The following is a 115343-nucleotide window of genomic DNA, read 5'->3' as shown; positions in this document are numbered from 1 at the left end:
ACTCCGCCAATTAACATAATGGGTGCACTGATGACCATGCGCAGCATCATAATAACCACTTGCTGGACTTGAGTTATATCATTGGTCGTTCGGGTAATGAGGGACGCGGTACCGATTTCGTCAAATTCTTGTAATGAAAATTTTTCAACATGATTAAAGACTTTTAAGCGGATATCGCGTCCCATTCCCATTGCGGCTTTCGAAGAATAGTAACTTGCGATAACGGAAGCACAGGCCCCTAGTGCTGAAACTAACAGCATTAACCCACCTATTTTCCAGATGTAGGGAGTGTCTCCAGGGACGACACCTTTGTCAATAATATCGGCCATTAGTGTCGGTAAGAAAAGGTCGGACATCGATTGGATAAAGACGAGCCCGAAAACTGCTGAAATAAGCCATTTATAAATGGATAAGTTTTTCAGTATTTTTATCATTTTGAACACTCTCCTTGTTCTATTGCTTGCGCATCTAAATAATTTGTAATTTGAAGATGTGTCCCAATCAATCCTTCAAATTGTTCTTCAGTGAGCCTTTCAACGACCGCTTGAAAGGATTGGTGAATGCTGCCTTCATGCAAATGAATCGTTTTCAATAGATTTTTTCCTTTTTCGGTGATGGTCAGCTGAATCTCACGACGGTTCCCCTCCACTGGCTCACGATGGAGCAGGCCTGCACGTACAAGACCATCGACCGATTGGCTTAGTGTGCTTTTGGGAAGAAATGTTTTTTCCCCAACATTTTTTTGCGTCATCTCTTTGTAAAGGATAATGGTCATCAAAATAGAATATTGCGGAACGGATAATCCGTATTCTACTGCTGTTTTTTGGACGATTCGCATGATATTTTTCTGCACATTCCAAAATGAACGTAAAAGTTGTGCGGAACGCATCAATTTTTGATTTTCAGTCTCCAAAGTACATCACATTCTTTCTTTTTCGAACTGTTCCAAAACGAACAGTTATTTTTTTGAATCATTAAAATTTACAACTATTTCCGCATATAGTCAAGTCCATAAGCCAATCGTTATCTATTTTCATTATTTCCACTGTCACCGCGATTGACTTTAGTATGCCCATGAATGGTCGAACCCTTAGTTTAATTAAATAAAAATTGATATCTTTAGAAAGTGAATTAGTTGAAAAAATGAGCGAAAAAGTGGTAGGATATTAATGTGTAGAATTAGTACCAGGTAATAACAGTAGATAATATAACAATTCGCTATTTTTTTGAAGATATTTATCGTGAAATCTAATGTTACATATTGTTTAGGAGGATGATGACATATGGTAGAAAACCGTCATCTACAGGCTGGACTCAGTGATGAGGATGTGCTTGAGATGTTTAAAGTGATGTTGCTGGCAAGACGTATAGATGAACGGATGTGGTTGCTGAACCGTTCTGGTAAGATTCCATTTGTCGTTTCTTGTCAGGGGCAGGAAGCCTCTCAGGTGGGGGCGGCGTTTGCATTGAATCGTGAAAAGGACTACGTTCTTCCATATTATCGCGATCTTGGAGTCGTTTTAGCGTTTGGGATGACAGCGAGGGATTTAATGTTATCCAGTTTTGCAAAAGCCGAAGATCCAAATTCAGGAGGCAGGCAAATGCCAGGGCATTTCGGACAAAAGAAAAACCGGATCGTGACGGGTTCTTCACCAGTGACGACTCAAGTGCCGCATGCTGTAGGGATTGCCCTCGCTGCAAAAATGGAAGGACAAGATATCGTTTCCTTCGTCACATTTGGAGAAGGTTCATCAAACCAAGGTGACTTCCATGAAGGTGCGAATTTTGCTGGTGTTCACAAACTTCCGGTAATTTTGATGTGCGAAAATAATCAATATGCGATTTCCATCCCGCTGGAGAGACAATTGGCTTGTGGGAAGGTGTCAGATCGTGCCATTGGGTATGGCATGCCAGGAGTGACGGTCGATGGAAACGATCCGATCGCAGTATACCTGGCGGTGAAGGAAGCGGCCGATAGAGGCAGGCGCGGTGAAGGGCCGAGCTTGATCGAGGCGGTTTCCTACAGGCTTACACCTCACTCAAGCGATGATGATGACAGTCAATACAGGTCGGCCGATGAAGTATCGGAGGCAAAAAAAATAGATTCGATCATTACATTTGGTGCTTATTTAAAGGCCACAGGGGTCATGGATGACGAAATGGAAAAACAAATCAATGATGAAATAATGAAAGTTGTAAACGAAGCGACTGATTATGCAGAAGAAGCTCCATTTGCAACGGAAGATACACTCTCAAAATACGTTTATGCTAATGAGTAAGGAGGAAAGAAGATGGCTGTAATATCATATATAGATGCAGTGATAATGGCGATACGTGAAGAAATGGAACGAGATTCCCGTGTATTTGTCCTAGGAGAGGACGTTGGAAGGAAAGGCGGCGTGTTTAAGGCGACATCAGGTTTGTATGAACAATTCGGGGAACAGCGTGTCATTGACACCCCGCTTGCTGAATCGGCCATCGCCGGAGTTGGCATTGGAGCGGCGATGTATGGGATGAGGCCGATTGCGGAAATGCAATTTGCCGATTTCATCATGCCTGCAATCAACCAAATCATATCGGAAGCGGCAAAAATCCGCTACCGGTCAAATAACGACTGGCAATGTCCTATCGTCATCAGGGCCCCTTATGGCGGAGGGGTACATGGGGCTCTATATCATTCGCAATCCGTCGAAGCGATTTTTGCCAATCAACCGGGGCTGAAAATCGTCATGCCGTCCACTCCTTATGATGTGAAGGGATTATTGAAGGCGGCCATCCGCGATGAGGATCCGGTCCTGTTCTTTGAACATAAGCGTGCTTACCGTTTAATTAAAGAGGAAGTGCCTGACGATGATTATGTTTTACCGATTGGAAAAGCGGATATCAAGCGTGAAGGTGATGATGTAACCGTGATTACATACGGCCTTTGTGTTCATTTTGCACTACAAGCAGCGGAGAAGCTGGCCAGTGACGGCATTTCCGTTCATATACTTGACTTAAGAACCGTTTATCCTCTGGATCAAGAGGCGATCATTGAAGCAGCCGCAAAAACGGGAAAAGTGCTTTTAATCACGGAGGATAATAAAGAAGGAAGCATCATTAGTGAAGTGTCTGCGATTATTGCGGAAAATTGCCTCTTTGATTTGGATGCCCCCATCATGAGACTGGCTGGGCCTGATGTACCTGCCATGCCATATTCGCCAGCATTGGAAAAGTCCTTCATGGTGAATCCAGAAAAAGTGGAAAAGGCACTGCGTGACCTAGCTGCCTATTAAATGCAAGATAAAGGCATCATTCATTTACGGGAGGTGTATGTTTCATGCGCTCAGAAGAAGAGATGATGTCATTGATCATCCATGTCGCTGAACGTGATGATCGCATTCGCGCTGTTTGCATGAATGGGTCGCGAACGAATGCGAGTGTCCCAAAAGATGTGCTCCAAGATTATGATATCGTCTATCTCGTCTCGGATATCGAGTCATTCAGACTGAATCCTGGCTGGATAGATGACTTTGGTGAAAGGATCATCTTGCAGACCCCGGAGGATATGTGTTTATTTCCGCCGAGTTTAGGAGATCGCTTCTCTTATTTGATGCTGTTCATGGACGGAAACCGGATTGATTTACAATTGGTTCCCATAGAGCAAAAAGAAAGATATTGCAGGGAGGATAAGCTAACGACCATCTTGATGGATAAAACCGGCTGTCTTCCCGTACTTCCTCCTCCTACTGATGAGGATTACTGGGTGAAAAAACCTACCGTTGAACTTTATAACGATTGCTGCAATGAGTTTTGGTGGGTCTCGACATATGTAGCCAAAGGTTTATGGCGAAAGGAAATTCTTTATGCTCAGGAACATCTTGGCCAAATAAGGAAGATGTTCATCCAAATGCTGGAATGGCAGGTGGGCATTGAAACCGACTATTCCGTTAGCGTCGGTAAATGCGGAAAATATTTGGAGAAATTTTTGTCCGAAGAGAGCTGGTCCCAACTTCTGTCCACATATGCAGGTGGAAGGGATGAGAGTATATGGCAGGCACTGTTTTCCATATGCCGTTCTTTTGAGCAAACGGCAATGCTAGTAGGGAAACGATTGAATTATGACTACCCTTTTCAGTGTGATAGACGAGTTTATTCATACTTGGAACATATTCACACCTTGCCGGTCAATAATTGATCGACCAAGTTATTTAGTTAAGTTTAATGAGAAAAAAAGCATCAGCACCTTTATCAAGTTCCAAAAGTCGAACCGGAATGTTGACAAAGGTGTTTTTTTTATATAAAATTACTTTGAAGTTGAGATATATTAATTCGAGATAGTCCTCTTAAAAAATCTCAAAGATATTTAATGAATATTCGAGGCTGCTTGAAGGGAAAATGTAGGGAATTGATGAAAAACGGAACATCCATAAGCTGATATCGTTTATTAGGAGGAAAAGTAGATGAATGGATTAAAAGGGATACACCACGTTACGGCCATCACAAGCAGTGCAGAGAAAAATTATGAATTCTTCACGTATATATTGGGGATGCGTTTAGTCAAGAAAACGGTCAATCAAGATGATATCCAAACCTATCACCTGTTTTTTGCTGATGATGTTGGCGGTCCGGGAACGGATATGACTTTCTTCGACTTTCCGGGTATTCCCAAGGGGGTCCATGGGACCAATGAAATTTCAAAAACATCATTCCGCGTTCCGAGTGATGCCGCTTTGCATTATTGGGAGGAGCGTTTTGACAGGTTTAAAGTCAGTCATACAGGAATACAAACCCAATTTGGTAAAAAGACCTTATCCTTCGTTGATTTTGATGATCAACGCTACCAATTGATATCGGATGAAAACAACAAAGGGGTCGCATCAGGGATTCCATGGCAAAAAGGGCCGGTACCTCTTGAGTACGCAATCACAGGATTAGGACCGATTTTCATTCGGATTGCCAACTTCGACTACTTTAAGGAAATGATGGAGAAAGTACTTTTATTCAAAGAAGTGGAACAAGATGGAGCATTTCATCTGTTTGAAGTAGGCGAAGGCGGAAATGGAGCACAAGTCATTGTCGAGCATGACTCAAACCTGCCCCAAGCACGCCAAGGTTTCGGTACGGTTCACCATACAGCCTTTCGCGTTGAGGACCGTTCCGTATTGGAGGAATGGATCGAACGTATGGAAAGCTTCCAATTCCAAACATCCGGTCATGTTGACCGTCACTTTTTTGAATCGCTTTATGTACGAGTGGCACCGCAAATCTTGTTCGAGTTTGCCACCGATGGTCCTGGATTCATGGGAGATGAGCCGTATGAAACACTTGGAGAAAAGCTATCATTGCCACCGTTCTTGGAACCGAAAAGAGATCATATCGAAAAACTGGTTCGTCCCATCGATACAGTAAGAAGTACCAAGGAGTTCACGAAAGAATAATAACTTGGTTTCTGCCCATCCTAAAGCAGGCAGATATAAAAAGGGCAATAAATAAATCACTCTAAAAAATTCAGGAGGAATGAATGATGACTAAAGATTTTTACACAGCTATCAAAGAAAGACGTTCTTATTATGGAATCAATAAGGAGGTACAAGTGTCCGATGAGAAGATCAAGGAGATTGTCGAGTTTGCCGTTAAACATACACCATCGGCTTTTAATTCCCAAACTACCCGCCTTGTCGTGTTGACTGGTGCAGCACATGATAAATTATGGGACATCACCACACAAGAGTTAAAAAAGGCAGTTGGGGAAAGGGACTTTACAAGCACCCAACAAAAAATGGATTCCTTTAAAGCGGGGTATGGAACGGTTTTATTCTTTGAAGATCAATCCATTGTGAAGTCACTGCAAGAACAATTCGCGCTATATGCCGATAATTTCCCGATTTGGTCACAGCAGACATCAGGCATGCATCAACTGGTCGTTTGGACTGCTTTGGAAGGTGAGGGGTTAGGGGCAACGCTACAGCATTATAATCCGCTTATCGATGATGAAGTGAAAAAAGAATATGATGTTCCAGGTGATTGGAAATTGATTGCCCAAATGCCATTTGGACATCCAACGGCACCAGCAGGTGAAAAAGAATTCAAATCGCTTGATGAGCGCATTAAGTTTTACAAGTAAGGGTCAATAGGCTCTCTCATATTGCAGCTAAACTTCGATTTTATTGGAGTTTGGCTGCAGTTTTTTTTGAGGTTGTTACTATTGGAAGGTTCCTTTCCATTTTGCGTGTAAACGAAGATGAATTTTTATTGCCCAAGGTTTTGAGGATTTGTACAATGCTCGTTCCATTGCACTGCAGGCGCTCCCTTTCCGCGGGCGGTCCTTGAGCCTCCTCGGCTTTTTGCCTGCGGGGTCTCATGTAGACGCGTATTTCCCGCAGGAGTGTCGCCGCCTTCCGTTGCATTCCACTTTGTGTGAAAACAAAGTTTGTATGTTGATTGCCCGCAGTTTTGTGGTGGAGTACTTCGAACGTTCCATTTCACTGCAGGCGCTCCCTTTCCGCGGGCAGTCCTTTTTGCCTGCGGGGTCTCAAGTAGACGCGTATTTCCCGCAGGAGTCTCGCGCCTTGCGTTGCAATCCACTTTGTGTGAAAACAAAGTTTGTATGTTGATTGCCCGCAGTTTTGTGGTGGAGTACTTCGAACGTTACATTCCACTGCAGGCACTCCCTTTCCGCAGGCACTCCCTTTCCGCAGGCGCTCCTTAGCCTCCTCGGCTTTTTGCCTGCGGCTCAAGTAGTCGCGCATTTCCCGCAGGAGTCTTGCACCTTCATTTCCAATCCACTCTACGTGAAAACTGAGTTGGTATAGGGGATGCCCACAGTTGGAGAATTTGAATTTTGCCGACGTATATACTTGGATTTTTTTAAACATTTTAGGTACTTAAACTTAATCACTTATGATTATTTTTTATCGATCACACGTTAGTAGTTGTTTTGTTATGGTAAAAAAAGAATCTTTATTTAGTTATTTTTTGTAAAAAAATTAGTTTATCTGCTAATTTGCTAGGAAATATTAACTGTTTTACAATATATTTGATTAGATTGGTATAGGAGGGAATATTTTGTAAAAATCAGAAAGTACATAGCATCGATTTTGATTTTTGATTTATTATGCAGCATCTTGCCAACATATACAGGGGCCAATGACAAATCAGAGGACAGTCACGACAATAAGCTAAAAAAGAAACAATGGCTACTGACCATTTGGAGGAAGTGATATATCACTATTGGCCGAATCATCGTGGTGATGTTGTTTCAATTCGAAATACTGGAGGGATAGAAGGAGGTACCTATACATATGGGGCCTTTGGAAATGTATTAACCCAAGTCGGCCTAGTTGCTCAAGGTAACCCAGTGCTGTATGCCGAAAACTATTTTGATGAAGAAATAAAAACTATACTTGCAAGCTCGATTCTATAATTCAGCAAATGGTGCGCTTTAGCAATGAGCGATTACCAGTAAATACATAGTATAAAGAATAGGATAGTTCCCCTTAGAAAAAAGAGGAAATGGAGGGCCAAAAGGATTGTAATAGGGAAAAACGGAAAAGCATATTTACTAATAATCATTATAAAACTTTTAAAACAATGAATTAATACTTGCTAATATTATTTTCTATGGGGTGAAATATGGAGAAAAGCTGTTTTAATATATTTGGAAGACCATTTTTTCATTTAAGTTATAACCAATATAATTTTAATAAATTATATGAATCTACTTTGGAAGACTTTGAAAAAAACTCGAAAAAGTTTGTAACTTTAATTGAGGGACAAGAATGTCATAATAAAAAAGGTTTTTTTAAAGAATTTGCAAAAAAAATGAAATTTCCCAATTATTTTGGTAATAATTGGGATGCGTTTGATGAATGTATAAACGATTTAGAATGGTTAGATTACGAACAATATGTTGTATTTATTAATGATTGTAACTTTTTATTTGGAAATGACGAAAAAAATTTAAAACTATTTTTAAACATATTAGTAGATACAGTAGAAGAATGGAACATGGGGCGAGAGTATGGTGCACTTCAAGCTCCACCAACTCCATTTCATATCGTTATGTATACCGACGAAGAGATTATAAGTGACCTACTAGTTAAAACACATAACGAACAAATAAACTTATTTTAAATTTCAACAATTATAAAAAAAGAAAGACCTTAAAAATTATTAGACTTATTAAGGTGGGACTTATGTGCAACGTGAAAAATGTCCTTGTTGTGGCTTTCCGACATTAGATGAGCGTGAGGCTAATTGTATTTGTGAACTTTGTAACTGGGAGGATGATGGACAAGACGATCCCTATTCAGAAGAAGTTTGGGGTGGTCCAAATGGAGATTATTCTCTTGCAGAAGCAAGAAGGAATTTTAAGAGAAATAGCACTATGTATCGAGATAATAAAAGTATATCTAGACAAGGCAATAAAGAATTTGAAACCAAGAAATCATTAATTCTTGCGTTTATTGAATTAGCCAGTTGTGAAGCGGATTCAATGGAATATTTTTCACTTTGGCGCAAAATAACGTCTTACGAGAGGGTTTTAAAAGAAATTGTTCATGATGAGAATGAAAGATATAGTAAAAATATAGAAAAAAATGAAGAATCCATCAACCTTATAAATTCCGAGGTTATAGAAGAAGTTATTACTGGCTTATTGAGGTTGATTAAAAATTCTGATGACCTAGATTTCGTTCAGGATATTATGATTGATTTCAGTGAACACGAGGATGTTACTATTCGTGGAACGGCTATACGTTGTTTTGGTCATATTGCAAAAAAATACGAAAAGATAAACAAACATCTGGTTTTTCCAATAATTAACCAAGGGTTACAAGATGAAAGTAACTTTGTAAGGAAACAGTTTCATTCTGCATTGGTGGATATAAATTTATACATAAAATAATGGAATCTAAAAACAAAGTACTTGCTTAAAACTCCTAACATCGCCAATAAGGCGATGGCCAGACATTTCAAATAAGAGGGTTGGTAAAATGAAAAAATACATCGTTGTTTTTGTGCTGCTGGTTTTAGTAATGGGTTGTGACCATGAACGAACGAAAGGATTTGAAGCGCCTGAGATGCCTAATGTAACCGGGAATTCATATGGAAATATGATCAATCATGGTTTCGTCGCGAAGCAGGACAATCTCCTCGTTTACATGAAATTCAATGCATCCACGATTCCGTTCACGAATAATGAAATGATCGCTAAAACTGACGGTGGTACAAAGGAGGTAAAACTTGCCTCTAGAGGCTTTGGTAATATACAGGTGATGAAGGAATGGGTATATTATTCGGTCATGCCCTTTTCGGATATACCGATGTTATATCGGGTGAAATTGGATGGGACAGGAAGGGAAAGGCTGCTCAAAAATGCAGAATACGTTCAGGTGAAACATGATCATATTTACTATTATGATTCACTTAAGAATGGTCTGTATAAGATGAACTTGGATGGAACGGATAAACTTCGAATTTTTACTTCGAAATGGGAAATTACAGGAAGTTTCGTCATTGATTATGAACAAATTTTCTTCTATAAACCTATCAATAAAGAGGGAAGTAAAGGAAAACTTTATTCGATGTCACTTAATGGGGAACATATAAAAAAATTAAATGATACAGTTTCATATCATCAAATCATTGATGAAGTAGATGAGCAATTTCTCTATTATACGGATATGGATGAGCACTTGATTAAAGTGGACAAACAAACGGGTAAGGAAATGAAAATATCCAACCAGAAGGTTTTATCTTTAATTTTAGATGAAGATTGGATTTACTACTTGAATCCAAGTGATCACTACCATATTTATAAAATGAAAAAAAATGGCGAACAAATTCAATTATTGTTGGATAAAGCAGTGACAGACATAAATGTGCTGGATAATTGGATTTACTACAAAATAGATGGCAAGGAAGATATTTTCCGCGTTAAAACGGATGGAACAGGAGATACTTTATTTTCCAAGCATAAGTAGGGATGCAATTGTCCCATTAAAGGTTATTAAGAAGAAAATAGGGGGATATTTTTGGGTATTGAGTATAGAGAGCAGTTATATCAATTAATAAGAGATTACTTAAATAAAAAGACTGATACTGAAACTTTCTCAAACAAATTTACAATAATCTATAACTTGCACATAGATTATGATAATTTATATGCAAAAGAACGTGAATCCTTTAGTGAGTTATCAGAAATGACTAGTAGGTTTTCTCCATTTGATGAAGACCTTAAGGAATATGATTGTTACTATGATGCCGAAACAGTGCAAAAAAAGGCCTTAGAAGTTTGGTTACAATTGAGTTGAATTCTTGACCTTACTTTTTTTCACTTTCAAATTGGCTACTGAATTATTAAGGAAAGGTAAAGAGTGAATCATGACAAATATCTTATCAGTTGGGATGGTATATGATCATTCATTTGATAAATCTGAAGAGTTACAAAGTATCATTCAATATTTTTTGAATTTAAAAAGCGATATATTTAGTATTAAGGTAAATATGGATGAAGACGGAGAGAACTGGTTAGAAAGTCATCGAAATGAAAAGAATTTTCTTTTAGACTATACCTTATTAACAGAACACTTTTTCGGAGAAATACTAATGCATTTAAATGATTTTTGGAGTCTAAATAACTTATTTTTGACATTACGCCTTGTTAAAGAAGAGGATTTCTTTGGGTATATATTGGAATTTGACCTGGAGCAGCTTCTAAATCAATATAGTCTGGATGTAATTAATGAACTGATAATTGATTTAGTAATAGATATCTATGGCATAACAACATTCAGGTACGCTTTTTGTGATCATGATTCAGAAATCGAGTACTCTCCTTCATATAAGGAACTGGTGAAAGTCTACTCAATATTAATGTTACCAAGAGAAAAAAATGGGTTTGATGTAATTAAAAACAACTGGCAAATAGATGGGTTTACGGAGAGAAATAAAATATAAATCGAACGTTTCATGCCTTTGCCGGGGAGCTTCGTCGGCGGCACAAAAAGGGTAGGTTAGTTTGATGATCTGTTGTATAATAATGGATATTATTGTGGGATTTCTATGTATTTGACTCATTTAGAATGGGGGGAAGTATATGAACAACCAATTTTATTTCATTAATGCTTTTTCTAAAGACAAGTTCAAGGGGAATCCTGCCGCTATCGTTTTCATGAACGAGAATAGATCGGATGAGTGGATGATATCCTTGGCAGGAGAACTAAATCAACCCATCACCACTTTCATCGAACCAAAAGGCGGTAATAGCTATCAGCTTAGATGGTTCACCCCGACTGAAGAGATTGTTTTGTGTGGCCACGGTACATTAGGAGCAGCTCATATTCTGTGGAGTGAGGGCTTTACTTCATCAGAGTCAGCCATTACTTTTCATACTCATGCAGGAATCCTGCACTCCAAGTTAACAAATCAACAAATAATCCTGAAGTTTAATGTGAAGGAATCCACTGAAACAAAGGTGACCGAGAAATTAAAACGAGTCATTCAGTTTCCTATAAAAGATGCTGCTTGGGCTGAAGATCGGTATATCTTAGAACTGGAAAATCAGGATATGGTTCATAAGGCGGTGCCTAATTTGGGGGCAATCAAAGAACTGGACGGTCCAGGGGTAATCATTACTAGTATTGGCTCAGGTAAGTATGACTTTGTATCAAGGGTGTTTGCTCCAAAGATAGGAATTAATGAGGATTACGTTACTGGATCTGCACACTGTGCGTTAGCCTCATATTGGGGCAATCGTTTAAACAAAAAGGAATTTATGGCATACCAGGATTCAAAGCGCGGCGGTGAACTTAAGCTAAAGATAATCGGAGAAAAAGTCGAGTTGATTGGGGACTGTATAACTTTACTGCAGGGAGAACTATATAATTAGCTCACTTGCGCTTCAAAGTGAATTGTACGTGGGAGTTTGACTAACTGAGCAGATTAACGACAAAAGCTCGCTAACTTTACAAGCCAGAACTGCTTGACACAACACTAATTCATATCCTATTGTAAATCGGAAGCCAACCGAAATTCTGGTACAATTAAATGAAAAAGGATGTTTTTAATGACAAACCGTAATACAAATTCTAAGGTTGATGAATTTTTAAGTAAAGCTAAAAACTGGCAGGAAGAATATGAGGTATTGAGAAGGATTGTTCTTGAGTGTGAGCTTACTGAAGAATTTAAATGGATGCACCCTTGTTACACTTACGAGAAAAAAAACATCGTTTTAATACACGGATTTAAAGAGTATTGTGCGCTTCTGTTTCACAAAGGTGCCTTGTTGAAGGATGCTCATGGAATTCTCATCCAACAAACGGAGAACGTACAGGGTGCACGCCAGATTCGGTTCACTAATGTCCAGGAAATCGTTGCAATCGAACCCATCTTGAAAGCATATATTCAAGAAGCCATTGAAGTTGAAAAATCAGGTCTGGAAGTGGAGTATAAGACAGAAATCATTATTCCCGAAGAGCTTCAAAATAAATTCGATGAACTCCCTGCATTGAAAACTGCTTTTGAAGCATTGACTCCAGGACGGCAAAGAGCATACTTTCTTCATTTTTCTCAACCGAAGCAATCGAAAACCCGAGTTTCAAGGGTTGAAAAATGTACGCAGCAAATTCTTGATGGAAAAGGATTAAAGGATTAGTCCTTAGTGATTTTTATAAAAGGAAAAATCAGCATGCAAAAAATAGTGTACTCTTTGGCTTTTTGCTGAGTGGTACGCTTTTCTTAACTTTTATGAAAAAGAGAATATATTCCATCATTATCTTATAGTTAGGAGGCCTTGGATGAATACATTGGATGAGGTAGATTTACGGAGATATAAACCAGAATACCTGCCATGGTTAAAAGCATTTGAATTACCAAAAGAACAAGAAAAATTCACCGCATTACCAACCAAGATGCTGGAAATAACGAAAGAGCGACATCCGATAGTAATCTTACATAATAATGAACCAGTGGGTTTTTTCGTATTACATTCAAGTGATAGGGTAAAAGATTACACCAATAACCCGAAAGCCATGTTATTAACTGCCCTGTCCATAAATCACTCCAAACAAGGCAGAGGATTTGCCAATAAAGGGATGAGAAAAATACAGAGCTTTGTCGACCAACAATTTCCAGAGTGCAATGAAATCATTTTAGCTGTAAACCATAAAAATGTTCCTGCCCAGAAGTTATATGAAAAAGTTGGTTTTAAAGATACGGGAACAAGGAAGATAGGCAGGATCGGAGAGCAATACATATATACCTTCAGTATTAAATGAAGAAGGGAATTTCGTTACCTAAGGTTGCAGAAGCAGCCTTTTTTTGTGTCTAACACAAGGAATGTATAGTAACTTCCTTTTATTTTATAAGTATGTGGTATAGAAAAATAAACAAGTAATTTCAGTGTTGTTATGTTAAAATATGGGTGTTATTACAGGTGTTACTAGTTAATGAATGAGGAGGTTTAGTCATGAAAAGAAAAGCAACGTTCATTCTTGGTTTTGGAGGAGTGCTGGCCCTATCTTTTTTTATGAAAGATATGCAAAGTACATCTGTCCTTGAACAAGATGAACAACCAAAAGTTGAAAATTGGCAAACTAGCACGAATGGAAGAAATCTAAATATAGTTGTAACAAGTGAAGAGCAAAATAAGGTAGAAAATATGGTGAAACGGATGTCTGCGGAAGAAGTAGGGGTTTTGAATCAAGAGGGAGGAACAGCGGTCTTTTTTAAAAATGCGAAATAAGAGTAGAATTGTGCTCACGAAGTTGTTCTGTTTATAAATAGTAAGGAAACCACCTCATATTTAGGGGGAAAGAATTTGATTACTCATTTCTCGGATTTAGAATTAACAACAGTATCTTTAGAAGGGGTAAAACAATGCTACGCTAACAGACTGCAGCTCCCCATCATCTATGAATCCAATGATTTCATTCGGTTTCAGCTTACGCCATTGACGACTTTAAGTTTTAAAGAGGCCTATGAACCGGTTCCTCCAGCGCACTTTGCTTTTCAAGTCCCGTATTCAAAGTTTGATGAAGTGGCAGCTTTCGTTCGACAATCTGGATTATTGATTTTAAAACAAGAACTGGGCCAGTATATCGATGAAACAAATGGGAGGAAAAATCTTTATTTCCGTGATGGAGATGGTCACCTTCTTGAAATTATTGCACATGATTATATTAAAGAGGACGTAATAAACACTACTGGAAAGTTAAGAACACTTTATATAAGAGAGATAGGCTTTCCTGTTGATAACGTCCCAACTTTTCGCGATTGGCTGAAAAAGGATTTTGGCATGAAAACAGTAAAAGAATCAAATATATTCAATTTTGTAATCAGTGGAACGGCACATGCAATAGTTGTCTCAAAACAGAGACCTTGGATTCCCATTGCCATGAAGGCATTGCCGCCAAAGATGGTGGTGACATTTGGCACACCGGAACTAAAGTTTATTAAGAACCTCTCAAAAAACATGGACAACTCTTTTTTGAAAGAAAAGAAGCTACTTATAACGAAGGATGGTTATACTTTTTGGATTGAGCACACTCCTGATTTTACAGCTTCTTTGGCAGAAAGTTTAAATTTACCTAACGTTTCAGGTTAAGATTTTAACACCGTTCGGATCATTAGAACGGTGTTTACGAATTTTGCTGGATTATTTTTTTGAACAGTCTTTCACTAGTTCGATAAATTCTTGTGCCTTTTTCTCATCTTTTTTTAACAACTCGATGTTTGCTGGTACTAAAAGAACCTTTATAATCTTGTTGTTATGCCAAAAAACATGAGTGTAACGGGCATCTACATATAGCTCCCTGAACCATTCTTCAGAACTTAGATTTTCAATCGCCATCTTTAGCTTGGAAGAGGAGGTGGCTTTCAATAGAATTATCTCTGACATTATTTGAATGAAATCCACGCTAATTCACCAGCCTTTTTTTAATATGATTCTCAACTATATATACGCAGAAATGTTTGGATGCACTCCTTTGATTTTGATATGCGTTTGGAGCTAGGAAATTGTATGAAGACTCACTTGAGCAGCTTTTTGGATTGGTGGGGGATGAAGATGCTTAAACGAAAATATGGAAACCGATTAGAATGGAAACGTGTCTTGGAGAGAAAGTATGCACAAACGTTTCTTGATACTAAACAATATAAGGGCTATATTACATTATTGCATGCAATTAAAGTTGCTGAACCATTATCCGCCATGTACGAAGAAAAGAAAATTTGTATTGTAGATGATGGTTATATGTGGCTTCAACAATTTCCTTTGGAAAAAAACCATTCAGTGACAACAATGTATGATGATAAAGGAAAGATAGTGCAATGGTATATTGATGTTTGTCTGAGGAATGGAGTAGAGCATGATATTCCCTATTTGGATGATTTATTTTTAGATATCATTTTACTGCCTTCTGGAGAAGTCATTCAAAAGGATGCCGATGAGCTAGAAGCGGCATTATTAAGTGGAATGATTGATATATCTCTTTACGATGCTGCTTGGAATGAAGGGAAGCTCCTTACTCATTTAATAAATAACGGCGGCTTTGAATTGCTTGAGCTATCCCACTATCATAAGGGGTTATTAATTAATGAATTAAAGTGACTTTTTATAAATAAGTTAAATATTTCGACTTCATACCTTGTCAGGAATAGTTTAACAAGGCGTATCGGAAGAGCAATAGTTAGGGGGAAAAAGTTTATGGGAGAACAAGAGAAGCTAAGGATATTTGATGAAAACAAAAAACCGATCGGCGTTGCTTCTCGGAGTGATGTACATAGGAATGGATATTGGCATGAAGTGTTTCATTGTTGGTTTATCATCAATGAAGGTGGAATGGATTATATTTATTTACAGCTTCGCAGTGAAAATAAAAAAGACTATCCTAATCTTTTGGATATTACTGCTGCTGGACATTTATTAGTTGATGAAACAGTAAAGGATGGAGTAAGGGAAATAAAAGAAGAAATAGGAATCGATCTAGTTTTTGAGGATTTAGTTCAGTTAGGTGTTATTGAATATTGTGTTGTTAAAGACCATTTTATTGATAAAGAATTAGCAAACGTTTTTTTATATAAGAGTGGGAATACTTTGGATGATTTTACACTTCAACTAGAAGAAGTTTCAGGGATTGTAAAAGCACAATTTAGTGATTTTGCTCAACTTTGGTTTGATGAAAAAGATGAGATTGAAATTAAAGGTATTGAAGTAAATGAGGATGGAATAACGAATAAAATAAATAAATATGTAAATAGGAATGACTTTGTCCCACATGAAATGTCTTTTTATCAAGAAGTTATTCAAAAGATACACGAACAGATTAGGTGAAATAGTAAGCAAGGGTAAAGTATTTAAAGCATGTAAGTAAAGTGAGAAAAAAAATAAGGTGGAATGATCATGATTGGTTTGCTTAACCTTGGAAGTCTCGTGCTTGGACTACTTGCTTGGATCCTTCCGATTGTAAATCTCTTGCGATTTAAAAGAAAGGAGGGTAACAGCTGGGTTACACTTTCTTTGATAAGTATCAGTGCTTGTGCTACATCGTTATGTTTCCAGATTATATATCATTATCACCTAGTAAGGATTGAGGATTGGGGTGCCCTTATGGACACAATGTATGCGGTTGCATTCACAGCTACAGTTCTCCTCATCGTTACCACGATTTTAAATGTAATTACGTTAGTTTTATATCGTGATAGAACAGTAAAGTAGAGGTGTGGATTTATAGAAAGATGTACGCTGGAGTAAAGACGGTATAGACTTCATTATGTATTTATCCTTCTGACAGGTATGGTTCTAATTATTTTGGAAGCGTGCCTCATGTTTTGTTGAATTTGTAATTTTTCTGTTCATTTTTTGGTATCCTTTCTAACGATTTGGCAATCTGGATACGACGAAAATAGGTGAGTTGCCTCGGCAGTTCTTTATCTTATGAAAATTGCAGGGGAGAGGAAAGAAGACAGTATATTCATGCAGGGAACATTGGTCATGACTTGCATGTGAAAAGCAAAAAATGAGGGTGTTATTGTTTGTGTAAAATATTATTAACGTCTAATGGCTTTTTTACGGATAGAATTAAACAACAATTCCTGCAAAGTATTGATGGTCAAATTATGAACGCAAAAGCCGCTATCATTACTACAGGTTCTCAACAGAAGCAATACAATAAGTTTGCAATGAAGGCAAAAGAAGACTTAGTGAAAATGGGTTTTAAGCAAGTTGATTTTATGGATATAGAATTTGATTTTCCTGAACGACTTAAACCATATAACGTGATTTACATTAACGGCGGGAATCCGTTTCATTTGTTGTTTCATATGAAAAAAAGTGGTACTGACTTGATATTAAAGGGCTTATCAAAACTAAACACTGTATTTGTCGGGGTAAGTGCTGGAGCAATCATTCTAGGGCCGAACATCGAGGTTGTGAATTTTTTTACTCCGCAGATGAATACGGTACATTTGAAGGATTTAGCTGCATTGAGTTTAACCGATATAGCTGTTTTTCCTCATTATGATCGAGAAGATCTGTTTCCTAATAACGATGGCAAGTCAATAGAAGAGAGGTTGAAAGTGTTCGAACATATAAATGAATGTTCTCTTGTAAGACTCAAGGATGACGAATCCATCCTTTTACAGTGAAAATCGAAGAAAAAAAAGTCATGGCTAAAAACTTTTTTTGATTTGAAATATCTTGATGTAAGATTTTAATGGCTGCATTTTTTTGAAGGGATCTTTTGTATGCAAACAAGTTAGCTGTTAAAGATTTAGATAAAGCCATTCATTTTTACAAAGATAAACTTGGTCTTTCGCTTTTATTTAACACTGAAAATATGGCATTCTTTGAATGCAATGGACTGCGATTGCTTTTAAGCCTCCCGGGTATTTTAGTGAGTTCAATACCAGCTGATTTTGCTGTAACCATGATTCGGCAAGCCATTGCTAATGTCTCTATCCTCATGATTGCATCTGAATGATTGAGAATGGTTGCCCAATATTTTATGAACTATTGAATTTGAAAGTATAAAAGCCCTCTTGAATGATGTGTTACAGGCAACTGACCCAACACTTAAGCAAGGGGGCTTCTTTATGTTTTTCATCGTATGAGTGATCTGGGAATTTCCTTGACTTTCATTCCTCAACAGCTAGCGAGGCTGCCTGTCCCATTTTCATGATCAGAAATCCGCTCCAGGCAAAAAGGAGGGAAGCAAGGTAAAAAATGCTGCCGATCGTTAGGAAGTCGACTAAATATCCGGTGGCGATTACCGCCGCTGCCGCACCAATGGAGGTCCAGACATGGTAGTTGCCGATTTCCTTGCCAGCCGTCGCTTTCGTAACATATCGTGCAAGTACAGTTTTTTCCGTGTTTTTTTGAACGGCTCCAAGAATGCCCATGATGATTTGCAAAAGATACACATGCCATATTTCATAGGCAAGAGGAAAGGCCAGGAGGATCAGGGCCATTCCCCATGAATAAAAGAGGAGAAATGCTTTGTCACCGGCTTTGTCCGTGATTTTTCCTATCAGTGGATAACATAGTGCTGCAGTAAGCGAAAATATTCCATATGCCCAGCCGAATTGGGAATAGCTTGTCCCGACATTTTTGATAAGCAAAATATAAAAGGGGAATATCATGCTTGCAGCCATTCCTACAGTACCTTGGTAAACAATAAATCGATTATAATTCATGGATGATACTCCTTATAGAAAAGATTCAAAAAGCGATTATCTGGATCGTATTTCTTTTTTAAGTGAAAGAATTCCTCCGCATGAGGATAGGCTTCATATAATTGGGCTTTGGTCGGATACCCGTAATAAGGTAAATAATAGCTGCCACTATGGGCAAGCGCCACATCAATCATGTTGCGGACGACCCTTTCCGTGTTTCGTTTGCTTTCGTCATCAGTTCCTTGGTTGATGAGCATGACAAGGGCGAACATATCGTCTTTAGCATACGACATAAGTGAATCATCGTTTTTTTCAACATAACGAATGGTAACATTTAATAAATTAAAATCTTTTTCATTGGACAAAACGTTTCTTAAATCATCGATATAATCCGCAAACTGATCTACCGGCACGAAGTATTCCTGCAGTACTTCCGTTTTGGAGGGATTGCTATAATCCATGAAGGCCGAGTCGGAACGCATCGCATTATTCCTGGAAATCATGGTGCCATCCAGCTTGGTGGTGTAAGACTCCTGAATGTTCCAAAACTTCTCTTTTCCCCAATCATTGTAACGCGATAAGCCAAGGAAGAATTTTGGTAGCGCCACGATCGTTTCCCGTTTCAGGGCATCGTAGTCCGCAAGCCTCGTTTGATTTTTCGCCATATAATAGTCGGTTACATACATTTCGTCCAGATAGGAGCCAGGAGCGACGGATATCCTAGCTAGATGCATTTTCACCTCATCCTTTTGCAAAACCTCTTGTTTAAAATACGACGTATATTCATCATAATGCAGTGATTTTGTTTTGATTTGATATAGCTCATCATCAGTGAGATGAAGGGTCACATCCAGAATGATGCCAAACAAACCATATCCGCCGATGACCGCAGAAAACAAATCCGGATTTTCTTCACGGCTCACGGTGAGGATCTGTCCTTTCGCATCAAGCAATCGGAACGACTCAACAGTTTCAATCAATGCATGATGCCGGATATCGCGGCCGTGGACATTGACGCTCAAGGAACCGCCGATTGTGAATATATTTTGAGATTGGCTGACCTTTAATGATAGTCCGTAAGGGTTGATATACTCTTGCACATCGGCCCAAGTTGCGCCGCTCTGGACCGTGATACGCTTCCTCGATACATTCAAATCAAGGATTTCATCATAATTCTTCATATCGATCAGGATCCCATTCGGATATAAGGTCTGTCCCCCTTGGCTGTGCTGCATACCGGCAATGGATATTGGGTCATTGTCCTTCCTTGCTTTCGACACGATCTTTTGGAGTGCCCCTTCATCATCTTCTGCTTTAATTGCCTTCATTTTAACCGGCATCAGCCGGCTGATATCTTCGGCGATCGGGTGGTTTACCTTGAAATGAAAGGTGTGTAGGGAAAGACCGAATAATATAGAATATAAGATGGCAAAGATGAATCGTTTCATAATAAATCTCAAGTAGCTCCTCTTTTTAGTATTTAATTCTAATGTATTCATATATAACTGATTCAGGTTTGTTGATCATGTAGGAGGAAGTCCGCGTTCCAAATCTTTTCGGTGCTGTAACTCTATCATAACCTTAATCACGAAAAAGCCTATAAAAAATAGTGAAATGATTGGACGCTGGATTTTTTTCACTGGCCTTTCCATTAATCTTTTCCTCTAGTTATATCGTAAATAAAACCAGGATAGTTTAGGAGTGAGGAATTTGCCGCGATGACTTGTTCAAAGCATTCGCTTTCGAATAGAATGGAGGAAAGACAGTGCTTATATTCTATTAATGAATGCTTCTTGGAAATGAGGTGATTAGGTGGAAGTCCATTTGGTGGCAAAGGATGAGATAGAGGCTCAAGGAATTCGGTGGATCGTGGAGTCCCACCTTACCGGGATCCGATTGGTCCTCTGGGAAACGATTGAAGAATTCGAAAAAGACATGCGCAACCAGCAGCCGGAATTCGTTATTTTGGATATGGATATGTGGACAAATGATAGTGAAGCGATGGGCGTTTCATTAAAACGAAGGGGAATTCGATGGTTAGGCATTTCATCGGAGAGAATATTTCAAACGGCTTATCGGGCCTTGCAATTTCGTGCAGAAGATGTTCTATTCCGTCCCTTTTCTTCAGCGGACTTGGTGAAGCATATTCAACAATTGCGTTATCAATTAAGAAATGGACAAGGCATTCACGCGAGGAACACTTTGGGTGAAGAGCATTCATTGGATATCAATTATCCGGATTTCTTCCTGACAGAGCGGAGGCATGATCATCGAATTACGATGGCCGCATTTTTGACGCCGGATAATAAAACGCTTCCTCTCGTTTATGATGATCTTCAGCGGTATTCCTTTATCGGAAAAAACCAGATCTTCGCTTTATCGGATTTCATTTTATGCGTCCAGGAATCGAAGGGGGATGAGGTATTCAAGGAAGAATACCAAGCATTCCTCGCTCAATGGAAAGAAAAAATGGATGAGCCGCTTGCCATCATCATCAAAGCGGCAACGCCCGCCGATTCTTTAAAAAAGATTTATCAGCAAACGCGTGAATTGACGAGACAAATCTTTTTTGATGGATATGATATCATCTTGGCTGAAAGTCAACGAATGTCCCCGAAGGAGATGGATCCATTCCTTACTCCTCTTGAACAAAGACTGTGGATAGAAATGCTCGAAAGGCGGGATGCGAAAGCGATCAAGGAATGGACCGAACGCGAATTCCTCACTTTCCAACGGCCATATCCCGACCCGGAAATCGTTCGCATTCGCCTAACAAGCGTACTGGCGCAAATTCGCAGGCACATGAAATCATATAACCTGCAAAGCGCCTCTCTAGAAGCGATTTATTATGACGTCTTCCAGCAAATCGTACATAAACCGGTTATTCATCAAATCGTAAAAGCCTTGCACTCGTTCACCACCCATTTGCTTCAGCAGGATCATGAACAAGTACAAGAAGGAGCGAACACACTAAGCGAAAAAGCAAGGGAACTGATTGAGTCCAATTATTGGGATCCCCAGTGGAATTTAACGGCCTGTGCAGACATTTTGCGTATTAATAAAAGCACCCTCAGCCGTCGTTTTGCAGCTGAGTCCGGCACGTCATTCCGCAGTACGCTTCATCAAGTGCGGATAAGGGAGGCAAAACGACTCTTAAAGGAAACGGATTTATCATTGGAGGAAATTGCACAATTGGCGGGCTATTCCCACCAAACCTACTTCAATGCCAAATTCAAATTGTTTGAGGCTTGCACCCCTTCAGCTTATCGGTGGGGATTAAAGGGTTCTATGTAAAGGTCATAACCTTTTGAAAACGATATTTTTTCAACGGTTCAGTCGCTGCTGAACCGTATTTTTTTGTTGAAAATATTAAACAGATTGGAATCATTCATAATATTATAATTTTAACTGTAAAAATATGAAACTATTTATAAAATAATCATTATATTATAAGTAATATTCTGAATTTTTCCTATACAATGAAAATATACCGAAACAAGGAGGCAATACTATGAACACTACGACAAATAAGGTTATCCGTTATAGAGGGACAGATTTGCATACAAAAGGATGGCAGCAAGAGGCAGTGCTGAGGATGTTGATGAATAATCTGGATCCTGAAGTAGCCGAACGGCCCGAGGATCTCGTGGTTTATGGAGGGATTGGGAAAGCAGCTCGTAACTGGGAATGCTTTGATGCAATCGTCAAATCACTGAAAGAGCTTGAAGATGATGAGACTTTATTGGTCCAATCGGGTAAACCGGTGGCGATTTTTAAAACCCATACCGATGCGCCGCGCGTCCTGCTTGCCAATTCGAACATCGTCCCTGCATATGCGAATTGGGAAACATTCCATGAGCTCGATAAAAAAGGCTTGATGATGTATGGACAAATGACGGCAGGCAGCTGGATATATATCGGGTCACAAGGAATTGTGCAAGGTACATATGAAACATTTGCCGAGCTTGCCAAACAACATTTCAATTCTTCATTAAAAGGCACGATTACGTTAACGGCAGGTTTAGGCGGTATGGGTGGGGCACAGCCGCTAGCCGTTACGATGAACGGTGGAGTCTGTATTGGAATCGATGTGGATGAGACAAGGATCGACAGAAGGATCGAAACTCGTTACACCGATGTGAAAACGGATTCATTGGATGAAGCCATTCGTTTAGCGACGGAAGCCAAGCATGCAGGGAAAGCATTATCGATTGGTTTGATTGGGAATGCTTCCGATCTTCTTCCTGAAATGATCGCCCGGAACTTCATTCCGGATGTCCTGACGGATCAAACTTCAGCCCATGATCCGCTAAATGGATATACGCCTTCAGGTATGAATATGGTGGAGGCTGCAGAATTACGAAGTGCAAATCCAGATGAATATATTAAACTCTCAAAAGCTTCAATGGCCAAACATGTAAGTGCGATGCTAGAGATGATGGAAAAAGGGGCCATTACGTTCGATTATGGCAACAATATCCGTCAAGTTGCGAAAGATGAAGGGGTGGAGAATGCCTTTGACTTCCCTGGTTTCGTTCCAGCCTATATCAGGCCGCAATTTTGTGAAGGAAAAGGTCCGTTTCGCTGGGTGGCGTTATCTGGTGATCCTGAAGACATTTATAAAACGGATCAAGCGATTCTACGCGAATTTGCTGATAATGAACATTTATGCAACTGGATTAAAATGGCTCAAGAAAAAATCCAATTTCAAGGTTTGCCATCGCGCATTTGCTGGCTTGGTTATGGCGAGCGTGCCCGCTTCGGGAAAATCCTCAATGATATGGTCGCAAGCGGTGAATTGAAGGCGCCGATCGTAATTGGGCGAGATCATTTGGATTCAGGGTCTGTCGCTTCACCGAATCGTGAAACGGAAGCGATGAAGGATGGTTCGGATGTAGTGGCTGACTGGCCGATCTTGAATGCAATGGTCAATGCCGTGGGTGGAGCCACTTGGGTGTCCGTACATCATGGCGGCGGAGTGGGAATGGGATACTCCATGCATGCTGGAGTCGTCATTGTCGCTGACGGCACGAAAGAAGCAGGAACGAGAATTGAACGTGTCTTGACGACCGACCCGGGGATGGGTGTAGTTCGACATGTGGATGCAGGTTATGAGCTGGCAGAGAAAACGGCACGTGAAAAAGGGATTCAGATCCCAATGCTTAACAAAGGAAATGATGAGTCATGACAAAACCGATTTGGATAAAGCATGCCGCACAACTCGCTACACTTGCACAGCATGACGGGGCTCCTCGTTCCAAGGAAGCAATGTCTGAGCTGGGGTTGATTGAAGACGGAAGCATCTGGATGGAAGCTGGCCTGATTCAAGCGGTCGGCACTACCAAAGAATTGGAAGAACGCTATGCAGATAGGATTCATGAAGCTGAAGTATTCGATGCCGCTGGCCATTTGGTGACCCCAGGACTGGTTGACCCGCATACACACGTCGTATACGGCGGGAGTCGGGAGCGTGAATTCGAGATGCGTCTCGAAGGAGCAACATATATGGACATCATGAACTCTGGAGGCGGGATTCATGCCACCACCCGCATGACCCGTGAAGCAAGCGAACTAGAATTGATGGAGCAAACCGCACGACGCCTTGATTCGTTTCTCGCTCATGGTGTAACAACAGTAGAAGGTAAAAGCGGCTATGGAATGAATTTGGAAACGGAACTGAAACAGCTGAGGGTGATGAAAAAGCTGCAGGAAGAACATCCCATCGATCTCGTTCCCACTTTTATGGGAGCACATGCGGTACCCAACGATTATAAAGGCCGTGAAGATGAATTTGTCGATCATCTGATTAATGACATGCTTCCAATCGTGTCTGATGAAAAGCTGGCTGAATTCAATGATGTATTTTGTGAAAAGGGTGTCTATACTCCTGAGCAATCGGAGCGGATTTTAACGGCTGGAAAAAAGTATGGATTGATTCCTAAAATTCATGCCGATGAAATCGAGCCATATGGCGGAGCTGAATTAGCGGCCAAGGTAGGGGCGATTTCAGCGGAGCATCTATTGAAGGTTTCACAAGAGGGGATAAAGGCGATGGCAAAGTCAGGAACGATTGCCTGCTTGCTTCCTGCCACCGCTTTGTACTTACGGGAAGAAGCGGCCCCTGGCAGGAGGATGGTCGATGAAGGTGTAGCCGTTGCCATTTCCACCGATTGCAATCCAGGTTCCTCCCCGACAACTTCCATGCCGCTCGTCATGAACCTGGCATGCATTTCGATGCGTCTCACCCCTGCCGAAACACTGACGGCGGCGACATACAATGCCGCTTGTGCCATCAACAGGCAAGACAAGGTCGGCTCACTTGAGGTCGGAAAACAAGCGGATGTCGTTTTATGGAATGTTGAAAACTATCAGGAATTGCAATATTTATTCGGTGTCAACCATGTTAAGTCTGTATGGAAAAACGGAGTGCAAGTCGTGAAATGATGGCAGGATTCGGGCACTTCGTACGCACGTGATTTTTTGTTGCTCCAGGCGGCTCCAGCTCCTGCGCGGAGGGAGTATGCCTGGAGGCTAACCAATTCCTATCCATGATCCAAACTATCATCCTTTTCAATGCAACAAGGGGGAACTATATGTTGAAAAATAATTATCGTTATTTTATCATTTTCATGATCATTGTCATCACGATCATCAACTACATTGATAGGGGTGCCTTGTCGTATGCCCAGGCAGAAATCATCGATGAGTTTCATTTAAATCCGGCTAGCTGGGGAGCGATCTTAGGGTACTTTGGATATGGATATATATTCGGGGCATTGTTGGGTGGAGCACTGGCAGACAAAAAAGGACCGAAATTCATGTGGATCATCGCGGGGACCGCCTGGTCAATATTTGAAATCGGGACCATATTCGCGGGTCATATCGGGACGGCATTATTCGGCGGTTCAGCCTTAGCGGGATTTGCCGTGTTTCGTGTTTTATTCGGGTTCGCTGAAGGCCCTACACTATCAGTCATGAACAGGACGATGGCCAATTGGGTTTCCCCGAAAGAGAAGGGGTTCGCAGTGGCATTAGGATTGGTTGGAACCCCAATAGGTGCTTTGATTACTGCCCCTGTTGTCGTTGGCTTGCTTACCTATACAAATTGGAAAGCGACGTTTGTAATTCTTGGACTATTAGGGATCATTTGGGTCGTTATCTGGAATAAAGTCTTCACTAACTTACCTGAAGAACATCCAAGAGTTACTAAAGCCGAGCTGGAAGGCATTCGAAGTGCCGACCAATTGATTCAAGGAGAAACGACATTGGATCAGCAAATGCCTATACCATGGTACCATTTCTTCAAGAACCCTACCTTGGTTATGAATGCCATTGGATATTTCGCGTTTTTATATGTCAATATCCTTTTCGTAATGATAGCACCTATCCAAGGAATCATCCCGATATAGGAAAGCGATGACTGTTAGGCGGTAAAATCTCCGATCTGCTGCGGGTGAAAACAGGGAATTTACGGATAGCAAGATCTTGGTTCACGGTGGTGTCCCTATTTTGAACAGCTGTTTGTTTCCTGTTGATTCCAACCGTCGAGAGTGCAGCCGCCGTTCTTGCCTTGATGTGTCTCGGCAATGCGTTCAATTATTTACCCAATTCGATCTATTGGATCGTCGTCCTGGACACGGAACCGACAAAAGCAGGAACATTCGGCGGGGTAACGCATTTCATCGCCAATCTCGCCACAATCATTGCACCGACCCTGACAGGGAGTCTTGTCGCCATTTATGGATATAATGCCATGTTCATCGCGGCATCCATCGCCGTCACGATCGGCATGATCGCAATGGTTTTCGTGAAGCCGGGCAAGCAAGGGACTTCCCCGAAGGTCACCAATGAAATGGCTGATTTGAAAGCATAGCTCAATAAGAACCTACAGCTTGGCTGGAGCAATCGTCACAGCGATTGCTCTTTTTTTGGATGATGGCGCTTCGATGGTAACCGGGGACTTTCGAGTGCAAGGCAACGGTGGGACTGAAGCGGACTTATCAAAAAAAATTTTAATGGAAGAAAACTGAAAATTATAATAATTGGGGGCGTTTATTTTGAGTGAGCGAACATTTACAATTGATGATGCACCATTTAAAAAGTTCCACTTTAGAATTGCAGGACTTACTTTCGGGTCCAGCTTCTGTGACGGCTATTCCTTAGGAATCATCGCGATGGCTCTGACATTGCTCGGACCGCAATTAGAGCTGAATGCCATGTGGAGCGGCTTGATTGGCAGTTCGGCATTAATCGGTCTTTTTGCAGGTGCATTGGTCCTTGGAAAACTATCTGATCGTATTGGCAGGCAGAAAATCTTCCTTATCAATTTTTTGCTGATTACCGTTGTGACGGTTCTTCAATTTTTCGTTAATGGCCCGGCAGAGCTGTTTGTTTTGCGGTTGCTGATAGGTTTTGGGCTTGGAGGAGATTATGCAGTCGGCACAACATTACTTGCAGAATTTTCCCCGAAAAAGTATAGGGCCCCGCTCCTCGCATCTTTAAACGTCGTTTGGACGCTTGGTTATGTAGCATCTAACTTTGTCGGATATTATTTAGGACAAGCTGGACCAGGGTCATGGCGCTGGATGCTAGTCAGTGCGGCCATTCCTGCTGTAGTGGTTTTATTCTTGCGGATTGGAACGCCAGAATCTCCAAGGTGGCTCGTGAGCAAGGGACGTGCCGAAGAAGCGCGGCTTATCGTGAAGAAGCATTTAGGACAGAACGTGGAAATGGGCGAAACGTCGGCGCATGCAGTAAACCCATCCGACTTAGGATTCCGTGGCCTTTTCAGCAAAAAGCTTCGCAAGCGTACCGCTTTTGGCGGGATATTCAAATTGACTCTCGTCATTCCGTATTTCGCCATCTACACCTTCCTTCCGTCCATTTTGCATACAATGGGTTTTGAACAAAACTTTTTTGCCGATACGATGCTAAACATTTTCTTGCTGGTCGGTGCGATCGTCGGCCTTTGGTTCCTTGCAAGATTTTCCCGGAGAGGATTTACAATAGGTGCCTTTGTGATACTCACAGTTTCTTTATTTTCCCTCAGTCTCCTGCATAATGGCTCACAATATTTCATGTTGACATTCTTCCTGATTTTCACCTTTTTCATGTCGGCTGCTTCCAACCTAACGTTAGTTTACCCTGCAGAACTATTCCCAACGGAGATTCGTGGAACGGGAATCGGCATGGTCACGGCAATCAGCAGGATTGGATCTGCAATTGGAACTTTCCTTCTGCCGTTAAGTCTCAATTCCTTTGGTTTAAGCTCTTCAATGGTCGGCATGGCGGTCATCTTGCTAGTCGGTTTGATCGCATCCATAGCCTGGGCACCAGAGACAAAGGCACTCTCCCTGAATGAAGCAAGTGATCCCATGCTTGAAGGTGGGCAGCCTGGGTCAGGAAGTCATGCTTCATTGCGGCAAATCAGAGAAGAAATTAAATGATGCTATCCGATAGTTTATCAATAAATTATAGTGTTGAAGGAGTAGTGAACCGTGACAACGATAAATTGCAGACACGCAAAGGATATAAAAAAAGTCGTATTGGGTGATGGTCCCATCTCCATCAATGAGATAATTGCTGTTGCAAGATATGGGGCAGAGGTCTCCTTTTCAAGAGAGTATTGTAATAGGGTCGATGAATCAAGAAGTTTAATTGATAGGTTCCTATTGGAAAATAGGGTTATTTATGGTGTGACAACAGGGTTTGGCAGCAATGTGACAGAGATGATTTCCCCGCAAGATATAGAAACGCTTCAACGGAATATCATTCGTTCTCATGCAGTCTCCGTAGGGGAGCCTTTAGAAAGAGAAGTAGTGAGGGCCATTCAATTGATGATCCTGGTAAATTTGGGTCAAGGTTATTCTGGAGTCAGGTTAAAGGTTTTGGAGCTGATTGCTTCACTGCTGAATCACGATATTGTCCCATTTGCCCCGGGTGATGGTTCAGTGGGATACCTTTCACCTGAATCTCACATGGCCCTAGTGCTGATCGGAGAGGGGAAGGCATGGCAAGACGGCGAGTTCATCCCTGGAGCGGTAGCTTTGGCAAAAGCCGGATTGGCACCTGTCACATTAGGTCCTAAAGAAGGATTGGCCCTTATAAGTGGAACGACTTCCGCCACGGCGATGGCAGCCTTAGCGGTATACAATGGCATCCAGGCTGCGAAAACTGCGGATATTACGGGAGCTATGTCCTTGGAGGTGCTTAAGGGTACAATTCATGCTTTTGACCCTCGCACCCACAAATTAAAAAAGCATGGAGAACAGGCAAAGACAGCCAGAAATGTGTCAAGGATCCTAAAAGGAAGTCAAATCATGGACACATATAAGGAACATCGGTTACAAGATGCGCTTAGTTTACGATGCATTCCGCAAATTCACGGTGCCATAAAAAGAGCGTTGAAGGACGCGAAGGCCACTATTGAAAATGAAATGAACTCTGCAAGTGATAATCCTATCATCTATCCGGATGGTGCTGACGGGACGGCGCTTATGGGGGGGAACTTTGATGGATCATTCGTAGGGATTTATGCAGATATGATGTGCATAGCCCTGGCGAATCTGGCAAAGGTCACCGAAAGAAGGATCGATCGCCTAGTAAACCATCACCTTAGTGAGCTGCCGAATTTTTTGGTGGCAAACCCGGGTTTAAATAACGGCTACATGGTCCCGCAATATACTGCAGCAGGATTATTGAATGAAATCAGAGTACTTACACAGCCTGCAACAATTGATAATGTGCCGACATGTGCAAATCAGGAAGACGTGATAAGTTTTTCCTATTTTGCTTCGAAGAAAGCCTATCAGATTTCAAAGAAGCTGGAATATATTTTAGCGATTGAACTTATGACGGCAACGCAAGCTATGGATTTTCATCACCCATTGAAACCAGCCCCTATCACGGAGAAAGTGTACCGTTTAATACGCAGGAAAGTACCCATGGTTAAAGAAGACCGTTTCTTTCATCCTGACATTGAAGTGATTAAAGAGCAAATTCATGAAGGAGAACTAACCCAACTTGTCGAATTGGAAATGGGTGAAATGGAGTTTTAATGATGGTAGCAGGCAGTTTTTTAGTCAACGCCTGTTGCAAAGTTTCGTGACCCGCCTCACATACGAATAGGTGTCACCATCAAGAACGGAGGAATAACGTAAACATGCATTATGATGTAATTGTAATTGGAGCCGGATCGATGGGTATGTCGGCAGGTTATTACCTATCCAAGTCCGGGAAGAAGGTAGTATTATTGGACTCTTTCGTCCCGCCTCACAATAAAGGCAGTCATCATGGAGAAACAAGGATCATTAGACATGCGTATGGGGAAGGGGAAGAGTATGTATCACTGGTCCTGAAAGCGCAAGAACTATGGGAACACTTAGAGCAACTTACGGAAAGACAACTATTTCTTCGGACGGGCGTTCTGAATGCAGGCAGTCAGCAATCCCCCTTCATCAAGCAAGTGATCGCAAGTTCGAATAAATTTGGATTGCCTTTGGAAAAACTCGATGCTAATCAGGTTCATAAAAGATGGGCAGGCATCACTCTTCCTGAAGATTATATAGGTTGCTTTGAACCTGCTTCAGGAGTGCTAAAAAGTGAAGAGTGCATTCGGGCTTACCAGCAGCTTGCGGAATCACACGGTGCCGACATCAAAGTGAACAGCCCGGTAAGGAACCTGACTGTCCAAAGTGATGGGATCACGGTGAAAACCGATGATCAAAGCTATCATGCAGAGGCATTGGTCGTTGCAGCAGGAGCTTGGTCACCGAAGTTATTGGATATGTTAGGGTTGAATGTGCCACTGACACCTATCCGAAAAACCTTCGCCTGGTTCGATGCAGATGAAAAATTATATGGTCACAATGGCTTTCCTGCATTCACGTTCGATACACCTGAAGGTACATACTATGGCTTTCCAAGTATAAGTGGAGCTGGTTTGAAGCTTGGGAGACATGACGGGGGAAACCGGATAAATCCCGAAGAAACGATGGCCCGATTTGGTGAATATGCGGAGGATGCAGGGGATTTGGAGCGTTTCTTGAACCGATTCATGCCTTCCGGTCAAACATTGAGATATGGAAAAAACTGCATCTATACGATGACGCCGGATGAGGACTTTATCGTTGATCTACATCCTCATCATCCCCACATTGCCATTGCAGCGGGTTTCTCGGGACATGGATTTAAGTTCAGCAGTGTAATTGGTGAGAGTTTAAGTGACCTTATCCTTTCGGGAAAGACGGAGAATGATATTTCTCCATTTTCGCTAAACAGATTCCAATAGGTTCATCCCTTTAACAACATATAAAACGAATAGGCTAGCCGTCGATTCCTTTTCAAGGGAATCAACGGCTTTTTTATATTGTTCCCGTTCTCTTGATTTATAAGTTAACCACGCAATAAACATCAATGGGGTTATCTGCCAACTATTGTCTAAAAAAATAATGCATGGTAGAATAAGAATATTCCGAAATTTGAAACTTAAATTCCGAATTTCGGTATTTCATTACATACTTTTAAGGAAATCATAAACGGGAATTTTTCAAAAAGAAGGAGGAGGAACAATGAATGCCGTTGATTTGAATTGTGATTTAGGAGAGAGTTATGGCGCCTACCGGATGGGGAATGACAAGGAAATTTTAGATTATGTCACATCGGCCAATGTCGCTTGTGGTTTTCACGCCGGTGATCCGACCGTCATGCGAAAAACGGTTCAACTTGCCTTAGAAAAAGGTGTCAGGATCGGGGCTCATCCTGGTTTACCTGATTTAATGGGGTTTGGCAGACGCAATATGAATATTGCGCCGGAGGAGGCTTATGACATTGTCGTCTATCAAATTGGCGCATTGAATGGTTTCTTGCAGTCCGAGGGAGGAAGCATGCAGCATGTGAAACCGCATGGCGCTTTGTACAATATGGCCGCCCAAAACGAAGCATTAGCGATGGCGATTGCCGAGGCTATATATAAAGTGAACCCTGAGCTTATTCTCTTTGGTTTGTCGGGAAGTGAATCGATTCGCGCTGGTGAGGCAGTCGGCTTGAGAACGGCCAGTGAAGTATTTGCCGATCGCACCTATCAACAAGACGGTTCATTGACTTCACGAATGGAGAAACATGCTTTATTGGAAAATGATGAGGATGCTGCTGCGCAGGTGATTCGGATGGTAAAGGAAGGGAAGGTTTTGTCCCAACAAGGATCCGATGTTGCTTTGAGGGCAGATACGATTTGCATCCATGGGGACGGTGCACATGCATTGGCCTTTGCCCGACATGTGAAAAATTCTTTGGAATTATCTGAAATAACAGTCAAGTCATTTTCATAAACCTGCATAGGAGGTCAGTCCATTGGAGCCAAACAAATATACTGCAGCTCAGGAAAAGATTCCAGCTAAGCCGAAAACAAACCGCACTTTATTATTGGGTGCAGCCTTCTTAATGGCAACATCGGCCATAGGGCCAGGATTTTTAATGCAAACGACCGTTTATACCCAAAGTCTTGCGGCAAGTTTCGGTTTCGTCATCCTTATTTCGGTCATTCTTGATATTTTTGCCCAAACAAATGTATGGCGTATCATTGCTGTATCTGAAAAGAGGGGTCAAGAGATTGCGAATATGGTTTTGCCTGGTCTTGGTTATGTCCTGGCGGCACTCATCGTCATGGGAGGCCTCGCCTTCAATATTGGCAATATTGCAGGAGCAGGGCTTGGCCTCAATGCAATGACGGGGATATCGCCTACAGCGGGCGCCGCAATAAGTGCGGTCATCGCTGTCATGATATTTGTCGTCAAGGAAGCGGGAAAGGCCATGGACCGCTTTACGCAAATAGCGGGTTTCTTCATGATCTGTTTGATGATTTACGTTGCCTGGACAACCTCTCCTCCAGTAGGGGAAGCGGTAGTGAGGACATTTGCACCTGTTCAAATCGATATCATCGCCATCGTCACTTTAGTGGGAGGGTCGGTCGGCGGCTACATAACATTTGCAGGGGGCCATCGGCTATTGGATGCAGGCGTTAAAGGCGTTGGAGCATTACCTCAAGTAACTAAGAGTTCAATAGTGGGAATCTTGATCACCACCGTCATGCGCGTCGCGTTATTTCTGGCAGTGCTTGGTGTCGTATCGAAAGGTTTACAGATCAATCAGGATAATCCTGCAGCATCCGTTTTTCAACTGGCTGCCGGAGACGTCGGATACCGCATATTCGGGGTCGTGATGTGGGCAGCGGCAATCACTTCCGTCGTTGGAGCTGCATATACTTCCGTCTCGTTTATCAGGACATTCAGCGAAATGATCAATAAAAAGGCAAACTGGATAATCATTGGCTTTATCGTCTTGTCGACAGTTTGCTTTTTGTTAATTGGCCAGCCGGTTAAAGTACTGCTAATCGTAGGCGCCATCAATGGCTTGATTTTGCCAATTGCGCTTGGAACATTATTGATTGCCGCATATAAGCGAAACATTGTCGGCGATTATAAACACCCGCTATGGTTAACGATCTCCGGTGTCTTTGTCGTAATTGTCATGGCGCTGATGGGTGGATATACATTAATCAAGCAATTGCCGACACTATTTTAATACAATGACTGTGATGGGCAGGCCACTTCTAATCTGCCATTCTTGAATAGGAGATGTATAGGTATGATCGATCTTTCTCAAGCGAACCCTGCAGAGTTGCGTACAATGATTCGAAATGCCGAATTGATTAAACCGACCGCAGGAATGGCCAATGGGTATGCCCAGGCAAACTTGGCCATCTTAAAAAAGGAGCATGCTTTTGACTTCTTATTATTTTGTCAGCGCAACCCTAAATCATGTCCCTTGCTGGATGTAACGGAAATTGGTTCTGCCATTCCCGCATTTGCAGCTCCCGATGGGGATATACGCACGGATATTCCTAAATACAGGGTATACAAACGTGGGGAATTGATAGAAGAGGTAACAGATATATCAAAATACTGGGAAGAGGATATGGTTGGTTTTCTGATTGGGTGCAGCTTTACCTTCGAACATGCTCTGTTAAACAATGATATTCCGATTCGCCATATTGAAGAGGGCTGTAATGTACCCATGTATAAAACCAATATCCCTTGTATAGAGGCAGGGATTTTCCATGGCATGATGGTGGCTAGCATGAGACCGATCCCTCAAAAGGATGTGGTGAGGGCTGTTCAAGTGACCTCGCGTTTCCCGGCAGTTCATGGGGGACCGATCCACATCGGGGATCCTGAAGCAATCGGGGTGTGCGATATCGATCAACCGGACTTTGGTGATCCTGTAACGGTGCATCAAGGGGAAGTGCCAGTCTTTTGGGCATGTGGGGTAACGCCCCAATCCATCGCCATGGAAACAAAACTGGAAATCATAATCACACATGCGCCTGGACATATGTTCATCACAGACATCCGTGATGAAAAATTGGGTGTATTATAATGGACAGGTCGAAAAATCTTTTGAATGGAACTGCTTGTAACATGTCTCCCTTAAGCGATTCCGCAATCGTGATTACATTTGGGAATGGAATGGAATACAGCATTCACAAAAAGATAAAGTTGTTTATGGATTTGTTGGAAGAAGAACCTTTTGCCGGGTTTGTGGAATGTGTACCGGCTTTTACGAATTTGACGATTTTTTATGATCCTCTCGTAATCTATAACATTCATAAGCAAAGCAATGAAGCCACTTCTCCCTATGACGTGGTTCGGTCGATATTGGACAGGAAACTGCTTGACTTAATAGAAGACACAAAGGTGTCACATCGTACGGTTTCCATCCCTGTTTGTTATGGAGGGGAGTATGGACCGGACTTGGAATATGTAGCTCGTTATCATGATTTGACTACAGATGAAGTCATCCATATCCATTCTAACGGTGAGTACTTAGCTTATATGATAGGATTCGCCCCGGGCTTTCCGTTTCTGGGAGGACTTCCGAAAGACATCGCAACCCCAAGGCGATCTTCCCCGAGAATGACTATACCAGCAGGTGCAGTCGGGATTGCCGGTATGCAGACGGGGGTATATCCGATATCAACACCAGGGGGCTGGCAATTGATTGGACAAACGCCAATGGAATTATTTTTACCGAATGTAACCCCCCCAAGCTTATTACAAGCGGGAGACATGGTGAAGTTCCAGCCAATCTCTGAACAAGAATATAAAGAGATCAAGGGGGGATAAGATGAGCCTTCGTATAATCAAGCCCGGATTATTGACTAGTATTCAAGATTTAGGCAGAAAAGGGTTTCAGCAACATGGGGTGATCGTAAGCGGGGCGATGGACCGATATTCACTGCGGATTGCCAACATGTTGGTAGGTAATCATGAAGGGGAGGCAGCCTTGGAAATTACACTGATGGGGCCCACTATAAAAATGGAGAAAAATTGCCTGATATCGATAACGGGTGCGAATTTAACACCTACAATCGATAATCATGATGCCCCGATGTGGAAGCCCATTTATGTAAAGGAAGGATCCATCCTGCGCTTCGAAGGGTGTAAATCAGGCTGCCGGGCTTATTTAGCCGTCGGCGGGGGATATGCCATTCCAAAAGTGATGGGCAGCAAGAGCACCTATTTACGAGCTGGAATCGGAGGCTATATGGGAAGGGCTTTAGAGGCTGGCGATGTGCTTGCATGTAATGAACCTCAAACCATTATGGGCAGGAAGGAGTTGAAGGGCTCTTTTTCCTCTCCGAAGTGGTACGTCAATGAAAAGGAGTTCATCCCAGCTCGAAATCCACTCATCCGTTTCATTACTGGAAGCCAGTACGAGCAATTCATCCATTCAAGTAAACAACGTTTTGAAGAGCATTCATTTAAGGTTTCCAATCAATCTGACCGGATGGGATATAGAATATCAGGTCCGGCGCTTGAATGGCAAAATCAAGAGGAGCTGCTTTCCGAGGCGGTCACTAATGGCTCGATCCAGGTTCCGCCGGATGGAAATCCGATCATTCTCCTTGCGGATAGCCAAACGACGGGCGGATATCCTAAAATAGCTCAAGTAATAACCGCCGATTTATCAAAGATCGCCCAGGTTAAACCAGGGGAATCCATTCAATTTTCCCGCGTGAACTTAAGGGAGGCAGAACTCCTGTATATTCAAAAAGAACGCGAAATGAAAGAATTGCAGACTTCGATTTCATTGGCCTTGAATAAATGGCAGTTCATATGATTCCATCAGGAGGTTCCCGTGCCGGGCGCCTTCTTTCCTGTTTCAGTTTTTTTTCGTCTTTTGCTTACATCTTTTTTCCGTGTTTTATAATAGAATGAGAGAGGATAAGGAAGAAGAACACTGAGGAAAAACTTTGAAAGGAGACATGGCATGCAAGCACATAACAAAACCGTCGTGAAATCCATGCAGATCCTTACCCTTTTCATTGATCATCCGAAACTCACCTTTAATGAAATGATGGAACACTCCAACCTCCCCAAAACCTCATTGCACCGAATGGTGGGATCATTGGAAGAAATGGGTTTTTTAACACGGGATGATGATGGTCACTACTCACTTGGCCTAATATTCTTGCAGTTTGGTCAACTGGTGGGTGAGCGTTTGGATATCAGAGCAATCGCCTATCCCATTATGAAGCAACTTCGGGATGACGTAGAGGAGGCCGTGAATTTGATCGTGCGGGATAAGGACGAAGCCATGTATATTGAAAAGGTTGATACCTTGCAGCCCGTCCGGCTATATACTTCCATCGGCAGGCGTTCACCACTATATGCCGGCGACTCTCGGATCATACTCGCGTATTTGCCTGAAGAAGAACGTGAAATGTATATCGACGGCACCGATCTTCAACCAATAGCAATTGGAACGATAACCGATGAAAACACACTCCGGCATGCTTTGGAAGTAGCAAGGTTGAACGGCTACACGATAACTTCGTCAGAATTGGAGAATTATACAAAATCGGTCAGCGCACCGATCCTTAACGGGGAAAATCAAATTATCGCGGCCATTAGCGTTGCTGGGATTGAAGCAAGATTTCAGGAGGACCGTTTGCCTGAATTGATAGATAAGGTGACGAAAGCAGCCAAGGAGATTTCGATGAAACTAGGTTCGCAAACTCATTAAGATAAGGTTTATACATAAACGAACGGCCCCCTTGTGCAATAAGGGGGCATAATGGGTGAAGATCATCCGAATCTATTATTCCTTGTTTTTGAAAAAGCTTTCAATCTCATTAACCAAATTACTAACAGATGCCGGCAAATAACGATCCGCCAAGTAGGCCATATAAACAGTCCTATGCAAAAACATCGAATTTATTTCAAGGATCGCAGTATTCCTAGTTACAACGGATTTAATATAGCTTTCCGGTAAAATGGTGATGCCCAAGCCTTCGTCAACCAAACTGCAAGCTGTTTCCAGCCTTTCAATTTCGTAGAAGATGCTCGGGTTAACCTTTTCATTTTTGAATGCTTCCATAATATCATCTCTTGTTTGAAATCCAGATGTACTGACGATTAGTTCCTTCCCTGCAAGGTCATGTAAAGTGATGGAATCTTTTTCATTCAAGTCGTCATCTTTATGGACCAAAAGCATGAATTGTTCCTTATAAAGGGGAATGGATATGATCTCGGCATGGTTTATCGGCTGATTGGTGATCGTGAAATGAATTTGATACTGGTTCAGCGCCTCGATGACATGTTCTTCGCCCAAAATCTCCCGAATCTTTAAATGGATAGCAGGATGATCGTTTTTAAATGTCCTGATGATTTTTGGAAACCAAAATTTGAATGATTCAATCGATCCTATCGATATTGTCCCGCTTCCAACCTGTTTCATTTCCTCAAATTCCACTTTCATATTATTGAACCTCCGCAGCAGATCCTGAGATCTTGAATGAAAAATGGCTCCTGCCTCCGTAAGCTCGATTCCCCTTGTATTGCGTTCCAATAGTTGAAAATCAACTTCTTTCTCCAATTTCATGATTGCATTACTTAAGGACGGCTGTGATATATGCAATAATTTAGCTGCTTTTGAGTAGCTCATCTCTTGGACAATGGTGATGAAATAACGAAGTTGGCGAAAATCCATACTAGTCTCCTTTTATAGCTTTAAACTATAGATCTATTGAAAAATGGTATTAGTAATTATATATCATCTCCATTATACTGTAAAAAAAGATATTTCTGAATTTTTTAGTGAAAGGAGAAATTATGTATAATAAACCGTCATTAAACCATTGGAATGGCAGAGTGGATTCCGAAACGGATATGGATAGCTTCAGATACCACCAAAGAGTGAAAATGAGGCCGATTTCCGAATTGTTCATCACTGGCAAGGAATCAAAAACATATGGAATGATTGGCTTCAAATGTGATGAAGGTGTCAAAAGGAACAAAGGCAGGATCGGTGCGGGTGAAGCGCCTGATTATATTAGGCAGTCATTGGCCAAGCTACCTTGCCATTTAACACCGGAAACGGAGTTGGTGGATGCTGGCGATGTCGTATGTGAAGCTGGGGAAATGGAGGCCGCGCAAGACCAATTGGGTGCAGCAGTTGCCCGGATTCTGGAGAGTGACGTAATTCCCATCATTTTAGGCGGTGGACATGAAACCTTTTATGGTCATTATCTCGGCGCCAGGAAATTCCTCGGCCCGAAGGCTAGATTGGGAATGATTAATATCGATGCCCACTTTGATATGCGGCCTTATGAAAAAGAAAGTTCATCAGGAACGATGTTTAAACAAATCTTGGATAAGGATCAAAATTGCCGTTATTTATGTGTGGGAATTCAAAAGCAGGGCAATACAAAGGCCTTATTCAAAACGGCCGAAAAAAATAAAGTCGAATACATATTGGAAGAAGAATTGTCTTTGAATGATATGGAAGATACGAAACATCGGATCAACGAATTTGTCAAGGAAAACGACTTCATCATCCTCACGTTATGCACGGACGTCATCGATTCAGCTTATGCCCCTGGCGTAAGTGCACCATCGCCATTTGGGCTCGATCCGAAATTGGTACGTAGCCTGCTGCGGCATGTCGTAGCAAATGAAAAGATCCTTTCCTTTGATATCTCGGAAGTGAATCCAAGTTTGGACGAAAACAATAAAACCGTTACATTGGCGGCACACTTAGTCAATGAGGTTTTGCTGCATGTTATTTCATGAGCCAGTATCGCATCTCCTCCCTATTATCGATATCATCATATTTTAAAGTATGAATGGAATGAAGTAAGGACGAAACTGTCGTGTGATTCACGGCAGTCTTTTTGCTTAGGCGGGAGGAAGCGAGTGTTACATGGTGATACTAGGATGCTTATGGTTTATAATAGCTACCATCCAGGCATATGAGGGGGGATTTTATGAATGAATATCGTGTAACGGTCAAAAATGGCAGTACGATGATTTTGTCAGAAATCATCGTAGCTGAAGATGAAAGGGAAGTGCTGGGCACGCTGTTGATTACCAGTGAATTATTTAATCAACCATTCACGGACATCAGGATTTTAGAACGCTGATTTGTACCTGTCGGATTTTTTTGTTAAACTGTAATAAATTTACAGGACAGCAGGCGATAGTATGTGCGGACGGTTCACTCTTTTTACAAGTATGGAAGAAATAATGGAACGCTTCGATATTCAAGGGTCATTCGATGAAGATTATCAATTCAGTTATAATATAGCCCCTTCCCAATCCGTGCTATCCGTCATAAATGATGGGACCAGGAATCGACTTGGATACCTTCGTTGGGGACTCATTCCTTTCTGGGCTAAAGATGAAAAAGTGGGCTATAAAATGATCAATGCCAGGGCGGAAACCATTGCAGAGAAGGCAAGCTTCAAGAATGCTTATAAGAAGAAACGGTGCTTGATCATCGCTGATTCCTTTTATGAGTGGAAGAAGACACCGGAACGAAAAATACCGATGCGAATCAAACTGAAGGATGACGCTCCATTCGGTATGGCCGGTCTGTTTGAAACGTGGAAATCTCTAGATGGCACGAGCATCCATTCATGCTCGGTCATCACCACTGCCCCCAATGAGCTGATGACGGGCATCCATGATCGCATGCCCGTCATCCTTAAACGTGGAGATGAAAAAGCTTGGCTTGACCTTTCCATTCATGATACGGGATATCTTCAACAATACTTAAAGCCCTTCGATTCGGAGCAAATGGAAGCATTTGAGGTATCGACTGATGTGAATTCGCCTCAAAACAACTCGCCAAGTCTCATCCAACAAATGTGCCGATAGGTTGTTGAGATTTCTTTAACCAAGAGTGAACTGCCCCAAAGATGTTAGACACAAAACTAACAGGTACGGGGTGCTTTTTATGGATACATGCTAGTTTGACCTTTTCATTTCACTTAGTAGGCCCTCTTCTACCAAAAGGCCGTCCGGGACCTCCGGCGTCTTTATTACCATTTTAAGAATCGAAGTCGAATACTTTCAACTAATCCTTGCGAAAACATACAAAATACTGTACTCTTATATTTGCTTTTCGATGCGGCATTCGATGTCGTTGATATCATAATATACTATAAATCTTCTTATCAAGAGAGGCGGAGGGACTGGCCCGCAGATGTCTCGGCAGCAGACTTTTCAGGAGTGCTGTGCCAAATCCAGCAGGTTCATTTCGCCTGAAAGATAAGGAGGGTGTTTTTTATAAAATAAAAGACCTCTTCTTGTGGGTATTGGAAGAGGTCTTTTATATTTATTGGATTTAGATATAACAAGATGAAGCTAAAGTGCTTTGGTAAATAAATATACAAAAGGAGTTCATCATGAGTACACACAACAAAGGAAATCCGTGGGCACTGATCCCATTTGTCGTTTTTTTGATATTATTTATAGGCTCAGGAATCATTACAAAAGATTTTTATTCATTTCCAGTGTTAGTGGCGATTTCCATTGCATCGGCAGTGGCATTGTCCATGAATCGTAAAGAGTCTTTGAATCAAAAGGTTGACATTTTTTGTAAGGGATCTGGGGACTCCAATATTATGTTAATGGTTATCATTTTCCTCTTGGCCGGCGCTTTTTCAGAAGTGGCGAATGGCATGGGGGCAGTTGAATCAACGGTCAACCTTGCCTTAGCCATCTTTCCGCAAAATCTATTAATCGTTGGCATTTTCATTATCGCTTGCTTTATTTCTTTGTCCATGGGGACAAGCATGGGAACGATCGTAGCACTTGCACCGATAGGAGTAGGAATTAGTGAGCAAACGGATATAGCACTTGCGCTTTCTATGGCTGCGGTTATCGGTGGGGCCATGTTTGGCGATAACTTATCATTCATTTCCGATACGACGATTGCGTCAGTGCGGACGCAGGGGACGAAAATGAAGGATAAGTTTAAAGTGAATTTTTTCATCGTCCTGCCTGCGGCCATCATCACATGTGTCATTCTGGGAATATTAACGGTAGGTGAGCAAGCGGCCATTACGCAACATTCCTATAATTGGGTGAAAATTCTTCCGTATCTGTGTGTACTGATCACGGCATTGGCAGGTGTCAACGTGTTCCTTGTCTTATCCTTCGGCATTGTGTTTGCCGGTATTATCGGTTTAGCGGATGGAAGTTATAAGTTGCTGGATGTGATCCAAAAAACGGGAGATGGAATGGCTGGCATGTATGAAATCTCGTTTCTGGCGATTTTGATTGCCGGTATGGTAGCGGTCATCCAACATAATGGCGGCATCGATTATTTACTTCATGTCGTCACCCAAAAAAGCAAATCAAAAAAAGGAGCTGAATTCAGCATTGCCGGACTAGTTGGCTTAACAAACCTATCAACGGCAAATAATACGATTTCGATCATCATTGCCGGACCGTTAGCGAAAAACATTGCAGGAAGGTATGGAATCGATCTTCGTAAATCAGCGAGCCTGCTTGACATTTTTGCCTGTTGTGTCCAAGGATTGATTCCTTATGGTGCACAGTTGCTTGTTGCAGCTGGAGTGGCAAAAATTTCACCAATAAGCATCCTGCCATATTCATATTACCCGATACTAATTGGAATTTGTGGAGTCATAGCCATCTTGATTGGTTATCCACGATTTCAGAAAGAAGATACCGTTGTAAAGAAACAGGTATCTTAATCATGGAAAACATCCTGAGTTGATCAGGGTGTTTTTTTTGATCTGTCCGTACCTGTTTAATCCAAAGCGAGAGATAGTTCTCGCAATTTGCCCTGCTTTTTTTAAATAATTGTATAATGCAATGTTTTTTGCATAAAATACCCTTGTCTTTATGAACGACAATCAAGCAATGATGGGACAAGTTGAAAAATAGGAGTGAAAACAATGGATAACCAAAAATCAAAAGAGAAATCTTCAAATATTGCTGGAAAAGTGTATGATGTCAGTGATTACAAGCGTGATGACACGTTATCATCAGGTCTTGCCACCACCCACGAACAAGTTTCGGATGTGTATAACGCTGGCGGGATAACATCTGCCGATCGAAATGAAAAGGACAGTGAGAACGAAGAAAAAGAACGGTAAATCGAGTCCCTGCTTGTTGAAATTTCCCAACAAGCAGGGGCTTTGTTTTATTAAAGGATTTTAACGCAAACCTTCATCATGATAGACGATCCCAAAGCGATGTACCTTCTTCAGTCATGATATGACTAATCAAGTTCAGCTATTTCGATGCACATAATAAAAAGGAGGCGGCTATTCAGTCTCCAACACTGCAAATCTTCCCCAAATAACTTTCATTCGTACAGACAATATATCAGCTGTACACTTGCCGAAAAAACTGGTCAAAAATACAGCCAATTCATTTGTTTTGGATAATGCTTTAAGGATAGACAGACTACTAGAGATGGACGGAATCGTATGACGATGTTCCCAATGGTGAAAACGACGTCGTTTATCATCGTTGTGCTCCTATTCCAAACAATGTGAACGTCTATAGGCAAATGAATGGGTGATGCGCAATGAATTATTCTGATATATACTGGAAATAATAGATGGTCATTATCACTATAATGTAAAAAAAAGGCGAGACAGGCATTTATTGTTTAGGCTCTGAAAAGGTTCATATAAATAAGTTCCTGACTGAAGCTGTCTTGCCACTGGCGTATGATCATTGAAGACATCTGTAATGGTTCGGCATATGCAAGTGGCCATTACAGGTAAGAAGGCGTGACGGTGCTTACGGAGGTGGAAATGGGGTATCATCGGCATAGTCAAAAACTTGAGGTATAGGGGGAATGAAATGAAGGCACGATCGATCATGATACAGGGAACGGCATCTGATGTAGGGAAAAGCTTGATTTGTACGGCACTTTGCCGGATTTTTGCGAATAAAGGGTACCGTGTCGTTCCGTTCAAATCGCAAAACATGGCCTTGAATTCTTATGTAACCGTGGAAGGCGGTGAAATAGGACGGGCCCAAGGAGTGCAAGCCGAAGCGGCAAGGATCGTGGCAACCTCCGATATGAATCCCATTTTGCTGAAACCAAAGCAGGATATGGTTTCGGAGGTCATCGTCCACGGAAAACATTTTCTTGATATGAATGCCATGAACTATCGAAATCAGTTTGTTCAAGAGGCCATGCCGATCATTCGAAAGTCAGTCGAAAAACTGCAGCAGGAATACGACATCATCGTTCTTGAAGGAGCAGGCAGCCCTGCGGAAATTAACCTTAAAGACCGGGATATTGCCAATATGCGGATGGCCAAACTTGCGGATGCCGCTGTCATTTTAGTGGCCGATATCGATCGTGGCGGAGTATTTGCGTCCATCATCGGGACACTCGCCTTATTGGATGATGAGGAACGTGATCGTGTAAAGGGAATCATCATCAATAAATTTCGGGGCATACGTGAATTACTGGACGACGGCATAGAATGGCTGGAAAAGGAAACCGGGATCCCAGTCCTCGGGGTGTTGCCGTATTTAGACGTGAACATCGAAGCGGAGGATTCGCTGGCCCTATCATCCTTACGTTTCAAAAAGCCTGACAAGGGTGAATTCCCCATTGATGTAGCGGTTTTGAGATTCCCGCACATCTCCAATTTTACCGATCTGGACCCTTTTTTCGACGAACCGGGAGTGGGTGTCAGGCTTGTCGGAAATATCCATGAGTTGGGAAATCCAGACCTTCTTATCTTGCCCGGCACAAAAAATACGATCGAAGATTTAGAATGGATGAAGCGTGCGGGAATGGATGATGCCATTAAAGAGTTGCGTGAGCTTGGAACGGTCATTGTTGGAATATGCGGCGGTTTTCAAATGCTCGGGAAGAACCTGTTCGATCCCGACGCGGTCGAAGGTAACGGGGAAAACGCAGAAGGTCTTTCACTTCTGTCCGTGGAAACCATTTTCCAAGCGGAAAAGAAGACAGTGCAAATGGAAGGTGTCCTTGCTTCAGGGATTATGAAAGGCGAAATGAAGCTGGGCGGCTACGAGATTCATTTAGGTCAAACGGCTTTGGATCCACAAGTACAGCCCTTTCTTTTATTGAAGGATGGAAGAAAGGATGGGGCCATATCGGCGGACCAGAAGGTTTTCGGCACATATCTTCATGGCATATTCCATAATCGCCTATTTACAAGATTATTGGTTAACCAAATACGACGGAGCAAGGGGCTGGATGAAGTGATGGAAAACATTCAAAGCGACTCAGAGCATCGGGAGGAGGCTTATAATCTCTTGGCCTCCCACATGGAAGAAAACATCGATATGGATACCATCTATCAATGGCTGGAACTTGAATCAATGGAGGATCAAACTTTTAATTAGCCTTAATAAGTGACAGACACATAGAAGATATGTTATGTTGTCTTCTCTACATATTTTTTAAGAAAAAAAGGATGAGGTGTTCATATGAATAAAACAGAATTAGTAAGCAGTGTGGCAGCACAAGCTGAATTGACAAAAGACGATGCAAAAAAAGTGGTGGATGCATTATTTGAAACGATCACGTCTACACTTGCTAAAGAAGAGAAAATCCAATTAGTTGGTTTTGGTACATTTGAAGTGCGCGACCGTGCAGCTCGTACTGGAAGAAACCCGCAAACAGGTGAAGAAATCCAAATTGCAGCAAGCAAAGTACCCGCTTTTAAAGCAGGTAAAGAATTAAAAGAAGCTGTAAAATAATAGATGAACGCAGAAAAAACCTGGCGCTGTAAAGTCGTCAGGTTTTTTTTTGAAGTGCTTCAATGAATGAATAAAACTTATAGTACATATTAATGAGGTTTATACTGTGACTATGTTAGGCTAAATGAATAACAGGCTTTAAATCAATCCAAAAAAAGAGGTGAAAGATATGTTGAAGAAAATAATGAAAAAGATCAAACAAATTTCCCAAGGCAGCAGTGAGCGAAGACATGGCCATTACCGCAGGGGCAGCAGCAGCAGCAGCCGGGGGTATAAGCGATCTCCCTTGAGCGGCAGTGACCGCTACAAGAGAAGAGGACGCGGCAGCAGTAGCTAATTCAATGCCTTGGAATCCAATGCTGCCTTCAGGTCAATGGCAATTTCTTGGATATCCGAATAAGGCTCTTGGATGCTTAATAGCCTTTTTAGGATATGCACCGTTTCTTTTTCTAACGAAAGCTCTTCTGTCCAAGGAAGGGTTTTTTTATTTTTGGCGGTATATGTCGTATAAAGGACATATAGGAGTATTTCCCCCAAGTCATAAAAATCCTGCCGTTTCATTTCCAAAACAAGTTCATCCGTGATATCTGTCGAAACGAATCGTTTGGACAACCCAAAGTCTATTAAAATGGGCTGATGGTTCTGAAGCAATATATTTGGTATCCGTATATCTTGATGGACAATTTCATGGTCATGCAAATAAGCTACTAATCGCACCAACTCAGCAAGGAAATGAAGGGATTCCTTCTCAGTGAACGTTACATGATTGTAGAAAATATGGTCTTCCAAATTATCTCCTTCAATGAAATCCATCACAAAATAAACATTTTCGCGGTGCGTGAATTTCTCGTGAAATGTGGGAATGCTTTCATGGGCCAGGGCTTGTAATATGGAGATTTCATGTTCGAACTGTTCAAAATTTCTTTTGCTTCGGCGTTTACTTTTTCGCAGCTGTTTGATCACGAATTGTTCATTCGCTTGCCAATCCTTGCAAAGATAAACGATACCGTAGCTTCCTTTTCCAATGACAGTAGTGATTTCGTAGCGGTTATGTAAAACGACTCCATTTTTTAAGGGTTTATCCACAAAAAATTGATAGATTTTTCTAATGGTACGCAAAATTGAAACACCCCTCACTCCTTACATGCATTCTAATATTGACCATTTAAAAATGAATCATGGCTAGTGTACCACTGAATGATGAAAATGAGGTAATGTAAGAGATGAAATGGTTTAGAAATCCGTAACACAATGTTAATTACAAGCTTCCAAAAGCTCGCGAGTAAAGTGACTGAAACCGAGGGCAAACTACCAACTTTCACTAGTAAATGTCATCAATTCTCAAGAAATCTTCCAAATTGAAGAGTGATTGCCCAAGGTCAACAGTAAAACACTCAAACTAACGTGTTAACGTCCTATTACACGATAATTCATCATGTAAAAAGGTTTTAAAATTTTTTTCAAGATTTCATAATGTGAAATTTAACAATTTTTTAATTTTTTCACATTTAATATAATGAACTCATAATAAAAGCGTAGGAGGTGAAAAGATGAATGGGCGCGCGTTGAGAAATTGTCTGGACGAACTCCCAATCGGAGACACCATAGTGAGCTGCTTTGTGGGAAAGTCCAAAAGGGCATGACTGTAAATCCATTTACTTCGGTTTCCCTGTACCGCCGCTTGCTTTAGTATTCATTCATAAAGAAGCAAAAGCCTGCACTAGCATTAAAATAAATCTTTTACCATCAATAATTTGTCAGATGAACAAGAATCCCCATTGCAGAAAAATCTGCAGGAAGACCGCTTAAGATTGATTGGGGTAATAAGGGATTTCGCCATAAATAAATGGTAATGCTGCCTGGCTGGAATGCAAACATGGAGAGAGTATGATGCTGGTGATCATGTATTGTTCATCGGTGAGATCCAGGAGTTTAATTTCGGAAATTTGGAAGCGCTTACTTTTTATCGAGGGAAAATGGGGTCTGCTAAACAACTTGTAAAATAGGGGGGATTCTTATGGGGATTAAAACCGGTGAAGAATATATTAATAGAATTAAATCCAGAAAGCCAGAAGTCTGGCTTGGTGGAAGGGTAATTGAAGATATTTATAATGAGCCTATTTTTAAACAGCCGATACAAGAAATTGCAAAGCTTTATGACATTCAACATGATCCGGAATATCAAGATGAAATCACCCATATTTGCAATGAAACCGGAGAACGTGTTAACAATGCTTTTTTGTTCCCGAAGACAGCGGAGGATTTGCAGAAAAGAAGTAAATTATTTGAAGCGTACGCCAGGATGACATATGGACTAATGGGGAGAACGCCGGACTTTTTAAATGTTGTGGTCACTTCCATGGCACATAATTCTTGGTTTCTTGATAAATACAACAAGGACTGGTCTAAGAACATCCAGAATTATTATCGTTATATTCGTGACAATGATTTATTCTTAACGCATGCGATCATTAATCCTCAAAATGATCGAAGCAAGGCATCTCATGAACAAAAAGAAACATATACCCACTTAGGGACGGTTGAGGAAAAAGAAGAAGGAATAATGGTCCGAGGTGCAAAAATGTTAGCCACACTTGCACCCATTACAGATGAAGTGATTATCTATTCTTTTCCAGGATTCCTACCTGGGGATGAACGTCATGCGGTGGCCTTTGCACTGCCGATCGATACACCTGGACTTCGTATAATTTGCCGGGAACCAATGCAGGACGGAACACGCTCGATGTTTGATCATCCTCTGGCCTCCCGCTATGAGGAAATGGATGCTCTGCTAGTATTCAATGATGTCTTGGTTCCTTGGGATCGTGTCTTCTTATACAACAATGTGGAGGCTGCAAACCGCTTGTATCCAATGACGGGAATCGCCGAACAGCCTGCTCACCAATCTGGGGTGCGTGGATATATTAAATTGGCGTTTGCCGTAGAAGTTGCTTGTAAAGTGGCAGACTCCATCGGGGTTGATGGATTCCTGCATGTACAGCGTGATCTGGGTGAACTTGTGCAATCTGTCGAAGTCATCCGTTCACTGCTACGGGTAGCCGAATATGAGTATACGATTAATGAATACGGTGAGGCTCGCCCAAATCCGGATGCATTGGAAACGATTCGTGGTTTCCTTCCTGAGATGTATCCCCGTGCCATCGAGATTATCCAGACCATCGGAGCTGGCGGACTGTTGATGTCTCCGACTGAGGCCGACTTTAATAATCCAGAATTGCGAGTAGATATTGATAAATATTATGGAGGGCGAAGCGGAGTTACAGCGGAAGAGCGTGTTCGGGTGTTTAAACTCGCGTGGGATTTATGCGGCGAAGCATTTGGGCAGCGACTCCTCCAATACGAACGTTATTACACGGGTGACCCAGTTCGTAAAAGAGCCATTTATTATAATAAATATAAGAAAAACAAAAACTTTGGCATGGTCGATGAGGTTCTTAACAATCCGAAGCAAGTCGCCATCGATGTGGTTAACCAATAATACTAATAGTTGAATAGTGAGGGGGGGCAATCATGATTTCGTCCGTCGAGAAGCTGATAAAGATACTTGATTTATTCACGAATGAAGAACCTGCACTTGGGAATAAGGAAATAGCTGAAAAATTGAATATGAGCCCAAGTTCATCTCATCATCTAGTGAAAACGATGTGCAAGGACGGGATGCTGATCCAAGGCAAAGACCGAAAATACCGGCTCGGATGGAAGTTACTTGAGTGGAGCAGTAAAGTCATGTATCAGCAGGATATTCATCTTGAAGCTGGCCCGATTATCAGTAATCTTGTCCTGCAATTTAGAGGGAATTCTCACATCGGCATGTTTCACGAAGGCGAAGTCAGGTTTGTGATGAAAATGTCGTCCCCTCATGCCGAGCATATGACCACATATATAGGAGCAAGAAAACCAGCTCATTGTACGAGCAGCGGGAAAGTATTACTTGCCTTTAACCCATCTTTTATTCAGCCTACGCTTGCGAAAGGGCTATTGAAGCACTCAACTAATACGATCACTTGCATTAACCAATTGAATGAAGAGTTGAAGGAGATCCGCAAACGGGGATATGCGATCAGTGATGATGAAAATGATTTTGGGTTATATGGCGTTGCCGCACCTATAAAATCCTATAATGGCCAAGTAATTGCAGCTCTAAACCTTGTCGGGGATCGAAATTATATGATTGGAAAAGAAAAAACAAGGATTATTCAGTCGGTGATCCGTTCGGCTCAAATGATTTCAAAACAGGTTGGTTATATGTCGTTAACGTGAATTTACTGACTATTGTGTAAATTAAAATGGGAGGTAGTTTATTTATGAAAGGATATGTTCAATCTTCAAAATTACAGGAGAGGTCATTAAACCTATTGAAAGTTATTGAGGACAATAAAAATTTATTGAAGCCGCCTGTCAATAACAAAGTGCTTTGGGAAGATTCCGAATTCATCGTCATGCTTCTGGGTGGCCCGAATTATCGGCGGGACTTTCATGTCGATCCTTCTGACGAGTTGTTTTATCAGATAAAAGGCTCGTGCTATGTAGAATGCATCAATCAAAACGGTGAGCGTGAAGTAGTGGAGGTAAAAGAGGGGGAATTGTTCATGCTGCCAGCTGATGTACCACATTCCCCTCACCGTGTATCGGATACTTACGGCATTGTTGTAGAACGGAAGCGCGCGAAAGGTGAGCTTGAAGATTTTGTTTGGTTCTGCGGGGATTGTAATCATGAGATGCACAAGGTTACGGTCCAATTGACGAATATTGAAGTTCAGGTGAAGGAAGCCATTGAAGCTTTCAACGGTAGTGAGGAACTGCGCACTTGTAGTGAATGCGGTCATGTCATGTCAGAGAACGTTGAGGCTTGGAAATGCGAATAGATTTTCATACACATATTCTTCCGTTGGACCTGCCAGACTTAACAGGTGAATTTGGTCAGGGTCGCTGGCCGGTACTAGATCAGAAATGTTCTTGTGGAGCGGATATCATGGTAAGCGGAAAGCTGTTCAGAAAAGTGACTGACCAAGTATGGGACGCTGAAAAACGCATTCAGGATATGGATGCGGAAGGAGTCGATATGCAGGTGCTCTCACCGGTGCCAGTGACATTTTCATACTGGGCGCCTATCCACCAGGCGCTATACATGTCCAAGTTCCAGAATGATTTCATTGCTGGGGCTGTGAACAGGCATCCAGATAGGTTCATAGGTCTCGGTACTGTACCTCTTCAGGATATCAATGTGGCGATAGGCGAAATGGAACGCTGTAAATTTGATCTTGGCCTGGCGGGGATCGAAATCGGTACGAACGTAAACGGAGAGAACCTAGATTCACCTGTTTTATTGGAATTCTTCCAGATGGCTGAAAAATGGAATGTCCCACTGTTTATACACCCATGGGAGACAATGGCAAAAGACCGCACGGAACGTCATAACCTCATGTATACAATCGCGATGCCGAGTGAAACGGCATTGGCGGCAGCAAGTATTGCGTGGAGTGGCGTCATGGAAAAGTTTCCAAACCTGAAAATCTGTTTTGCACATGGAGGGGGCTCATTTCCTTATATTTTACCGCGGATCGATCAGGGGTGGGAAGTATGGCCTGAATTAAGGAAAACTTCCATGCCACCAAGTTATTATGCACAAAAGTTTTATTTCGATTCCCTGAACTATGATACCCGGAATATTGAGTATCTGATTAATAGGTTTGGATATCAGAAAGTGCTGATGGGTTCCGATTATCCATTTTTATTGAGAGAAAATCCCCCAGGTCAGGTGATAGATGACACTCTAAATCTTTCAGATGAAGTGAAAGCGAATCTTCTAGGGAAAAATGCATTGAGGTTTTTAAATTTGGAATCACGAGAGGAGAAGCATGGAAAAACAGATAAAAGCACCGGAACAAGTCCTTGAAGAACTTGGAATCAAGCTTGAGCCGCCGAGGAAAGCGGTCGGCAACTATGTCAGCCACGTCCGTGTTGGAACTTTAATTTTCACATCTGGACAAGGTGTGGATGATTATCATGGAAAGGTTGGCAAAGATCTGACGGAAGATGAAGGGTACCAGGCAGCGAGGCAGTCGATGGTAAACCTTCTGCGGGTGCTGAAGGAAGAACTTGGAGAATTATCCAAAGTGAAAAAGGTCATCAAAATTCTCGGAATGGTTAATTCAGCCGAGAATTTCACAGGCCAGCCCAAAGTATTGAATGGCGCGTCTGACCTGCTTGTGGCCGTATTCGGAGAGAGGGGTAGACATGCTCGGTCAGCAGTGGGAATGGCCCAACTTCCGAATAATACGGCAATTGAAATTGAAATGATCGTGGAAATACAAGATTGAGGCACTTGTCTAAGCCAATACCTCAATAAAGGGGGAGGGATTTTTCATGCAAGCAGCAAATGATAGTAGATATACAGCTAAATCTATAGATTGCCGGCACTTTATTAACGGTGAATTCCTGAATCCAAATCAATCCAAGACTTTTGATAATATCAATCCCGCAACGGAAGAAAAACTTGGCTGGGTTGCAGAAGGGGGGAAAGAGGAGGTGAATCTGGCTGTTTCTGCAGCAAGACATGCACTTAAAGGTCCTTGGAAATCTTTTACCGATAGTGAACGCTCTAAGGTTTTAAGGAAAATTGGCGATCTCATTTTGGAAAAGAAAGAAGAACTGACAATTTTGGAAACTCTTGATACAGGGAAACCATACAGCCTTGCACTGGAAATGGATATCAAGCGTTCAGCTCACAATTTCCACTTTTTTGCGGATTACATCACTACACTTGGCAATGAATCGTTCAATCAGGATAACATTGCCCTTCATTATTCGCTTAGGCGGCCTGTAGGTGTTGTTGGAATGATTAATCCGTGGAATTTACCTTTGTTATTGTTGACATGGAAATTGGCACCATGCCTTGCAGCTGGAAATACAGCGGTTCTGAAACCAGCTGAACTGACACCGATGACAGCGACTAAGTTAATGGAAATCTGCAAGGAAGCGGGAGTTCCCGATGGAGTTGTCAATCTTGTGCATGGATTTGGTGTAGATTCAGCCGGAGCTGCTCTGAGTGAACATCCGGACGTCGATGCGATAACTTTCACAGGGGAAACTAAAACGGGAACGGCGATTATGAAAGCTGCCGCGCCTACGTTGAAAAAAATCTCTTTTGAACTGGGCGGGAAAAATCCGAATATTGTGTTTGCAGACTCGAATCTTGATGAAGTAATCGAAACGACATTGAAATCAAGCTTCATGAACCAAGGTGAAGTTTGTTTATGTGGATCGCGTATCTATGTTCAGCAAGGTTTGTATGACGAATTCCTTGAAAAGATGGTCTTACGAACAAAAAAATTAAAAGTTGGCGATCCGTTTGATTCCGAAACGGAGGTAGGAGCTGTAATAGGAAAAGAACATTTTCAAAAAGTGATGAGTTACATTGATTTGGCGAAAGAAGAAGGCGCAAGAATAGTAACGGGTGGAAGAAGAGCTGGACAATTTGAAAAAGGCTTTTTCATTGAACCGACTATCATTGCCGGGGTTACGCGTGAATCCCGTTGTGTACGGGAAGAGATTTTTGGCCCTGTAGTAACGGTCATGCCTTTCGAAACGGAAGAAGAAGTACTGGATCATGCCAATGACACTCATTACGGTCTGGGGGCAACGATTTGGACCAATGATTTAAGGAGAGCGCATCGTGTCGCTTCTAAAATAGAAGCGGGCATTATCTGGGTGAATACATGGTATTTGCGTGATTTGCGTACACCTTTTGGTGGTATGAAGCACAGTGGCATCGGCCGTGAAGGCGGATCGCATAGTTTCGAATTTTACAGTGAATTGTCTAACGTCACGATTAAATTATAGGGATGGGGGAAAGCATCATGAACGCTAGTTTAACGGAATGGTCTGCCAGGTTTTTGAAAGCGGAAAAAACAAGAATCGGAATAGCGGCCCCCACCAGTGAAATTGAAGATTTGGACGTGGAGGATGCCTACCAAATTCAGCTTGAAACCATTCGAAGGAAAATCCAATCCGGTCTACAGGTATCAGGAAAGAAAATAGGCTTGACCTCAAAGGCTATGCAGGAAGTTCTGGGGGTCAATGAACCAGATTACGGACATTTACTGGATGGAATGAGGGTGGAGAATGGTGGCTGCATATCCAGTTCACGATTGATTCAACCGAAAGTGGAGGCAGAAGTAGCTTTTATTTTAAAGAAAGATCTACATGGTCCCGATATTACGGTTGATGATGTAATCGAAGCCACTGATTATGTGGTTGCCGCAATCGAAGTGGTTGATAGCAGGGTGATGGATTGGAAGATTAAACTTCCGGACACTGTCGCGGATAATGCCTCATCAGGCTTATATATTTTGGGAGATCGCAAAATCCAATTACGTGATATCGAACTCCCTTCCGTCCAAATGAGTTTATATAAAAATGGTGATTTCATGAACGAAGGAACAGGTGAGGCGGTACTGGGAAATCCAGCGACGTGCGTGGCCTGGTTAGCAAACAAACTGCATGCGTTTAATGGTACATTGAATGCGGGCGAAGTCATACTATCAGGTGCACTATCCGCCGCAATCGAAGCGAAACCGGGTGACCATTTTTCTGCTGACTTTGGAGAAAAACTTGGAATAGTCTCGATTAATTTTGAGTGAAAGGAGCTCAAGTGCCATGAAAAAGCTAAAAGTAGGCATTATCGGATCAGGGAATATCGGGACGGACTTAATGATGAAAATCCACCGGTCGGATGTTCTTGAAATGTCGGTAATGATTGGTATTGATAAGGAATCAGAGGGTTTATCGAGGGCTAGAGCGCACGGACATCATATCATTGCAAATGGCCTGGATGGATTTTTGGACAAGCCGGAGCTTGCAGACATTTTGTTTGATGCCACATCCGCGAAGGCTCACGTGATGATTCACTATGAAGCCCTGAAAAAGTTGAACAAGAGGGTCATAGACTTGACTCCGGCCGCAATCGCACCCTTTGTTGTTCCTTCTGTCAATTTGCAGAACAATATGGAAGAGATGGAAGTTAATATGATTACTTGTGGCGGTCAGGCGACAATCCCAATTGTTCATGCGATCAGTCAAGTGGCCCAGGTCGAATATGCTGAAATAATCGCGACCATTTCCAGCAAGAGTGCCGGTCCCGGAACTCGGGCTAATATCGATGAGTTCACCCAAACGACGGCAAGGGCACTGGAGCAGGTCGGTGGAGCGAAAAAGGGAAAGGCTATCATTCTGCTAAATCCGGCCGAACCGCCACTCATTATGAGGGATACGATACATTGTCTGCTTCAATCGGAGTCTTTTGATGTGAAAGCGATAAAATCGTCCATTAATAAGATGGTGGAAAAGGTATCTGAATATGTTCCTGGCTATCGTCTGAAGACAGAGCCGATAATTGACGGTAAACAAATAACCGTATTTCTGGAAGTGAAGGGGTTAGGAGATTTTCTCCCGGTTTATGCAGGTAATTTGGATATAATGACGGCTTCAGCTGTAAAAGTGGGGGAAGAGATCGCTAAAAGTCAATTGGAATATTATGTTTGAAAAAGAAATCAACTGTAAAGGTGGGGTTCATTTGCGTAAAGATGTATTGGTCACTGAAGTTGCATTGCGGGATGGGAGCCACGTAGTGGCACATCAATATACAATTGAACAAGTCAAGAACCTGACAGGAAAACTAAGTGCTGCAGGTGTCCCTTTTATTGAAGTGTCGCATGGAGATGGCCTAGGCGGATCGTCCTTGCAATATGGTTTCTCAAAGGTGAATGATATTGAATTAGTTGAAGCAGCTGTTGAAGTGGCTGGCGAATCCGCTATTTCAGTGTTATTAATTCCGGGTATAGGAACAATCGATCAATTAAAAGAAGCCGCTCACGTTGGTGCGAAAATGGCACGAATTGCAACCCACGTAACCGAAGCGGATGTATCAAAGCAACATCTGGAGGCTGCGAAACATCTCGGTATGGAAGCAATTGGATTTTTAATGATGTCTCACATGGCATCTCCCGAAAAACTTGTTGAACAAGCCCTTTTAATGGAATCCTATGGAGCGGATGCTGTGTATGTGGTTGATTCCGCAGGGGCTTTTTTGCCCCAAGAAGTGAAGACGCGAATCAATTTATTAAAAACAAACCTGAATATCGATATCGGTTTTCATGCTCACAATAACTTATCACTCGCTGTGGCAAATTCACTTGTAGCAATCGAAGAGGGGGCGAATCGAATTGATGGCAGCATCCGCTGTCTCGGTGCAGGTGCAGGGAATACCCAGACGGAGGTGCTTGTTGCCGTTCTGGATAGGCTGGGTATCCGTACGGATATCGACTTATATAAAATGCTTGATCTTTCGGAGGAAGTGGGAAATACAATCATGCAAAAGCCCCAGGAAATAACAGATTCGAGTTTAATAATGGGATATAGTGGCGTGTACTCCAGCTTTTTATTGCATGCGAATAAAGCGGCGAAAAAATATGGAGTCGACGCAAGGGATATTTTAATGGAGCTTGGCCGGCAAAAAGTTGTTGGCGGACAGGAAGATACGATCATTGAAGTGGCAAAGCAAATGGCGTTACAGAAAGAAGGGACTTTAAGATGAAACTTGTTCAACTAGCAAAACAAGTAGCAGAATCGCAAAGAAATGGCCATGAGATGGATAAACTTACATTATCCAATCCAGAACTCACAGTAAATCAAGCCTATGAAATTCAGAAGTTGAGCATTAATGAAACGCTCACCGGTGATAACAAATTCATCGGGTGGAAGATGGGCTTGACGAGCAAAGCCAAGCAACAGCAAGTAGGGGTAGAGGAAGCGATTTATGGCAGGCTGACATCTGCCATGGAACTTAATAATCCATATTTAAAAGTTGGGGAATTCATTCATCCGAGAGTGGAGCCCGAATTCGCTTTTTTGTTCAAGGGGGAATTGAAAGGTGCAAATATAACGGCGAAAGACGTATGGCCGGCCGTAGAATGTGTATTTCTAGCATTGGAAGTCATTGACAGCCGTTATAAAAATTTTTCTTTTACACTTACAGATGTAGTGGCGGATAACGCATCCTCAGCCAAAATCCTGCTTAGCAATCAAGCTTTTTCTCCATATCACACGGACTGGGCACAAGCAGAAGTTATGCTTTATCAAAATGGTGAAATGCAAAAGAAGGGGCTTGGTGAGGCTGTACTCGATCATCCGATTCATTCGATCGTGGAACTTGTAAAAATGATAAGCCGGGAAGGACTGTCCATTCAAGCTGGTATGATCGTTTTGGTAGGCGGTATTACAGATGCCATTTCCATACAGGCAAACGATGAAATTATAGCGGATTACGGTAAGCTTGGGAAACTGACATTGCATGTCATAGCGTGAAAGAGGTGGGAATCAATTGCGTCAAGTCAATGCTTCGGAAGAGGTCGGCAATAGTAAATTTGGACATTTACATTAATGATTTTTATGTGGTGTTTGTTCGCCATTACCTTTGAACAATTTGATATAGCCATGTACGGAGTATATATCAAAAACCAACCCAAATTAGAGCGGAAAACAACAATTCGCGAGTAAAAGGTGCAAATTCGCGAATAAACCTCCTAAACTCGCGAGTAAACGCCTCAAATACAGAAGAATCCATTCAAATTCGGCACTAAACCGCGCAAATATATCAAAAACCAACCCGAATCAGAGTGGAAAACAGCAATTCGCGAGTAAATCTTCCAAACTCGCGAATAAACCGTCCAAACTCGCGAGTAAATCGCCCAAACTCGCGAGTAAACGTCTCAAATACAGATGAATCCACTCAAATTCGGCACTAAACCGTGCCCAAACTTGTGAGTAAACAACTAAAATTTGCGGGTAAATCGCAACAAGGGGGATCTTAGCAATTCCAACTCTTTGAGGATATGTGTTTTGAAAATTTTTTCTAATCTCTGTTTGACAATTGGATTTATCGTGTTAATATAAAGGCAAATGAATTTCATATACAATTTGTACCACTAGGGGTGCTTTATTGGTAAATCCGATTTTACCTGAGAAGCTGAGATTAAAGTATGACTTTAAGACCCTTGGAACCTGATCTGGTTTATACCAGCGTAGGGAAGTGGGGTCTGGGACGATACGGTTTTTTTGTATTATTTCAACTACAACCACTTTCTTGCGTTAAAGAAAGTGGTTTTTTGTTTGCCAAAAAAAGGAGTGGTGAAAGTTTAATTGTGTCATTGGTGAAAAATATTGATTTGGAGGAATGAGGATGAAGTTTTCAGAGGTAATTAGGCAAGAGGTGGATCATATTTGGGAAGCTAGTTTTAGGCACGAGTTTGTAACGGGAATAGGGGATGGCACGTTGCCCTTGGAGTGTTTTCGTTTTTATGTGATGCAGGATGCCTACTATTTATCTCACTTTGCGAGGGTTCAGGCCTTAGGTGCAGTCAAGGCTGAAGATTTACATACAACGAGCAGGCTTGCCGGGCATGCCCAAGGAACGTATGAAGCGGAGTTGAGGCTTCACGAAAATTTTTCTGAGAAATTGGGTATCACGGAAGAAGAGAAGGCAACCTTCACACCTGCCCCGACGGCTTATGCGTATACATCGCATATGTATCGGGCCGCTTATTCAGGACATTTAGGAGATGTGATTGCCGCGATCCTGCCATGCTACTGGCTTTATTATGAGATAGGTGAAAAGCTGCAAGGGTGCAATCCGGATGAGCCGATTTATCAAGAATGGATTGCGGCATATGGTGGAGAGTGGTTCCGTGCGCTGGTTGAAGAGCAAATTGCAAGGCTTGATGAAATTGCTGAAAAAGTAACGGATTCAGATAAAGAACGGATGAAAGAGCATTTTATCCTTAGCAGCCAATATGAATATTCATTTTGGGAAATGGCTTATCGTTTGGAAACATGGCCGGTACATAAGAAAACATTAGAAGTGTAAAAGGAGATTGTAACTATGAAACAAGGGTTGAAATTAACGGATATATTGGTCACGATCGTGATTGCTGTCGCCTTTGGTATCGTTTATATCCTGTGGGGCTCGATTTATTATTCCGTTAAACCATTTGGATTGCATTTAGATCAGCTAATTTATGGAATGTGGTTCATGGCAGGACCCGTTGCCTTTTTGGTTTTACGGAAGCCTGGCGTGGCACTGTTGGCAGAGATTGCGGCAGCATCGGGTGAGTTCTTTCTTGGCTCACCGTGGGGGTTGACCGTCCTTTTATATGGGGTGGTGCAAGGCTTATTCGCGGAACTGGTGTTCATGGCTTTCAAATATAAAAACTTCAATCTATCGGTAGCCGTTTTAGCAGGGATTGCTTCCTGCCTTGGATCGGTCGTGATGGACTTTGCCTACGGGGAGATCGGTGCCCTCTCTACTTGGAATTTACTATTGTTCATGATTGCTAGATTTATCGGATCGATCTTCTTTGCTGGGGTGTTTGCCTACTATCTAGTACGGGTGTTGGAAGCTACGGGAGTTACGAATCTTGTACGTCCAGTATCAAGCAAGGATTATGCCGAATTGGATCAAAAGTAGAGGTGGATGACGATGGAACGAATCGCTCATGTCGAAAAGTTAAGATTGAAGTTTCCTGGCGATGGTTCCTTGCTTTTCAAGGACTTATCCGTATCGATTGATAAAGGTGAAAAGGTTTTATTGTTAGGTCCGTCTGGAAGTGGGAAGTCGACCCTATTGCAAGTTTTGAGCGGGTTGATCCCACAATCCATCGAAATACCGATGAAGGCGGATCGATTGAAGTGTCCAGCTTCATGGGGGTTCGTTTTTCAAGATCCGGATTGTCAATTTTGCATGCCGTTTGCCGATGAGGAGATTGCCTTCGTTCTGGAAAATCTCGCCATACCAAAGGAAGAAATGAAGGAGAAAATCCAATATTATATCAGTCAGGTAGGATTGGAGCTGAATGATTTTCATACATGCATCGATACATTATCAGGCGGGATGAAGCAGCGGCTGGCTATTGCGTCCGTCTTGGCGCTGGAACCAGAAGTGATTTTTCTGGATGAGCCCACGGCCATGCTTGACCCGCAAGGAACAAAAGAAATGTGGGACATGCTGAAGGAAATCGGACAAGATAAGACGATAATCATCGTGGAGCATAAAATCGATCATGTCTTGGAATTCATTGAACGAATCGTTCTTTTCAATGATGATGGACAAATCATTGCAGATGGTCCGAAAGGCGACATTCTTTCAAGATATAAAAACGAAATGAAAGAATATGGAATTTGGTTCCCGGGAGTTTGGGATGAGTATATCCAAAATCATGAACTCGTTCGCAAACACCGGGATAGTGATGGCGGCCCCATTTTACAAGTTCAGGATTTTGGCGGTTTCCGGAAAAAAGAAGCGAAAATAAAGGTTGAGGAGCTGAAAGTCTATCCGGGGGAATGGATTGTGATCAACGGCGAAAATGGAGCGGGCAAGAGTACGCTTTTACATGCATTCATGCAATTCATATATACCACGGGAAAGTATGAATTAGCAGGGACACCGATCAAAAAGGTGAAAAACCTAACCGATTACATGACCTTCGTTTTTCAAAATCCTGAATTTCAATTCGTTGCGAATACTGTATACGAAGAAATCGCCTACAGTTTGCGGATCAACAAAAAACATCAGCAAGAAATAGGTGAAGTAGTCCGTGAACTCCTTGAAGTGTTCCAGTTGGAAGCACATCAAGCTAAACATCCGTTCCAATTATCAATGGGCCAAAAACGTCGCTTGAGTGTAGCGGCATCAATCGTGATCGATAAGCAAATCATTCTCTTGGATGAGCCTACCTTTGGCCAAGATTCGAAGAATACCTTTGCGTTGCTGGAATGGTTCGAGGAATATCGAAGCCGCGGGGGGACAGTGATCATGGTGACCCATGACGATCATATTTCCGATCACTTTGCAACAAGGGTCTGGAAGGTTAAAGATGGTAACGTAATAAGAGATGAAAAGGTCATCCAGCAGCCCCGATTACCGGAGCCTGAAGCTTTTATATATTAAAGGAGTGGCATGCGTGAATTTCTCAGGTGCAGAAACATGGCTACACAAGGTTAATCCAAGCCTGAAGCTATGCATATTGATTGCTATATGCTTGTTGGCATTATTCATCCATGATTCTAATTACATGATGAATGTGACCATTGGTGTTTTACTATTGTTCTTGTGTTTTTCAGGTCATTCGATAAAGCGTGTGTTACTTTTGTTCATCCCTTTTTGCTTCATATTCATATCCACTTCTTCGGCGATGATTTTCTTCGGCAAAGGTGAGACACTTTGGTTTGAGTGGGGTCTGATATCGATTACGGAAGAAAGCTTCATGAGGGGATTACTGGTAGGCTTTCGAGCTCTGCTTTTTGCGGCTTTGGGATTGACTTTTTCCTTGACGACGAGACCCGTGAACTTGTTTTATTCCTTGATGCAGCAAATCAAGCTTAAACCTAAATATGCCTATAGTTTCATGGCGGCATTAAGACTTATCCCGATTATGATGGAGGAGTTTCAAATGATACGGAACGCAATGAAAGTACGCGGGTTCGAACGGGGAACAGGAATCAAGGCGATTTATTTCAAGATGAAGGCTTATTCCATCCCGTTGTTATCTGGAAGCATTAGACGGGCTCACCGAATTGCGGTTGCTATGGAGGCGAAGCGATTTACGGATACGAGGGAGAGGACCTACTATTATGAGTATGGTTTTTCCAAAAAAGATCAAGGTTTCATTCTTTATTTCACCATCGTGCTGCTGGCAGGTTTATACTTAGCGGCTCAGTTCCCGATCTTGCCAAGATGAACCCATGAGATTACTTTGCTAGTTAAGGAGGCCTGAATATGAGTGCACAAGAATTGCATATTATTTCTACCGGGAAACAGCATATGGAACAGTTCGTGGAGATCGCGTCTGAAATACAGGATGATGTTGATTTCTTTCATTTAAGGGAAAAGCAGATGAATGCTTCAGAGCTTTACCGAGCCGTCACTCTATTACAAGACCAAAAGATTCCGTTATCGAAACTCATAATTAATGACCGTGCGGATGTAGCTTGGACAAAGAAGGCATGTGGCGTGCATTTAGCTTTTCACAGCTTGGATGCCGCCGTCGTAAGGAGGGCATTTCCAGGATTGGGTGTAGGCTGTTCGGTTCATTCCATGGAAGAAGCGGAAGTCGCTTGCCAACAGGGAGCCGATTATGCGATGTATGGACATATTTTTGAAACGTATTCCAAGCGTGGCCTCCCTCCTAAGGGCGTAGAGGAACTTCAGGCAATCACAAGCAATGTCAGTCTTCCGATCATTGCAATCGGAGGCATTACACCTTCGAATTGCCAGAGCGTGCTGGAGGCAGGTGTCCGAGGGATTGCGGTCATGTCAGGTATACTCGAGGCAAAAAACCCCATGGAGGCCGTTAAAGAATATTCGAAGTCTCTAGGAAAGGTGCGATAAGATGAATTCTTATGATGCAATCATTGTCGGCGGAGGAGTAATTGGCGGATCGATTGCGTTTCAATTAGCGAAACGAGGCAAAAAAGTCCTTTTACTGGAAAAAGATAGACTTGCAGGCAAAGCATCCAGTGCTGCAGCAGGAATGCTCGGGGCACAAGCTGAGTTGGAAGCCGATGACCCGTTATTTACATTGGCAGGAAGAAGCAGGGGGATGTTTCCTGCCTTGGCGAAAGAATTGAAGGAAGCTAGCGGTGTAGACATCGAATTGGTGAACAAGGGTATGTTCAAGGTGGCGCTAACGAATGAACAAGAAGCAGGATTGAAAAAAAAGATCAATTCCCAGCAAGCTGCCGGACTTGAGGCGGAATGGCTGTCACCAGCCGACTTAAGGAAAGTGGAGCCGCTTCTTTCGGATGAACTCAAGGGTGCCATGTATATTCCCGATGATGGACAAGTTTCAGCCGCGAAGCTGGCACTCGCCTTTACTAAATCTGCCGAGGCCTTGGGTGTGGAGATAAAGGAGTTTGTTGAAGTCAGTGATTTACGTATGGAAAATGGAGTAATATCAGGCGTTGTCACTACTATGGGTGAATTTTCAAGCAGGAATGTCATTGTTGCAGGCGGGGCGTGGAGTGCTTTCCTCCTTGAGAAATCAGGCATAAACCTGAATACCCATCCAGTAAAAGGTGAATGCTTTTCCGTTCTGACTAATCGGCCATTGATTGAAAAAACGATTTTTTCAGATGGCTGCTATCTTGTACCAAAAGTCGGCGGAAGAATCATCGTCGGTGCAACCGTCAAGCCAAATACGTTCAATCAACAGGTGAGCATGGAAGGAATAGCATCGTTAATCGAAAAGGCAACACGATTGCTTCCGGCCATGAAAGAGACGGAATGGGAAAAAACATGGGCAGGAATACGCCCCCAGACAGGTGACGGCTTGCCTTATTTCGGCGAACATCCCGCATGCAAAGGATTGTTCATTGCAACGGGCCATTTTAGGAATGGAATCTTGCTTTCTCCAATTACGGGGGTACTGATGGCTGACATTATGGAAGGAAAGCAGAATCAGGAATGGTCCGCTTTCCGATTGGATCGTTCGGTACAACCCATATTTTCTTAAATTGAGGTGATTGGATTGGAATTGATGATTAACGGGGAAAAAATCCAGGTTTCTGCTGCGGAGTTTACTGTTGCTGGATTGCTGCAACACTTCGATTTACAACATAAAGTGGTGATCGTGGAATTGAATGATGAAATAGTGGCAAAGGAAAACCAAAGTGAAACAATGTTGTCAAACGGAGACAAGATCGAGATCGTACATTTTGTAGGAGGTGGATGATATGTTGAAAATTGGTTCTTATGAATTTTCTTCAAGGTTATTATTAGGTACAGGAAAATATCCGGATTTTGATATTCAAAAGCAATCCGTGGAGGTTTCGGGGGCGGAAATATTAACGTTTGCCGTGCGGAGAATGAATATTTTCGAAGCCAGCCAGCCCAATTTTTTAGAAAAGCTTGATTTGAAAAAGTACACACTTCTTCCCAATACAGCAGGAGCGAAAACGGCCAAGGAAGCTGTGCGTATCGCCCACCTTGCCAAAGCCTCTGGGTTATGTGACATGATCAAGGTAGAGGTGATCGGATGTCAAAAAACGCTGTTGCCCGATCCGATCGAAACGTTAAAAGCTGCTGAGGAATTAGTGAAACTGGGATTCATCGTATTACCTTATACTTCGGACGATGTGCTGCTTGCGAAACGACTGGAGGAAATCGGTTGTCATGCAATCATGCCTGGTGCTTCGCCGATTGGATCTGGTCAAGGCATTCTCAATCCGCTTAACCTTAGGTTCATCATCGAGCAAGCCCAAGTTCCGGTAATTGTTGATGCCGGGATTGGCACGCCCTCCGATGCGGCGATTGCCATGGAATTGGGCGCGGACGGTGTTCTGCTTAACACGGCAGTTTCCGGTGCAAAAGATCCTGTCAGAATGGCGAAGGCGATGAAGCTTGCCATCGAGGCAGGACGCTTGGGGCATGAAGCAGGAAGAATAGGAAAAAATGAATACGCCATTGCCAGCAGTCCGGTTGAAGGAATGAGCATTGGATGAACGAGCGCTATTCACGTCAAGAGCTTTTTGGCCCAATAGGGAAAAGCGGGCAGCTGAAAATTCGCAAGAAGCACGTATTGGTAATCGGGGCGGGTGCTCTCGGTACGGGAAGTGCGGAAGGCCTTGTACGTGCAGGAGTCGGTAAACTGACGATCGTGGACAGGGATTATGTCGAATGGAGCAACCTTCAAAGGCAACAGCTATACTGTGAAGAGGATGCGGAGAATAGAACGCCGAAAGCAGTGGCGGCAAAGAAGCGTTTGAATGCCATAAACTCGAATGTGTCGGTGAATTCACTTGTATCGGATGTTTCGGTTGAGGAAATGGCGAAGCTCGTTTGCGATGTGGATTTAATCGTCGATGCAACCGATAATTTCGAAACGAGAATGATCATAAATGATAGTGCACAAAAATTTAAAATACCTTGGATTTACGGGGCGTGTGTCGGCAGCTATGGGATAAGCTTCACGGTGATTCCAGGTATGACCCCATGTTTGAATTGCTTGCTGGAAACGGTTCCTATCGGCGGACAGACTTGCGATACGGCGGGAATCATCAGCCCTGCCGTGCAAACGGTGGTCGCCCATCAATTGACGGAAGCTTTGAAAATACTTGTCGAGGATTACGCCTCCTTAAGAAACAAAGTGGTTTCATTCGATCTATGGACAAATGAACAGGCCGCCATTGCTGTGACAAAATTAAAAAAGGACAACTGCGCTTCTTGCGGGGAAAAACGGACATACCCCCATCTTTCTTATGCAAACCGAACAAAAACAGCCGTTTTATGCGGGAGGGACTCCGTTCAGATTCGGCCTACGAAAGAATATGTCGGCGATTTGACTCAGCTGGAAAAAAGTATACGCGCCCAAGGCAGCCATGTCGTAAGAAATCCTTATTTACTTTCATTTGCGGTCGGGAAACATCGATTGGTCGTATTTAATGATGGCCGGGCATTGATTCATGGAACAAAAGATATTGCAGAAGCCAAAACCTTATATCATCGTTATTTTGGTTAAAGAACTTTGCCGTAAGATGACCATGGAAAAAGGAGTGTAGCCAAAAAGGTGCACTCCTTTCTTTGATTTAGGCTGTTTTCGCATATTTTGTTGCTATTCACCTGTCCTGCTGCCCCCAGGAGTCTCGCAATCTGCGCCATCAACTTATCTCGTTTCGTTTTAAAACAACCATCTTTACGAAGAGAGCCTTGAGTTTTTTCGTGATTAACAGAAGAGATTATCGTAATATTGATATGTGAAGAAACTTTTCATAAACACCTCCAGATGGATGTATAGGAGGAAATCCGGCAAATGAATGAGATCCTTTTCCGCTGTAATCTAAGAAGCCTTTAGGTCAAATCCAAGCACAGAATATTCCCATCATCCTAATACAAAAGAAATCAAATGATGGGAAGGTACGCTAGGAATTGATTTATTATCCAGCAGCTACCCTTTACCTGTACAATGAAAAGCAATTCGAAATAATCAATTTTTAAAAATAGATATTATAAGAGGCAGGAACGACTATGAGAGAGCGGCAAATACATATTTTAGAAGAATTGAAACGCAGGGGGGATTGGGTTTTAACAGGGGATTTGGCCTTACGGGTTGGCTGTTCGGAGCGTACGGTCCGAACCGAATTGAAAACGCTCTCTTCAATGAAAGGTATATCGCTTGAGAGCGTCCGCGGAAAAGGGATCCGCCTGATCAAATGGAATCCCATCCGTATCACAACTGAAGAGTTTAGTCCTGATGAGCGGGTTCGCAGGATGGAGATAGAGTTGCTGCTTTCAAGACAGATGGAAGGTACGGAGTTAATGGATCGATACTTCATAAGTGAGTCGACACTAAGAAATGATTTAATCCAGATGGAACAGCATCTTTCTGGCTATCAGCAAATCCTAAGACGCCGGCCTTTACGCATCGAAGGGGAAGAGAGGCTGAGAAGGGGCGCCTTGTTGGATATATTGAGGGGTCATGCAGTTTCGGATTGGTTTTCTTATGAAGATATTTTGTTTGTGCGGCAAGTGATTGATGAGCTCCAACGGATGTTTGATCAGCCTTTCTCCGATGTATCCTTTGAAAGACTCAACTGGCAGTTATTATCTCAGATAAAAAGGCTCCACATGGGTGGGGTGATTCACCTTAGTGAACATGCGGAAGAAATAGCCAGTGGCACGGGCATTAACAGGGAACTGAAAAAAGTAGAAGCTCGCTATCTAAACCAGTTGGCTTTAAAACTTCCGTCATCAGAGAAAAATTACTTGATTTTATGTATAGCAGCGGCACGGGATAACTTAAGGAATCCAAGGGATAAACTGCTCGAACGCCTTAAAACGGCTGTTCATAAATTTGCCGTATCTGTGCTTTCTTCCATTTACGGAGGTGCACTGAGAAAGGATATGTATGAAGGTCTACTTATGCATATCCGTTCTTTTGCCTATCAGTCATTGTTAGCTCAGTTACCGGAAAATCCGCTGATAGATCAAATAAAGAGGCGCTATGCCCCGACCTATGCAGCTGTTTTGCTTCATGCTCCCTTATTAGAAGATATACTAGGCAGCCATTTACCGGAAAGTGAAGCAGCTTATTTAACGATACATTTTCAAACGGTCCTCGAACGTCGGGGCATTGGCAATCAGCCTAGAGTATTGATTGCCTGTTCTTATGGAGTTGGGATGAGCCAGTTGCTTGCGGCAAGAATTGAAAACCAATTTGGGCAGTCGATCAAAATCATTGGGACATGTAAAGTAAGGGAAATCAATGAGCGGTTTAAAAAGGACGCACCAGATGCTGTAATCTCTACCATCCCGATAGAAAACAGCGACATTTTGCACATTGCGATTTCTCCCTTTCTATCTGGGGAGGATGTAAAAGGAATCCGGGGAATGTTGGAAATGGAAAATGGTAAATCCTTTGAAATGCTTTCCGCTCTCATCCACTCGGTGCTTTTTTTAGACGAAGCGCTTTCTCGAGAACGGGCACTTGCGAGGCTGGTGGTTGCTGCTGAAGTAGATGAAGCATATGCCGAAACTGTTTATCAGCGTGAGCATGCAGGATCAACTTCCATCGGGGCGGGGATCGCCATTCCTCATGGTGACCCGGAAAAAGCAAAGGAAAATCGAATTAATGTCTTGGTTCTGAAAATTCCTTCTTTATGGGGTGCCGATGAAGTGCGGATTGTATTTTTGCTGCAATTCAGGAACCAGGATAATGTTTTGTTAAAAAAACTCTTTGAAGATATTGCGAAATTAAGTGAGGCTCCTGAAATTGTGCATCGATTGACTCAAAGTAAATCCGAAGCAGAATTTCGCTCAGTTTTGCTACATTCTTAACACTTTGCCGTTACTAACGGTAAAAATGTAGCAGAAAGCGATTTCAAACTGGGTTAATCTATTAATATAGCAACGGAAAACAATAATATTAATAGATTGAAGAGGAGGTACTTTCATGAAGATAGTGGCGATCACTGCATGTCCAACTGGTATTGCCCATACGTTTATGGCTGCTGAAAAACTTTCAAAGGTTGGGGGTGAAAACGGTCATGATGTGAAGGTTGAAACACATGGTTCCATCGGGGTAGAAAATACATTAACTCAAGCTGAGATAGAGGCTGCGGATGGGGTGATCATCGCTGCAGACAAAGATGTGGATAAATCGCGATTTGTGGGAAAGAAAGTCGTGATCGTCCCTGTAATTGAAGCCATTAAAGATCCATTAGGCTTGATTGAAAAAACACGAGATGCACCGGTATATGGTGCTGCGAAACGAATGGAAGAAAAAACGGTTCACCCGCAAAAACGTGAAAGAAGTCTGTTCTATCGTGCCTTGATGAATGGTGTAAGCCATATGATTCCCTTTGTTGTAGTCGGAGGCTTGTTAATTGCACTGGCTCTTGCCATCGGAGGCGAGCCGACCGCGGATGGTTTGGTTATACCTAAGGATTCGGTTTGGTTCAAAGTCAGCATGATAGGGAGTGCTGCATTCACCTTTATGGCACCTATCCTAGCTGGATATATCGCTTATGCCATTGCCGACCGCCCTGGATTAGCTCCAGGTATCATCGCAGGTTATATTGCTGCGAACGGAAGTTTTTATAACTCCGAAGCAGGGGCAGGGTTTATTGGGGCCATCATTGCAGGTTTCATCGCTGGTTATGTCGCAAAATGGATTAAGTCATGGAAAGTACCGCAAATGATGCAACCCATCATGCCGATTCTAATCATTCCGATCATCGCAACGATTATATCCGGAGGATTATTCGTTTATGTTTTAGGTGCACCAATAGCGGGCGTTATGGAAGGGTTAACAAGATTCTTGGAGGGGATGCAAGGATCTTCAAAAATACTGCTCGGCCTCATTTTAGGCGGGATGATTGCCTTTGATATGGGAGGACCCGTCAATAAGGTTGCTTTCTTATTCGGTTCTGCGATGATTACGGCAGGACAGCCGCATATCATGGGTGCGATTGCAGCAGCGATTTGTGTACCGCCGCTTGGAATGGGACTGGCAACACTTCTAAAGAAAAACCGTTTTGAGAAGGAAGAGCAAGAGGCAGGAAAAGCGGCTTTAATGATGGGGCTAGTTGGTATCACGGAGGGAGCAATCCCATTCGCAGCGGCTGATCCTCTCCGTGTCATCCCAGCCAATATGGTAGGTTCGATGGCCGCGGGGGCACTTGCTATGGTATGGAGAGTCACGGACAGCGTGCCGCATGGAGGGCCGGTGGTAGCGGTGCTGGGAGCAGTTGAACACGTATTCTTCTTTTTCCTAGCTATCATAATTGGTGTCGTTTTAACAGCGTTGACTGCTGTTTCCTTAAAAAAACCATTATCGATCGTTAAATCTAAATAATATTTTCCTGGAAAGGTGATTTTGATGAAATTAACAGATTATATGACAAAAGATATGATAATCTTAGATTTGAAAGCTAGCAGCCCGGAGATTGCGCTGCACCAATTAATTGACGTGCTGGAGAGTGAAGGAAGAATTACAAATAAAAGCGATTACTACAAAGCTCTGGTGAACCGCGAAGCGCAAAGCTCGACTGCCATCGGATTTGAAGTGGCCATCCCGCATGGAAAAACGGATGCTGTCATTTTGCCATCCGTCGTATTTGCCAAAGCTCCGGAAGGCATTGAATGGGAAAGTCTGGATGGAGATCCAGTTAAACTAGTCTTCATGATTGGTGTGCCAGAAGAAGCTGCAGGGAACGAACACTTACGAATCCTGGCCCTGCTAAGCCGTCGTTTGATTGACGACAGCTTTAGAGAAAGCTTAAAAGCCGCCATGACGGTTGATGAAATCCATGCTCAGCTTTCAACAGTCGAAGGCTAATCAGAGCAAAGAGGAAGAATTCACTTCTTCCTTTTTCTGTAATCACTAATCCGTTAGCAAAGGGGAAATGAATTCATGACAATCTTAAAACTCGAGCCAATTTTTCAAGAAAGAATATGGGGAGGAAGGAAGCTGGAAACGGATTTCCACTATCCGATTCCAGAAGGAACGATTGGTGAATGCTGGGGAATATCCGCTCATCACCACGGCGAAAGCGTGGTTGAAGAGGGCGAGTTTAAAGGAGAAGTCTTGTCTGCATTATGGCGAGATCATCGCAGCAAGCTATTTGGCGACTATCAAATGGAAGAATTTCCTTTGCTCATTAAAATCCTTGATGCGAATGATGATTTGTCCGTCCAGGTCCATCCTAATGATGAACAAGCCTCAGAACTGGAGGGGGAACCTTACGGAAAAACGGAATGCTGGTATGTCATTGATGCTGAACCTGGTTCAGAAATTATTCTGGGCCACAAGGCTCGAACTAAAAATGAAATGCAAGAGCTGACATCGGAAGAAAGATGGGATGACCTTCTGCAAAAACAGCCTGTAAAGCGCGGGGATTTCATATTTGTGAAAAGCGGGACTGTTCATGCGATCGGTAAGGGCATCGTCATTTTAGAAACCCAGCAGTCATCCGATACAACATACCGTGTATATGATTATGACAGAAGGGACTCGAAAGGCAATAAACGTGAGCTGCATCTCGAGAAAGCACTTCGTGTAACAACGGTCCCTGATTCTCAAACGATCCATGCTCCACAAAAAGAAACGGTTCCCGGAGGGGAAAAAACAATCCTCATCGAAGTTCCGGAATTCACTGTCATTCATCACAAGATCTCAGGAACAGGTTATCGATTAGAAGGAAGAGGCACCTTCCAATTAATCAGCATCATTGAAGGAAAAGGAAAGATCGAATCGGAAAGTGAAGTGATGGAAGTGAAAAAAGGAGATCACTTGATCATGACGCGGGAATTGCGGGAATTGATTGCATCTGGTGAAATGGAATGGATTACGAGTTTCATATAAGACGGTGAGTCCATCCAACTTGATTGAAGTTGTTCTTTCATGAAATATCCCAAGAAAACAGAACATTTCCCTTTTGGTTTACGGTCTTTGCGACGTTCTACATATTTTTCTTGCTATTTCGATTCAACACTCGGGTAAAAGTGGAATGGTGCCGATGGGTTCTTTAGCCATTTAGTGGACCAGCCCGACATTTTTTTTGCTTCTGGTCGTCCGCGTTTTAACGTGGCAAGATGTGTATAGCTCATGAATGACCTCCGTGTAAGGGGTGTGTCGAACCTTTATTTTAACACGAGGGATTCATGGGTTTTCTTTGTTTTTTTTGCTCTTTTCTTGGTTTCAAGGTTAATGGGAGGGGAATTCATCCACACCACGTTATTTGGTAATAAGCGTATGCAAAAACAGTTAATCAAACCACTTGAGCCAAAGCTCTAGTGGTTTTTTTCGGGCGAAACAGTCAGAAGGTAAATCCAGAAAAAAGCCTTTTTTTAAAAAAACTGAATAGTATTTTAATTAAATGTCTAGACATTTAGAATAAAATGATCATAATAATAAATGTAAGCGTTTTAGATGATTGTTAAAAAAATACAAAAGGGGCGGTAATAAGTATGAATCGAATTTTACTTGCATGTAGTTCTGGGATGTCCACGAGCTTATTAGTTACTAAAATGGAGCAGCACGCCAAATCGATAGACGAGGATGCAAAAATCTGGGCGGTTGGCCAGGAAAAAGCGAAGAAAGAAATGGCAGATGCGGATGTAGTGCTAATCGGACCGCAAATGAGTTTCCTTAAGGGGGAACTTCAAAAAGAGGCATCCATATACAATATCAAGGTAGATGTAATCGATATGATGGCTTATGGAATGGCAGATGGCAAAAAAGCGTATGATCAAGCTATTTCCTTGATAGGTAATAAATGATGGAGCAAATGAAGTTAGAAGACCTCACGAGCGAACAAATTAATTTTCAATTGATTTTATATAGTGGCAATGCCCGCAGCAAGGTGATTCAATCCTTACGTGAATATCGCGAAGGGAACGTGGAAGAATCGGAATTGTTGATTGCTCAAGCAGAGTAGGATTTGGCTGTTGCTCACGACGTTCACTTCCAATTGGTTCAAAAGGAAGCACAGGGTGAAAAGGTGGAAATTTCGATGCTATTCATGCATTCTGAAGACCATCTGATGTCAACTTTGACGATGAAGGAACTAGTAAAAGAGTTACTGGATATTTTCAAAGCGAAAAATATCTGATCATTCATCTATAATTGGGGGTCTACTATGTTTGACAAGCTGAGTCAGTTTCTCATTCCACTAGCGGGGAAGCTAAATAACAATCGCTATTTATCGGTTTTACGGGACGCATTTATGTTAGCGTTCCCACTTACGATATTCGGTTCGATATTTGTCGTTATAACTAATTTGCCCTTTTTAAACCAATTTTTAAGTGACCATTCCCTCATGACCCTGCAATCTTCATTCGCAATTGCTTCACAGGCCACGATGGGAATTCTGTCGGTGTTCGTTGTTTTCGGAATCGGATATTTCCTCTCAAAGAGCTATGATGTCGAAGCTGTGTTTGGTGGAGTTATCGCTCTTGCTTCCTTTCTAATCCTAACCCCGTTCGTGATTGAAGCGGAATCAGGAGAAACGGTCGCTAATGTCATCCCACTTGACCGGCTTGGTGCGAAAGGAATGTTTCTCGGAATGATCTCCGCTTTTATTGCCGGTGAAATTTACCGGAAAATCGTTCAAAGAGATATAACGATCAAGATGCCTGCAGGTGTACCTCCAGCTGTTGCAAAATCATTCGCTGCCCTGTTGCCTGCCTTAATCACGTTAACGGTTTTTTTGGCGGTAAATGTGATTGTTACACTAGTCTTCCATACCAATTTACATGATTTTATTTATGACGTGATTCAGGCGCCCCTTGTTGGTTTAGGTAGTGGAATCATCCCGACTTTGATCGCTGTATTCTTCATACAGGTTTTGTGGTTCTTTGGCTTACATGGTCAAATCATCATCAACTCTGTTATGGATCCCATCTGGGCAACTCTTGCACTCGAAAACCTCGAAGCTTTTAGAGGAAAGGAAGAGTTACCGAATATTGTTTCTAAACCGTTCATAGAAGTCTTTACTGTAGGGATGGGTGGTACTGGGATGACATTGGCCGTCGTCATCGCCATCTTATGGTTCATGAAGAGCAAGCAAATGAAACAAGTAGGAAAGCTTGGTGCAGGACCGGGGATTTTCAACGTAAATGAGCCGATTATTTTTGGGCTGCCGATCGTGATGAATCCAATCGTTGTCATCCCTTGGATTATTGCACCAATGGTGGTTACAGGTTTTACATATTTCACAATGGCAACTGGAATTGTCCCACCACCAACAGGTGTCACCGTTCCATGGACGGTGCCAATCGGAATAAGTGGTTACCTTGCGACCAATAGCTTCAGGGGCTCATTGTTGCAAATCGTTAATTTATTGATCGTATTCGTCATCTGGTTTCCATTCCTAAAAGCATTGGATAAGACAAATGTGAAAAAAGAAAGAGAAGCGGAAAATCAAAACAAGGCCTCATAAACACCAGGGCAGGAAGATACAAAAAAACGTAAACTAGATTCGGCATGCCATGACTGTTTCCGGTTTAAAAAGAATGGGGGAAATTAAGGTTGAAAATGAAAGAAGAAACGACTGAAAAATTACAATATCATTTTCCAGAAGGCTTTTGGTGGGGATCATCTGCTTCGGCCACTCAAACGGAAGGTGCAGCAGATATAGACGGAAAAGGCAAAAACATATGGGATCACTGGTATGAAATTGAGCCCAATCGTTTTTTCAACGGCGTCGGACCTCAGGACACTTCTCAATTTTACTATAAATATAAAGAAGATATAAAATTAATGAAGGAAATTGGTCATAACTCCTTCCGGTTATCTATTTCATGGTCACGTATGTTCCCGAAAGGAAAAGGGGAAGTGAACAAGAAAGCGGTGGATTTTTATAATTCGGTCATTGATGAAATGGTGGAAACGGGCATCGAACCATTTGTCAATTTATACCACTTTGATATGCCCATGGCCCTGCAGGACATCGGAGGATGGGAAAACAGGGACACCGTCGATGCGTTTGAAGGTTATGCTGCGACTTGCTTCCAATTGTTCGGAGATCGTGTAGCAAAGTGGTTCACCCATAATGAACCTATTGTCCCGGTAGAGGGTGGGTATTTATACAATTTTCATTATCCGAATATCGTCGATTTTAAAAAAGCGGTACAAGTTGGTTATCATACGATTTTATCCAGCGCAAAAGCGATCAAAAAGTATAGGGACATGAATATGGATGGCAAAATCGGGATTATATTGAATTTGACGCCATCGTACCCGCGAAGCCAGAATCCAGCCGATTTAAAAGCATCAAAGATTGCCGATGCCTTTTTCAACCGGTCTTTCCTGGATTCTTCCGTTAAAGGCGAATTCCCATCAGATCTGGTTGCCATCTTAAAGACAGAAGGGTTCATGCCTGCTATGGCAGCTGGCGATTTGGAGATAATCCAGCAAAATACCGTCGATCTTTTAGGGATCAACTATTATCAGCCTCGACGTGTAAAGGCAAAGGAACATGCCCGTAACCCTGATGCTCCATTCATGCCTGAACTGTATTTTGATCATTATGAAATGCCCGGAAGAAAAATGAACGTCCACCGCGGTTGGGAAATATACGAAAAGGGAATCTATGATATTTTAATGAATGTAAAAGAAAACTACGGGAATATCGAATGCTTCATTTCTGAAAATGGAATGGGAGTGGAAGGGGAAGAACGCTTCCGTGATGAAAATGGCATGATACAGGATGATTACCGAATCGAGTTCATAAGCGAACATTTGAAGTGGGTTCATAAAGCCATAAGCGAAGGGTCGAATGTATGGGGGTATCATTTATGGACTTTCATGGATAATTGGTCTTGGAGCAATGCTTACAAAAATCGATATGGTTTCGTTTCTGTCAATCTGGAAAAAGATGCTGAAAGAACAGTGAAAAAGAGCGGCCATTGGTTTAAAAAAGTGGCAAATAATAACGGGTTTTAAGAAATCGAGGTCTGATTACGCAATCTTTCCTTGATGCATGACGGACCTTGATTTGGCAGTATTTCCCTCCCTCTGCCTGCTTGTAAGGGAAGATGCGTTAACTTTCAGAAAAATCGATTCTTTACAGCGATAACCCTGTTTTCTATAATGGAAAAAGCGGATGACTTAAACTGTATTGTTTTTTGTAAGTAGGAGCGAATAAAAATGAATAAATATGAAAAAATTTCAATCGAAATGAGAAAAAGGATCAAGGAAGGGTATTATCGGGTAGATCATCCGATCCCTGACGAAATCACGCTTGCTAAAGAATTCGAATGCAGCCGGATGACAATGAAAAGAGGACTGGATATTCTGGTGGAGGAAGGACTGCTTTTCAGAAAAAGAGGGCATGGAACATTTATTGTCCAATCACCTGTAAGTGACGAGAAGGTGAATGTCATCAGTGAGGAAACCCTCGGTTTGTCTAATGTGCTTCCGAACAGAAATGTAACAAGCACGATCATTGCCTTTGATGTGCAATTTCCTGAAAAGGAAGTGGCCGAACAGCTTGCAATTAGCGAAGACGCACCAGTGTATCACATAATCAGACTTAGAAAAGTGGATGGTGAGCCATATGTCATCGAGAGGACATATATGCCGGTATCGATGATTCCAAGAATCACAGAAAAAGTGTTACAAGCATCCATCTATAATTATATTCATGAAGCACTTGAATTGAAAATTGGCGGTGCACATCGGAAAATTAGAGCAGATAAACCTAATGAACTGGATCAAATTCATATAGGATGTTTACCGGATGACCCGATATTGGAGGTTGAACAGGTTGGCTATTTAAACAATGGCTTGCCTTTTGAATATTCTTTTTCCAGGCACCGTTATGATAAATTCGTTTTTACGACAGTGACCATCCGCAAATAAAAACATGAGGTGAGTGGAGCCGTGAGGTTATATGGGGCGATTGAAGCAGGGGGAACGAAATTTGTTTGTGCCGTAGGTGATGAAAAAGGAAATGTGAGGAAGCGAATACAAATTCCGACGACTGTTCCTGAGGAAACCATACCAGAAGTTATCCGTTTTTTTTCCGAATACGAGCTAGTAGCGATTGGAATCGGTTCATTCGGTCCGGTCAACATTGACCCTGCCAGTCCGGCATACGGAAATATAACGACTACACCAAAGCCAGGGTGGAAGGACTTTCCCTTTTTACAAACGATTAAAAAGGAATGTAAAGTACCTGTCGGTTTTCATACGGATGTAAATGCAGCCGCATTGGGGGAAGCAAGATTTGGAGCAGCTGCTGGAATGGATAGTTGTTTATATATAACCGTAGGCACGGGAATTGGAGCCGGTGCAGTAGTTGGCGGTCGATTATTGGAAGGGCTTTCTCATCCGGAAATGGGTCATATCATGGTTCGAAAGCACCCAGAAGATTCATATAAAGGCAAATGTCCTTTTCATGGGGATTGTTTGGAAGGTCTTGCATCCGGCCCCTCTATTGAGGAAAGATGGGGAAAACCTGCTGGTCAATTAGCGGATAGGCATGAAGTATGGGAACTGGAAGCCTATTATTTAGCTCAGGCAATCGCCCAATACATATTAATCCTATCTCCAAAGAAAATTATCCTTGGGGGCGGAGTCGGTAAACAGGAGTCCATTTTCCAAATGATTAGAAATCATGTGAAGGAAGTACTGAAAGGGTATGTTTCACTTCCAGAACTTGAAACCGAAATATCCGATTATATTGTAAAGCCCGGCTTAGGGGACGACGCTGGAATTATTGGTTCACTTCTGCTCGCGGATCTTGCTTACCAAAAAGAAATGAAGCTGGGGCTGACTTGAACTACCGCCGCTTATCGACTTAACTGTCTGATTTAAGGGGATATGGGCTACCCCGTCATTCATACAATAATTTCTGGCTTCATTCATTAAAGGACTCTTCCGATCATTAGAGGGCAATGGGCCGTTCAGGTCAATTATTAACAATGAAGTTATCGATAAATTTTTATGAGAACTACTTGTTTGTTAGTTGGGTAGATTCCAAATGTATGAGCCTGGTTTACCACCATTGGTTTCACCTTTAATTATTCGTAACTAAGGAGCGTAAGTTTGTCGTGACCGCCATTTTTCTCAGGCTTTCCTCTGGGGTTCTGCCTCCGATCATCTAACTGTGGAGCGGGTCCCTTTTTCAACATATACAAAATATCAAATCAATTGAAGCAGGTAGTTGTTCGGATCAGGTGTTAGCGGCACCTGGTCTTTTTTAGATAGCCCCGATCCTTGCCTCTGGCCCTGCGTTTTATAAAAGGTACTAATGATTTTTTTGTATAAATGCGAAAATGGACGGGCGTCGAAAATGAGTCACACGTTTAAAGATGACGGAGGGATCATACAGGACGCTTATCGGATAGAATTCATCAAAGAGCATTTAAAATGGCTGCTTAAAGCGGTTGAAGAAGGTGCGAATTGCAAGGGATATATGCTCTGGGCATTCACTGATAATGTGTCACCCATGAATGCTTTCAAGAACTGGTATGGACTCGTCGAGATTAATTTGGACGACAATCGAAACCGGACTTTGAAAAAATCGGCGTACTGGTACAAAAAAGTAATCCGAAATCGGGTAATCGTAGTGAAAGACGATACGGTGTTTAAATAAGAAGGAGGAATATATAATGGCGAGGAGCCATTTTGTCGAAGCCATTCGTGAAGGCCGGTCCGGTAATTATCAGAAAGCAGACACATTGATTAAAGCGGGGGAAGAAGCGTACAACAAAATCCACCAGGTGCATTTTTCCTTAATTCAAAAAGAAGCGAACGGAGAGATATTCCCTTTTTCCCTGCTTTTCATTCATGCTGAAGATCAGATGCTGACAGCGGAAACGTTGAAGATAATGGCTGCCGAAATGATTGAATTATGTAAAACGGTAGTAAAGGGAAAAACTGGCTAACGTCCCGGTGCATGGAGAAACGATTGCCGCAGGCTTAAAAATGGTGTTACCTTAAACAGCTAATAACCCCCTTTGGACAGTATATCCATTGGGGGTATTCTATTGGCCGGAGGACTCTATCCGTAATCGACTACAGTCAGTTGCTTTTCATGAGAGATGCACCTTTACCGTAAATCGTATCTAGTCACTTCAGAAAACCAGGTTGCTAGAAATCCTTGCCTCTCATCTCTCTTGATTCTCCAAATAGTCTATCGCTCTTTTTAACCGATCGAGACCTTCCAATAGCTTTGATTTTGGACAACCCACATTCAATCTGATAAAACTTCGCCCTGATTCTCCAAATGTTTCGCCAGGCATGATCGCTACTTTCCCATGATGTACAAGGGCATCCTGTATTTGATTGCTGGAAAAGGGTAGTTGCGACACATTAATCCAAGCAAGATAGGTGGATTCGGGTATATGGAAAGAAAGCATCGGTAAGTGTGCCTTTAAAAAATCTTGAATGATCCGTAAGTTGTCGTGTACATACCCCGTTAAATCGTCTACCCAATATTCACATTCATTATAAGCAGTGATCATGGCTTCCATTCCAAATACGCTGGCACTGGATAGCCCATCTTTATTCTTCAAGGAAACAAGAAAGGCTTCACGAATACTACTATCTGGTATGAGACAGTATGAACCTCCTAACCCTGGAGTATTGAATGTTTTACTGGCTGAAGAACAGATGCACAATCTATTTGGATCAATAGCCGAATGAATGATTGGTGTATGGGCATTCCCTTCATGGATGATATCCATATGAATTTCGTCGGAAATAATGTATACATCATATCGATTGCAAAGGGCTACGATGTTATTCAGTTCATCGCGAGTCCAGACACGGCCTGTAGGGTTATGCGGACTGCATAGTAGTAGCACTTTTGCTTTTGGATGGGCTAGTTTTTCTTCTAGATCCGAAAAATTGATTGAGTATGTTCCTTCATGATAGATTAATTCATTACTTGATATCAGGCGTTTATTATCTTGGATCGTTTTAAAGAATGCATCATACGCCGGTGTTTGAATGACAACGTGATCGTCCTCGGCCGTCATGATCTCGATTATCTTGGAAACGGAGTAAATGACAGAGGGACTATAAGTAATCCAAGCTGCTTCAATGGGACACACAAATCTTTTTTTATACCAATTGGTGATTGCGTCTTTGAATGGTGAGTGGTTCCAGCGTGTATATCCAAAGATTCCATGTTGCAATCGTTGCTGAATGGCCTGCAAAATTTCAGGTGGACATCCGAAATCGGTATCTGAAATCGAGAAGGGGAGAAGGTCTTTCTCACCGAATCGATCTTCCACATAGTCCCATTGGGTACAAAATGTCCCCTTGCGGTCAATTGTTTCATTAAAGTCGTGTTGCATGATTTACAACTCCATTTTCATGAAATTTTTTCAATTTGTGATTTTAATAGGCCGACTTGCGGCCCGATGACGACTTGTAGATTATGCTCATCGAGAATCACAACTCCAAGAGCGCCACATTCTTCTTTCAAGATTTTTTCGTCTACTTTGTCCATTACATCCACGACGAGACGAAGGCGGGTTACACAATTATCCAATGATTGGATGTTTTCTTTACCACCCAGGGCAGATAATACTTTTTGGGCATTGTAGCTTGTTCCTTTCGTATTAGCAGACTCATGGGCAAGGTCATCACTCATCTTTTCCCGCCCTGGAGTTTTTAAATTGAATTTCACTATCGCATAGCGGAAAATCATATAATAGAGGCCGAACCAAATCGGTCCAATGACAAGAACGAGATACCATTTTGTAGCGAATCCCTGCATGATACCAAAAATTAAGAAATCGAGTATACCGCCGTCTGTATTCCCAATGGTCACGCCCAGTAAAGCCATAATCATAAATCCTAAACCAGTCATAATGGCGTGAATTAAGAACAAAGCGGGGGCAACAAACAAGAATAAAAATTCAATAGGTTCTGTAATACCTGTAACAGCAGTGGCAATCACTCCCGATATTAATAATCCCTTAATTTTCGTACGGTTTTCGATCCGAGCCGTATGATATATGGCTAATGCAACGGCTGGCAACCCGAACATGAAAGTGGGCATTTTACCTTGTGATAAAAAAGCCGTTGCAGCAGGGCTAATTGCACTTCCACTTTGTAATTGGGCATAGAATATATTCAATGCTCCCGAAATCGTTTTACCATTGACAATTTCTGTCCCGCCAGCTTCCGTGAATCGGATCATCGCGACCAGGATATGGTGCAAGCCAAAAGGAAGTAATAAACGTTCACCGGCACCGAATAAAAACGGGCCAAACATGCCTGATTTATTAATGATGGTACCGATGAAAGCGATGGCTGTGGCGAAAATGGGCCAAATCATTGGAAGAAGCAGACCCACAATCGACAATGTGAATGCGGTAACTATAGGGACAAACCGTGCTCCTCCGAAAAAGGCAAAAGCGTCCGGTAATTTAATTTCATAGAAACGATTATGTAATAAATACACAATAATCCCAGCAATGATGCCGCCAAGTACACCCATTTCTATGGTTTGGATACCCATTACCATCCCTTGGCCAGCTTGGCGCATTTGTTCTGGATTTGCTAAAGTTCCCGTTTCAGTTAAATAGAAATTGATGGCTAAGTTCATGATTACATATCCAGTAAAGCCTGAGAAAGCAGCTACACCTTTTTCATAGCGTACCAGACCCATTGGAATGGCCATTGCGAATAGTACAGGTAAATAAGTAAAGGCAAAGCCACCTATTGTCGCCAAGAAACTAAAGATGAACTGAAGGAAAGAATTATTCAAAAAGGGAAAGGCTTCGATGGTGGTCGGGCTAGTGAACGAGCTTCCAATTCCTAATATGAGCCCCATGAATGCCAATAAAGCAACCGGCAGCATGAAGGTTTTGCCTAGTCCTTGGAAAAACTCCCAAAGCTGTGATTTTAGACGTTTATTCTTTTTCATTATTCTGACTCCTTCCGGCGGATAAACATAGCTTTAATATACACTCACGATCAAAAGTATCAACCGTTGACAGACTAGATGTATGAGTGTACATTTTTTGTATATTCAAACAATTATGCCCGTTCAAGGGAAAAGACCCGAAAAATGCAGTGGCATTTTCTTCGGGTCTTTCAGGAATCTTTATATTTCTCCAGATAGGTTAAAATAATGAAATCCAAAATAATGCTCAAAGGGAAGCGCGAGCTCATATCCAATTCACCATAATAGCGATTCAGTACGTGTGCCTGGAAAGATAAATCCACCTCTTGCTGTAACCGATTATTATGTTGTCCTGTGATGGAAATGGTTTTAACGTTGCGCTTCTTTAACAGTGAGGCGTATTCCAATGTGTAAATCGTTTCCCCACTATACGAAACCAAGATCGCCAAATCATCTGCATGTAAACTATTGGCAACGCTTCTCAATTCATCCCAATCTTCACGGGCGCTGCTAATTTTCCCTGAGAACATTAATTTCCTTGCTGCATCGACACAAGGGGGCAGTGAATTCCCTACACCAAAGAACTCTACATGCTTACTTATATGTATATATTTTGCAGCTTCGATTATTTTTCCTTCATCAATATAATCAATCGTATTTTCAATTTCCTGCTTGAAACGATCAATATGGTTACTTAAGGATTCAGAACGAGAAGAGACAATATCATGAGTCTCTTTTGTCGTTTCTTTTATGAATGAGTATTTCAAATCTTGAAATCCGCGAAAACCTAACTGTTGGCATGTCCTGCTTATGGTTGCCGTGGATACAAAAAGCTTCTTCGCTAATTCATCTAAATTCATATGCACAATTATTTCATGATGATGCAAAATGTACTCTAACACGCCCATCTCTAACTGGCTCAATCGTTCCCGGTGCTGGGATAAACGCTTCAGAAAAACTTGCATGAACTCACCCTCTTTATAAGGAATTCAGACCTTATAGTCTATCATAATCGTAAAATAGAAAAGTAGGAAGTTGTAATTTTAATAAGAAGACGATTTAAATGAATGAAACACTTTAAGGGGTTAATGATAAAGCTTATGGTTGTCCGTTATTCAAATAAAGAGCGGTGCCTGGCAAATGGCAGGCACCGCTTCGTTATCGAATGAAAAGCAGCTTACATATCGTGGCCGCTATTATGCTTTTGACGGGAATGCTGTCTATTTTTCACCTTATGGGAACCGCTTAATGGAGCAGGTTGACCTGGGTTATTCCCTTTAGGTGCATTTTTTCGAATATCTTTGCCATCATTTTTGTTCATATGCTGATCCCTCCTATATCTTAAGATAAGCAGTTCAGGGATTTTTATTCACATACATATATTTGTAACCCTCGTACATCCTATGAGTGATACTAATTAAGGAGCTGAATTACATTGCAGGATAAACAAGATAAACGCAGGGCATTCCAGGAAGCACAGCAAAGTTACCACCAGGTGTATGATGCATATTCTTCGATCGAAAAGACGGCACCGGATTATGGAACGGAATTGAAGCATGTGAAGCAGGAAGTGAACGAGGCTTACCAGCAAATACAAACTGCCTTGGTTACCGCTTCTGAGCACCAACGGGGTCAATTGAAACAATTCGAGCAGGATATTTCTGCAATCGTCAATGAAGTGAATTCCGAGGACTGATTGGATGTCTGGTTTAGGGGGAAAAGGCTTTTTGAACATGTGATTTTCAAAAAGCCTTCCTATTAAAGCATTGATATTATTGGTTTTTCTTTCTTTTTTTGTTGTTTTGTCTTTGTTCTTCCGATAATGGCGGTTCATTTCCCAATTCATCATGGTATCCTGCCCCATTACCTTGTGCTTTTGCTGCATTCATCCCTGGTATGACATGATTTGCCTTTTGTTTTGACATTTCGACACCTCCACCAATAGAATGTGATAATGCGGAATGATTATGTATGTTTGCCTAATATGTTTTGTTGGAATAATTTATCAGCTTGTATATGTGGTTTTTTTCACCAATTGGAAGGCAGGTAAGGCTTTTAAACGTCACTTTCATATAAAAAGGAATTATTAACATAAGTGAAACTTATCAAAAACAATAACTTTCTTGTTATTTACTTATACTCATTTCTATATTAGTATTAAGTTGAAGGAAGAGTTAGGGTGGGAGAACAGAGAGAAAATTCGACAAACTAACCTTTTTGTTTATATTTATTGGTAAACATGGTTTCAGTGAACCAGGTTTTACTTTCATGTGCAGAATAAGTTGTTCTGACAGTTTAATAGGGGGTAATATTCATGACGAAAAATGACGTGTACCAATCGCGTAAATCCTTCGAAATTGAAGGGAAACGCTACAACTACTACAGCCTAGACGCTATCGAAAAAGCAGGGGACGGCAAAGTTTCACGCCTTCCATATTCCATTAAAGTATTACTTGAAGCAGTTCTGCGCCAAGTGGACGGAAGAGTTATCACAAAAGAACATGTTGCGAACCTTGCTAAATGGGGAACAAGCGAGCAACAAGATATAGATGTACCTTTCAAGCCTTCACGTGTCATCCTTCAAGATTTCACGGGTGTGCCGGTTGTTGTGGATTTAGCTTCTCTACGTAATGCCTTCGCGGCGCTTGGTGGAGATCCAGACAAAATCAACCCGGAAATTCCAGTTGACCTTGTAATCGACCACTCAGTCCAAGTTGATAAAGCAGGTACTATGGATTCACTTGATGCCAATATGGATCTTGAATTCGAACGTAATGCAGAGCGTTACCAGTTCCTAAGCTGGGCTCAAAAATCATTCAACAACTACCGTGCGGTTCCGCCAGCGACTGGTATCGTTCACCAAGTTAACCTTGAGTACCTTGCGAACGTAGTACACGCAGTTGAAACTCCAAACGGCGATTTCGAAGTATTCCCTGATTCTGTATTCGGTACGGATTCACATACGACTATGATCAACGGTATCGGTGTTCTTGGTTGGGGCGTCGGCGGTATCGAAGCTGAAGCAGGCATGCTTGGACAGCCATCATACTTCCCAGTGCCAAAAGTGGTCGGTGTTAAGCTAACTGGCCAACTTCCTAAAGGAACGACAGCTACTGACCTTGCTTTGAAAGTAACGCAAGTTCTTCGTGCACACGGCGTAGTTGGTAAATTCGTTGAGTTCTACGGCCCAGGAGTAGGCTACCTTCCGCTTGCTGACCGTGCAACAATCGCTAACATGGCTCCTGAATACGGTGCTACAGTTGGTTTCTTCCCAGTTGATGCAGAAGCGATCGATTACATGCGCTTAACAGGCCGTGATGAAAAACAAATCCAAGTGGTTGAATCTTACTGCAAAGAAAACGGCTTGTTCTATGCTCCTGAAAACGAAGATCCAGCATACAATGATGTAGTGGAAATCGATCTTTCAGCAATTGAACCAAACCTTTCAGGCCCTAAACGCCCGCAAGATTTGATTCCGCTTTCCCAAATGAAGAAATCTTTCCATGAAGCCATCAATGCACCAATGGGTAACCAAGGCTTCGGCATGGACAATTCCGAATTGGATAAAGAAGTGACTGTTAAATTCGCCGATGGCAAAGAATCGGTCATGAAAACTGGCGCGATCGCAATTGCTGCAATCACGAGCTGTACAAATACTTCAAATCCATACGTAATGCTTGGAGCAGGTCTGATCGCTAAAAAAGCGGTTGAAAAAGGCTTGACTGTTCCGGATTATGTAAAAACATCATTGGCACCAGGCTCTAAAGTTGTTACTGGTTACCTTCGTGATGCAGGTCTTCAACCATACCTTGATCAATTAGGATTCAACGTAGTCGGTTATGGCTGTACAACATGTATCGGTAACTCAGGTCCATTAGCGGACGAAATCGAAGCAGCTGTTGCTGAAGCGGATCTTCTGGTAACTTCAGTACTTTCAGGTAACCGTAACTTCGAAGGCCGTATTCATCCGCTTGTGAAAGCAAACTACCTTGCTTCTCCAACTTTAGTTGTGGCATATGCCCTTGCAGGTACTGTGGACTTCGATCTTAACAATGATTCACTTGGTAAAGATAAAGATGGCAACGATGTATACCTTGCTGACATCTGGCCATCACAAGAAGAAGTAAACGCTGCTGTTAAAGCAACGGTTACACCGGAATTATTCCGTAAAGAATACGAAACAGTATTCAACGATAACAAACGTTGGAATGAAATCCAAACAAGCAACGAAGCGATTTACGCTTTCGATTCAAAATCAACATACATTCAAAATCCTCCGTTCTTTGAAGGATTATCACCAGAACCAGGTTCAGTTAACCCGCTTTCTGGCTTGCGCGTTGTAGGTAAATTCGGTGATTCAGTAACTACTGACCACATTTCTCCTGCAGGTGCAATCGGTAAAGATACACCAGCTGGTATCTACCTTCGTGAAAACGGTGTGAAACCGCGTGACTTTAACTCTTACGGTTCTCGTCGCGGTAACCACGAAGCAATGATGCGCGGAACATTCGCAAACATCCGTATCCGTAACCAAGTGGCTCCAGGTACAGAAGGCGGATTCACGACTTACTGGCCGACAGGCGATGTAATGGCTATCTATGATGCTTGCATGAAATACAAAGCTGATGGAACAGGTCTTGCCGTCATCGCTGGTAAAGACTACGGTATGGGAAGCTCTCGTGACTGGGCTGCAAAAGGTACGAACCTTCTTGGCATCAAAACGGTCATCGCTGAAAGCTTTGAACGTATTCACCGTTCTAACCTTGCATTGATGGGTGTTCTTCCTCTTCAATTCAAAGAAGGCGAAAACGCTGAAACGCTTGGATTGACTGGTAAAGAAGCGATTGCTGTTAAAATCGACGAAACAGTTAAACCACGTGATATCGTAACGGTTACAGCTACTGATGAAGCTGGAAACGTAAAAGAATTTGATGTACTTGTTCGTTTCGACTCAGAAATCGAAATCGACTACTACCGTCACGGCGGTATCCTTCAAATGGTACTGCGCAATAAATTAAAAGGCTAATTCGGCCCTTTTGGAATCGGTAAACCTAGAACCTAGGTTTACCGATTCTTTTTTTGTGTCAAGATTATGTAAGCGGGCGAATAACATGAAACGAATAAAGGGGTTTCACTATTCCCAATGACTTTTTATTGTTAAAATGAAAAAGGGAAGTTGTTCTATTTCTGGAAATGGCTTAATAACTTTATTGTATTGGGACTAGGGGGACAAAAGTGTATGCTTAAAAAAATTATCGCCTCAGTGCTCTTACTGTCACTGATTGGAATTGCGATTGTACAAGCGATGGATAATGAACCAAACAACCATGGGAAAAAGGATTCATTGGGCGGTTTGAAAATAGGAGCTAAAGCGCCCAATTTCACCTTGGAGACCTTGGATGGAAAACAAGTTGAATTGGCTGATTATAAAGGGAAAAAGGTTATGCTGAATTTTTGGGCAACGTGGTGCCCGCCCTGCAAAAAAGAAATGCCGGATATGGAGCAATATACGAAGCAAGCAGGTGATGATGCCGTCGTTCTTGCAGTCAATATAGACCCTGAAAACGATGTACGGTCATTTGTGAAGGAAAATAAAATCACCTTCACCATACCTCTTGATAGCAACAGTGCAAAAAATCCAGTGAATGAGCAGTATAAAGTACTAAGCATTCCGACTACATATTTCATCGACAAGAAAGGCAAGATCAGTCACAAAGTGGTATCAGCCATGCAGCTTAAAGATATGGAACGATATATGAATAGCATGCAGTAGCGGGACCTTTAAAGGTCCCGTTTTTTTCGTTGAATGATTGCTTGTTAACAAAGTTGTCAAAAATTAAAAATAATATTGTTAAAATTCAAAATTTTTGGTTAATAAAGATAGGAAAAGGGTTAAAGTATAAAGAGAGGCAAAGTAAGGAATGATTGATGCTTTAAAAAGTCAGACAATTATGACAATTCATTGTTGTAAAACCATATAGTCATAATTTTACGTTAATTTGGCAATGCTGAATCATATACTAAAAAAAGTAGGTGAAAACATGAAAAAAAGAAAAAGAACATTTGAAGAATTGATCAAAGAAAACAAAAGGGAATTAATGATGGACCTTAAACAAATGGAAAGACTAGAGGAACGCCTTGAAAAAAAACATATGCAAAAAGCTGAGTAACCGAAAGGGTTTATTAAGCTAAATATGAGTCAGTACGTTGTCTTCAATCGTGCTGGCTTTTTATTTTGCGCTTTTCAAAATCTGGCACTCATGAATTGCTTCCTTTTCACCCATCATAATAAAAGGAGGCGATAAAATGAGTAATCCAAAAAAAGATTCCAAACACTTTAGACCAAGCCATCTTGGAACACAGCCAAGGGCAGCTGGAAGCAATAACGGTAAGCAAATGCAGGATAAATCCGGGAAGCATGCCCAGGTGATCCAGACAAAAGGCGAATGACGAAGGATTAGCGCGAATTGATAATATTATTATGTAAACCATTTTTTTGATTAGGGGTGAAAACCAATGGATTCATTCAAACATAATCAGGATAACCGTTTGGATAATGTAGAGAAACTTCAGGACGCGATTCACAATACGGAACAGAACATGACAGCAGCGAATGATGCGACATCCTTTTCATCAGCTGAGGACAAAATGACGATTACAGCCAAAAACGAGCGAAGAAAAGCGAGCATTGAAGCGATGAAGCAAGAAGTACAAGATGAGCAAGAAGCACGGGAGAGCGGCTACAGTACAGATAATATTTAGTTTATGGATGATGGGGAAGAAAGAAGCACGATTCTTTCTTCCCCATTTTTTCATGAGTGCTGAAGCCTGCTTAAATGAAAAGGGAACGGTTGTTATGGTAATATGTTTATATTGCAAAAATGAAAGTGGGGAAAAAAATGTTCATAGCTGAAAATGATATTGAAGTGAGGTATGCAGAGACAGACCAGATGGGTGTTGTTTACCATGCCAATTATTTAATATGGATGGAACTGGGCAGGACAAAATTAGTCGAAGATTTAGGATTTCGTTATGCCGATATGGAGGCGGTCGGGATCCTATCCCCTGTCATGGACATACAGGCCTCATACAAATCACCTGTACGATATGGTGATAAAGTTAAGGTGAGGACCTGGATTGATATGTATGACGGGTTACGGGTCGTGTATGGTTATGAAATCGTCAATGGTAAAGGGGAAGTGGCGGCTACTGGCCATTCTTCACATGTTTGCGTTAAAAAGGACAGCTTCCGTCCGATATCAATTAAACGCATGTTTCCTGATTGGCATGAGGCCTATGAAAAAAATAAAAAGCAGAATGAGCTGGTTTAATTAATCGAGGTGTTTGGACATGGCTTTCGGCATTAAACGGAAAGATGTAGTGGAGTGGAAACAGCGGATCGATCAAGGCGAAATCGCTTTTTTAACTCATTATTGGCTGGACGACCGTTTTCCTGGCTGCAAGACGGTTACAAAAGTCGGCAGTAAAGATTTAGGCCGTTTATCTGATTGGGGTAAGCAATACGGACTGAAAAAAGAGTGGATCCATCACCGCAAGGATGGTTATTCTCATTATGACCTTCTGGGCGACAAACAAAGGGATATCCTCAAAGCGGAAGGGATTTCTGTATTGCTGCTCGATGATTAGAAAAAAAGAGGCAACAGCAGTTTGCACCGCTGCTGCATGGTCATGCGCTCTTATCATAATGAAATTCAGGCTCAGTCAGCTTTTCGTTGAAGGTAATCCGCAGATCATGGCCATCGAAGTACCAAATATCTTTTTCTTCAACATAGAAATGAACATTATTCGTCGATGATACGGCTGCCGCATTTTCAGGAGCTTCTTGAATGATGCCCAATGAAAATCCGCTTTGGACGGAACTGTGTCCCCCATATCTTACATAAAAGCGCAAATGTGAGCCTTCTTGGAGCTCCAATTCATCCGCATACCACTTGGCTGCTTGATCGGAAATGGTCAGTTTCATAGTCATTCTCCTTCCTTGAGGTTCGTTATTTAAGTATAAAGTAATTATGAAGTAGATGCGAATAATGTGCGTTTAAGAAAGGAAATACAATGGAGATCATTTATACAATTTGTTTCATAACCCGTACAACGAACAATAAAGCTGAAGTGCTGATGTTATTCCGCAAGAAAGATCCCAATCGGGGAAAATGGAATGGCATTGGGGGGAAAATCGAAGAAGGTGAGACGGTCCGTGAATCGATGGAACGGGAAATATTTGAAGAAACTGGTTTGAAGGTCAAGCGATTGACCTATAGGGGAATCGTGACATGGAATGAGACGGGCGGAATGTATGTGTACCGCGCTGAAGATACCGGCGGAAGCCTTAGACCATGTGATGAAGGAGAACTGGCTTGGAAGCCTTATCAATGGATCATGGAGGCAGATGAAGTCGTATCCAACATCAAGCACTATCTTAGTGAGGTATTGGATGCCTCACCCCCGCAAGAATTTGCCTGCATCTATGAAAATGATCACTTCGTTTCCATGAAAAAGAAGGAGCTGCCGCAAAAGAATCGGTTTTAACCAATTGAAGACCGCCAATGGGCGGTTTTTTATTTGGTCTTTATAAACAAGGCTATTCAATGATAATAGGTAGTGAAGAATTCAGAATATTGTTATATTAAAAAGAAAGACAAAGAATATACGGTTTCGTGAGGGGTGAATGCGTCGCTATATATGAAGAATATATAGTATTCGACCTACCTATTTAAGTATCTTATTTAGAGGGGGCTGCTGAATTTGCGAAAAGCGGAGTTATTAAAAGGAAGTACGGAGATGGTATTGCTTTCATTGCTGTCTCAGAAGGATATGTACGGCTATGAAATGATCGAACAGCTCAAAAAGCTGAGTGATGGTTATTTGCAATATAAAGAAGGCATGCTTTACCCCGCATTAAAAAGGCTGGAAGAGAAAGAGTATTTAAAAAGCTATTGGAGGGATTCCTTGGAAGGACCGAAAAGGAAATACTATTATGCGACCAAATCGGGCCTCAGCCAATTTCAAGGGCAGTGGGAAGAATGGAACGCCTTTCAGCAGGTAATCCGGAAGGTGATCACGCACACATCTGAGCGCACACAAAAATAGCTGCAGGCTTCTGCAGCTATTTCGCCTTCTCGTTTTCGATTGCTTCAGCCTCGGCAAGCTTTTTCAGCAAGATGGGTGTGGGCATATGCATGATTTGCTCCAAGGGCAAATTGAGGGATTTGGATAATTTCAATGCAGTTTCCGGTGAAATTTGCAGTGGCTTCATGACGGATTCTCCTTATGGTAAGCGTAATTAGTTCCAGTTTAGCCTCTATGCAACAATTAATCAATCTTTACTTAGCTGTTTAGGCTTTTCAGAACAACACATCAAACCGAGTCCAGACCCCCATTCCAGGTCATTTTACCTTGAAAATGGAATGGGGAAATGGACAAAATGAATTCAGTAAGGTGGTCTTAATGAACTATTTCCTGAGGGTTATTTTATCTTTAAATAAGATGTTAGCTAAAAAGATCCATGTGATTGCAGGTTTAAATAGGATGGGCATTTTCATAATAGTGAAGCAGGAAAAAGCAAGTGATACTGTCGGAATATTGGATGCAGGATCAGATGGGACTTCAGGTCATGATTGCTGAAGATGGGCAGGAACGCAGGCAAATCTTGACGAAAAAAATACAGAACCTGATCATATGTCGAGGGAAAAACCAATCCTCCACAGCATCAAAGGGGCTGTAAAACGAGTGCAGGAGATAGCTACTATGAAGGAAGTGGCTGGATCTGTCCAAAGGGTCAGGGAGGTCGTTCCGGCAGGAGGCAACGAATCGGTTTTAACCGGAAAGTCTTTCAATGAAACCATTGGCGTGACCGAAGGAAATATTACCGATTTAAAGGAAATGGAAAGGACCATTCAAGGTTTGATATCGGTCATCCATGAAATGAGGGATTTTTCGGAAAAGGTATCCGGTCAAGCCGGTGTACTGAATAACACGGCACATGCATTGTAGAATGGACCTGGACCTGTGGAAACTGGCCCATTCCCATCCGGAAAATCGCTTATAACCATTTGACTTTTGGTTCAGTTTTATCAATAATTCGTTTAATGTTCGCCCGATGCCGATAGAAAATGAAAATCATAAAAACGCCGATCACTGTAATGAGGGCCCAATCACCTGCATGAAACACCAAACTATAGATAAACGCAAGAAGGGAGGCGATCATGGACGAAAGTGATACGTATTTGGAAATGTATAGGGATATAAAGAAAATGATGACGGCAATGAGAAAAAATAATGGTTCATAAGCAAGAATGACACCAGCTGAAGTCGCAACCGCTTTCCCGCCCCTAAAGTTTGCAAAAACGGGAAACATATGGCCGATGACGGCAATTACGCCGATAAGCATCTCATTTATATTTATATCAGCTCCAAGCAAAAACGGGAGTGAAGTTGCAAGGGTCCCTTTAAGGATATCCATGATGGTGACGGTAAGCCCTGCCTTGACACCCAATGTCCGGAAGGTATTTGTCCCGCCAAGATTTTTACTGCCATGCTCCCGAATGTCGATTTTGTAAAAGGTTTTGCCGATAATTAAACCGGATGGGATCGATCCAATCAAGTAGGCGGACAGTATAATGATAAATGTAAGCATTCTATGACCCTTTCTTTAAGAAAAATCTTCTTATTTTTTCATGTTTAAGAGGCTGATTGTCACAGTATTTGAAAGAAATAGCCAAAAACAGCGTTAAACTGCATGATAAGCATCTCTTATTGTAACATTTTCGTGACAAAATGGTACGGCTGTCCGAAAAAAATCTATTGAAAAATGAATTTTACTTGATGAATATGCACTTTTTAATATAGGTTTAAGTTGCAGCAAGGCAAAAGGTTTAGGATTTCTTATTTTCGTATATATAAAATGGAGCCTGTTTGTATAAAGCCTAACAATACGTGGCAGGCTGGATGAACATAAAGGGCGGCAAGGGAGCCATGCCTTTTCGCAACATATTTTTTCTTGTATAATTGTTTTTCTTAATAATGGGAAATAATCAGCTTGCCTTTGCAAAATATCCTTGTTAAGTATACTTTTTATGCAATATAACATTTTATAAATAGAGGGGATTGGTAAGAATGATAGAAAATCCAAGCAGAGCGGAAATGGGCCAAATGCTAAAAAAAGCGAAGCGGATCGCTGTAGTCGGTTTATCGAATAACCCCGAGCGGACGTCTTATATGGTATCCAAGGCGATGCAGGACAGCGGATATGAGATCATCCCGGTTAACCCTTCCGTATCCGAAGTGTTGGGAGTCAAGGCCGTGAAAGCCCTCAAAGATATTGAAGGACATGTCGATATCGTCAATGTGTTTCGCCGTTCGGAATTCCTCCCGGAGATTGCCAAAGAGTTTGCCGACATTGATGCTGATATCTTTTGGGCTCAGCTGGGTGTGGAAAACGAGGAAGCCTATAATTTCTTGAAGGAAAAGGGTTATACTGTCATCATGGATCGATGCATTAAAGTCGAACACGCCCTTACGAAGTAAAGTCAAAAGAGCGGGCATCCGCTCTTTTTTAAAAGCATCACTGGATGCTGCTTGAGGGTCTCGACCATGGCCAAAGCCGCGGGAATATCCAGGGGATTTAACAACATTTTGATCAAAATAGTAAAAGTATATTTGCCAAATGAAAAATTACCGCTACAATTAGAACGGTAGCTATGATACGTTTTCAAGCGACAAGTTCCAGGCAAATGGGCTAACGCTAATAAAAGGGACAAAAAAATAGAACACTTGTTCTTTTCTCATGAAAGTATTATACTTTTTATATGAATAGTAACGTATGTGAAAAATTGTCTAGTGAGTCATTTCATTGCAGTATGATTTGGCCCGGAAATTGTGTTTAGTAAGGAAAGGGGAATTTCTGTGGCAAAAAAGGTAAAAGCAATCGAGTACAATGATGATGCAATTCAGGTACTGGAAGGACTCGAAGCGGTCAGAAAACGTCCCGGTATGTATATCGGCAGTACTGATGCACGCGGACTTCATCATTTAGTGTACGAGATTGTAGATAACTCCGTAGATGAGGCTCTGGCTGGTTATGGAGACCAAATTAGTGTGAAAATACATAAAGATAACAGTGTAAGTGTAACTGATAGGGGCCGCGGGATGCCTACGGGTATGCATAAATTGGGTAAACCGACGCCTGAAGTCATTTTGACGATCCTCCATGCAGGGGGGAAATTCGGACAAGGTGGATATAAAACGAGCGGAGGCCTTCACGGTGTGGGTGCTTCTGTCGTTAATGCGCTGTCTGAATGGCTTGTCGTGACGATCAAAAGGGACGGGTTCATATACGAACAACGGTTTTTCAATGGAGGCAAGCCTGAAACGACCTTGGAGAAACTCGGTAAAACGAATCAAACGGGTACGAAGATTCACTTCAAGCCCGATCCAAAGATATTTTCGGTGACCACCTTTAATTACGATATCCTATGTGAACGTCTCCGTGAATCAGCTTTTCTATTAAAGGGCATGAAGATAGAATTGACGGATGAACGCAACGACCGAAATGAAACCTTCCATTATGAAAATGGAATCGAAGCATTTGTGGATTACTTAAATGAGGAAAAAGAAACCCTTCATGGTGTTGTTAGCTTGGAAGGGGAGCAGAATGGAATAGAAGTTGAACTTGCCTTTCAATTCAACGATGGCTATTCAGAGAATATATTAAGCTTCGTCAATAATGTTCGTACAAAGGACGGCGGCACCCATGAAATCGGCGCAAAAACGGCCATGACCAGGGCGTTTAATGATTATGCGAGAAAAATGGGGCTATTGAAGGAAAAAGATAAAAACCTCGAAGGTACCGATATACGTGAAGGCTTGTCATCGATTATCTCTGTCCGCATTCCGGAAGAACTGCTTCAATTCGAAGGGCAGACCAAGAGCAAGCTTGGCACCAGCGAGGCGCGCTCTGCAGTCGATTCCATCGTGTCAGAGCACTTAGCCTACTTTTTTGAAGAAGATCCGACCACGAGTACCTTGTTGGTTAAAAAATCGATAAAAGCATTCCAGGCCCGAGAAGCGGCCCGCAAAGCAAGGGAGGATGCAAGGAGCGGAAAGAAACGAAAAAAATCCGATGCCATCCTATCTGGTAAGCTGACGCCGGCTCAATCGAAAAATCCCGACCGTAATGAATTGTACCTTGTGGAAGGGGACTCTGCCGGAGGATCCGCAAAGCAAGGGCGGGATCGCCGTTTTCAGGCGGTTTTGCCTTTAAGGGGTAAAGTCATCAATACGGAAAAGGCCAAACTGGCTGATATTTTTAAGAACGAAGAAATCAATACGATCATCCACGCCATTGGCGGAGGGGTCGGGGCCGAGTTCAATACGCCGGACACCAATTACGATAAAGTGATCATCATGACCGATGCCGATACGGATGGGGCCCATATCCAAGTGCTTCTTCTGACTTTCTTTTACCGCTATATGAAACCATTGATAGAGTCAGGGAAGGTTTATATTGCCCTGCCGCCATTATATAAAGTGAGTAAAGGGACCGGGAAGAAAGAAGTGATTGAATATGCCTGGAGTGACGAGGAGCTTCAGGGAGCGATAGACAAAGTCGGGAAAGGCTATATGATTCAGCGTTATAAAGGGCTTGGAGAGATGAATGCCGATCAATTATGGGATACCACGATGAACCCGGAGACAAGGACGCTGATCCGTGTGAAAATCGATGATGGGGCCCGAGCGGAAAGACGAGTGACGACATTAATGGGAGACAAGGTTGAACCGCGCCGCAAATGGATTGAAGCAAATGTCGCTTTTGGTCTCGAGGAAGAATCGAATATTTTAGATAATGAAAATATGTCGATTGAAGAGGAGGTCAATAACGATGGTATTTGAAGAAACGTTTCGGGATTTGCCGCTTGAAGAGGTCATCGGAGATCGCTTCGGGCGCTATAGTAAATACATTATCCAGGATCGGGCCCTTCCCGATGCCAGGGACGGCTTAAAACCGGTACAGCGCAGGATCTTGTATGCGATGCATGTGGAAGGAAATACACAGGAAAAAGGATTCAGGAAATCTGCAAAAACAGTCGGTAATGTCATTGGTAATTATCATCCCCATGGTGATTCATCTGTATATGAGGCGATGGTAAGGATGAGCCAAGACTGGAAGCTGCGGAAAGTCATGGTCCAAATGCACGGAAACAACGGCAGCATCGATGGCGACCCCCCTGCTGCGATGCGGTATACGGAAGCCAGGCTTTCATCGATTGCTTCGGAGATGTTACGTGATATTGAAAAACGGACGGTCGACTTCGTGTCGAACTTTGATGATACTTCGGAAGAGCCGATCGTGTTGCCTGCGATGTTCCCGAATTTGCTCGTAAACGGTTCCACTGGGATCTCAGCCGGATATGCCACGGAAATTCCGCCGCATCAAATAGGAGAGGTCATCGATGCCGCCATCATGCGGATCGATAAGCCTGAAGCGACCGTCGCGGATTTAATGACGGTCATCAAGGGACCGGATTTCCCTACAGGCGGAATCATTCAAGGCATCGAAGGCATTCGCAAAGCCTATGAAACAGGCAAAGGAAAAATCATCATTCGCGGTCTGGCGGACGTGGAAACGATTCGTGGCGGCAAACAGCAAATCGTCATCACCGAAATCCCATATGAAGTCAATAAAGCGAACCTGGTCAAGAAGATGGATGAATTCCGTCTAGACCGGAAAGTGGAAGGCATCGCCGAAGTAAGGGATGAAACGGACCGGACCGGACTTCGCATCGTCATCGAACTGAAAAAAGATGCGGATGCAAACGGTGTCCTGCATTATTTATACAAAAATTCCGATCTTCAAATTGCCTATAACTTCAATATGGTCGCGATATATAAAAAGCGGCCGACTTTGATGAGCCTGCCAAAAATGCTCGATGCGTATATCGATCACCGTAAAGAGGTAATCGTGAACCGTTCCCGTTATGAGCTGCAAAAGGCGCATGACCGGGCGCATATCGTCGATGGCTTAGTGAAGGCCCTGTCGATATTGGATGAAGTCATTGCCGTCATCCGTGCTTCCAAAGACAAGCGCAATGCCAAAGATAACCTGATCGCCCAATTCGCGTTTACGGAAGCGCAAGCGGAAGCCATCGTATCTTTACAGTTATATAGACTGACAAATACGGATATTACGGCACTTGAGGCAGAGGCAGCGGAATTGAAAAACAGGATTGAAGAATTGACGAAGATCCTTGGCAGCGAAAAGGTGCTTCTTCAAGTCATAAAAAAAGAACTTCGGTTCATTAAAAAAGGCTATGATGACGGAAGACGTTCGAAAATCGAAAAGGAAATAGAGGAAATCAAAATTAATCTTGAAGTCTTGATCGCAAGTGAAGACGTAATGGTGACCGTGACGAAAGAAGGCTATGTGAAACGGACATCATTACGGTCATATGCGGCATCGGGCGGTCTTGATTTTGGCATGAAGGATTCGGATCGCTTGCTTCAGCGCCTGGAAATGAATACAACGGATGTCCTGTTGCTATTCACATCCAAAGGGAACTTTCTCTATTGTCCAGTTCATCAGCTTCCTGATATTCGCTGGAAGGAAACCGGCCAGCATATCGCGAACATCATTCCGATCGATAGGGAAGAGCAGATCATAAAAGCAATTCCAATCAAGGACTTTACCCTTCCTCAATTCCTGGTGTTCATCACGAAAAACGGGATGGTGAAAAAGACGGAACTTGCTGCTTATAAAGCCCAACGTCATTCTAAACCATTGGTCGGCATCAATTTAAAAGGCGATGATGAACTGGTCGACGTTCATCATACCGATGGCCAGGAAGATCTTTTCCTTGTCACCCATAACGGCTATAGTTTATGGTTCGATGAAGAAGAGGTGAGTATCGTCGGTGTGCGTGCGGCGGGAGTCAAAGGAATTAATTTGAAAGAAGATGATTATGTTATCGGCGGCAAGACATTAACCAAAGATAGCAAAGAATCGATCCTAGTCGTTACCCAGCGCGGCGCCATCAAGAAAATGAAATTAACCGAGTTTGAAAAAACGAGCCGGGCGAAACGCGGTGTCGTGGTATTAAGGGAATTGAAATCCAATCCCCACCGGGTCATCGGATTTACTACGGTCAATAAAACCGACAGTTTGTTCATTCTTTCTGAAAAGGGAACGGTTGAAACCGTTCATGCCGCCTCATTAAAAAATCACGATCGCTACACGAATGGATCTTTTGTTTTTGATGAAACGGTCAGTGGGAAGGCGAAAGAACTATGGAAAATATCATTGGAAGATGAAGCCTCCATGGAGGAGTGATTCATTTTTTCTGACGGGGTGCTGGTCAATCAGCATCCCGTTTTTTTGTTCCTTATAATTTTTTCTTCGATTAACACCCTCTAAACTTCTTGAGTCAAAAATGACTTCTTGAGTCAATTTTAAATTGGTTGTATTACCAGTCCATTAATCATAATTGACGACCGAATAATTCAATAATGGATTTTGCTGTTCATATATTCTTGATATCTTCACGTTCCATTTTTGGCACAGCTCTTGCATGTTAATAGTATGACTTCTTTGTTTTATCAAAAGAAGAAAGGGGAGGACAAATGGATAGACCTTGGAAAAAGCATATCCCGTCCGGAAATCCATTGGAAATCGAAATACCTGAAATGTCTGTGACAGACCTTTTTTATCAATCAGTCGAAAAATATGCGGATCATACCGCGATTACGTTTAAAGAGGATAGGTATACATATTCCCAGTTAGGACAGCTAGTGAAAAGGTTTGCCCGCTTACTTGCTGAGGCGGGGATTGAAAAAGGAGATCGTGTGGCGCTTATGCTCCCCAATTGTCCGCAATATCCGATCAGTTTTTACGGGACGCTTTTAAATGGGGCGATCGTTGTCCAAGTCAACCCGATGTATAAATCAAACGAATTGATACATGTCCTGAAAGACTCGGGTGCCAGGCACATCATCGTCCTGGATGACTTAATCCCTATAGTGGAAGCAGTCCTGGATAAAACCGAACTTGAAAAAATATGGCCCGTATCGAAGGAAAAGAATGAATGTGAATTGATGAAGGGCCTGCTGCCTATAGGGGAAACGGATTACTCGGTATCCATCGATCCCGGAGAAGATGTCGCCGTCCTCCAATATACGGGGGGGACAACCGGACGTTCAAAAGGAGCAATGCTGACCCATCGGAATATTGTGGCCAATACGCTGCAAAGTGCCGCCACTTCCAAAATCAAAATTCAAGAGGGCAAGGAAAGGGTGCTGGGCGTTTCACCATTATTTCATGTATATGGGATGACATCAGGCATGAATTTGACGTTTTATAATGGCGGTGAATTGATCATCGTTTCCCGGTTTGAGGTGGCAGAAATCGTTGAGATGATCAAAACGGTTAAACCGACCATTTTTCCCGGTGTGCCAACGATGTATATTGCATTATTACAATATTACCAGTCCCATCCGTTTGATTTGCGTTCCTTGAAATCCTGCGTTTCAGGATCGTCCCCATTGCCCTTGCATGTCTTATCAAGCTTTAACGAAGTGAGTGGCTCGAAGATTGCAGAGGGCTATGGACTTTCCGAAGCATCACCAGTTACGCATCGAAATCCCGTCAGTGGCCTGCAAAAGCCGGGGAGTATCGGAATTCCGATACAAAATACGGATGCCGCCATCATTGACAGCGTTACTGGTGAGCCAGCGCTCTTGTTTGATACCCCAGGTGAATTGGTCATCAAGGGACCTCAAGTGATGAAAGGGTATTGGGGGATGCCCGAAGAGACGAAGAAGACGATTCAAAACGGCTGGCTGTATACTGGCGATATCGCGAAGATGGATGAAGATGGCTTCTTTTACATTGTCGGTCGCAAGAAAGAAATGATCATCGCAGGCGGCTTCAATATTTATCCCATAGAAATTGAAGAGGTTCTCTACAGCCATCCAAAGGTTTTGGAAGCTGCCGTATTCGGTGTTCCCGATCAATATCGCGGTGAAACGGTACATGCAGCGGTCGTTCTAAAGCCGACTGAAACAATAACGGAAAAAGAATTGCAGGATTATTGCCGGAAACATCTGGCCGCCTTCAAGATACCCGAAATGATCACGTTTCAACTTGAATTCCCAAAGACGGCGGTGGGTAAAGTCTTGAAACGCAAGCTTCAAGAGGTTCATCGAGTCCATTCGGATAGAGCGTGAAAGCGTTGACAATCAAATTGCCTGAGAAAGGGGAATGCATGTGGACTTTCGCTTAGATGATGATATCGTCCTGTTAAAAGAAACCATTCGCCAGTTTATTGAAGAACAAATCGATCCTTTTTCCATGCAAATTGAGGATGAAGATCATATCCCGGATTCCATCATAAATTTATCGAAAGAAATCGGACTATTCGGACTGAGCATTCCGGAAAGGTATGGCGGTCTCGGGATAGGGATGATCGGGAAATGCGCTTTATATGAGGAAATCGGCAAAACACATAATGGCTATACTACTTTGATTGGTGCCCATACTGGCATCGGGACGGTAGGGATCGTCGAAATGGGCAATGAAATGCAAAAGGAAAAGTATTTGCCAGAAATGGCAAGCGGCAATAAAATCGGTGCATTTGCCCTTACGGAGCCTGCGGCGGGATCACATGCGACCAACCTGAAGATGACGGCAGTCAAAAACGGCGATGCCTATATCCTGAACGGGACGAAGCATTATATAACGAATGCGGATGTAGCCGATATTTTTACAGTCATGGCAGTAACGGATAAGGATAAAGGTGCAAAAGGAATCACCTCATTCATCGTGGAGAAAGGCTTTCCGGGTTTTAAAGTGGGAAGCTTGGAGCGGAAGATGGGCCTTCGAGGCTCGCATTCGGCTGAATTGATTTTTGAAGATTGCGAGGTTCCCGCTGAAAATGTCCTGGGAGATATAGGCCAGGGGTATGTGAATGCGTTGAAAATTCTTGCGAATGGACGGGCAGGGCTAGCGGCAAGGAATTTGGGGTCGTGTCAGTATTTGCTGGATCTCTCGACTAAATATGCGATGGAGCGGGAGCAGTTCGATGTGCCGATCATCGATCATCAGGCTGTATCTCATATGCTTGCTGAAATGGCAATGGAAATCGAAGCGCTTCGTTCATTCACATATCGGGTCGCATGGATGGTCGATCAAAAGGAAAAAATCATCAAGGAAGCGGCAATGCTGAAGCTGTATGGTTCGGAAGTGTATAATCGCGTCGCTGATAAGGCGGTCCAAATTCATGGCGGAATCGGATACATGAAGGACTACCCGGTGGAACGCTTTTTCAGAGATGCCAGAATCACTCGAATATATGAAGGTACGTCCGAAATCCAGAAAAATATCATAGCTGCGCAATTGAAGAAAAAATATCAACACTAGTCTAATAGGGAAAGTGGAGGGGTTCAAATGGATTTACGCTTATCGGAAGAACAAAAAATGGTCCAAAAAACAATCCGCAAGTTCGTGGAGAATGAATTGATTCCTTTGGAAAATGAAGTGCTGCGCAATGAAATGGCAGGAAAGCCTAGTTTGCCGGAGGGAACATTGAAAGAATTACAGGAAAAAGCTAAAAAAGCAGGCTTTTGGGGCATCAATACGCCGGAAGAATATGGCGGGGCGGAACTGGGGCAGCTTATGATGGCCATCGTCTTGATGGAAGTATCCAAGACGTTCGTCCCTTTTAGCTTTGGCGGATCGGCGGATAATATCCTTTATTATGGAAACGAGGAACAAAAAAAGAAATACCTCATTCCAACGATCAATGGGGAGAAAAAATCCTGTTTTGCGATGACGGAGCCGGGAGCTGGGTCAGATACAAGGAATATAAAAATGACGGCTGTGAAAGATGGCACCGACTGGGTGCTTAACGGTGAAAAAACGTTCATTACTGGTGGGAATGATGCTGATTTCGTCATGGTCATTGCGGTTACGGACAAAGAGCGTCATCAGGCGACCGGGACCGAGGGTGTAACCTGCTTCATCGTCGACCGCGACATGGGCTGGAGATCCGAATATATCCATACGATGGGAGAATGGGGACCAGCCGGGTTAGTTTTCGATAATGTAAGGGTACCCGAGGAAAACATCTTAGGGGAAATACATGGCGGTTATAAATTGGGATTGGAATGGATCGGGTTTGCCAGATGGATTGTGGGGGCGCGTGCTGTCGGTTCTGCGGAAAGATTGCTGCAAATGGCGATAGAGTATGCGAAAGAACGAGTCACCTTCGGTAAGCCGATCGCCGAGCGTCAGGCCATTCAATGGCAGATTGCAGATTCGGCAGTGGAGATCGAAGCGGCTCGGTGGCTTGTACTGAACGCTGCTTTCACGCTCGATAATGGCGAAGACAACCGACATTTGGCTTCAATGGCTAAGCTCTTTGGCGCAAATATGGGGAACCGGGTCGTTGACCGCGTATTGCAGATACATGGCGGCATGGGTTATACGAAAGAGCTTCCCATCGAACGGTGGTACCGGGAGGCAAGGCTGTGGCGGATTTATGATGGAACGGATGAAATACAGCGCATGATCATTTCCCGTAATTTAATCAAGGGGCATGTTAAATTAGGGCAATTCTTATAATAGATTAGGAGGAAAAGAGATGACAGGAAGATTTTCAGGAAAAACGGCGCTAGTAACAGGTGGAAGCAGAGGAATTGGCCGGGCGATCGTCGAGCTGTTTGCCAGTGAAGGGGCAAAGGTTGCCATCATCGATATCAACGAAGAGGTATTGACATCAGCGGGAAATGAATTGAGGGACAAGGGATACACCATTTTTACGAAGGTGGCAAATGTGGTCGATCCAGAAGAGGTCAAAGCTTCGGTTACCGAGATAGCGGACACATTCGGCTCGCTTGATATTCTTGTGAATAACGCAGGGGTCATCCGGGATAATCTCCTCTTTAAAATGACCGATTCAGATTGGCAAACCGTAATGGATGTACATTTAAAAGGCACTTTCAATGCAGTCCGTGCCGCCCAAAAGCATATGGTTGCGAATAAATACGGAAGAATCATCAATATATCCTCCACCTCCGCCCTTGGAAATCGCGGTCAGGCCAATTATTCAGCTGCTAAGGCCGGGCTTCAGGGGTTAACGAAAACGCTTGCTATCGAGCTTGGAAAGTATGGGATAACAGCCAATTCCGTCGCTCCTGGCTTTATCGAAACCGAAATGACGAAAGAAACAGCGAAGCGGGTAGGGGTAAGCTTTGATCAATTCATTCAGGATCGGGCAAACAGCATTCCTGTTGCGAGGAGCGGCCAGCCAAGTGATATTGCACATGCTGTGGCGTTCTTTGCCGATGAAGCATCCTCATTCATCAGCGGTCAGGTTTTATATGTTGCAGGCGGTCCAAAAAATTAAGGGAAAAGGCGGGATGATATGTTTAACGATAGCATTGGAAAGCGATCTAAACCCGTTAAAAACATCGTGGAACGGGGAGCCGTAAGAAAATTCGCATTCTCGATTGGTGATCCGCACCCGATTTTCATTGATGAAGAAGCGGGGAGGCAATCGAGATATGGAACGAATATAGCTCCGCCAACCTTCCCGCGGGTCTTTGATTATGGCACGATTGAATCGCTTAATCTTCCGGATAAAGGGCTGATTCATGGCGAACAGGTTTATCGCTACAATAGGCCGCTTTTGGTCGGCGAGGAAATCACCTGTTATTCGGAAGTGAAGGATTACTATGAGAAAAAAGGAAAACAGGGCGAAATGGGATTCCTGGCCTTGAAAAATTATGGATCGGACGCCGATGGTAAATTGGTATTTAGTGCCGAACAGCTTGTCATCATCAATGAAACGATCAGGAAGAAGGTGATGAGCAAGTGACGACATTGACCGAACTCCATATTGGTGACTCGCTGCATTCAATCGAGCTGAAACCTGTTACGCGTATGGACCTGATTAAGTACGCTGGAGCATCAGGCGACTTCAATCCCATTCATACGATTGACGAGGAAGCAAAAAATGCAGGTCTTCCCGGAATCATTGCCCATGGGATGTGGACGATGGGAAATCTGGCAAAGCTTTTCAGTAATCTGTATGAAATCGGCTTTATCGAAGAATACAAGATCCGATTTAAAGGGATGGTTTTCTTGAATGATGTAATCACCCTCTCTGCCGATTTAAAAGAAAAAAACGAAGATAGATATCATTTCAAAGTGGCAGCAACTGACCAGACAGGCAAAGAAGCGATCAGCGGTGAGGTTGTTTTTAAAGTCTATTAAACGAAAGTAGTGATGAAAATTATTTCATCACTATTTTTTTTGGGAAATGAAAATCGACAATTTTAAAGGAGATTCGAGATTTATCCAGAATTGTACGTATAAAGAATTCTTTTTGCGGTGGTGAATAGTTATGAATCAAGTGAAACAGGATTCTCCAATCAAATTGCTCAAGGAATACCCCTTGCCTGCACTTGTCCTGGATTCTGAAAACCGGATTAAGGAATGGGGCATGTACTTCGATCAGTTGATGGACCATGATGGGGATACGACATTAACCGAACAATTCGATGAGTGGCAATTTCTCGATAACAATAGACTTGCGGCAGCAAAACTGCGTGACAAGCGGTACTTATTTTTGCTAATGAAAGGATCGGATGATGACAATCGTCTTTATATAGGCAGTGAAACACAATTTTTGGATGATTTACTGGTAGATGCCCATGAGTCGGACAAACTGAACCGGGCCCTTGATGCCATAATCGAAAGTTCCTATGACGGGATTTATATCACCGATCAACAGGGGACGACGCTTTATACCAATTCAGCGATTGAGCGGATCACCGGCATCCCTAAAGAGTACTATATAGGCAAGTCGGTGGACCAGCTGATTAAGCGCGGCATCTTGAATGCATCTGTCACGCATAAGGTCGTCAAGCTGAGACGAACTGTATCAGTCGTTCAGGATAATTTTGCCGGAAAAGAAACATTGATTACCGGTAGCCCCGTTTTTAATGAAGCTGGGGAAATCGAGCAAGTCGTAACGAATATTAGGGATTTGTCAGATTTAAATGAACTGATGCACGAATTGACGAAGGCTAATGAATTGAATCATCAATATAAGCAGGAAATCGAAAAACTGCGAAAGATAACAAGTCAGGATGGAGTCGTTTTTGTCAGTGATAAGATGAAAACGATTTATGAGATCGCTGAAAGAATATCGGATATCGATGCGACCGTGCTCATCCTTGGAGAAACGGGAGTCGGGAAAGATGTCCTTGCCCGCAATATATATAATCGTAGCATCCGGTCCAAGAAAGGCGATTTCATCAAAATAAATTGCGGGGCCATTCCTGCCGATTTATTGGAATCCGAGCTATTTGGATATGAAGGCGGAGCATTTACCGGGGCAAATCAAAAGGGGAAACCAGGGATGTTCGAGATGGCAGAGAGCGGCATCTTATTTTTGGATGAAGTCGGTGAACTCCCCTTACAATTGCAGGTAAAGCTGCTGCGGGCACTTCAGGAAAGGGAGATTCAAAGAATCGGTGGTACGAAGCCGAAGAAAATCGATGTTCGGATAATCGCGGCCACGAACCGTAATTTATCGGAAATGGTCAAGTCTGGTGATTTTCGCGAAGACCTTTTTTATAGGCTGAATGTCATTCCCATCACGATTCCCCCATTACGCGAAAGAAGAGAAGATATCTTGGCTTTGACTGATTTGTTCTTAAAGAAATCGAACGAACAATATAAATTTTCGAAAGAAATAGATTCGAGGCTGAAAGAATATTTTTTTCAACATGATTGGCCGGGAAATGTCCGTGAGTTGATAAATATTGTCGAAAGGCTCGTCGTACTGACGGATCATTCGTTATTATCGATGAATGACCTGCCGGAAGAATATCAGCCGGAAAACCGGAACCAAGCAAATTATAATTCTTCGCTAACGTTAAAAGCGGCTGTGGAAAGAGCCGAAAAGGAGATCTTGACAAAAGCGGCACAAACGTACCAAACTACATATGAAATCGCAGCTGCCCTTGATTCAAGTCAGGCAACGATCGTAAGGAAACTAAAAAAATATCGACTGAAGGTCAGTGAAAAAACCTAAGCAAGCAAGGGGGATGCCTTAATCGGTATCCCTTCAATTATGCCCAAAGCTTTGAAGGATGCGGACTGACCGTCTCCATATCTGAAGGCACTCGCTTGTGAGCAACCGGTCCGGGAGCCTCATCCATGACGATTGTTATTTTGGATATGGCGTTAGGGGCAAATCATGCGTTTGTGGATTTCAGTGTCGGAAATTATTAATGAAAGACTATTTTCATTTAGGTCGTGTGCCCATCATCTCCTGCCTCATTGCCTCCGTGATCTTGAATAACACTCCATTTATTTTAATTCAATACTGATTTTTTTCAGTCAAAAGTGAATGATGAACATCCCCTTTGGAAGCCGCTCTTTTCAATTTTACAATTCATTAATGAATTCTGTTTTGCTGGGTAATAGCCGTTTGACGGTGATATTGCTTGTGGCACGGTACTTGCATCATTAAACCAGGAAAAATCCGCAACAGGAAAAAGATCTGCGGAATGATTCTGTAGAAAAGTGTAAAGGGAGGGGGGAGGAATCAGGCGATGGCCAAGTGAAGAAACGGTTAACCAGTGCAAATTGAAGCAATCGTCACACGAGGCCTGATCAATCAGAAAAATCAAAAAGGGCAATCAGAATTGTTATCTTCAGTAAAGAAAGCGGATGATAGCTTACGAGAAAATAGTGTCGATGGATGATCATCATTTATGAAAGCGCTAACAAAAAAACCATCTACTTACGTCTCATTCAAGAGCAGGAGGAAATTGAAGCAATACAACCCTTTACCTTACTCCACTGAATAATATCAGTCTTCGGCCTAAACGGATAATCGAGTTGAAACACATGACAGATGAACCTGTTACGGGCATCCACACCACTGTGTCATTCAAGACTCCTTCAGACATGAAAATTTTTAAACAAAGATTTAAAAGGCAGCTCCAGCTCTGTAACACAATCCATTCTACTTGCGTGAAATAACTTGCGAATCCCCCATCCCGCTCTTGAAGCGTCTAAGTCATAGTACAGGTAATTGCGGGAGGATGATAAGCAAGATGAAATTCAATAATTAGTCAGGGAGGAAGTAAATGGATATATTAATCCAACAGCTTTTTAATGGTTTGACGATAGGCAGCGTATATAGTCTAGTTGCCTTGGGATTGACGCTCGTTTATGGAATTTTGCATATCCCGAACTTTGCTCATGGTGCTCTCTATATGCTTGGTGGATATATCACATTGTCCATGATGACATTATATGGGGTCAATTACTGGCTGGCGATGTTTGTATCCATTATCGTCGTTGGCTTGCTTGGGGTGCTTTTGGAACGCTTCGTGTTCCGCCTGTTAAGAGAAGCGCCTCCCTTGCACGATAAAATCGCGGCAATCGGCATTCTTCTTTTTCTTGAAGCGTTTGCCCAATTTGTCTGGGGAGCAGACTTCCATACCATGAATTCCCCTTACGGCCAAGTTGTCCAGATCATGGGCTTGACATTTACACTTCAGCGATTATTGATCATCGTCGCTGCTATCGTGGTGATGGTTTTACTTTACTTATTCCTGAAGAAAACGTATACAGGTTCAACGATCATTGCGATGTCCCAAAATCGTGAAGGTGCATCATTGGTCGGAATCAATATCAACAAAGTCGCGATGCTGACCTTCATGATATCGGGAGGATTGGCAGCCATCGCTTCGTCCCTGGCTTCACCGATAAATCTAGTGTTTCCCGGAATGGGGCACCTGGTCATCCTTAAGGCCTTCGTCATCATCATCCTCGGCGGGATGGGAAGCATTCCGGGGGCCATTGTCGGCGGGTATATCCTCGGATTCAGTGAAAGCCTTGGCGCGACCTATCTATCCAATGACTATAAAGACATCATTGCTTTCATACTATTAGTCGTGATATTGACTGTAAAGCCAACAGGCCTCTTTGCCAAGGGGGAGAGATAACATGAAGATATTGACGAAACGAAATGGATTGATCACCCTGATCATCTTTGCTTTTTCATTTCCATATATCGCGCAAAACGACTATTACCTCCATATGCTGACTCTTTCATTCATATGGGCGATAGCCGTTTATGGGATCAATTTATTATCCGGGTATACCGGTTATCTCTCGCTTGCGCATGCTGGATTTTTTGCGATCGGAGCCTACTCGCTTGGACTCCTGACCGTGAAGGCGGGAATGAACTTTTGGATGGCACTTGCAGGAGCCTGTGTTATTACATGTGTGATCGGCCTTTTGATCGGATTGATCGCACTTAGGACAAAAGAGCATTTCTTCGCGATTTATACGCTATGCGTAGGGTATATCATTTACCTTGTCATTGATAAATGGGAGGGGCTTACGGAAGGAGTCAGGGGCCTTATCGGCATCCCGGCACCAGGCAGCATCGGTCCAATCACCTTTGATACGGCAGCATCACAATATTACCTCGTTCTCCTTTTCCTGATCGCCGTGATCGTCATCATGTATCGGATCATCCACTCGTTGACGGGGAGGACCTTGATCGCCATCAGGAACAGCGAGGATCTTGCCCGGACGATTGGCATCTCCACAATGAAGAATAAACTAACGGCTTTTGTCTTATCTACATTCTTTGCCGGGCTTGCGGGTGCCTTGTATGCTTCTTTCATTCGATTCATCGGACCTGATATCGGGTCAACGGCCATTATGTTCGATTTGTTGATGTATTTGCTGGTTGGAGGAATTGGAACACTATCGGGCCCATTGGTAGGGACATTATTGCTGGTGATCCTTTCTCAGAATCTGCAATTCCTGCAAGAATATCGAATGTTGATATTCGGTCCCTTGCTTACGTTGATCATCATCTTTTATCCACGGGGTATCGCCGGGGCCGCCTTTGAATGGCAAAGAAAGCGAAAGGATAAAAAATTGTCCATGGTTAGAGCCGATATGCACATAAAAGCGGAGGAGGGATGAATTTTGCTGATTGAAACTAAGAATTTAACAAAGCGCTTCGGCGGCTTGGCAGCGGTCAATCAAGTGGATTTCATCATTGAAAAAGGAAGGATCAATGCCATTATTGGACCGAATGGTGCTGGGAAATCCACTTTTTTTAACTTGATTAGTGGTTTTCACCGGCCCAGTTCCGGTACGGTATTTTTTAAAGGGATCGATATCACGAAGCTTCCACCGAATGAAATAGCGGCACTTGGTATTTCAAGAACCTTTCAATCGACAAGCCTTTTTGATCAATCGACCGTATTGGACAATGTCATCATCGGACATAGGCTTCGAACCAAATCCAATCTGGCGGATGCCATTTTTAGGACGAAACGGTTAAAGCGGGAGGAAGCGGCATGCAGGGAAAAGGCAATGGAGGCACTCGATGTTGTCGGGCTGACAAAATCTGCTGACAAAATCGTGGCCGGCATCTCTCAGGAAGAAAAGAAACGGACAGCGATTGCCCTGGCCCTTGCAACCGTACCGGAAATAATTTTTCTGGATGAACCGGCTGCGGGCATAAACCCTGATGAAACGGAAGGATTGACAGAACTGATTAAAAAATTAAATCGTTCGGGACTGACCGTATGTTTAATCGAGCACAAAATGCATATGATCATGAACTTGGCAGATCACATCATGGTCCTTAATTACGGGGAAAAAATTGCCGAAGGCACACCTAAGGAAATCCGCGGAAATGATGCGGTAATCAAAGCCTATTTGGGAGGTAGTGCGAGTGCTTAAGTTAACAGATGTAGCCGTAGCTTATGGCAGCTTCACTGCAATCAAACATGTGAATATCGAGGTTGCGCAAGGAGAAATCGTCGTCCTGTTGGGAGCTAACGGTGCCGGGAAGAGTACGACTTTCCGATCCATCAGCGGCATCAGTAAGCTTTCCCGCGGAGAAATCCACTTTCAAGGCATTCCAATAGGGGGGAGGGCACCTGATAGGAATGTGCGGGAGGGGATTGTCCAGTGTGCCGAAGGGCGTAAACTGTTCCCCCAGATGACCGTCCAGGAAAACCTGAAGATGGGAGCTTATGTGCATCGAAAGAAAAAGGATGATATCAAGCGCTCCTTGGAATACGTCTATCATTTATTCCCGATTTTACGGGAAAAGCACCAAGATGAAGCGGGAAGTCTTAGCGGCGGCCAGCAGCAAATGCTGGCAATAGGGAGGGCATTGATGTCGAAGCCAAAATTATTGATGCTCGATGAGCCTTCGATTGGACTTGCGCCACTTATCGTCGAGCAGATGTTTCAGGTCATCGAAGAAATAAACCGTGAAGGGATCACGATCCTGCTTGCTGAACAAAATGCGAATGCTGCCCTCGGCATCGCCAAAAAAGGATACGTGTTTGAAAATGGGGAAATTGTCGTTCAAGGCACAGCAAGTGAGTTATTGGCTAATGATGAAGTGAAGAAAGCATATATCGGGGCCTGAAAAAAGAAGGGGGATTTTTATGAAAAAGCTAACAGCATCATTCGTTCTACTGCTGCTAATCATGACTGTTTTGGCTGGATGCAATAAAGGGGATAGCCCAGCATCCAGCAACGGCAATAAAGGGAAAGGAGGCAACGTCGTGAACATTGGGTTCAGTGGTCCATTAAGCGGGGCCGCTGCGCTATATGGGAAGCGGACTCTAAATGGTGTTGAAATGGCCGTTAAAGAAATTAACGATGCAGGCGGATTTGAAGTGAAGGGTAAAAAATACACACTGAACCTAGTATCGCTCGATGATAAATACTTACCGAATGAAACAGGGGCGAATGCGAAACGATTGGTTCAGGAGTATGATACGCCCATCATCTTCACGCCGCACAGCGGAGGGGTGCTGGCACTGCAGGTCTTTAATGAACAAGAAAAATTCATCATTGGCGCTTATACGAGTGAACCATCGGTAACCGAAAGCGGTAATTCTTTGACCGTTCGGATACCTCCCAATTACGAAGGCTATATCGAACCTTTTTCATCCTATGCAATGGAACACTTCGGCAAGAAAATAGCCGCTTTGCCGACATCTTCGCAATATGGAAAAGACTGGACCGAAGCGATACTTCCATATTGGGAAAAGCAAGGGGGAAAGGTCGTATATAACTCTTCAATCGATTTCGCAAAAGAGACCGATTTCTTTACGATCGTTACGAACGCACTGAAGAAAGATCCTGATGTGCTGTTTATCGGTGGTGCGTCCGAGCCTACCGCAAAAGTGGCGAAGCAAGCTAGGGAGCTGGGGTTTAAAGGCGGTTTCATCATCATGGACCAGGCAAAGCTTGATCAAATGAAACCGATTGCCGGTTCATACGAAACATTGGAAGGCTCGATCGGCGTTTTGCCGCTGATAGATTCTGATGAAGAGGCAGTGCCTGCCTTCGTAAAGAACTATCAAAAGCAGTATAAGGAAGATCCAAGCTCGGAAGTAGGCTTGAATTATATCGCCATGCATGCGTTTGTCGAAGCGATGAAAGCAGCAGGCAGTGTGGATGATGCTCAGGCCATCCGTAAGCATATGCAAGATGGTCTTACAAATTTAGCTCCGGAACAAAAAATCTACGACATACCTTCCATTGATGAACACGGCGGATTTGCATCGACCATTGTCGTAGGTGCCGTGGAAGACGGAAAAGTCGTGCCCATTCGATAAGGATATCCACTTAACTTGATGGAACTTTTCAAAAGCGTGTGCTTGGCTCCTCTGATTGTTGTCAGGGGGGGCAGGCACACGTTTTTTGTTTTCTAATAGAAGGGAGGGAGTAATCGGATCCGGATAAGAGAAAGATTAGCAGAGAAATGATGTGCATGGAAAAAAACGAGGTTTGCCGCACGGAGAAAACTGTTTATTGAGAATTCACATTATTTCGTGATTATTCAAAAAAATATTGTCACCGGGTCATGAAAACGTTATCATTGAATATAATATAAAATATAATTTCAGGATTATCTACCAAAAGTTGAAATTATATTTAATCAACTAGTAATGGGAGGATCTAATTTGCCTATGGAAGAGCACTTGCATTCATTAACGACTGAAATGCGGAATGAAGGGACGATGAATATCGATCGCATGGATACGATGGATATCATTTCAGCAATCAATAAGGAAGATCTAAAAGTGGCTGTTGCCGTGCAGGAGGTGTTACCGGAGATTGAAACGGCGGTCGATTGGGCTTGCGAATCTTTAAAGAAAGGGGGAAGGCTCATATACATAGGAGCCGGAACGAGCGGAAGGCTCGGTGTCCTCGATGCTGTTGAATGTCCGCCGACATTCAGCACATCTCCTGAAACGGTACTAGGAATAATCGCGGGGGGAAACAAGGCATACGTTCATGCCATTGAAGGAGCAGAGGATAAAGAAGAGTTTGGAGAACGGGATTTAATCAAGGTGGCCCTTACAGCGGATGATACGGTGATCGGCATTGCAGCAAGCGGGCGTACCCCCTATGTGAGGGGGGCCTTGCATTACGCCAAAAGAATGGGCGCCAAAGCGGTTGCTTTATCAAGCAATAAAAACGCGAGCATAACAGGAGCTGCGGATTTGGGAATTGAGGTGGTCGTAGGTCCAGAGGTTTTAACGGGGTCCACGAGAATGAAAGCGGCAACCGCACATAAAATGGTGCTCAATATGATCTCAACGGCAACCATGATCCGGATGGGAAAAGTGTACGAAAATCTGATGGTGGATGTACATGTAAGCAATCAAAAACTGAAGGAGCGTGCCATCCGCATCATTGAAACGGTGACGGATGCAGACTATGATCACGCCATGGAAATGCTCGAAAAGGCAAATAATCAAGTTAAACCAGCGATTGTCATGATCAAAACTTCAAGTGATTATGTTCAGGCAATGGAGTTACTAGAAAAAGCTGATGGAGATGTCAGAAAGGCCATCTCGATCGGCGAAATATAAGGAGAGAAGCGAACAATGGCTACTGGAGGATTAGCGATCATACAGACGATGCTGAACAAGCTTCCGCAATCAGAACAAAAACTGGCAGAATATATTCTTCAGAATCCTCATGAAGTGGTGAACAGCACGGTACAGGAATTGAGCACTTCCGCCAATTCAAGTGGAGCTGCCGTTATCAGATTGTGTAAATCGCTTGGTATAAAGGGATTTCAAGATTTGAAAATCCGGATTGCCGGAGATTTGATGAAGAACGTTGAGCAAGGATACCGGGATATCGAGCCCTCTGAATCGCTGTATCGAATTGTCGAGAAAACGACGAGCAATTCGATACAAACCATTCGGGACACATCTGAGATCATCGATCACGACAATCTCAAACAAGCAATTGCCTTGATGCTAAATGCTAAAACCGTGCACTTTTGCGGTGTCGGTGCCTCCAATATCGTTGCTGCCGACGCTCAGCAAAAATTGCTCCGCATCAATAAAGGGGCAACCGCTTTTACAGACATGCATTTAGTTGCAACACTAATCGCCAATGCGGAGGAAAGTGACGTGGTTTTTGCCATCTCATTCTCCGGGGAGACGCCTGAAGTGATCAATATACTGAAGCTTGCAAAAGAACGGGGAGTGAAGACGATCGGGCTGACTCATTTTGGTCAAACGACAGTTTCTTCGTTATGCGATGCCTCACTATATACATCATTTTCGAATGAAGCGCCATTTAGAAGTGCTGCAACATCCTCACGATTGGCACAACTATATTTGATTGACATCTTGTTTTTAGGGATGGCTTCTGAGCAATATGAAGCGACCGTCCAATATATCGATAAGACTAGAGCTGCCATCAAATCGATGACGGATGGTTATAAATGAAACTTTCATAGTTTATACAAAGGGGGGACTTCGGTATGACCAAGAAAGATAGGTATGCCAGTTTAGCAGAAGAATTAATGGAGAAATTGGGCGGACGGGGGAATGTTGCCACAGCTGAACATTGCATGACCAGATTACGGGTGCTGCCAATCGATCGTTCCAAAGTGAACATGGTGGACATAAAGGATACGGAAGGCGTTCTTGGCGTCATTGAAGAGGAGACGATCCAAATTGTGCTCGGCCCAGGTGTGGTGAACAAGGTTCATGCCGAGTTTGAAAAACTTCTTGCGTCTGCAGGGGATTTAAACTTGAAAGAAATGGCTTCAAAGAACAAATCAGAGATTAATAGGAAAAACGCAAAACCGCTTAAGCTATTTTTACGCAGAATCGCAAGCATCTTCATTCCGCTAATTCCTGCATTGGTCGCGTCAGGTTTGATTACAGGAATTACGAAAGCGATCGTCCAAGCGGGCTGGCTGTCGGCAGAATCACAACTGGCGATTACATTGACCGTCATCGGATCGGGGTTATTTGCATATTTGGGGATTTTGGTCGGGACGAATGCGGCAAAGGAATACGGAGGATCCCCTGCACTTGGTGCAGTCGCGGGAATATTGGTCATCAATCCCGCAGTCGGCGATATTTCATTATTCGGTGAAAACCTGCTCCCGGGCCGTGGCGGTTTGATCGGCGTCCTTTTTGCTGCCATTTTCATAGCGTTAGTGGAAAAACAGGTCAGGAAATTCATTCCTCAATCTCTCGATATCATATTGACGCCAACCATTGCCCTGTTGATCACAGGCATTGTCACGTACGTCGTTTTTATGCCGGTCGGAGGATTTTTATCGGATGCCATTACCTCCGGATTACTGAATCTCTTGGATTTTGGCGGTGTCGTGGCAGGTTTCGTGCTTGGTGCTGCATTCCTGCCGCTTGTCATAACTGGTTTACATCAAGGGTTGACACCTGTTCACCTTGAATTGATCAATTCGATTGGAGATGATCCACTGCTCCCTATTTTAGCCATGGGCGGTGCAGGTCAAGTGGGGGCGGCATTTGCCATCTACATGAAAACGAAAAAAGCCAGCCTTAAAAGAGCAATTGGCGGAGGACTTCCTTCAGGGCTGCTAGGTATCGGCGAGCCCCTTATATTCGGGGTGACACTTCCACTTGGCAGGCCTTTCTTGACCGCCTGTTTAGGAGCAGGGGTGGGCGGGGCATTTCAAGCACATTTCGGGATTGCTACGTCGGCGATAGGCGTATCGGGACTGCCGCTTACGTTTTTAGTGCATGCAAACCAGATTCTCCTGTTCTTGGCTGGATTGTTCCTTTCCTATGCAGCTGGATTCATTTTCACCTATTTATTCGGATTCAAAGATGAAATGGCGGTTGAATTCAAATGATAGGGATTTCCTTTTATCTGCAAGATCCGGATGCAGCAAACCAAATCATCCAGGCTGCCAACCTAGGGGTGGGGCGAGCTTTTACCTCGCTTCATATTCCTGAAGAAAAAGGTGAGCTTGTCGGGAGGATGTGCGAGCTATTGAAGTTAGCACAGACTCTGGGGGTGGACATTCATGCAGATGTTTCTTTAAAGACGCTTGATCATTTGGGTATTGCTGAATTTACGGATTTAGCGCCATTGGGTGTGAAAGGGATTCGCCTTGATGATGGATTCGACATGGACACGATAACCGCTTTATCCAAGGTGTTTTCCCTTTCATTGAATGCTAGCACGCTGAATGAAGAGGAGTTGCTGGCCGTACTTGAAAGCGGGATGGAACCGCAAAGTCTTATTGCATGGCATAATTTTTATCCAAGACCTGAAACGGGCCTTGTGGAAGCATTCTTTCATGAACAAAATCGAATGTTCAAAAAACATGGGATACCGATCTATGCATTCATCCCTGGTTCAGGGAATAAGCGGGGCCCATTGCATGCTGGACTCCCGACACTTGAAAAACACAGGTTCATGAATCCTTACGCTGCCGGCGTTGACCTGCTCTCCCATGTAGATGCCGTGTTTGTTGGGGATCAAGGAACGGAGGGGAATTTGCTTCAGAATCTATCTACCTATGAAAGTCAGAATATTTTATCTGTAAGAATGGAATCCGAACGCTTGCCAAGCGGACGCTATAAATTGAGGCCGGATGTATCTCGAGATGTATTCAGGCTGCAAAATACCCGCGTGACTGCGTCTGTTGAGCCGAATCATACGGTAGGACGCAGTCTTGGAGCCATTACGATGGATAATGATGAATATGGACGATATCGGGGAGAAATTCAAATTTGCAAACGGGATTTGCAGGCTGATCACCGGGTCAATGTAATAGGGAGAGTCGTGGAAGAGGACCTCCCCTTGCTGGCCTTTCTAAAACCTTGTCATTCCTTAGTATTGGTAAATGAAGGACGAAAATAGTTCCAGAGAACAATGAACCTTGGGAAATTTTTGTTTTGGGGGCATGTTAAAGATAGGCGGCTGAGGGGATACCGGAAGCTGCCTACTTTCTTTTCAGGATCTTTATAAGATCTGAAAAAGATAAAGGGGGAAGCCTTGATGATCATTCGGAAAACGTTCACTGCTGGATTCGCCATTCTCTTGATTATTTCCCTTCTCGGAGGGCATGGCGCTGCTGAGGAATCAGTGAAAGGGAAGCCCGTAATGAACATAGATGAAATGATAGCGAGCATGTCGCTCGATGAAAAAATAGGTCAAATGCTCATGCCGGACTTTCGCAATTGGCAGAAACAAGGGGAAGGGAAAGCCACTGGGTTTATTGAAATGAACTCCGAGGTTGCAAGCATCATTGAAAAATACCATTTAGGCGGTGTAATCTTGTTTGCCGAAAATGTTGTCGACACCGAACAAACGGTTCGGCTCACGGATGGCCTGCAAAAGGCAAGCCCGGACCTTCCATTGTTCATCACGATCGATCAAGAGGGCGGAATCGTAACCAGGCTTCAGACGGGAACGAATCTTCCTGGGAACATGGCCCTTGGTGCAGCAAGGAAGGAGAATTATGCTTATCAGACCGGAGCAATCATTGGATCGGAACTGTTGTCTCTTGGCATAAATGTGAATTTCGGCCCCTCGGTCGATGTTAATAATAATCCAAGTAATCCGGTGATTGGCGTCCGTTCCTTCAGTTCGGATCCGTCACTCGTATCGAAGCTTGGCATCCAGACAATAAAAGGATTGCAAAGGCAGAACATGATAGCAACGACCAAACATTTCCCTGGTCATGGGGATACCGCTGTGGATAGCCATTATGGCCTTCCCCTTGTTGCTCATGATAAAGAGCGGTTGCGTACCATCGAGCTGGTCCCTTTTCAAAAAGCCATCGATGCCGGCGTGGATATGATGATGACGGCTCATGTTCAGTTTCCTGCGTTCGATGATACGATGTATACCAGTAAAAAAGATGGACAAAAAATCATGGTTCCCGCTACGCTTTCCGATAAGGTCATTACAGGTCTTCTTCGTGAAGAGATGGGATATGACGGCGTAGTGGTGACGGATGCCCTGAATATGTTGGCCATTGCAGACAATTTCGGCCAGGAGGAGGCCGTGGTGCTAGCCATTAAGTCAGGTGTCGATATTGCTTTGATGCCGGCACAGGTGAATTCGCTCGACATGGAGAAAAATTTAACCTCCGTTTTCAATGCGGTGAAGTCAGCCGTGGAAAACGGGGAAATCCCTTTGGAACAAGTGAATAACTCAGTAGCACGAATACTTGAGCTGAAAGTGAGAAGGGGGATACTGGATAAAAGCGCTACAGCTCCTCCGCTTGATAAAAAAATCAAAAGAGCACTACAAGTGGTTGGAAGTGTTGAACA

General features: G+C 42.8%; 114 protein-coding genes, 4 pseudogenes and 2 riboswitches (2 of these 120 running past the window's edge). Of the genes and pseudogenes, 102 read left to right on the top strand and 16 right to left on the bottom strand.

Going from position 1 to position 115343, the window contains the following annotated elements; genetic code table 11:
• Both CVN76_RS18220 and CVN76_RS18215 read right to left on the bottom strand, forming a co-directional pair.
• Positions 1-434, bottom strand: partial view of an ABC transporter ATP-binding protein gene (locus tag CVN76_RS18220; RefSeq protein ID WP_100532443.1) — the beginning only. Its footprint begins 1291 nt before the window's first position; only the first 434 of its 1725 coding nucleotides appear in the window; its start codon is at positions 432-434; its stop codon lies off the left edge, out of view.
• Entirely contained in the window at positions 431-913 is a 483-nt protein-coding gene (locus tag CVN76_RS18215; RefSeq protein WP_100532442.1) for a MarR family winged helix-turn-helix transcriptional regulator, read from the bottom strand. Before CVN76_RS18215 ends, CVN76_RS18220 begins: the two co-directional genes overlap by 4 nt.
• 370 nt (positions 914-1283) lie before the next feature.
• Between CVN76_RS18215 and CVN76_RS18210 the strand changes: the two genes are divergently transcribed.
• The 15 genes from CVN76_RS18210 (at position 1284) to CVN76_RS18130 (ending at position 14587) form a co-directional block, all read left to right on the top strand.
• Positions 1284-2279, top strand: a complete 996-nt coding sequence (locus CVN76_RS18210) for a thiamine pyrophosphate-dependent dehydrogenase E1 component subunit alpha (RefSeq protein WP_100532441.1) — start codon at positions 1284-1286, stop codon at positions 2277-2279.
• Positions 2280-2291: 12 nt separating this feature from the next.
• Positions 2292-3275: an alpha-ketoacid dehydrogenase subunit beta gene (locus CVN76_RS18205; RefSeq protein WP_100532440.1), complete on the top strand. Its 984-nt coding sequence runs from the start codon at positions 2292-2294 to the stop codon at positions 3273-3275.
• A gap of 44 nt (positions 3276-3319) precedes the next feature.
• Positions 3320-4177 (top strand): aminoglycoside 6-adenylyltransferase, encoded by an 858-nt coding sequence (locus CVN76_RS18200; protein WP_100532439.1) that lies wholly within the window; start codon positions 3320-3322, stop codon positions 4175-4177.
• 265 nt (positions 4178-4442) lie between these two features.
• On the top strand, positions 4443-5420 hold the full coding sequence (locus tag CVN76_RS18195; RefSeq protein WP_100532438.1) for a ring-cleaving dioxygenase: 978 nt from the start codon (positions 4443-4445) through the stop codon (positions 5418-5420).
• Between the two features lie 86 nt (positions 5421-5506).
• A complete protein-coding gene (locus tag CVN76_RS18190) occupies positions 5507-6106 on the top strand; it encodes a nitroreductase family protein (RefSeq protein ID WP_100532437.1) in 600 nt (199 codons plus the stop codon).
• 1508 nt (positions 6107-7614) lie between these two features.
• A complete protein-coding gene (locus CVN76_RS18175) occupies positions 7615-8115 on the top strand; it encodes a barstar family protein (RefSeq protein ID WP_100532434.1) in 501 nt (166 codons plus the stop codon).
• A 64-nt stretch (positions 8116-8179) separates the two neighbouring features.
• Entirely contained in the window at positions 8180-8887 is a 708-nt protein-coding gene (locus tag CVN76_RS18170) for a CPCC family cysteine-rich protein (RefSeq protein ID WP_100532433.1), read from the top strand.
• An 88-nt stretch (positions 8888-8975) separates the two neighbouring features.
• A complete protein-coding gene (locus CVN76_RS18165) occupies positions 8976-9965 on the top strand; it encodes a DUF5050 domain-containing protein (RefSeq protein ID WP_100532432.1) in 990 nt (329 codons plus the stop codon).
• A 51-nt stretch (positions 9966-10016) separates the two neighbouring features.
• Positions 10017-10295 carry a hypothetical protein gene (locus CVN76_RS18160; protein WP_100532431.1) on the top strand — a complete coding sequence of 93 codons (279 nt, stop codon included), beginning with the start codon at positions 10017-10019 and terminating at the stop codon, positions 10293-10295.
• A gap of 70 nt (positions 10296-10365) precedes the next feature.
• Positions 10366-10941: an Imm64 family immunity protein gene (locus CVN76_RS18155; protein WP_100532430.1), complete on the top strand. Its 576-nt coding sequence runs from the start codon at positions 10366-10368 to the stop codon at positions 10939-10941.
• A gap of 139 nt (positions 10942-11080) precedes the next feature.
• On the top strand, positions 11081-11872 hold the full coding sequence (locus CVN76_RS18150; RefSeq protein WP_100532429.1) for a PhzF family phenazine biosynthesis protein: 792 nt from the start codon (positions 11081-11083) through the stop codon (positions 11870-11872).
• Between the two features lie 177 nt (positions 11873-12049).
• Positions 12050-12637, top strand: a complete 588-nt coding sequence (locus CVN76_RS18145; protein ID WP_100532428.1) for a YdeI/OmpD-associated family protein — start codon at positions 12050-12052, stop codon at positions 12635-12637.
• 142 nt (positions 12638-12779) lie between these two features.
• Positions 12780-13259 carry a GNAT family N-acetyltransferase gene (locus CVN76_RS18140; protein WP_100532427.1) on the top strand — a complete coding sequence of 160 codons (480 nt, stop codon included), beginning with the start codon at positions 12780-12782 and terminating at the stop codon, positions 13257-13259.
• 191 nt (positions 13260-13450) lie between these two features.
• On the top strand, positions 13451-13726 hold the full coding sequence (locus tag CVN76_RS18135) for a hypothetical protein (RefSeq protein ID WP_100532426.1): 276 nt from the start codon (positions 13451-13453) through the stop codon (positions 13724-13726).
• Between the two features lie 75 nt (positions 13727-13801).
• Positions 13802-14587 (top strand): glyoxalase/bleomycin resistance/dioxygenase family protein, encoded by a 786-nt coding sequence (locus CVN76_RS18130; RefSeq protein ID WP_100532425.1) that lies wholly within the window; start codon positions 13802-13804, stop codon positions 14585-14587.
• A gap of 51 nt (positions 14588-14638) precedes the next feature.
• On the opposite strand, the gene CVN76_RS18125 is transcribed toward CVN76_RS18130, so the two are convergent.
• Entirely contained in the window at positions 14639-14899 is a 261-nt protein-coding gene (locus CVN76_RS18125) for a hypothetical protein (protein WP_232732320.1), read from the bottom strand.
• 150 nt (positions 14900-15049) lie between these two features.
• Here CVN76_RS18125 and CVN76_RS18120 point away from each other — a divergent pair, with 150 nt between their 5' ends.
• The 4 genes and pseudogenes from CVN76_RS18120 to CVN76_RS18100 form a co-directional block, all read left to right on the top strand.
• Positions 15050-15592 (top strand): DUF402 domain-containing protein, encoded by a 543-nt coding sequence (locus tag CVN76_RS18120; protein WP_198512593.1) that lies wholly within the window; start codon positions 15050-15052, stop codon positions 15590-15592.
• 96 nt (positions 15593-15688) lie between these two features.
• A complete protein-coding gene (locus CVN76_RS18115; protein WP_100532424.1) occupies positions 15689-16315 on the top strand; it encodes an NUDIX hydrolase in 627 nt (208 codons plus the stop codon).
• Between the two features lie 701 nt (positions 16316-17016).
• Positions 17017-17628: a Type 1 glutamine amidotransferase-like domain-containing protein gene (locus CVN76_RS18105; RefSeq protein WP_100532422.1), complete on the top strand. Its 612-nt coding sequence runs from the start codon at positions 17017-17019 to the stop codon at positions 17626-17628.
• 95 nt (positions 17629-17723) lie between these two features.
• Positions 17724-17867 (top strand): annotated as a pseudogene (locus CVN76_RS18100) (VOC family protein); the annotation flags it as partial.
• A gap of 250 nt (positions 17868-18117) precedes the next feature.
• Here CVN76_RS18100 and CVN76_RS18095 read toward each other — a convergent pair.
• Positions 18118-18675 carry an MFS transporter gene (locus CVN76_RS18095; RefSeq protein WP_100532421.1) on the bottom strand — a complete coding sequence of 186 codons (558 nt, stop codon included), beginning with the start codon at positions 18673-18675 and terminating at the stop codon, positions 18118-18120.
• Positions 18672-20102, bottom strand: coding sequence for an FAD-binding protein (locus CVN76_RS18090; protein WP_100532627.1), 1431 nt, complete (start codon positions 20100-20102; stop codon positions 18672-18674). The genes CVN76_RS18095 and CVN76_RS18090 overlap by 4 nt, the downstream gene beginning before the upstream one ends.
• 364 nt (positions 20103-20466) lie before the next feature.
• On the opposite strand from CVN76_RS18090, the gene CVN76_RS18085 reads away from it, so the two are divergent.
• The 13 genes and pseudogenes from CVN76_RS18085 (at position 20467) to CVN76_RS18025 (ending at position 36738) form a co-directional block, all read left to right on the top strand.
• Entirely contained in the window at positions 20467-21948 is a 1482-nt protein-coding gene (locus CVN76_RS18085; protein WP_100532420.1) for a response regulator transcription factor, read from the top strand.
• A 217-nt stretch (positions 21949-22165) separates the two neighbouring features.
• The gene (hutU, locus tag CVN76_RS18080; protein WP_100532419.1) at positions 22166-23842 is read left to right on the top strand and encodes a urocanate hydratase; all 1677 of its coding nucleotides are present in this window, start codon (positions 22166-22168) and stop codon (positions 23840-23842) included.
• Positions 23839-25098: an imidazolonepropionase gene (gene hutI, locus CVN76_RS18075; RefSeq protein WP_100532418.1), complete on the top strand. Its 1260-nt coding sequence runs from the start codon at positions 23839-23841 to the stop codon at positions 25096-25098. Before hutU ends, hutI begins: the two co-directional genes overlap by 4 nt.
• Positions 25099-25247: 149 nt before the next feature.
• Positions 25248-26527, top strand: a pseudogene (locus tag CVN76_RS32440) (MFS transporter).
• A 184-nt stretch (positions 26528-26711) separates the two neighbouring features.
• The gene (locus CVN76_RS18065; RefSeq protein WP_232732317.1) at positions 26712-28100 is read left to right on the top strand and encodes an MFS transporter; all 1389 of its coding nucleotides are present in this window, start codon (positions 26712-26714) and stop codon (positions 28098-28100) included.
• A gap of 51 nt (positions 28101-28151) precedes the next feature.
• Positions 28152-29711, top strand: coding sequence for a histidine ammonia-lyase (gene hutH, locus CVN76_RS18060; protein WP_100532417.1), 1560 nt, complete (start codon positions 28152-28154; stop codon positions 29709-29711).
• 104 nt (positions 29712-29815) lie between these two features.
• Positions 29816-30943: an N-methyl-L-tryptophan oxidase gene (gene solA, locus CVN76_RS18055; RefSeq protein ID WP_100532416.1), complete on the top strand. Its 1128-nt coding sequence runs from the start codon at positions 29816-29818 to the stop codon at positions 30941-30943.
• Positions 30944-31223: 280 nt separating this feature from the next.
• The gene (locus CVN76_RS18050; protein WP_100532415.1) at positions 31224-31982 is read left to right on the top strand and encodes a LamB/YcsF family protein; all 759 of its coding nucleotides are present in this window, start codon (positions 31224-31226) and stop codon (positions 31980-31982) included.
• 112 nt (positions 31983-32094) lie between these two features.
• On the top strand, positions 32095-33234 hold the full coding sequence (locus CVN76_RS18045; protein ID WP_100532625.1) for an NRAMP family divalent metal transporter: 1140 nt from the start codon (positions 32095-32097) through the stop codon (positions 33232-33234).
• A gap of 63 nt (positions 33235-33297) precedes the next feature.
• Positions 33298-34089 carry a putative hydro-lyase gene (locus tag CVN76_RS18040; RefSeq protein ID WP_100532414.1) on the top strand — a complete coding sequence of 264 codons (792 nt, stop codon included), beginning with the start codon at positions 33298-33300 and terminating at the stop codon, positions 34087-34089.
• Positions 34089-34835, top strand: a complete 747-nt coding sequence (gene pxpB, locus CVN76_RS18035; RefSeq protein WP_269800048.1) for a 5-oxoprolinase subunit PxpB — start codon at positions 34089-34091, stop codon at positions 34833-34835. Before CVN76_RS18040 ends, pxpB begins: the two co-directional genes overlap by 1 nt.
• 1 nt (position 34836) lies before the next feature.
• Positions 34837-35832 (top strand): biotin-dependent carboxyltransferase family protein, encoded by a 996-nt coding sequence (locus tag CVN76_RS18030; protein WP_100532413.1) that lies wholly within the window; start codon positions 34837-34839, stop codon positions 35830-35832.
• Between the two features lie 150 nt (positions 35833-35982).
• The gene (locus tag CVN76_RS18025; RefSeq protein ID WP_100532412.1) at positions 35983-36738 is read left to right on the top strand and encodes an IclR family transcriptional regulator; all 756 of its coding nucleotides are present in this window, start codon (positions 35983-35985) and stop codon (positions 36736-36738) included.
• Positions 36739-36813: 75 nt separating this feature from the next.
• Here the strand turns inward: CVN76_RS18025 and CVN76_RS18020 are convergent, their stop codons facing one another.
• On the bottom strand, positions 36814-37704 hold the full coding sequence (locus tag CVN76_RS18020) for a LysR family transcriptional regulator (RefSeq protein WP_100532411.1): 891 nt from the start codon (positions 37702-37704) through the stop codon (positions 36814-36816).
• A gap of 122 nt (positions 37705-37826) precedes the next feature.
• On the opposite strand from CVN76_RS18020, the gene hutG reads away from it, so the two are divergent.
• The 8 genes from hutG (at position 37827) to CVN76_RS31115 (ending at position 45066) form a co-directional block, all read left to right on the top strand.
• The gene (hutG, locus tag CVN76_RS18015) at positions 37827-38786 is read left to right on the top strand and encodes a formimidoylglutamase (protein WP_100532410.1); all 960 of its coding nucleotides are present in this window, start codon (positions 37827-37829) and stop codon (positions 38784-38786) included.
• 194 nt (positions 38787-38980) lie between these two features.
• Positions 38981-39136: a hypothetical protein gene (locus CVN76_RS31120; RefSeq protein ID WP_155645411.1), complete on the top strand. Its 156-nt coding sequence runs from the start codon at positions 38981-38983 to the stop codon at positions 39134-39136.
• 61 nt (positions 39137-39197) lie between these two features.
• Positions 39198-39872, top strand: coding sequence for an SOS response-associated peptidase (locus CVN76_RS18010; RefSeq protein WP_100532409.1), 675 nt, complete (start codon positions 39198-39200; stop codon positions 39870-39872).
• Positions 39873-40165: 293 nt separating this feature from the next.
• A riboswitch (SAM riboswitch) is annotated at positions 40166-40272 on the top strand.
• Positions 40273-40402: 130 nt separating this feature from the next.
• Complete coding sequence (locus CVN76_RS18005; protein WP_100532408.1) at positions 40403-41719, top strand: Na+/H+ antiporter NhaC family protein; 1317 nt, start codon at positions 40403-40405, stop codon at positions 41717-41719.
• 204 nt (positions 41720-41923) lie between these two features.
• The gene (locus CVN76_RS18000) at positions 41924-42124 is read left to right on the top strand and encodes a YozQ family protein (RefSeq protein WP_100532407.1); all 201 of its coding nucleotides are present in this window, start codon (positions 41924-41926) and stop codon (positions 42122-42124) included.
• Between the two features lie 718 nt (positions 42125-42842).
• Positions 42843-44372, top strand: a complete 1530-nt coding sequence (locus CVN76_RS17995; RefSeq protein ID WP_100532406.1) for a cobyric acid synthase — start codon at positions 42843-42845, stop codon at positions 44370-44372.
• 84 nt (positions 44373-44456) lie between these two features.
• On the top strand, positions 44457-44729 hold the full coding sequence (locus CVN76_RS17990; RefSeq protein WP_061141559.1) for an HU family DNA-binding protein: 273 nt from the start codon (positions 44457-44459) through the stop codon (positions 44727-44729).
• A gap of 169 nt (positions 44730-44898) precedes the next feature.
• Positions 44899-45066, top strand: coding sequence for a hypothetical protein (locus CVN76_RS31115; RefSeq protein WP_157805700.1), 168 nt, complete (start codon positions 44899-44901; stop codon positions 45064-45066).
• Here CVN76_RS31115 and CVN76_RS17985 read toward each other — a convergent pair.
• Positions 45063-45848 carry a protein kinase domain-containing protein gene (locus tag CVN76_RS17985; RefSeq protein WP_232732316.1) on the bottom strand — a complete coding sequence of 262 codons (786 nt, stop codon included), beginning with the start codon at positions 45846-45848 and terminating at the stop codon, positions 45063-45065. The two genes, CVN76_RS31115 and CVN76_RS17985, sit on opposite strands and share 4 nt — an antisense overlap.
• Before the next feature lie 898 nt (positions 45849-46746).
• Between CVN76_RS17985 and CVN76_RS17980 the strand changes: the two genes are divergently transcribed.
• The 22 genes and pseudogenes from CVN76_RS17980 to manA all read left to right on the top strand — a co-directional run bounded on the left by CVN76_RS17980 (position 46747) and on the right by manA (position 69661).
• The gene (locus CVN76_RS17980; RefSeq protein ID WP_100532405.1) at positions 46747-48228 is read left to right on the top strand and encodes a 4-hydroxyphenylacetate 3-hydroxylase family protein; all 1482 of its coding nucleotides are present in this window, start codon (positions 46747-46749) and stop codon (positions 48226-48228) included.
• 32 nt (positions 48229-48260) lie between these two features.
• Positions 48261-49010, top strand: coding sequence for an IclR family transcriptional regulator (locus CVN76_RS17975; protein WP_100532404.1), 750 nt, complete (start codon positions 48261-48263; stop codon positions 49008-49010).
• A gap of 44 nt (positions 49011-49054) precedes the next feature.
• Positions 49055-49615, top strand: coding sequence for a 3-hydroxyanthranilate 3,4-dioxygenase (locus CVN76_RS17970; RefSeq protein ID WP_100532403.1), 561 nt, complete (start codon positions 49055-49057; stop codon positions 49613-49615).
• Positions 49606-50646 (top strand): amidohydrolase family protein, encoded by a 1041-nt coding sequence (locus tag CVN76_RS17965; protein ID WP_100532402.1) that lies wholly within the window; start codon positions 49606-49608, stop codon positions 50644-50646. The genes CVN76_RS17970 and CVN76_RS17965 overlap by 10 nt, the downstream gene beginning before the upstream one ends.
• Positions 50609-51070: a RidA family protein gene (locus CVN76_RS17960; RefSeq protein WP_100532401.1), complete on the top strand. Its 462-nt coding sequence runs from the start codon at positions 50609-50611 to the stop codon at positions 51068-51070. Before CVN76_RS17965 ends, CVN76_RS17960 begins: the two co-directional genes overlap by 38 nt.
• Positions 51071-51116: 46 nt before the next feature.
• Positions 51117-52592 carry an aldehyde dehydrogenase gene (locus tag CVN76_RS17955; protein ID WP_100532400.1) on the top strand — a complete coding sequence of 492 codons (1476 nt, stop codon included), beginning with the start codon at positions 51117-51119 and terminating at the stop codon, positions 52590-52592.
• 17 nt (positions 52593-52609) lie between these two features.
• Entirely contained in the window at positions 52610-53392 is a 783-nt protein-coding gene (locus CVN76_RS17950; RefSeq protein WP_100532399.1) for a 2-keto-4-pentenoate hydratase, read from the top strand.
• Positions 53393-53408: 16 nt separating this feature from the next.
• Positions 53409-54293, top strand: coding sequence for an acetaldehyde dehydrogenase (acetylating) (locus CVN76_RS17945; RefSeq protein ID WP_100532398.1), 885 nt, complete (start codon positions 53409-53411; stop codon positions 54291-54293).
• 31 nt (positions 54294-54324) lie between these two features.
• Entirely contained in the window at positions 54325-55344 is a 1020-nt protein-coding gene (gene dmpG, locus CVN76_RS17940) for a 4-hydroxy-2-oxovalerate aldolase (protein ID WP_442857585.1), read from the top strand.
• A complete protein-coding gene (locus CVN76_RS17935; protein ID WP_100532396.1) occupies positions 55341-56114 on the top strand; it encodes a 2-keto-4-pentenoate hydratase in 774 nt (257 codons plus the stop codon). Before dmpG ends, CVN76_RS17935 begins: the two co-directional genes overlap by 4 nt.
• A gap of 612 nt (positions 56115-56726) precedes the next feature.
• A riboswitch (TPP riboswitch) is annotated at positions 56727-56854 on the top strand.
• A gap of 134 nt (positions 56855-56988) precedes the next feature.
• On the top strand, positions 56989-57672 hold the full coding sequence (tenA, locus tag CVN76_RS17930) for a thiaminase II (RefSeq protein ID WP_100532395.1): 684 nt from the start codon (positions 56989-56991) through the stop codon (positions 57670-57672).
• 15 nt (positions 57673-57687) lie between these two features.
• A complete protein-coding gene (locus tag CVN76_RS17925) occupies positions 57688-58272 on the top strand; it encodes an ECF transporter S component (protein WP_100532394.1) in 585 nt (194 codons plus the stop codon).
• A 12-nt stretch (positions 58273-58284) separates the two neighbouring features.
• Positions 58285-59751: an ABC transporter ATP-binding protein gene (locus CVN76_RS17920; protein WP_100532393.1), complete on the top strand. Its 1467-nt coding sequence runs from the start codon at positions 58285-58287 to the stop codon at positions 59749-59751.
• Between the two features lie 13 nt (positions 59752-59764).
• Positions 59765-60541 (top strand): energy-coupling factor transporter transmembrane component T family protein, encoded by a 777-nt coding sequence (locus CVN76_RS17915; RefSeq protein ID WP_232732315.1) that lies wholly within the window; start codon positions 59765-59767, stop codon positions 60539-60541.
• 38 nt (positions 60542-60579) lie between these two features.
• Positions 60580-61191 (top strand): thiazole tautomerase TenI, encoded by a 612-nt coding sequence (tenI, locus tag CVN76_RS17910; protein WP_100532391.1) that lies wholly within the window; start codon positions 60580-60582, stop codon positions 61189-61191.
• A gap of 1 nt (position 61192) precedes the next feature.
• A complete protein-coding gene (gene thiO, locus CVN76_RS17905; RefSeq protein WP_100532390.1) occupies positions 61193-62314 on the top strand; it encodes a glycine oxidase ThiO in 1122 nt (373 codons plus the stop codon).
• A gap of 24 nt (positions 62315-62338) precedes the next feature.
• Positions 62339-62533, top strand: a complete 195-nt coding sequence (thiS, locus tag CVN76_RS17900) for a sulfur carrier protein ThiS (protein WP_332850652.1) — start codon at positions 62339-62341, stop codon at positions 62531-62533.
• A 1-nt stretch (position 62534) separates the two neighbouring features.
• The gene (locus CVN76_RS17895; protein WP_100532388.1) at positions 62535-63302 is read left to right on the top strand and encodes a thiazole synthase; all 768 of its coding nucleotides are present in this window, start codon (positions 62535-62537) and stop codon (positions 63300-63302) included.
• A complete protein-coding gene (locus tag CVN76_RS17890) occupies positions 63299-64318 on the top strand; it encodes a thiazole biosynthesis adenylyltransferase ThiF (RefSeq protein WP_100532387.1) in 1020 nt (339 codons plus the stop codon). The genes CVN76_RS17895 and CVN76_RS17890 overlap by 4 nt, the downstream gene beginning before the upstream one ends.
• A 506-nt stretch (positions 64319-64824) precedes the next feature.
• Complete coding sequence (locus tag CVN76_RS17885; RefSeq protein WP_100532386.1) at positions 64825-66633, top strand: BglG family transcription antiterminator; 1809 nt, start codon at positions 64825-64827, stop codon at positions 66631-66633.
• Between the two features lie 115 nt (positions 66634-66748).
• Positions 66749-68635, top strand: a pseudogene (locus tag CVN76_RS17880) (fructose-specific PTS transporter subunit EIIC).
• 75 nt (positions 68636-68710) lie between these two features.
• On the top strand, positions 68711-69661 hold the full coding sequence (gene manA, locus CVN76_RS17875) for a mannose-6-phosphate isomerase, class I (protein WP_100532385.1): 951 nt from the start codon (positions 68711-68713) through the stop codon (positions 69659-69661).
• A gap of 113 nt (positions 69662-69774) precedes the next feature.
• Here the strand turns inward: manA and CVN76_RS32135 are convergent, their stop codons facing one another.
• A complete protein-coding gene (locus CVN76_RS32135) occupies positions 69775-69906 on the bottom strand; it encodes a hypothetical protein (protein WP_269800047.1) in 132 nt (43 codons plus the stop codon).
• 360 nt (positions 69907-70266) lie between these two features.
• Between CVN76_RS32135 and CVN76_RS17870 the strand changes: the two genes are divergently transcribed.
• From CVN76_RS17870 to CVN76_RS17835, 8 genes and pseudogenes are all read left to right on the top strand, one after another.
• Complete coding sequence (locus tag CVN76_RS17870; protein ID WP_100532384.1) at positions 70267-70578, top strand: PTS sugar transporter subunit IIB; 312 nt, start codon at positions 70267-70269, stop codon at positions 70576-70578.
• Positions 70578-70910 (top strand): annotated as a pseudogene (locus tag CVN76_RS17865) (PTS lactose/cellobiose transporter subunit IIA). Before CVN76_RS17870 ends, CVN76_RS17865 begins: the two are co-directional and overlap by 1 nt.
• Positions 70911-70937: 27 nt before the next feature.
• Positions 70938-72239 (top strand): PTS cellobiose transporter subunit IIC, encoded by a 1302-nt coding sequence (gene celB / locus CVN76_RS17860; RefSeq protein ID WP_100532383.1) that lies wholly within the window; start codon positions 70938-70940, stop codon positions 72237-72239.
• Positions 72240-72334: 95 nt separating this feature from the next.
• The gene (locus CVN76_RS17855; protein ID WP_100532622.1) at positions 72335-73744 is read left to right on the top strand and encodes a glycoside hydrolase family 1 protein; all 1410 of its coding nucleotides are present in this window, start codon (positions 72335-72337) and stop codon (positions 73742-73744) included.
• 204 nt (positions 73745-73948) lie between these two features.
• Positions 73949-74662, top strand: a complete 714-nt coding sequence (locus CVN76_RS17850) for a GntR family transcriptional regulator (RefSeq protein ID WP_100532382.1) — start codon at positions 73949-73951, stop codon at positions 74660-74662.
• A gap of 21 nt (positions 74663-74683) precedes the next feature.
• Positions 74684-75583, top strand: coding sequence for an ROK family protein (locus CVN76_RS17845; RefSeq protein WP_100532381.1), 900 nt, complete (start codon positions 74684-74686; stop codon positions 75581-75583).
• Positions 75584-76055: 472 nt separating this feature from the next.
• Positions 76056-76400 (top strand): family 1 glycosylhydrolase, encoded by a 345-nt coding sequence (locus CVN76_RS17840; RefSeq protein WP_442857584.1) that lies wholly within the window; start codon positions 76056-76058, stop codon positions 76398-76400.
• Positions 76401-76416: 16 nt separating this feature from the next.
• Positions 76417-76692, top strand: a complete 276-nt coding sequence (locus tag CVN76_RS17835) for a PTS lactose/cellobiose transporter subunit IIA (protein ID WP_100532380.1) — start codon at positions 76417-76419, stop codon at positions 76690-76692.
• Positions 76693-76914: 222 nt separating this feature from the next.
• Here CVN76_RS17835 and CVN76_RS17830 read toward each other — a convergent pair whose 3' ends face one another.
• From CVN76_RS17830 to CVN76_RS17815, 4 genes are all read right to left on the bottom strand, one after another.
• Positions 76915-78108, bottom strand: coding sequence for a MalY/PatB family protein (locus CVN76_RS17830; RefSeq protein WP_100532379.1), 1194 nt, complete (start codon positions 78106-78108; stop codon positions 76915-76917).
• A 17-nt stretch (positions 78109-78125) separates the two neighbouring features.
• Entirely contained in the window at positions 78126-79688 is a 1563-nt protein-coding gene (gene malX, locus CVN76_RS17825) for a maltose/glucose-specific PTS transporter subunit IIBC (protein ID WP_100532378.1), read from the bottom strand.
• Positions 79689-79858: 170 nt separating this feature from the next.
• Positions 79859-80632 (bottom strand): MurR/RpiR family transcriptional regulator, encoded by a 774-nt coding sequence (locus CVN76_RS17820; RefSeq protein WP_100532377.1) that lies wholly within the window; start codon positions 80630-80632, stop codon positions 79859-79861.
• A gap of 212 nt (positions 80633-80844) precedes the next feature.
• On the bottom strand, positions 80845-80988 hold the full coding sequence (locus CVN76_RS17815) for a small acid-soluble spore protein P (protein WP_061141525.1): 144 nt from the start codon (positions 80986-80988) through the stop codon (positions 80845-80847).
• Between the two features lie 114 nt (positions 80989-81102).
• Between CVN76_RS17815 and CVN76_RS17810 the strand changes: the two genes are divergently transcribed.
• The gene (locus tag CVN76_RS17810) at positions 81103-81363 is read left to right on the top strand and encodes a hypothetical protein (RefSeq protein WP_100532376.1); all 261 of its coding nucleotides are present in this window, start codon (positions 81103-81105) and stop codon (positions 81361-81363) included.
• Between the two features lie 76 nt (positions 81364-81439).
• Here the strand turns inward: CVN76_RS17810 and sspO are convergent, their stop codons facing one another.
• Entirely contained in the window at positions 81440-81592 is a 153-nt protein-coding gene (gene sspO / locus CVN76_RS17805; RefSeq protein WP_100532375.1) for a small acid-soluble spore protein O, read from the bottom strand.
• 389 nt (positions 81593-81981) lie between these two features.
• Here sspO and acnA point away from each other — a divergent pair, with 389 nt between their 5' ends.
• From acnA to CVN76_RS17770, 7 genes are all read left to right on the top strand, one after another.
• The gene (gene acnA, locus CVN76_RS17800; RefSeq protein ID WP_100532374.1) at positions 81982-84693 is read left to right on the top strand and encodes an aconitate hydratase AcnA; all 2712 of its coding nucleotides are present in this window, start codon (positions 81982-81984) and stop codon (positions 84691-84693) included.
• Between the two features lie 213 nt (positions 84694-84906).
• A complete protein-coding gene (locus tag CVN76_RS17795; protein WP_100532373.1) occupies positions 84907-85440 on the top strand; it encodes a redoxin domain-containing protein in 534 nt (177 codons plus the stop codon).
• A 268-nt stretch (positions 85441-85708) separates the two neighbouring features.
• Entirely contained in the window at positions 85709-85837 is a 129-nt protein-coding gene (locus CVN76_RS17790) for an FbpB family small basic protein (protein ID WP_081092343.1), read from the top strand.
• Between the two features lie 136 nt (positions 85838-85973).
• The gene (locus CVN76_RS17785; protein WP_057913693.1) at positions 85974-86117 is read left to right on the top strand and encodes an acid-soluble spore protein N; all 144 of its coding nucleotides are present in this window, start codon (positions 85974-85976) and stop codon (positions 86115-86117) included.
• 66 nt (positions 86118-86183) lie between these two features.
• Complete coding sequence (gene tlp, locus CVN76_RS17780) at positions 86184-86429, top strand: small acid-soluble spore protein Tlp (RefSeq protein WP_100532372.1); 246 nt, start codon at positions 86184-86186, stop codon at positions 86427-86429.
• 137 nt (positions 86430-86566) lie between these two features.
• Positions 86567-86998, top strand: a complete 432-nt coding sequence (locus CVN76_RS17775) for an acyl-CoA thioesterase (RefSeq protein WP_100532371.1) — start codon at positions 86567-86569, stop codon at positions 86996-86998.
• A 19-nt stretch (positions 86999-87017) separates the two neighbouring features.
• A complete protein-coding gene (locus CVN76_RS17770; RefSeq protein ID WP_100532370.1) occupies positions 87018-87314 on the top strand; it encodes a hypothetical protein in 297 nt (98 codons plus the stop codon).
• Positions 87315-87354: 40 nt separating this feature from the next.
• On the opposite strand, the gene CVN76_RS17765 is transcribed toward CVN76_RS17770, so the two are convergent.
• Positions 87355-87651 carry a HesB/YadR/YfhF family protein gene (locus tag CVN76_RS17765; RefSeq protein ID WP_100532369.1) on the bottom strand — a complete coding sequence of 99 codons (297 nt, stop codon included), beginning with the start codon at positions 87649-87651 and terminating at the stop codon, positions 87355-87357.
• Positions 87652-87740: 89 nt separating this feature from the next.
• Here CVN76_RS17765 and CVN76_RS17760 point away from each other — a divergent pair, with 89 nt between their 5' ends.
• The gene (locus tag CVN76_RS17760; protein ID WP_100532368.1) at positions 87741-88214 is read left to right on the top strand and encodes an NUDIX hydrolase; all 474 of its coding nucleotides are present in this window, start codon (positions 87741-87743) and stop codon (positions 88212-88214) included.
• A 216-nt stretch (positions 88215-88430) separates the two neighbouring features.
• Complete coding sequence (locus tag CVN76_RS17755; protein WP_232732314.1) at positions 88431-88775, top strand: PadR family transcriptional regulator; 345 nt, start codon at positions 88431-88433, stop codon at positions 88773-88775.
• 16 nt (positions 88776-88791) lie between these two features.
• Here CVN76_RS17755 and CVN76_RS17750 read toward each other — a convergent pair whose 3' ends face one another.
• Positions 88792-88941, bottom strand: a complete 150-nt coding sequence (locus CVN76_RS17750; protein WP_100532367.1) for a YycC family protein — start codon at positions 88939-88941, stop codon at positions 88792-88794.
• A 140-nt stretch (positions 88942-89081) separates the two neighbouring features.
• Here CVN76_RS17750 and CVN76_RS31110 point away from each other — a divergent pair, with 140 nt between their 5' ends.
• On the top strand, positions 89082-89309 hold the full coding sequence (locus CVN76_RS31110; RefSeq protein WP_157805699.1) for a hypothetical protein: 228 nt from the start codon (positions 89082-89084) through the stop codon (positions 89307-89309).
• A 123-nt stretch (positions 89310-89432) separates the two neighbouring features.
• On the top strand, positions 89433-89678 hold the full coding sequence (locus CVN76_RS17745; protein ID WP_100532366.1) for a hypothetical protein: 246 nt from the start codon (positions 89433-89435) through the stop codon (positions 89676-89678).
• A gap of 49 nt (positions 89679-89727) precedes the next feature.
• On the opposite strand, the gene plsY is transcribed toward CVN76_RS17745, so the two are convergent.
• Positions 89728-90321, bottom strand: a complete 594-nt coding sequence (gene plsY, locus CVN76_RS17740) for a glycerol-3-phosphate 1-O-acyltransferase PlsY (RefSeq protein WP_100532365.1) — start codon at positions 90319-90321, stop codon at positions 89728-89730.
• Between the two features lie 479 nt (positions 90322-90800).
• On the opposite strand from plsY, the gene CVN76_RS17735 reads away from it, so the two are divergent.
• The 20 genes from CVN76_RS17735 to CVN76_RS17640 form a co-directional block, all read left to right on the top strand.
• A complete protein-coding gene (locus tag CVN76_RS17735; RefSeq protein ID WP_061141513.1) occupies positions 90801-91211 on the top strand; it encodes a CoA-binding protein in 411 nt (136 codons plus the stop codon).
• A 378-nt stretch (positions 91212-91589) separates the two neighbouring features.
• Complete coding sequence (parE, locus tag CVN76_RS17730) at positions 91590-93575, top strand: DNA topoisomerase IV subunit B (protein WP_100532364.1); 1986 nt, start codon at positions 91590-91592, stop codon at positions 93573-93575.
• A complete protein-coding gene (gene parC, locus CVN76_RS17725) occupies positions 93565-96009 on the top strand; it encodes a DNA topoisomerase IV subunit A (protein WP_100532363.1) in 2445 nt (814 codons plus the stop codon). The genes parE and parC overlap by 11 nt, the downstream gene beginning before the upstream one ends.
• Positions 96010-96299: 290 nt before the next feature.
• A complete protein-coding gene (locus tag CVN76_RS17720) occupies positions 96300-97901 on the top strand; it encodes a long-chain-fatty-acid--CoA ligase (RefSeq protein ID WP_100532362.1) in 1602 nt (533 codons plus the stop codon).
• 40 nt (positions 97902-97941) lie between these two features.
• Positions 97942-99093 carry an acyl-CoA dehydrogenase family protein gene (locus tag CVN76_RS17715; RefSeq protein WP_100532361.1) on the top strand — a complete coding sequence of 384 codons (1152 nt, stop codon included), beginning with the start codon at positions 97942-97944 and terminating at the stop codon, positions 99091-99093.
• Between the two features lie 27 nt (positions 99094-99120).
• On the top strand, positions 99121-100296 hold the full coding sequence (locus CVN76_RS17710; RefSeq protein WP_100532360.1) for an acyl-CoA dehydrogenase family protein: 1176 nt from the start codon (positions 99121-99123) through the stop codon (positions 100294-100296).
• A 19-nt stretch (positions 100297-100315) separates the two neighbouring features.
• Positions 100316-101080, top strand: coding sequence for an SDR family oxidoreductase (locus tag CVN76_RS17705; protein WP_100532359.1), 765 nt, complete (start codon positions 100316-100318; stop codon positions 101078-101080).
• A gap of 18 nt (positions 101081-101098) precedes the next feature.
• Positions 101099-101551, top strand: a complete 453-nt coding sequence (locus CVN76_RS17700; RefSeq protein WP_100532358.1) for a MaoC family dehydratase N-terminal domain-containing protein — start codon at positions 101099-101101, stop codon at positions 101549-101551.
• Positions 101548-101949, top strand: coding sequence for a MaoC/PaaZ C-terminal domain-containing protein (locus CVN76_RS17695; RefSeq protein ID WP_061141505.1), 402 nt, complete (start codon positions 101548-101550; stop codon positions 101947-101949). The genes CVN76_RS17700 and CVN76_RS17695 overlap by 4 nt, the downstream gene beginning before the upstream one ends.
• A gap of 130 nt (positions 101950-102079) precedes the next feature.
• Positions 102080-103777, top strand: a complete 1698-nt coding sequence (locus tag CVN76_RS17690; protein ID WP_232732313.1) for a sigma-54 interaction domain-containing protein — start codon at positions 102080-102082, stop codon at positions 103775-103777.
• A gap of 1063 nt (positions 103778-104840) precedes the next feature.
• Complete coding sequence (locus tag CVN76_RS17685) at positions 104841-105704, top strand: branched-chain amino acid ABC transporter permease (protein ID WP_100532357.1); 864 nt, start codon at positions 104841-104843, stop codon at positions 105702-105704.
• A gap of 1 nt (position 105705) precedes the next feature.
• A complete protein-coding gene (locus CVN76_RS17680; RefSeq protein ID WP_100532356.1) occupies positions 105706-106701 on the top strand; it encodes a branched-chain amino acid ABC transporter permease in 996 nt (331 codons plus the stop codon).
• Between the two features lie 3 nt (positions 106702-106704).
• On the top strand, positions 106705-107469 hold the full coding sequence (locus CVN76_RS17675; RefSeq protein WP_100532355.1) for an ABC transporter ATP-binding protein: 765 nt from the start codon (positions 106705-106707) through the stop codon (positions 107467-107469).
• Positions 107462-108169 carry an ABC transporter ATP-binding protein gene (locus CVN76_RS17670; protein ID WP_061141500.1) on the top strand — a complete coding sequence of 236 codons (708 nt, stop codon included), beginning with the start codon at positions 107462-107464 and terminating at the stop codon, positions 108167-108169. The genes CVN76_RS17675 and CVN76_RS17670 overlap by 8 nt, the downstream gene beginning before the upstream one ends.
• Positions 108170-108188: 19 nt before the next feature.
• Positions 108189-109370, top strand: coding sequence for an ABC transporter substrate-binding protein (locus CVN76_RS17665; protein WP_100532354.1), 1182 nt, complete (start codon positions 108189-108191; stop codon positions 109368-109370).
• A 354-nt stretch (positions 109371-109724) separates the two neighbouring features.
• Entirely contained in the window at positions 109725-110633 is a 909-nt protein-coding gene (gene murQ, locus CVN76_RS17660; protein ID WP_100532619.1) for an N-acetylmuramic acid 6-phosphate etherase, read from the top strand.
• A gap of 15 nt (positions 110634-110648) precedes the next feature.
• Positions 110649-111506, top strand: coding sequence for a MurR/RpiR family transcriptional regulator (locus CVN76_RS17655; protein WP_100532353.1), 858 nt, complete (start codon positions 110649-110651; stop codon positions 111504-111506).
• Positions 111507-111541: 35 nt separating this feature from the next.
• Entirely contained in the window at positions 111542-112909 is a 1368-nt protein-coding gene (locus tag CVN76_RS17650; RefSeq protein WP_100532352.1) for a PTS transporter subunit EIIC, read from the top strand.
• The gene (locus tag CVN76_RS17645; RefSeq protein ID WP_100532351.1) at positions 112906-113925 is read left to right on the top strand and encodes a MupG family TIM beta-alpha barrel fold protein; all 1020 of its coding nucleotides are present in this window, start codon (positions 112906-112908) and stop codon (positions 113923-113925) included. Before CVN76_RS17650 ends, CVN76_RS17645 begins: the two co-directional genes overlap by 4 nt.
• A 138-nt stretch (positions 113926-114063) precedes the next feature.
• Positions 114064-115343: the 5' portion of a glycoside hydrolase family 3 protein gene (locus CVN76_RS17640; RefSeq protein ID WP_100532350.1), read on the top strand. It continues 682 nt past the right edge of the window; the window shows 1280 of its 1962 coding nt (coding positions 1-1280); it begins with the start codon at positions 114064-114066; its stop codon lies off the right edge, out of view.

The sequence above is a fragment of the Bacillus sp. mrc49 genome (assembly GCF_002803435.1).
Note: the sequence above shows the minus strand (reverse complement) of the source record. Positions and strands in the feature narration are given on the sequence as shown.

Excerpts from the sequence above, each read along its gene's own strand:
- CVN76_RS18210 (WP_100532441.1), top strand. The coding sequence starts at position 1,284 with ATGGTAGAAAACCGTCATCTACAGGCTGGACTCAGTGATGAGGATGTG.
- CVN76_RS18205 (WP_100532440.1), top strand. The coding sequence starts at position 2,292 with ATGGCTGTAATATCATATATAGATGCAGTGATAATGGCGATACGTGAA.
- CVN76_RS18200 (WP_100532439.1), top strand. The coding sequence starts at position 3,320 with ATGCGCTCAGAAGAAGAGATGATGTCATTGATCATCCATGTCGCTGAA.
- CVN76_RS18195 (WP_100532438.1), top strand. The coding sequence starts at position 4,443 with ATGAATGGATTAAAAGGGATACACCACGTTACGGCCATCACAAGCAGT.
- CVN76_RS18190 (WP_100532437.1), top strand. The coding sequence starts at position 5,507 with ATGACTAAAGATTTTTACACAGCTATCAAAGAAAGACGTTCTTATTAT.
- CVN76_RS18175 (WP_100532434.1), top strand. The coding sequence starts at position 7,615 with ATGGAGAAAAGCTGTTTTAATATATTTGGAAGACCATTTTTTCATTTA.
- CVN76_RS18165 (WP_100532432.1), top strand. The coding sequence starts at position 8,976 with ATGAAAAAATACATCGTTGTTTTTGTGCTGCTGGTTTTAGTAATGGGT.
- CVN76_RS18155 (WP_100532430.1), top strand. The coding sequence starts at position 10,366 with ATGACAAATATCTTATCAGTTGGGATGGTATATGATCATTCATTTGAT.
- CVN76_RS18150 (WP_100532429.1), top strand. The coding sequence starts at position 11,081 with ATGAACAACCAATTTTATTTCATTAATGCTTTTTCTAAAGACAAGTTC.
- CVN76_RS18145 (WP_100532428.1), top strand. The coding sequence starts at position 12,050 with ATGACAAACCGTAATACAAATTCTAAGGTTGATGAATTTTTAAGTAAA.
- CVN76_RS18140 (WP_100532427.1), top strand. The coding sequence starts at position 12,780 with ATGAATACATTGGATGAGGTAGATTTACGGAGATATAAACCAGAATAC.
- CVN76_RS18135 (WP_100532426.1), top strand. The coding sequence starts at position 13,451 with ATGAAAAGAAAAGCAACGTTCATTCTTGGTTTTGGAGGAGTGCTGGCC.
- CVN76_RS18120 (WP_198512593.1), top strand. The coding sequence starts at position 15,050 with ATGCTTAAACGAAAATATGGAAACCGATTAGAATGGAAACGTGTCTTG.
- CVN76_RS18115 (WP_100532424.1), top strand. The coding sequence starts at position 15,689 with ATGGGAGAACAAGAGAAGCTAAGGATATTTGATGAAAACAAAAAACCG.
- CVN76_RS18095 (WP_100532421.1), bottom strand. The coding sequence starts at position 18,675 with ATGAATTATAATCGATTTATTGTTTACCAAGGTACTGTAGGAATGGCT.
- CVN76_RS18090 (WP_100532627.1), bottom strand. The coding sequence starts at position 20,102 with ATGAAACGATTCATCTTTGCCATCTTATATTCTATATTATTCGGTCTT.
- hutU (WP_100532419.1), top strand. The coding sequence starts at position 22,166 with ATGAACACTACGACAAATAAGGTTATCCGTTATAGAGGGACAGATTTG.
- hutI (WP_100532418.1), top strand. The coding sequence starts at position 23,839 with ATGACAAAACCGATTTGGATAAAGCATGCCGCACAACTCGCTACACTT.
- solA (WP_100532416.1), top strand. The coding sequence starts at position 29,816 with ATGCATTATGATGTAATTGTAATTGGAGCCGGATCGATGGGTATGTCG.
- CVN76_RS18050 (WP_100532415.1), top strand. The coding sequence starts at position 31,224 with ATGAATGCCGTTGATTTGAATTGTGATTTAGGAGAGAGTTATGGCGCC.
- CVN76_RS18045 (WP_100532625.1), top strand. The coding sequence starts at position 32,095 with ATGGCAACATCGGCCATAGGGCCAGGATTTTTAATGCAAACGACCGTT.
- CVN76_RS18040 (WP_100532414.1), top strand. The coding sequence starts at position 33,298 with ATGATCGATCTTTCTCAAGCGAACCCTGCAGAGTTGCGTACAATGATT.
- pxpB (WP_269800048.1), top strand. The coding sequence starts at position 34,089 with ATGGACAGGTCGAAAAATCTTTTGAATGGAACTGCTTGTAACATGTCT.
- CVN76_RS18030 (WP_100532413.1), top strand. The coding sequence starts at position 34,837 with ATGAGCCTTCGTATAATCAAGCCCGGATTATTGACTAGTATTCAAGAT.
- CVN76_RS18025 (WP_100532412.1), top strand. The coding sequence starts at position 35,983 with ATGCAAGCACATAACAAAACCGTCGTGAAATCCATGCAGATCCTTACC.
- CVN76_RS18020 (WP_100532411.1), bottom strand. The coding sequence starts at position 37,704 with ATGGATTTTCGCCAACTTCGTTATTTCATCACCATTGTCCAAGAGATG.
- hutG (WP_100532410.1), top strand. The coding sequence starts at position 37,827 with ATGTATAATAAACCGTCATTAAACCATTGGAATGGCAGAGTGGATTCC.
- CVN76_RS31120 (WP_155645411.1), top strand. The coding sequence starts at position 38,981 with ATGAATGAATATCGTGTAACGGTCAAAAATGGCAGTACGATGATTTTG.
- CVN76_RS18010 (WP_100532409.1), top strand. The coding sequence starts at position 39,198 with ATGTGCGGACGGTTCACTCTTTTTACAAGTATGGAAGAAATAATGGAA.
- CVN76_RS18005 (WP_100532408.1), top strand. The coding sequence starts at position 40,403 with ATGAGTACACACAACAAAGGAAATCCGTGGGCACTGATCCCATTTGTC.
- CVN76_RS18000 (WP_100532407.1), top strand. The coding sequence starts at position 41,924 with ATGGATAACCAAAAATCAAAAGAGAAATCTTCAAATATTGCTGGAAAA.
- CVN76_RS17995 (WP_100532406.1), top strand. The coding sequence starts at position 42,843 with ATGAAGGCACGATCGATCATGATACAGGGAACGGCATCTGATGTAGGG.
- CVN76_RS17990 (WP_061141559.1), top strand. The coding sequence starts at position 44,457 with ATGAATAAAACAGAATTAGTAAGCAGTGTGGCAGCACAAGCTGAATTG.
- CVN76_RS31115 (WP_157805700.1), top strand. The coding sequence starts at position 44,899 with ATGTTGAAGAAAATAATGAAAAAGATCAAACAAATTTCCCAAGGCAGC.
- CVN76_RS17980 (WP_100532405.1), top strand. The coding sequence starts at position 46,747 with ATGGGGATTAAAACCGGTGAAGAATATATTAATAGAATTAAATCCAGA.
- CVN76_RS17975 (WP_100532404.1), top strand. The coding sequence starts at position 48,261 with ATGATTTCGTCCGTCGAGAAGCTGATAAAGATACTTGATTTATTCACG.
- CVN76_RS17970 (WP_100532403.1), top strand. The coding sequence starts at position 49,055 with ATGAAAGGATATGTTCAATCTTCAAAATTACAGGAGAGGTCATTAAAC.
- CVN76_RS17965 (WP_100532402.1), top strand. The coding sequence starts at position 49,606 with ATGCGAATAGATTTTCATACACATATTCTTCCGTTGGACCTGCCAGAC.
- CVN76_RS17960 (WP_100532401.1), top strand. The coding sequence starts at position 50,609 with ATGGAAAAACAGATAAAAGCACCGGAACAAGTCCTTGAAGAACTTGGA.
- CVN76_RS17955 (WP_100532400.1), top strand. The coding sequence starts at position 51,117 with ATGCAAGCAGCAAATGATAGTAGATATACAGCTAAATCTATAGATTGC.
- CVN76_RS17950 (WP_100532399.1), top strand. The coding sequence starts at position 52,610 with ATGAACGCTAGTTTAACGGAATGGTCTGCCAGGTTTTTGAAAGCGGAA.
- CVN76_RS17945 (WP_100532398.1), top strand. The coding sequence starts at position 53,409 with ATGAAAAAGCTAAAAGTAGGCATTATCGGATCAGGGAATATCGGGACG.
- CVN76_RS17935 (WP_100532396.1), top strand. The coding sequence starts at position 55,341 with ATGAAACTTGTTCAACTAGCAAAACAAGTAGCAGAATCGCAAAGAAAT.
- tenA (WP_100532395.1), top strand. The coding sequence starts at position 56,989 with ATGAAGTTTTCAGAGGTAATTAGGCAAGAGGTGGATCATATTTGGGAA.
- CVN76_RS17925 (WP_100532394.1), top strand. The coding sequence starts at position 57,688 with ATGAAACAAGGGTTGAAATTAACGGATATATTGGTCACGATCGTGATT.
- CVN76_RS17920 (WP_100532393.1), top strand. The coding sequence starts at position 58,285 with ATGGAACGAATCGCTCATGTCGAAAAGTTAAGATTGAAGTTTCCTGGC.
- tenI (WP_100532391.1), top strand. The coding sequence starts at position 60,580 with ATGAGTGCACAAGAATTGCATATTATTTCTACCGGGAAACAGCATATG.
- thiO (WP_100532390.1), top strand. The coding sequence starts at position 61,193 with ATGAATTCTTATGATGCAATCATTGTCGGCGGAGGAGTAATTGGCGGA.
- thiS (WP_332850652.1), top strand. The coding sequence starts at position 62,339 with ATGATTAACGGGGAAAAAATCCAGGTTTCTGCTGCGGAGTTTACTGTT.
- CVN76_RS17895 (WP_100532388.1), top strand. The coding sequence starts at position 62,535 with ATGTTGAAAATTGGTTCTTATGAATTTTCTTCAAGGTTATTATTAGGT.
- CVN76_RS17890 (WP_100532387.1), top strand. The coding sequence starts at position 63,299 with ATGAACGAGCGCTATTCACGTCAAGAGCTTTTTGGCCCAATAGGGAAA.
- CVN76_RS17885 (WP_100532386.1), top strand. The coding sequence starts at position 64,825 with ATGAGAGAGCGGCAAATACATATTTTAGAAGAATTGAAACGCAGGGGG.
- manA (WP_100532385.1), top strand. The coding sequence starts at position 68,711 with ATGACAATCTTAAAACTCGAGCCAATTTTTCAAGAAAGAATATGGGGA.
- CVN76_RS32135 (WP_269800047.1), bottom strand. The coding sequence starts at position 69,906 with ATGAGCTATACACATCTTGCCACGTTAAAACGCGGACGACCAGAAGCA.
- CVN76_RS17870 (WP_100532384.1), top strand. The coding sequence starts at position 70,267 with ATGAATCGAATTTTACTTGCATGTAGTTCTGGGATGTCCACGAGCTTA.
- celB (WP_100532383.1), top strand. The coding sequence starts at position 70,938 with ATGTTTGACAAGCTGAGTCAGTTTCTCATTCCACTAGCGGGGAAGCTA.
- CVN76_RS17855 (WP_100532622.1), top strand. The coding sequence starts at position 72,335 with ATGAAAGAAGAAACGACTGAAAAATTACAATATCATTTTCCAGAAGGC.
- CVN76_RS17850 (WP_100532382.1), top strand. The coding sequence starts at position 73,949 with ATGAATAAATATGAAAAAATTTCAATCGAAATGAGAAAAAGGATCAAG.
- CVN76_RS17840 (WP_442857584.1), top strand. The coding sequence starts at position 76,056 with ATGATTTTTTTGTATAAATGCGAAAATGGACGGGCGTCGAAAATGAGT.
- CVN76_RS17835 (WP_100532380.1), top strand. The coding sequence starts at position 76,417 with ATGGCGAGGAGCCATTTTGTCGAAGCCATTCGTGAAGGCCGGTCCGGT.
- CVN76_RS17830 (WP_100532379.1), bottom strand. The coding sequence starts at position 78,108 with ATGCAACACGACTTTAATGAAACAATTGACCGCAAGGGGACATTTTGT.
- malX (WP_100532378.1), bottom strand. The coding sequence starts at position 79,688 with ATGAAAAAGAATAAACGTCTAAAATCACAGCTTTGGGAGTTTTTCCAA.
- CVN76_RS17820 (WP_100532377.1), bottom strand. The coding sequence starts at position 80,632 with ATGCAAGTTTTTCTGAAGCGTTTATCCCAGCACCGGGAACGATTGAGC.
- CVN76_RS17815 (WP_061141525.1), bottom strand. The coding sequence starts at position 80,988 with ATGAACAAAAATGATGGCAAAGATATTCGAAAAAATGCACCTAAAGGG.
- sspO (WP_100532375.1), bottom strand. The coding sequence starts at position 81,592 with ATGTCAAAACAAAAGGCAAATCATGTCATACCAGGGATGAATGCAGCA.
- acnA (WP_100532374.1), top strand. The coding sequence starts at position 81,982 with ATGACGAAAAATGACGTGTACCAATCGCGTAAATCCTTCGAAATTGAA.
- CVN76_RS17795 (WP_100532373.1), top strand. The coding sequence starts at position 84,907 with ATGCTTAAAAAAATTATCGCCTCAGTGCTCTTACTGTCACTGATTGGA.
- CVN76_RS17790 (WP_081092343.1), top strand. The coding sequence starts at position 85,709 with ATGAAAAAAAGAAAAAGAACATTTGAAGAATTGATCAAAGAAAACAAA.
- CVN76_RS17785 (WP_057913693.1), top strand. The coding sequence starts at position 85,974 with ATGAGTAATCCAAAAAAAGATTCCAAACACTTTAGACCAAGCCATCTT.
- tlp (WP_100532372.1), top strand. The coding sequence starts at position 86,184 with ATGGATTCATTCAAACATAATCAGGATAACCGTTTGGATAATGTAGAG.
- CVN76_RS17775 (WP_100532371.1), top strand. The coding sequence starts at position 86,567 with ATGTTCATAGCTGAAAATGATATTGAAGTGAGGTATGCAGAGACAGAC.
- CVN76_RS17770 (WP_100532370.1), top strand. The coding sequence starts at position 87,018 with ATGGCTTTCGGCATTAAACGGAAAGATGTAGTGGAGTGGAAACAGCGG.
- CVN76_RS17765 (WP_100532369.1), bottom strand. The coding sequence starts at position 87,651 with ATGAAACTGACCATTTCCGATCAAGCAGCCAAGTGGTATGCGGATGAA.
- CVN76_RS17760 (WP_100532368.1), top strand. The coding sequence starts at position 87,741 with ATGGAGATCATTTATACAATTTGTTTCATAACCCGTACAACGAACAAT.
- CVN76_RS17750 (WP_100532367.1), bottom strand. The coding sequence starts at position 88,941 with ATGAAGCCACTGCAAATTTCACCGGAAACTGCATTGAAATTATCCAAA.
- CVN76_RS17745 (WP_100532366.1), top strand. The coding sequence starts at position 89,433 with ATGAAGGAAGTGGCTGGATCTGTCCAAAGGGTCAGGGAGGTCGTTCCG.
- plsY (WP_100532365.1), bottom strand. The coding sequence starts at position 90,321 with ATGCTTACATTTATCATTATACTGTCCGCCTACTTGATTGGATCGATC.
- CVN76_RS17735 (WP_061141513.1), top strand. The coding sequence starts at position 90,801 with ATGATAGAAAATCCAAGCAGAGCGGAAATGGGCCAAATGCTAAAAAAA.
- parC (WP_100532363.1), top strand. The coding sequence starts at position 93,565 with ATGGTATTTGAAGAAACGTTTCGGGATTTGCCGCTTGAAGAGGTCATC.
- CVN76_RS17720 (WP_100532362.1), top strand. The coding sequence starts at position 96,300 with ATGGATAGACCTTGGAAAAAGCATATCCCGTCCGGAAATCCATTGGAA.
- CVN76_RS17710 (WP_100532360.1), top strand. The coding sequence starts at position 99,121 with ATGGATTTACGCTTATCGGAAGAACAAAAAATGGTCCAAAAAACAATC.
- CVN76_RS17705 (WP_100532359.1), top strand. The coding sequence starts at position 100,316 with ATGACAGGAAGATTTTCAGGAAAAACGGCGCTAGTAACAGGTGGAAGC.
- CVN76_RS17700 (WP_100532358.1), top strand. The coding sequence starts at position 101,099 with ATGTTTAACGATAGCATTGGAAAGCGATCTAAACCCGTTAAAAACATC.
- CVN76_RS17690 (WP_232732313.1), top strand. The coding sequence starts at position 102,080 with ATGAATCAAGTGAAACAGGATTCTCCAATCAAATTGCTCAAGGAATAC.
- CVN76_RS17685 (WP_100532357.1), top strand. The coding sequence starts at position 104,841 with ATGGATATATTAATCCAACAGCTTTTTAATGGTTTGACGATAGGCAGC.
- CVN76_RS17680 (WP_100532356.1), top strand. The coding sequence starts at position 105,706 with ATGAAGATATTGACGAAACGAAATGGATTGATCACCCTGATCATCTTT.
- CVN76_RS17665 (WP_100532354.1), top strand. The coding sequence starts at position 108,189 with ATGAAAAAGCTAACAGCATCATTCGTTCTACTGCTGCTAATCATGACT.
- murQ (WP_100532619.1), top strand. The coding sequence starts at position 109,725 with ATGGAAGAGCACTTGCATTCATTAACGACTGAAATGCGGAATGAAGGG.
- CVN76_RS17655 (WP_100532353.1), top strand. The coding sequence starts at position 110,649 with ATGGCTACTGGAGGATTAGCGATCATACAGACGATGCTGAACAAGCTT.
- CVN76_RS17650 (WP_100532352.1), top strand. The coding sequence starts at position 111,542 with ATGACCAAGAAAGATAGGTATGCCAGTTTAGCAGAAGAATTAATGGAG.
- CVN76_RS17645 (WP_100532351.1), top strand. The coding sequence starts at position 112,906 with ATGATAGGGATTTCCTTTTATCTGCAAGATCCGGATGCAGCAAACCAA.